We start from the raw sequence: 115,343 nt of genomic DNA on the forward strand, positions 1-115,343 counted from the left end.
TGGTCACTTCCTCATCTGTTAAGGCATCAAGGATATCCCTTGGTATTTCTTCTCCTTTTGCAAGATCAACTACTTGTACCTCTCCACCATCTATGCTGTAGCTAAACAAAAGAATCTCAAAATCATTAGACTCTGCATACTTATATACACCTGCTTTTTGCAAGTTCACACTGCTAAAGCTTTCAATATCGACACTGATATTTTTCATCTTAATTCACCTCCATTAAGAAATATGGGTGGTAGACGAATCCACCACCCTTTGTCTTACTTCTTTCACAGTTGCGTTTTAATCTCCATATATAGGCTCACTACCTTTTTAGCCACAAAATCAAATAGCAGTGTACCAATAAATATAAATAGAAATATATCAATTATATTCATTTTTTACCCTCCAGCTTTTTCTTTTTTCTATCATCTAACCAGCATTTAATCATGAATCCCCATGATCCTATAATTAGTCCAAGTGTTGCTCCAAAGCAAACCTCTAACATAAAATTTTGCATCTGTGTCATAACTTACCCCCTATGCCAAGAAATCATCATCTTCAAGACTTGTGAACTCATCTGCTGCATTTACTTTTCCGCCTAGTGGCTCACCATCACGAATCTTTTGGATATTCCCAAGTCCACACGCTATGCCCTTGTTGCCATTAGAATTAAAAGCATAAAAGTTAAGTGATACTCTCGCATAACAACCGGAATAGACTTCACTTCTATCTAAAATAGGTTTGACTGCCTTATCCACAATCTGTGGTGCTGAGGTACTATTGGCATTGATAAAGTAATGACCTTTATACGCCTCATCATCACGCTCAATATCGCCATCACGAAGAGGTAGTTTAATAGCTGCCTTGTTTGGTTTCTTTCCACCAAACTTGCCTACTCCTTCTTCTATCGCTGCATCAATTGCTTCTTCAATTGCCTTAATTGTCTTAACATCATCCTTTGGAATTAAAACTTATACGCTGTACTTCTCCGGTCCTCCGTTAATGGATTTAGGCTCCCAACCATTAAAATATGAAAGTCTTGTATCTTTACCTGTAATCACCTTAGTCTTGTTATTTGTCATCTTATTTTTCCTCCATAAATTCATCATTAATATTTGAAATATTCATTGCTTTACGCTTATCCGATTCTGGTACAAGCGTTGGTTTGCCAGATGGTTTTATAATGAGGTCACCTAGCACTTCCTCAAATTTTTCCTTGCCCATTAACTTTTGCATTTCCGTTAGAGTAATGAGACTAGACTTAAAAATATCGGTATAGCCATGTTCTTTTGCCTTTTGGATTACTGCGTTTTCATCTTTATACTTACGAACTGACCTGCCTTCGACTATCTTAAAGCCAGTCCACTTTTTACCATGATTTACTGCAGATTCCGTTGCATAGTTCATAATCTCATTTGCCCACTTGGTTAAGTCAGGAATAATCGATAAAATCTCTTCGATTTCCTCATCTGTGAGAAGTGGTGGAAGTTTAAATTCTTCCTTGGCAAGTTTTAGCTTATCTTCTGCTCTTGCCCTGCATCTAACAGATGCTCTACAGAACTTACACCACTCACCGGAGCAGTATTCTCCTTCGCCTTTAATGGCCATTTCTGCTTTTGGCTTTAAGACTTCTTCAGCCCATTTTTTCAGTTCACTCGTAGATATCGTATAATTCGATACATTCTCCCTACGAGGTTGAAAAATTGTCATGCTGATTTCTTTGATGTCATAGAGGCTTTCATATATTGCCAATGCTCCAAGGGCATAACACTTCATCTGTGGGTTTTCGTATGCATCAACTAAAACACCTAAACCGTATTTAAAATCAATGATATGAAGTGTTTCATCTGACACGATAAGACAATCTGCTGTTCCAAATCCATCTGGAACATACTCTGAAAAATCCACCTTCTGCTCGATAAGAATCATAGGATCCTTACACATTTGTTTTGCGATTTCTAATTGCTCCATCACATAGTCCACATAGGCATCCGTGCATTCTTGCATTTCATCAGAATCATAATCCGATACTGGCCTTTTACTTCTCATATGAAGTACCTTTTTTAACTTATGCTCACAAAATACATGGGCAGCTGTTCCTTCTTCTGCTGCCGATGAGCTGGTATTTTCAAACTCAAGTTCAAGCACTGCACTTGGTGTACAGTTTAGCCACCTATGAGAACTGGATGGAGATAAAACTGCGTGACCCAGCCCAGTCTCTCTTGCACCGGTGGTGCAATTCACCTTCTGTCTAGTCAATTTTTATTCCCTCCGCATCCTTTAATAAGTCTTTATACTTTCCTTCATCAACATCAGACAGCTTTGTTCCACCATATTTAATAATGAGTTCCTTAACCTCTGAGGTCTTGCCATGTTGACTAAGTTTTGCAAGCACTGCTCTTACATCTTCTAGTCCAATCTTTTTACTAGGCTCAGCCCTTAGCTTTTCTACTTTTTCATCTTCTTCATCTACCAATAGCTCTTTAAGATGAGATATCAGCATCTCTAAATCCTTAACTACCAGTTCTACAAATTCTTTTTTCATAGGGATTCTCCTTTCATAATTTCTTTGACATCGACTGATTCAACGGTTTTACCTGGCTCTAATAGATATACTTGTGTGTACTCGCCAAACAACCACTTAATTAGCCTTCTTGGCAGCCACATCTGTGCTCCACATAAAACTTTCGTCTTATCACCCTTGTCATTTGTTACATTGATAATCACTTTGTGTTTCATAGACTTGCTCCTTTCTGTAAGACTTTCTCCCTTACACATCACAGGCAAAGAAAAAGGACGAGTTTTTAACCCCGTCCAAATTTTTTAGAAATTATTTTTGATTATCTCTTTTGCTTTGTCTAAATGCTTCTTGACTGCAGCAGATGATATATTCATTAAATCTGCAATCTCTGACTGCTTATATCCCTCTACAAACATGAGATTAATCACTAATCTTTGCTTGTCAGTTAATAAGGAAAGCACTTCTTCCATATGCTCAGACCATCCAACTGATTCATCTAATGACTTATCTGCTATAGTTGCAATAAATCTTTTATCTGGGTCAATGTCTCCATCAGCGTCAAAATCTAGAGATAAGTTATAGTTTCTTGGAAAAGCATCTTTAACTGCATCTTCTATGATGTACTTGTTCGGTTCATATCCATGTCTTTCTTTGAAGTCGCCGACAAATTTTTGTTTCCACTTTTCTATCTCAGATTTTTCTTCCTTTGTTCTTTCTGGTCTGACATTCTTAAGGTTGTAATAAACCTCGCTATCATCCATCGAATGTAACATTTTAATATCCAGCTCCGTTACACCATTTTCTCCAGGTTTAATGACAATTATCTTCTCAACATATTCTCCTTTTCCTGTTCTTTGTGTTGTTGTGTACTTGTAGACCCCGCGGTCTTTTTGATTAGTTTTGTGAATTTTCATTTAAAATCCCTGCCTTTCTGCTGATAGCAGTCTGGGCAAGGGATACAAAAAGAGCTGATACTATATGAAGTACCGACTCTTAGTTCCAAATTTAGCCATAGGAAAATAGAGGTACTTCACATAGCACCTCACAGATAAATCTGTGAGTGCCTTATGATGTATCCCATTGCCCTATAGCTAATCAGGCTCTGAAATATTTTGTTTATGTAGGCCGATTATTCAAATCAGTCACTACGTTGTTATATAAGGTTATTTTTTATAGCTTACCTTCCACTCTTTTTAGTTTGCGCTAGTGCACTCCCAGCTACAGACTTTGATGTCTTGCTGTAACGACTATCACGAAGAACTTTGCTTGCTTTCGAAGCAACTGCCTTAGATGTTTGCTTTGAGTTCTTAGCCATTGCCAATCACCTCGCTTTCTATAAATATTTTATCCAATATTTCACCCCCTCAGTTCGACACTAGATGTCGATAAAATCACTAAAAATAGGCTTCTTAAGTATAAAAAAATAGAGCTATTAATAGCTCTGTTCAAATAGAACTTGCTACAAATAGCTCTTTATAACTATCGACAACTCCTGTCGATTTTAAAGTTGAGTTATTTTATTGTGTGTACAAAAGTCTCGTATTTCACTCAAATCCTTGGCATAAAGATGTTGCAGTATGAATTCATACCACTGATGATCAGTATCCGAGTTTTTCAAGTTAACACTCGAATCATTGATTATTTTCATACTAATTTTATATGGTAAATGTAATGCTAAGCAAATTAGTATTAAAGTATTAATAGAAACAGTTTTACCTGAAATACATCTACCCACAGTTTCATGGTTCAACATTGCTCTTTCGGCAATTTGCTTATTATTAAGGTTTCTCCATTTCATTACGATTTCTAAATTCTTACAATAATCCTGGGTTAAGGACAAATATACGTCATTTTCCTCTTTTAAAACTTCTGCTAATTTCGTCCTTTGTTTTTCTGGTGTTGAATTTTCAAATCCATCATGATAAATTATATCAAAATCAACAGTGGTATTTTTATCACGATTTAAATAGCACTCAGTACTATAGCGTTCCTCTTGGATATTTTTAATTTTGAGTTCAAATACCAAGCAGCATTCTTCCATATGTTTTCTAGCATAATGGGTTAATCTTTGTACTCCAAAAATATCCTTTTCAACATACAGCGGAAGATTCAATACAAAATGTGAATCGACAAAAATGTACTCGCCTTTTTCAATTTTTTCACGAAATGGCTGACTAGTATATTTAAGCAAAGCCGCATCATAAGCGGATATAGAAAAAGTTTCATTTTTCTTTAAATATTCTTTTTTATATGCTGTATGTGGCTCTACATAATGCCCATCTAAATAAATAAAAGCTCCAGCGGCTATATCATATCCTGCTTCAATCAATCTGATTTTAGCAGCAGTTCTCGAAACTCCATAAAAGTTGGATAATTCGTCAATCAAAGGCTGGATAATATCTAAAACATCAAATAAATCAGTTTTTCTGCGAATTTTAGAAATCAATTGCTCTGTCTTGATCTTAAATTGCTTCAAAGGCATTTGAATTTTTGGCGCAAGCGAATTTGCTTGCCACTCCATCCAATCAACAGAAGTTCTAGTTTGACCAAGTATCCCACCAATAACCTTACAACCTATATTTGATAGTGAATTGTCGTAAAGTCTAGCAAGAGCAAATGCTTTTTGATGAATACCCCAGTGAACACATTCATGAACTATAGTATTGTTCATAACTCCTAAATTTGACAAAAACGAAGCTTCTTTGTCGACTAGAATTGTTCCTCGCTTGAAACTCTGTTTGATATACTCGCCTTTTGAAGTATCATAAACTTCTGCTTCAGAGGTCTCAAAAAAGCATCTCCCAAAAACTGTTTTATCAGCAGTTATTCGTGTGAATTCTAGCTTTGCGCCCATAGTTTCGGTTAGTTTTAAAGGATCTAAATATGTAGGCTCTTTTAAAGCATCAGGATAATATTTATTTAAAAAATCTTCTGACACTCTTTCCAAATCATTAGTTGAAATAACGGCAACTAGAGAATCGTCTAGAGGTGATTGAACTTTATTTTTACCGTTATAAAGTCCATAGTTCAGAATATTAAAATCTTCTAATTGTTTATCTAAATCACCTGTACATTCTAATAACAGCCATACTGTTTTTTCTTCATAATCATCGTAGTGATAATCCCCCTCTTGGATATTGAAAACAACTGAGATGGCTACAGCAAACTGTATTTCAGTGTCAGGCTTATCTTCAACCCAGACGTGTTCAACTTTTACGTCTGATATCTCAATTTCGCCTACTCTATGAAGCTTGTAGGATAGTCCTTCTACGTAGTCCGCATTATCTCTAAGAAATTCTTCAGCAACCGACCAGAAATTATTGTCAAATCTTCTTTTAATGTAATCTGTAAATGAGCGGTTTACTGCCATGCGAATTCCTCCTTTTATTCAATAAACGTATGAATAACTTCACGTATATCGATATATTCTTCTGTAATTATCAAATCATTGCTTCCGCCATATATATCATCAAGCTGAAAATGAATCTTTGTGTCTCTATTTTCGGAAGGTAAAATTAATGCAGAATATGTATTTGCAAATTTTTGTCTTTTTGAAACAGGATCCTTTATTCCTCTCAACATAAACATATATGCAATTTGCTTATAATTCATCCCTCTAATATATGAATAATACTTTGCATCAAAAATTAATTGTATCTTAGAATCTTCGCAGTAGTGATCTGGTGAAATATACTGAGCAGGTTTCGCGCCATTTGTATGAAACGATTTCTTTTCAAAATGTAATCCACTTGGTGATATTTTATCAAAAACAATTGCATGTGAAGCATCAACACCCTTATAGAGTTTACATAAATAATCAGTTACCATGTCTTCCCAAATAGAAGAAAATGAATAGTGCTTTAAATAATATGCTCCACCAATGTTTACCTCTGAAAAATAAATAAGCAAATTATCTATTAACTGCTGCTCAGTATCTTTGAATGTTTGTTGTCGTAGTTGTGACAGAACATTTAAAACGTATTCTCTTTCTTCTAAAAAATTTAGCTCAGGGAAGTCTTGCCCCGTTGATGATGCATTGATAAAAACGCCAAATTTCTGAATAGTATAATCTATGGCAAAAATCATGCATTCTGTAATAAAGTTTGAAAAATGGTAATTTTTACGATAGTAAAGTGGAAACATAACCACATCACCTTTCACTATAAATTTTTCACTTTTACTAATGGTTTCTTTCCAACTTAATCGCCCGCCAGTATTGGGTTTTATAAAAGTTTTATCCTTAAAATATAGTCCATAATTTACGAAGTAATCATAAATTCCGAAGAAAGCAGCGAACGGATAATTTGAACTAAATGTTTTGCCCGCAGCCTCACCTATATACAATTCAGGCCTTTTTTGTGAATGCTTTGAAATGCAATCAAATATTGCCCTAGCATCATTTTCAACTTTAGATACTTTGTAATGTTTTGGAAATACAACCAATAAATCATCATTATCATTTGTAACAAAACCCACAAAATCTAAAATTGTTTCTGTATCTCCTGTTTTTTCTCCGGTGATTGAATCATATAAGTCAACTTCTTTTATATCGCGATTTTCATCAAGATTGAAACCATGCGAACTAAATAGAGAAGAATTATATTTTTCTCCGTCATGTGCACATGTTTTAATCATGCCTGCCTCCTTAATAAGGATATGTAGTAAGACCAGGTACTAAAAATCCATTAATAAACTCAACGCTAAAAACTTTATCCACACCAAAGTTTTTATATAGATCATCGTAGCTATTGATGCTCTTATCAAAAAGACTTATTCCAGTTTTCATCATTGAAACACCTTGTACATCTTGCCATAAATAGATTAGCAATTTGTTTTTAAGCATTTTATTAATCTTCTCGTTCGCTGATGTAGCTACTGTTCCAACAGCAGAATGCGAATCAGTTACCAACGTTGAATTAAAATCGATAAAAAACTGTCCCACTTGTTTATCTTCTTTCTTTCCTAAACCATGCTCCTTGTCTGTAATGAACTTATTTAAAGCCATATAAAATGACTGCCATGTTGTATCCAAATCATTTGTTCTTACATTATCGACTGCAATTTTTACTTTCGGATTATTCAAATGAGAATCTCTTGCTCCAGTGGTCTTATCAATAACAGGATCAGTAGAAATATATTCCCAATCAAATCTTCTTTTAAAGGCTGTATCCATTGGAAATACATTCTGGTCATTCATATTTACAGTACATATGATATTAAAGTTAGATGGGAGCTTAACTTCATCTGTAGTTAATGTAGGAATTTTATCTGCAATATTTTTATTTCTAATTGGATATCTGCTTTCGAAATGGCTGTCACGGTCAAGCAACTGAAATACATCTCCAAATATAGCAGCTACATTTCCTCTAGAAAGTTCTTCAAGTATTAAGAATACTTCCTTGCTACTATCTGCATACGCCTCCATCAAAGCACTTGTAAAAGGGCCTTCCTTAAAAGTAAATGGCGTAGGTGCCCCTGGAGTAGTATCTGGTAACAATTGTCCAACAAAATCTGTATATAAGAATTCCGGGTGGATTGTTACCCTAAACTTCTTATCATCTCCAAAAGCCGAAAGTCTATCTTTTATTTCATAACTTTTACCTGTTCCAGGTGCCCCAAATAAAATAAGTTGTTCGTGCATGTCTTTTTCTCCTTTAAATAAAATATTTTTTTACATAATTCAATAAGGTTTGGCACCTTGCAAATTTATCACTTGAAGCTGAAAAACGTCCAGTGTAAGTTGTGACAAAGTTTTCATACTCACTATAATCGATTAAGTACCCTTGTTTATATGCAAAAATGGCCATAGGCAATGTTTCAATCCAATAGAATTTTTCTGCACTTCCATTAAAATCAACTGTAGTGGCAGTTTTGGAAATAAGCTTTGCAACCATTGGGTTTGCCTTCCAAGTAAATTCCTTATTTTTAAATTCAATTTTATAATTATCATCCTCGTAAGTATCCGTAACAACATTATAATTTCCAGCATAATTTGGCGAATAAGTCTGCAAAAAAGATTTCAAATCTTTAGGTATCGCTGACGGCACAATTGATCTATTATTAAATATCTCTACATATTCCATACCAGCAGAACATAAGCTGGATAAATGGCGAAGTATCATTGTTGCAGTTATTGTCTTATTCAATATATTAATAAAGCAGAATTTATGATTCGCTATACTATAGCTTGGTGACAATAAATAATCATCAGCATACTCAAGTAAAGTTGGAAAAACAGTCTGTGATATAAAGGCCGTTCTTGTGTTTTCCACAGCTCCAGATACAAATAAATACATCATGATTCGTCTACAAATACATTTTGTACCTGATGAATATACATAGCACCCATTTTGCAAATAAGTGTTTCTGTTGGCTGGGTTAATCTCAAACTCTTCTACCAAGACCCCATTTGAATTTCCTTTTTTATAAAAAGGAAATTGAGTTTTTATATCGATATAGTCGATCCTATTAACTTTCAATTTTGGATTATAAGAATTTACTGCTGCTATCATTCTGTTTTCAACATAGCTAATTTTGGTAACACCAGCAGGTGGTGTTACATCTACAGAATTGAACCCAGCAGGGAATTGTTTATTGTTCAAAATAATTATTCGTTCCACTATTCTCACCTCTATTCAAAAATATCGTAGTTTGTTACCAAAACTTCTTCACGCGGATATTTAATCCCTGTTTTTCCAATATCTATCATGTTGTATCCATGCTCCTGTATCCAGTCTAACAAAACATGATGTTCTTTTCCGTTATGCTTAACGACATTAGACAACATAAATTTGTAGCCACTTCTATCTATCTCGCGTATAAACGCCAACAGTTCAACCTCATTCTTTGCATTCCAACCTTCAAGCCCTCTTTTTCCATCATTATATTCGGCGTTTGTAATGAAATATGGTGGATCAAAATAAAAAATCGTATCAGATGGAAACTGAGAATGATCAATTGATTTATATGGACCGCACAAAAGTTCATATTCAGGAGCCTTAACTCTAAAATTATTTATTCTTTCTTTTATGCTTTCGCAATATTCATTGTTTCCTATTGGCGTATTCATTTTCTGACTTCCATTAAATCTGATCATGTTTTGAAATGCATATATTTGTAAAACAAACAGATTCAAGGGCGACTTATCATTTTCGTTGTAATGATTTCTTAGTCTCAAATATGCTTCTTTATCTTTCTTAACCAAGCTATATTCATTTACAACATTTTCGACAGATTGAATAAGCTTTTGTGAGTCGCTATTGATTAGCATATCGATAATTTCGTATACATATCTGTTGTACTCTACATAGTAAGTTTTATTCAAAGCGACAACATTAGCTCCAACATTAAAAGCTCCGCCCATACAGTCAACAAAAGTTCCTACATGCTTTGGTAGCTGCCTGATTATCATAGGCATCAAAGGGTCTTTGCTTCCTGAATAATTAAGAGGAGATTTGTTAATGCTTCTATCCTTCTTGAAATAAATAATTGCTTCTTTTAGATCATCGCCATTTCCTTTATAACTAGAGTTATTAGTCGAATACTCACGATAATCATTTGTTTCAACAAACACTTCACCATTTTCTGCAAACAGTCTTGCCATTTTAACAAGTTCATCTAATGCAATAAGTGACTGATTGCTGTAGCTTATTAACACATGTTTGAAATCTATTTGTCTAAATAAATCTTCAAACTCCGATACAACCTTTTGCTTATTTGAGTATCCTGATAGTTCTCTATTGCATCTTCTACCAGTTTTTCCAAAAATTTCTGGAGAATCATATTTTGTTATCGTTTCTAGCAAATGATATGAATTTGTATACTGCGTTATTGTATAGGGTGGATCGATATAAGCGATATCTCCACTTATATGCCTAACCAGAGAATTAGTGTTTTCTTTATAAACACTGTTATTTCCATGAAGCGGTTTCTCACATAATTCAAGTGGTATCAATTCAAAAGTTTTTAGTGACCTTTGCTCCCAGAATTTAAAAAAAGCTTGATAAGTACCTGAAGTATTTGAAACTTTTAGTACCGATTCCAATAGTGATGCTATTAAAAACGAATATTCAGCATCATTTATTACCGCTTGCTTATAGAGTTCTTCAATGTCAATACGCATCCCGTCAATTTTAGTCGCATTCTCTTCTGTAAAATACATCCTATCTCCTACGGGAGTATAATTGTTATAAATGAAAAATTCAGAAGAAGGCTTATACTGTTGCTTATTCAGCCACGTAAAAGGATCTTCTCCATATTTTTTTACAAACAAAGTAAAATCAGGTATTGCAGCATTTAATAGTTTTGCTCTTGCTATTTCGCTTGCGAATGACATATAATCATTTGCAATAATTGAATACTTATCTTTGAAATAATCTCCAACAGAAGATGTACCAGAAAATAAATCTGCAAAAACATCTCCATCAATCTCATATTTTTCAATAACACTTTCTATAAAACTTAATAATTTTGTTTTGTTACCAAGATAGCGCATTATTTATCACCATTACTTTCTGTCGTTTTTTCGTCTAGGATCTTCTGGCTTTTGTGCATACATAGGAATTAGCCATGTGTTGCCTAGCAATACAGCCCCATCAATACGCCCCTCTTTACAAAGCGTCGCTATTCGACGTCTTGATATATTCCATTTCTCTGCCATTTGAGTTGTTGTCACGAGTTCCATGTAGTCCCTCCATACTAACCATAACTATAACTATTTAACTATATTATATTCCCTTTAGGGAACATTTTCAAGTGTAAATATATTCTGGTAAGCAAACCACTCTCAGTTTACCTACGGGCCATTTTACTCTACCTCTATTCAGTTGCTATCTCAAACTCTGTTCCATCATAAAACTTTATCTGCAGCCTACCATCTTCGAATACTGTAATGTGGTCCATAAACTCCATCATAAGTGCTCCATCAAATTCTTTTACTTCCCCGGCACCTGCATGCTGCATAAGCAATCTAGTTTTATACCTCAGAAGCACATCCTCGCTAGCAATATTCTATTGCCACTCTCTTTGTAGTCTTCCAGGTGCTCAGCTATCTCAGTCCAGCTCATTACGAACAGCTTCGTAAAACTTTCCTCAGTAACATATCGATTGCTGCAAACCTTATGGCCATTTGCCATATTGCAGGAACCACAGCTCCGCTTCACTATCTTGGTGCCTTTCTTAGTTGTATACTTAACTCTGGAGTAGGTGTGTCCGCAATTTCCGCAAATAATCTTAGCGTACAAAGGATTAACTTCACTTCTCTGAGCATAGGCATTTATAAAATGCTCTTTGCTGTAATTGCTGCGCCTTTCAATCTCCTGTTAAACTGCTTCCCAAGTATCAATGTCTATAATCGGCTCGTGATCTTCTTCAATATGGTACATCTGAATGCTTCCATCGTTCATCACCCTTTTCTTTGAAAGGAAATCTGCAGTATAACTTTTCTGCAAAATGGCATCACCCATGTACTTTTCATTTCGAAGCATAGAGTCCAGTGTACTTGCCTGCCAGTTGTATTTTCCATCCCAGCTTTTTAGCTTCTCTGCTTTGAATATCCTGGCGATATAATCAACCGTCTTTCCTGATAAATACTCCTTATAAAGCTTAACCACTATCTTGGCCTGCTGCCTGTTTACAATCAGATGCCCTTCCTCATCCGCATCATACCCTAAAAAGCGCTTTGTGCTCATTTTGTGTTAGCCCTGTTCAAATCTTCTACGGATTCCCCAGGTACAGTTCTCTGAAATACTGCGGCTCTCATCCTGGACCAAACTTGAAAGAATGGTGAGAAGCACCTCCCCCTTTGCATCTAAAGTATTTATATTTTCCTTTTCAAAAATGATGCCGATTCCTAAATCCTTCAGTTCTCTTACATAGTTCAGACAATCCAACGTGTTTCTGTCAAATCTGGAAATCGACTTTGTAATGATAAAGTCTATCTTTCCTGCTCTGCAGTCTGCAATCATTCTATTGAAGCTCTGGTCTGTTTTCATTTGTACCACTACAATGGCGTAACAGCAAAGGAGAATTAGGCATTAGTTCCATTCTTATCACATGAAGTTTTAAAGAATTCCCATCAGGATGTAAGAGACAGTTTTCGCAAATGCAATGACGGAATCGTCGAGGACAACTTCGAAACCTGGAACATCCGAGGCAGAAAGATTCTGGTAGGATTCACAGCTATCCCTAAGGATCAGGTCAAATCCTACATGGAAGGATTATGGAAAGAAAAGGATGACTATGTTGAATCCACTCGTAAAAAGAAATGCTTAGTTCTTAATTCCAAGGGTGCATACATCCGCAGCCATAAGAGCAATAAATGTGAAGGGTGCGAACGTCCAGAAAAGGACCAGTACCTCTCTCGCTATATTTCATTAGACAAGTTTATGGATGATAACAGCGACGACGATACTAATCACAGCGGCTGGGAACCAACAGATAACACTTCAACTAAAAACTCAGTTCTCAGTCTTATGATGATCGACGTTCTCATCAACGAGGTGTCCCTAAAGTACCCAGAAGCTAAAGCAATCTTCTCTCTTCTGATGAACGACCCACAAATCAGTAATGCTCTGAAACAGATCGATTTGAAAAAGGGAAAGAGCCAGGCATATGAATACGTAAAGAAAATGCAGTCATACGCCAAAGAACTCTACAACAAGAATTATCGTTAATTTACAAGCAGCGGCTGGACACCAATTTTGCGGTCGCTGTTTTTCTTATTTCTACTATCGTTGTAGGGTGAACCCCAGGGTGCATTTTTTCTTGTTATCCATTCCCTAGCGTCAACTCTCATCTATAGATATGTTCCCACTCAATCTTATTTTCTCTCAAATAATAAGGCTTACTCTAAGCTAACGATACTTTTTAACGATAGCCTATGAATAAGCCTTTATTTTCTATACTTTATTTACTTACTGGGTGCAACTTTTGACATCAATACAATACTCTCCACATGCACTGTTCTTGGGAATTGATTAAAGATTTTTAATGTTTTTAGTTCGTAGCCATTTTCGATTAGAACTTGTACGTCTCTTTTTTGGGTTTTTGGATTGCAAGAGATGTAGACCATTGTTTTTGCACCACAGGAAATTATTTTTTCCAATGCTTTTTGGTTTATTCCTTCTCTTGGTGGATCTACGATTATTACATCTACCATTTCTTTTCTGTTTTCAATTTCCTCTAAGACGTCTCCGGCAATGAAGGTACAATTTCTTAGTCCGTTTTCTTTTGCTGACTTGTTCGCACTTTCAACTGCTTCTTCTACGATTTCAATTCCATAAACAGCTTTTGCTTTTCTTGCTACAATTTGCCCTATTGTTCCAGTTCCTGAATATAAGTCAAAGACTACTTTGTTTTCTATATCTCCACAAAGTTCAATTGCTTTTGAATATAGATTTATTGCTCCAAATACATTTGGTTGGAAGAATGAAAATGGTGTTACTTTAAATTCCAAGTCAAATAGTTTTTCTGTTATGTATTCTTCTCCAAAAATTATATTTATCTTTTCAGGAACTACTGCATCTGCAAGTGAATCATTTTCTGTATGCACGATTGATTTTATTTTACCTTCAAGATTCAATCCTAGAAGCATATCTACAAAACTTTTTTTATCAAATTCAACCTGAGTAGTTGTTACGATATTTACCATTATTTCGCCAGTTGTTAGTGCATAACGAATGATTAAATGTCTTAAAAGTCCTTCATGATTTCTCTTTTTTACAAATGGAAGATTTTTTTGTCTTACAAAGTTGATAATTCCGTTTCTTATTATTTCAAAATCTCTATGTACTAGGTTACATTCCTTTGTATCTACAACTTCGTAAAATCTATTCTTCTTATGCATTCCAAGCATTACTGGGCTATCTTTATACATATCAGCAAATGTATATTCCATTTTATTTCTATATGCAGTTTTTAATGGACTTTCAAAAATTTCAGGTTCTTCTGAATATACATCTTCAAAAAGTTCTTTTATCTGTCTTTGTTTTAGTTTAAGCTCATAATCGTAAGAAACACTTTGATAGCTACAACCACCACATTCCAAATAGTTTGGGCAAGTTGGATTTGTTTCAAGTGGACTTTTTTCTAAAATTTCTAAAAGTTTTGCTTCCATATGTTTTTCTCTTTTTCTTCCGACAATTACAGAAACTTTTTGTCCTTCAATTCCACCTTTAAAATTTACTTTTCTATCTTCAAAAGTAAATTCAGACATATTTGGAAAATTAACTTTTTCAATTATTCCCTCTATATATTTTTTCTTTCTTCTTCCCATATATTACCTTTCTATTAGCAGAAAAGAGCAAAATAACTTCTCTCTTAATTCTACATACAATATTTTATCTATATAAAAATGTTTTATTCTTTAAGAAATTGATTTATATTTAATCCCTTAATACACTAAATATTATATCATATTTTCAAAATAATATCTAAATTTATGTATTAAATTACACATATAGTTTTTATATTTAATACAAAAAAAATTATTAATAAAAAAGAGCAAATATTTAATATTTGCTCTATCTTATCTATTTATTTTTTCCACAACATTTTTTATATTTTTTACCACTTCAGCAAGGACATGGATCATTTCTTCCAATTTCTTTTCCTTTAACATAAGTAGTTTGTTCATCTTGAACATTTGTAGAAACTTCTACTCCTGCTCTTTCTCTTTCGAAGCCATTTATTTAAAGGACTAATATGTCATGATTTGACTTCGCCTTAAAGGTTAATTGTAATAAAATATAAAACTTTTAATAAGCCATGGTATTGTAGACATTTTCGTAAAATTTAGATTTTAAACTTCACGGATTCAGGTCATATTTAACGATTAAATTTATTTTCCATAGAATTGGCAAACTTTACCAAAGATAACATAACAGGAACCTCAACTAGAACACCTACTACAGTTGTTAACGTAGCTCCTGATGATAGCCCAAATAGAGATATAGCAACTGCAACGGATAGTTCAAAAAAGTTAGACGCACCAATCATACCTCATGGAGCTGCAATTGAATATGGTAGCTTTGCTAATTGCGTGATAGCAGGGTTAGGGCTTCAACATGTTTCGAGTTGTCTTGATAGCTATCAAAACTGCGTTCTCAACCCCTATGGTTAAGGGGAACATATCCACACTCGTAGTTGGAAACATATCCAACATTGGCTCTCGTTTGTGGGAAGATATCAACGGTTTTGTCTGTTCGTGAGAACATATCAACTCAAATCATTTCATGGTTAATCCCTTATCAATGGCTTCCTGAATAATCTTATGACAACATACCCCCAAAGGATTGTTTTCCTTACAAAGCGAATTTTTCATTGCTCCAGTTATGGCATTTACTTCTTTAACGGTTTTCGCACCATGCTTTACAACTGCTTCAATTACCTGATCTTCTGTGACTTTGCTGCAATAACAAGCATACTTAGGATCTGCATCTTTCTTAAACCAGATAGGAACCCTAACTTGGTCTTTTAAGAATTTTATTTCTTTATCTAAGTTATAGTAAATAACGTCGCAGTCCTCATTCATGCATATCTTATATTTATCTCCATCGACGGCATTACGATAATCATCTGTCACCAAGTGTTCAACGGTTATCCTACTAACTGTTACTCCTTCATTATTACAGACAGGGCAACTCTCCTTTGTTCTATTTAAATTTTGTGTGATACATTCACAGCAACATTCATCAATAACTTTCAATTACATAACCTCCATGTCTTTAAAACCATTTAATTCAAGGTAAATCCCAACCAATTTTCATTTATAGTTTTTAAATTAAAAAATACACCTTGATTGTATCGTCAATTATCGGTATCATTCAAGGGGTGAATAGGAAAAATAGTTTATAGATTCTTTACATTCAAAGCTCTAAAAGCATTTAATACTGCGATGATAGTTACACCTACATCTGCAAATATAGCTGCCCACATAGTAGTTATTCCAAAAGCACTCAAAATAAGAACAATTATTTTTACTCCAATTGCAAATACTATGTTTTGATGTGCAATTTTTAGTGTCTTTTTAGAAATCTTCATTGTAGTAGCAATTTTCGATGGCTCATCAGTCATAATTACAACATCAGCAGCTTCAATGGCCGCATCAGAACCTAAACCACCCATTGCTATTCCAATGTCTGCACGAGCTAATACAGGTGCATCATTGATTCCGTCACCAACAAAGGCAAGTTTACCTTTTTTAGATTTTTGCGAAAATAATTCTTCTAGTTTTTCAACTTTGTCTGCTGGCAACAGTTCTGCATAAACCTTATCAAGACCAAGCTCTTTAGCAACTTTTGAACCAATACTTTTATTATCACCTGTCAACATAACTGTTTGTTTAATATTAGCTGCCTTAAGTTCCTTGATTGCTTGTGCTGAATCTTCCTTTACCTCATCGGCAATTACAATGTAACCTATATATTTGTTATTAACAGCAACATGTACAATAGTACCGATCAGCTCTCCCTTGAAATAAGGGATATCCATCATTTTCATAAGTTTGATATTTCCTGCCATAACCTTTTTGCCATCTACTGTTGCAATAACACCATGACCTGATATCTCTTCTACATCTGAAATACGTCCATTGTCTATTTCTTTGCTATATGCACGTTTCAGTGAAAGTGAAATCGGATGATTGGAATAGCTTTCCGCATGTGCAGTTAATTCTAGTAGCTCTTCTTTGGAAACTCCTTCTGGATGAATTTCCTGTACATTAAATACACCTTTTGTTAGTGTTCCAGTTTTATCAAAAACAACAATTTCAGTTTCTGCTAATGCCTCTAAATAATTACTACCCTTGACTAAAACACCTTTTTTTGAGGCTCCACCTATTCCACCGAAGAAACTCAAAGGAATTGAAATAACTAAAGCACACGGACAGGATACTACAAGGAATGCTAGTGCTCTATATATCCAATGACTAAAAGTCGCCCCGTCTATAACAAGAGGTGGTATAATAGCTAGAAAAACTGCAATTATAACCACAACTGGTGTATAATATCTCGCAAACTTCGTAATAAATTGTTCTGAATTGGATTTTTTACTACTTGCATTTTCAACTAAATCAAGAATTTTACTTACAGTAGATTCTCCAAATTCCTTGGTAACCTCTGCTATAATAACCCCATTAATGTTGATGCACCCACTTAGGATATCACTTCCAACTTTTACTTCACGAGGAACAGATTCGCCTGTTAGTGCCGATGTATCAATCATTGAACTTCCCTCAATTACCTTGCCATCAAGAGGAATTTTTTCTCCTGCTTTAATTACAATAATATCTCCAATTTGTACTTCATCTGGGTCAACTTTGACAAGTTCATCACCTTTTTTAACATTTGCATAATCTGGTCGAATATCCATAAGGCTTGCAATTGACTTTCTCGACTTGCCAACTGCATAGCTTTGAAACAGTTCTCCAACTTGATAAAACAGCATAACTGCAACACCTTCAGGATACTCACCAATAAAAAATGCACCAATTGTTGCAATACTCATTAAAAAACTTTCATCGAAAACTTGACCTTTAAAAAAATTTTTTACAGCTCTTTTTACAACATCTCCACCTACAATAATGTAACTTATTATAAAGAGAGCAATCTGTAACCATTCGTTATTTAAACTAAGCAATATTGCTGTAGCTAACACGGCTGCACCAATAATTATTCGCCATAGTCGTTTTGTCATACTAAATAGCCTCCTTTAAGCCTTTTTCATAGTTGTATCGGGTTCGATTTTTTTAACTATTTTTTCGGCCTCTGCTATTATTGTTGGCATTTTTTCATCCTCACCATCAATAACGAGTTTTGTGGTCATAAAGTTAACAGTAGCTTCTTTCACTCCATCAAGCTCATTAATAGCCTTTTCCATTTTTGCCGCGCAATTTGCACAATCTAAACCTTTAAGTATAAATTTCTTTTTCATTATTAAATCCTCCTAAATGTTATTTGTAATTTTATTTTGAATACTACAAGTCTTTTTCAAATTTTCTTGAAGCATTGCTCATTTGAAATGAAGACTTAAATATATGCCCAAATATCTTCAAAAAATATTCTATTCTACCGCATTACTACTTCTCGTTGATATGAAATAGACCTTGGTCAAATATTTCTCTTACATGATCATCAACTAATGAATAATATACTACTTTGCCTTCTTTTCTATTTTTCACTAAATTAGCTTGTTTTAAGACTCTCAGCTGATGGGAAATTGCTGATTGTGTCATGTTAAGTAATACAGCGATATCACAAACACACATTTCAGCTTCATGTAAAGCCCATAATATCCTGATTCGTGTTGAATCTCCAAATACTTTAAATAATTCTGCTAGATCATAAAGGCTTTCTTCTTGAGGCATTTTATCTCTAACTTGATTTACAATATCCTCATGAATTACATTGCAGTCACATCTTTCAATTGAATTAAATTTTTTAGTCATATTATCACCTCTTTCTAAATCATTTCATCTGATTACTTGGACAAGTATTCATACGTTGTATATTTATTATATTATTATTTTTCTCTTGTGTCAATAGTTATATGAGCATTTATTCAAGTTTTTTTTATATTATTTAAAATATCTCAAAAACATCTACTAAGACATTAGTACAGTCCTTTCTCGGTATCCTGTTCCATACATATCCTTTAAACAATTCCTTAAAAATAAAGACTTCTCCTTCGTACAAGTTTTCGGTTTCTTTAATAGCTTCATCTAACAGCTTATTACATCACTCATGTGGTCAACTCCTTATCAATAACCTTATAAACAACATTTTTGATAATATCACATGTATAAATCATGTAAAAGTCAATGCAAAAACCGCCAATCAAGAGAACCTAACTCTTAATTGACGGTTTATATTAGTATTAAATCATACTTCCATTTCAATTCCAGATTTAAAATTTACCTTTCTATCTTCAAAAGTAAATTCAGACATATTTGGAAAATTAACTTTTTCAATTATTCCCTCTATATATTTTTTCTTTCTTCTTCCCATATATTACCTTTCTATTAGCAGAAAAGAGCAAAATAACTTCTCTCTTAATTCTACATACAATATTTTATCTATATAAAAATGTTTTATTCTTTAAGAAATTGATTTATATTTAATCCCTTAATACACTAAATATTATATCATATTTTCAAAATAATATCTAAATTTTTGTATTAAATTACACATATAGTTTTTATATTTAATACATAAAAAATTATTAATAAAAAAAGAGCAAATATTAAATATTTGCTCTATCTTATCTATTTATTTTTTCCACAACATTTTTTATATTTTTTACCACTTCCGCAAGGACATGGATCGTTTCTTCCAATTTCTTTTCCTTTAACATAAGTAGTTTGTTCATCTTGAACATTTGTAGAAACTTCTACTGCAGCTCTTTCTCTTTCAATTTCAGCTCCTGCAGGTTGAATGTTGAATAATCCTTTTAAAACATCTGCTCTGATTGACTCGTTCATTTCATTGAACATTTCAAATCCTTCTGCTCCGTATGCTCTAACTGGGTCTTGTTGTCCATAAGATCTAATACCGATACCTTGTCTTAATTGATCCATAGCATCTATATGATCCATCCATTTTCTATCAACAACCATTAACATGATTACTCTTTCGATTTCTCTCATTTGTTCTGAACCGATTTGTTCTTCTTTTTCAGCATAATATTTTTGAGAAACTTCTTTGATATAATCTTTTAATTGTTCTTTATTTAAACCTTTCATTTCATCAAAGTTCAATAAGCCATGTGGTAAATAAGCATTTTCAATCGCTAACTTCAAGTCACTTAATTCGATAGATTTTCCATTTGAGTATTGTTCAACTGTTACATCTACGAATTCTTTTAACATTTCTTGAATGTTATCTTTCATATCTTCTCCGTCAAGAACTGCACGTCTTTCTTTGTAAATTACATTTCTTTGTACATTCATAACGTCATCGTATTTTAATACGTTCTTTCTGATACCAAAGTTGTTAGCTTCAACTCTTTCTTGAGATCTTTCGATTCCTCTTGTAACTGCACTAAATTCTAGCACTTCATCTGGATCGTAATTTCTTCTCATGGCAAATCTTTGAATTGCTTCTCCACCGAATAAACGCATTAGGTTATCTGAAAGTGAAACGAAAAATCTTGATTCACCAGGATCTCCTTGACGTCCAGCACGTCCTCTTAACTGATTGTCGATACGTCTTGATTCATGTCTTTCAGTACCAACTATGAAAAGACCACCAGCTTCAATAACTTTTTTAGCATTTTCATCAGTTTGAACTTTATATTTATCATATAATTCTTTAAATACTTTTCTAGCAGCTAAAACTTCTTCATCATCTGTTTCCCAGAATGAATCTAAGTTGTCTAAGATATATTGAGGCGTACCATTTTTTTTCATTTCATGTTTAGCCATAAAGTCTGGGTTACCACCTAAAAGAATATCAGTACCACGGCCTGCCATGTTTGTTGCAATAGTAACTTTACCAAACACCCCTGCTTGAGCAACTATTTCAGCTTCTCTTGCATGGAATTTAGCATTCAACACGTCATGTTCTATTCTCATTTTCTTAAGAATAGCACTTAATAATTCTGAAATTTCAATTGAAATTGTACCAACAAGCACTGGTTGTCCTTTTGCATGTATTCTTTCAATTTCTTGAACAATACCTTTAAATTTAGCTTCTTCTGTTACATAAACTCTATCGTGATGATCTTTTCTGATAACAGGTTTATTTGTTGGAATTTCAATAACATCCATGTGATAGATTTCATTGAATTCGTCCTCTTCTGTCTTTGCAGTTCCTGTCATACCAGAAAGTTTTTCATACATTCTGAAGTAATTTTGGTAAGTAATTGTAGCAAGAGTTCTAGATTCAGACTTGATTTCAACACCTTCTTTAGCTTCTATCGCTTGGTGTAATCCTTCACTATATCTTCTACCTTCCATGATACGTCCAGTAAATTCATCAACGATTAAGATTTCTCCATCTTCACTTACAACGTAGTCAACATCTCTTTGCATTGTATTATTTGCTTTTAATGCTTGATTGATATGATGAGCTACTTCCATATTAACTGGATCTGAAAGGTTAACAAGACCAAAGAATTCTTCAGCTTTTTCAGTACCAATTTCAGTTAAGTTAGCAGTTTTATGTTTTTCATTAACTACAAAGTCAACAGTTTCTTCTCTAAGTTCTCTATTATAGAAATCTTCATTTTCTTCATTTGGATCTGCAATTCTTCCCTTTAAACTCTTTACGAATCTATCAGCAAGTGCATATAAATCAGTTGATTGATCTCCTTCACCTGAAATGATAAGTGGAGTTCTAGCTTCGTCAATTAAAATTGAGTCAACCTCATCAACTATTGCATAATTAAGTCCTCTTTGAACTAATTCTTCCTTGTAAACAACCATGTTATCTCTTAGATAGTCAAAACCAAATTCTGAGTTTGTTCCATAAGTGATATCACAACCATAGTTATAACGTCTTTCATCATTTGAAAGACCATGTAAAATACAACCTACTTTTAAGCCTAAGAATTCGTGAACTTTACCCATCCACTCCTTATCTCTCTTTGCAAGGTAATCATTTACTGTTACGATATGAACACCTTTACCAGTAAGCGCATTCAAATAAGAAGGTAATGTCGCTACTAAAGTTTTACCTTCACCTGTTTTCATTTCGGCAATTCTACCTTCATGTAGAACAACCCCACCAATTAACTGTACTCTATAATGTTTCATACCTAAAACTCTATAAGCAGCTTCTCTTACAGTTGCAAAAGCTTCAGGTAAAATATCGTCTAAAGTTTCACCATTTGCTAATCTTGTCTTAAATATTTCTGTATTATTTCTAAGTTCATCATCTGTTAATTTTGAATATTGTTCTTCGTATGACATAATTTTGTCTACGATTGGATTTATTTTTTTAAGTCTTTTTGCTGAAGAATTAAAAAGTTCACTAAAAAATCCCATAATTCACCTCTATTTAAAATATATATTTTCGCACATTTATTATTTTACCATAAATAGTCAAAATATACAAATTTTAATAAAAAATTTACGAAAAAAATTTATTATGTTTTAATACAAGATATTGACATTTTTCTAAAAATTTTATAAAATTATCTAGTATTCGTGTGATACCAATAGTAGCCTATTTTTTAGGCAGAGTAGGAAACTTGCATTAAGTGTTACAAGATGGGATGTTGCTTGTAAACGAAGAGACACACTCGTGGTTAGTTTTCGCATCCACTGTTGGCATTGATTTTGAAAGGAGAAAAATGAAGAAAAATAGGTTTACAACCACACAACTAGCTATCGCTGGACTTATGATAGCTTTAACAATTATTTTGTCTTATCAAAATATTTATTTATTCCCACCTAGAAGTGGAAGAATAACTCTAAGATTTATACCTATGATATTCTCAGGTATAATATTAGGACCTACACTTGGAACAATCATTGGAGGAGCATCTGACCCATTGATTTATTTCATGACATTAGGTTCACCTGGAATGTATTTCCCAGGATATATGTTAACAAATATGATAATGGGATTTTTTCCAGGACTTATACTTGGAAAAAATATTGAAAAAGAAAGTAAACTTTCAATCACTTTAAAAGTTGCTTTAATTTCAATTCTTTCCTTTGTAGTTACAATTTTATTAGACAGCTTCTGGCTTTCTTTAACAAGAGGCAAAGGATTCTGGTTCTATGTTGTTTCAAGAACAGTACCAAACTTAATTCAAATGGCAATTACATTTGTTGCAATTTTAGTTTTATCAACTAGAATCAAAAAAACTTACAGATAATTTAATTAAAGAAAAATCATAAACACGAATCTAAACTGACTACAAAAATAGTCAGTTTTTTTATTGATAAAAATATTGATGTATCTTCGATACATTTACTTTTGCTATAGCAAAAGTATGAGATCTCTCCGCTACATTCGTTTCACTCATTTCGGTCGAGATGACGTTTAAGGAAATAGCTTCGCTTTGTAGCTTAACGTTAAAGGTAAATAAGCTTCAAAATAGATTTATTAAATTAATAGAAAACAAAATATATTATAAGAAAATTTTTTTATTTATTTAAAAAAATAAAAAATAAAAAAAAATTCATTTTATTTATATATTTTATTAATTGAAAAGTTTCACGTCATAGCACTTTGCAAAGAGATACACCAAACACGTCATCTTGAGCGTAGTGCAACGAAGTCGAAAGATCTCAACTATTGCTTGTTTCCAAGCAATAGTAAGTCCTGTAAAGGACTTATATAAAAACAAAAAATCTATATATAATTACAACTAATTTATCTAAAATACTTTTTCTTATATATTATATGCATCTTCGATACATTTGCTTTGCTAATTATTTTGACGTGAGTTTTTTTGTTCTTTATGCTAAATAAAATGTAAAATCTAGGCTGAATTCAAGCTTAATTTAAAAATGTAATACTTTGTACTAAAATTATCAATATATCTAAAAATATGTATTGTCTTTACATATTTTATTTGATATAATATACATATTAAGATTAAGGAGGATTCTATGAAAATTAATGTAAATTCTGAAATAGGAAAATTAAAATCAGTTTTACTTCACAGACCTCATAAAGAACTTTTAAATTTAACACCTTATCTACTAGATGAGCTTCTTTTTGATGAAATTCCATTTTTGGATAATGCTCAAAAAGAACATGATATGTTTGCAAATATTTTTAGACAAAATGGATGCGAAGTATTCTATCTTGAAGATTTGTGTGCTGAAAGTCTTTATGATGATGGCTTAAGAACTGCTTTTATTGAAGAATTTTTAGATAATGCAGATGTGCATGTAGAAAATGAAAAAAGATTATTAAGAGAATATCTATTTTCTATAAAAGATAACAAAGAATTAGTTTTAAAAATGATGGAAGGTGTTAGAAAGAACGAAGTAGATTTAAAAGAACCTTCAACTTTGAGCGAAATTGTTTCAAAGCATGATTTCTTCATTTCAAAACCGCTTCCAAATTTATACTTCACTAGAGACCCATTTTCATTCATCAAAGATGGTGTAAGTTTAAATACAATGTGGTCTGTTACAAGAAGAAGAGAAACTCTTTTTGGAAAACAAATATTTGAACACCATAAAGAATTCAAAGGAATCAAAAAATGGTATGATAGAACTGATGTTCCATCAATCGAAGGTGGAGATATTTTAGTTTTATCTGAAGATGTTGTAGCTATAGGTATTTCACAACGTACAACTCCTCTTGCAATTGAAACAATTGCAAAAAGACTTCTTGAAGGAGAAAACGGAGTAAAAACTGTACTTGCAATGGTAATTCCAGATAATAGAGCTTTCATGCATCTTGATACTGTTTTAACTTCAGTTGATAGAGATTTATATACTCTTCACCCTGAAATTGAAAAGACATTAGAAATTTATTCTCTAAAATTAGTTGATGGAAAAGTAAAAGTTGAAACTGAATCAACTGATATTGAAGTTGCATTGAAAAAATATCTTCATGTAGATAAAATTGAATTTATCCGTATGGGAAAAGGCGGTCTTTTAGATACTCATAGAGAACAATGGTCAGACGGATACAATACTTTAGCTATTGCACCTAGAGAAGCTATTGTTTATGATAGAAACACTATTACAAATCAATTACTTGAAGAAAAAGGGGTAAAACTTCATAAGATTGATTCAGGTGAATTATCTAGAGGTCGTGGGGGCCCAAGATGTATGAGTATGCCTCTATTTAGAGAAAACTTATAATAGTCTAAATAAATTTAAAAAAATAAAAGCACAGATTAACTGTGCTTTTTTTGTACAACAAAAAATCAACGAATTTCTTCGTTGATTTTTAATATTTATTAAACTCTTTCTACAAATAATTTTCCTAATTCCCCATTGAAATCAACTTCTTCTGTATCCAATGAATCAACAAAAGTCAATTCAACACCTAAAGTTTCTTTCATAATAAATTCTTTGTAGTTTTCAACTGCTTTTTTCAATCTATCTGTACAAGTATATTTAATTTTAATTTCATCAAGCACATCAAAATCAGCTGATTTTCTCATTTGTTGTATCTTAGAAATTATTTCTCTTGCAAAACCTTCATCAAGCAATTCGTCAGTTAAAGTAGTATCTAAAATTACAAATAGATTATTTTCCATTGTAACGTCAAATCCTTCTTTAGCACTTACTTTTACATCAACATATTCTTTAAGAATTTCAGTTTCTTCCCCATTTAATTCAACAAGAACTGCCCCATTTTCAAGTTTTTCTAAGAATTCTTTAGGATTTGTTTCATTTAAGAAGTTTCCAAACGCTTTAATTTTAGCTCCTAAGATTTTTCCACAAACTTTGAAATCCGGTTTTAACATATAGTTCATAAAGCCTGACAAGTCTTTTTCGAATACAACTTTCTTAACATTAAGTTCTTCCATTATCAATTCTTCTAAATCGCCGATTTTTTCTTTTAATGCATAGTCAACAACTATTTCAGATAATGGTTGTCTAACCTTAATCTTAACTTTTTCACGACTTGCACGACCAATTGTTACAAGATTTCTTACAATTTCCATCTTTTCTTCTAATGCTTCGTCAATTAAACTAGCATCATATTCAGGAATGAAATCTAAATGAACACTCTTCTTGTCTGTTAAATTACGATACATTTCTTCAGCAACAAAAGGAGTAATTGGAGCTACAATCTTTGAAATTCCAAGTAATATTTCATAAGTTGTATTATAAACAGCCTTCTTATCATCGTCAACTTCTGTTTTCCAGAATCTTCTTCTATTTCTTCTGATATACCAGTTTGAAAGATCTTCAATTACAAAATCAGAAATTGCACGAACAACTTTTGTAACTTCAAATTTATCCATATTTTCAGTATACATCTTCAAAAGATTATTGAAACGTGATAATATCCATCTGTCTATTTCAGGTCTCTTATCATAATCAACAAAGAACTCTCTTGGATCTATATCGTCAGTTCCAGAATATAGTTGGAAGAAATTATAAGTGTTCTTGAAAGATCTAAAGAATTTACTTTCAATTTCTCTAAGTCCTTCAACATCAAATCTAGTAGGAACCCAAGGTGGAGAAACATAAAGGGCATATAGTCTTACAGCATCAGCACCATATTTATCAAATAATTCTATAGGATCAATCGTATTTCCACGAGATTTACTCATTTTCTTTCCGTCTTTATCTAAAATTAAGTCATTAACTAAAACATTTTTATATGGAGATTTCCCAGTTATTAATGTTGAAATTGCAAGTAATGAATAGAACCATCCACGAGTTTGGTCAATTCCTTCACAAATGAAATCTGCAGGGAATAATTCTCCAAAGTTTTCTTTGTTTTCAAAAGGATAATGATGTTGTGCAAATGGCATTGCCCCAGAGTCAAACCAAACGTCAATAACATCTTTTTCTCTAGTCATTGTGCCACCACATTTTTCACATTTTAAATGAACATTATCTACAAATGGTCTGTGTAATTCTATATTTTCATCAATATCTTCAATACTTCTTTCAACCAATTCTTTTCTTGAACCAACACTTGTACAATGTCCACAATCACATTTCCAAACATTGAAAGGAGTTCCCCAATATCTTGAACGGCTGATTGCCCAGTCATTTAAGTTTTCAAGCCAGTTTCCAAATCTCTTTTCTCCAACAAAATCAGGATAAAAATTTACAGCCTTTGCATTTTCAATTAACTTATCTTTATATTTAGTTACTTCAATGTACCAAGATGGTTTTGAATAGTAAATTAAAGGTGTATGACATCTCCAACAATGTGGATAGTTATGCTCAACCTTTTGTTTTTTTAATGCTTTATTATTTTCGAAAAGATATGTGATAATATCAGCATCACATTCCATAACAGGTCTGCCTTCATATCTTGTAGTACTGAATTTTCCTTCTTCATTAACAGGATTGATTAATGGAAGATTATATCTTCTTCCTGTTTGATAGTCATCTTCCCCAAATGCTGGAGCAGTATGAACTATACCAGTACCATCTTCAACAGTAACATAATCTGCAAGAGTTACAAAAAATGCTTTTTGTTTTACTTCAATTTCAGGAATAATTTGTTCATATTCCCAATATTCCATATCTTTTCCTAAATATTTTTCAACAACTTCATAATCTTCACCTAAAACTTTAGTCGCTAAGTTTTCAGCTAAATAATAAAATTCATCATTATATTTAACTTTAACATAAGTTACATTAGGGTTAACAGTCAAACCTACGTTTGAAGGAAGAGTCCAAGGAGTTGTTGTCCAAGCGATAAAGTAAGCATCTTCATCTTTCTTCTTGAATTTCGCATAAACTGTTGTAGTCTTAATCATTTCATAACCTTGAGCTACTTCGTGAGAAGCAAGACCAGTTCCACAACGTGGACAATATGGTAAAATCTTAGCTCCTTCATACATTAAACCTTTTTTGAAAATCTCATCTAAAAGATTCCAAACAGATTCAATATAATTGTTGTCTAAAGTTATATAAGGATTGTTCATATCTGCTAAGAAAGCCATTCTTTCAGACATTTCTCTCCATTTACTTTCATAAACGAAAACAGATTCTCTACATTCCTTACAGAATTTTTCTACTCCATAATCTTCAATATCTTTTTTACTTGTAAGTCCTAATTTCTTTTCAACTTCAATTTCAACAGGTAGTCCATGAGTATCCCAACCTGCTTTTCTCTTAACTTTAAAACCTTTCATAGTTTTATATCTACAAGTCATATCCTTTAAAGTACGACTTATAACATGGTGAATACCGGGTTTACCATTTGCTGTTGGAGGACCATCATAAAAAATATAATTATCATGTCCCTCTCTTGAATTTACAGATTCATGCAACAAATCTATCTCATTCCAATATTCAGATATTTTCATTTCTCTATCCTTAACGGACTCTTTTGAAAGTTCTCTAAACTTTGCCATATTTACCTCCATTTTTCTATAAAAAAATCCCTAAGATAAAATCTTAGGGACGAAATTTTTCCGTGTTACCACCCAAATTATTTAAGATTAAAAAAATCTTAAATCACTCAAAAATCTTTAACGGGATTAACCAAAAAACTCCAAGGTGATACGAGTTTGCTTCATAAAATAGTTTGCACCAGACACTACCTCTCTTAATTAATTCACAATCTCCGTCCTCTTCATCGTTTAATATAAAATACGTGCATTATTATACTATAAAAGCATAAGAATGTCAAATATTTAATTTACTCATTTTATGCATATAAATTCATTTAACAATTTATATTTTTATAGTACAATAATATTAATAAATTTAATATTATTTTTATAGCAAATAATAAAATACCTAAATTTAGGGAGTTAAATGTTTAAAAAAATTAAAATAAGGGTATATAAATAAAAATTTCTTATACCATATTTCGGAGGTAGTTATTTTTTTGGAGGTAGAAATGAATATTTATGATTTTACAGTAAATGACATTGACGGAAATAAAGTTTCCATGCAACAATTTAAAAATAAAGTATTACTAATAGTCAATACAGCAAGTAGTTGTGGATTTACTCCACAATTAGAAGGATTACAAAAACTATACGACGATTATAAAAATAAAGATTTTGTTGTTTTAGGATTTCCTTGTAATCAATTTAAAAATCAAGATCCGGGAACAAACGAAGAAATTAAAACATTTTGTAGTTTAAATTATGGAGTAACATTCCCAATGTTTGAAAAAATTGAAGTTAATGGAAAAGATACTCACCCACTTTATAAATTTTTAAAAGCAAAAAAATCGGGTCTTTTAGGAAATAAAATAAAGTGGAATTTTACAAAGTTTCTTGTAGACAAAAACGGAAATGTCGTTTCAAGATTCGCTCCAACTACATCTCCACAAGATATAGAAAAATATATAGTTGAACTTTTAAAATAAATGAAAGTAAAAATGCATTGTCTAATTGACAATGCATTTTTTATATCTTTACTTAAAATTCTTCAACTTTTCAAAAAGCTCTTCAGTTTCCTCATTAGTTCTCATATTAATATATATTGTCTTTTGATTTTTTCTACTTATCTTTATGACCTTATCTGTTTTGTTGAAAACATAAAGCCTAACATTTCCTTCTCCCTCTAAAGAGAAATTACCATAAGATTTTTCTTTAGTAGCTCCACCATTCATCCTAATAGCTCTTTTATTTGGAAATTTATCAAGCAATTCTATATTCTCAATATCACTTTGTTTTATATTATCTTTATAAAGCATCGTTGAAATTTTTACAGTATCTGAAACCTCAACTTTCCAGTCTTTTTCAAAAATTAGTGCTAGCCCGAATATTATTACAATTGCGAGAAGCATATTTGTAAATGCAAATAATATTTTCCCTTTTTTATTTCCACGATTAATAATTGTACTAGTACTATTCATCGGATCAGAAACTAAAATCCTTGGATCATTCGGATTTTTATATCCAAAAATATCATAGTATTCGTCTTGATCCTCAATGAATTTGTCATCTTCTATATTACTGCTTATTTCTTTATCAATTTTATTAACAGTATATATAAGATAAAAGATAAAAAATGTAATCAGTATTATACTTGCTCCAAGAGGAAGAAAAGAGTATTTATCCATTTTTTGTAAAAATACTAAAACTAAAAACAAAACAGAATATAGATTTACAAAAGTAAAAATTTTATTTTGAAGTTTTATAATTTTAATTTTATTTATATATAAATTCTTTTCTTTGTTATCGCATATAACTGATATTTTAGACCTTCTCCAAAAAAGTCCCATAAATATCATTGCTATTAAAGTTGTTGACAAGCAAATAAACAAAATAAACTCCATATCAGAAAAAGTTCCAAAAATAGAGAAACCAACAACAAAAACTATCAATGGAATTACCCAAAGGAAAATTGGAAGTTTTTGTTTATCTATTTCCTTTGCAACTGATAAATCCACATACTTTCTAGTAAAACTCGCAAAGTTCTTTTCCTTTTTTAGCTTTCTCATTTGTTTTATATATTTATTTGACAAAAATCCTAGAGAAATTAAATAAGCAAATAATATTCCAAGATGGAGTATAATTTCTATATCAGTATTACTAAATAATAGGGAAAATGAAAGTATAAAAAATACTAAATGGAGCAATTTAAAACTCTTTAAACCTTTTTTACTAATTTCTTGCACTTCCTTACTATCTACCTCATTTATAGGAATTGTAGTAAGTAAAATTTTTCCATTATTATAAGAAAAACCCTTCTTTTGTGAAAAATAACTTATCACAAAAATCATCCATAGACTTCCATTCAAAATAAAATCGTAAATCATACTAAAAACTCCTTTCTATAAACTCAAGTAAGAACTCTTTTCCAAGATTCCTTATTTTAACTTCATTAATTAAATTTTGTAAATTCTCTTTTATGTTTTCAATATTTTTATCCGTGCATCTAACATATACAATCGAACCTACACGCCTATCAATCTCTATTACATTTTCACTTTTTAAAATTCCATAAGCCTTATTCACAGTCATGGGATTTATTCCAAAATCTTTTGCGAGTTGCCTAACAGATGGCAATTCATCTCCATTTTTTAAATTTCCATCTGCAATTTCTTTAATAATTCCATTGCAAATCTGAGTGTAAATAGGAACTTCCGACAAAGTATCAATAAAAAACATTTCTCTCATCTCCTTGTATTATATATTATAATACAGGTAATACAAAAAGTCAATAAAAAAAGTTTAGCTTTTAAGAAATTTTTTAATCTCAATTGCTAAACTTTATTAATTGTTAATTTAAAACTTTTTCTTCTTTATTTTTCTTTGACTTCCAAATATACAATGCCACACAACAAATCGTCATTAAAGCACAAGATAAAATAGTTCCTTCAAGTCCAAATGTTGGATTATAAGCGAAACTTCCTTTTACTGAATCCCCTATTTTGAAAATAGAATATGGAACATTTATTCCACTATTTGGTAATCCGAACAATATACTTTGAGTAAAATTCCACATTGCATGTAATCCCATTACCATCCACAAACTGTCGAAATAATATACAATCATTGATGTTAAAACACCAAAAATAAAAATACAATAAAATGGCAAAATCGACATTCCATTATTGAACAAATGTAACGCCGCAAAGAATAGTGAATTAAATATAATTGCAAAAGTTGGACTATTAGTAGATTTTAATAAACGATGATACATAAATCCTCTACATAATAACTCTTCTGCAGAAGATTGAACAAAAACAGCAAATAGCAATCCAATTGCAGGAAATATTTCAAATTGACTAAATCGTAAAGTAAAATCTCCATTTATCATAGCAATTAAAGCGCAAAATCCATTTAACACCAATCCTATCAATAATCCTAAAAATAAGTATGCTATGTTATTTCCCTTAGACTTAGTTGTTATTTTATCAATTATATAATGATTATTTTTAAAAATGAATATTACAAAAAACACTACAATCCATATATAAATAAATAAAATATACATAAGAAATGTATAAGTATATTCATTAGCTTTCAACAATCCAGATGTAAATAAAAATCTTACTAATTTAGGTGTAATCCATCCTCCTACATTTTGAGTTATGTATATAATTGCATAACTTATTATACAAATCCACAAGACATTATCATACCATTTTTTATCCTGTATATTTTCCATAATTAAATCCCCTTTTTCAAACTTTATATTTATACTATATATATATATATTACAATTAAAGTAAAAAGTCAACAGTTGAAATATTAATAATTTTGACTATAAAAATCTATTTCACTTCGTCCTAAATGACTTGCTGCGATATTTACTTCGCAAAATATTATGACTTAAATTATGTTAATTTTAAATAAAAAAGTTTAGTAATTAAGCCAAATAAACTTAATCACTAAACTAAATTTTAATTACTCTTATACACTATAACTGGAGTATTTATTTCAACATTATCATAAATTTGTTTTACTTTTTCAAGTGGAGTATTTATACATCCGTAACTTCCTGATGTTTTATATATACTTCCACCAAATTTTCCATTTCTCCAATTTGCATCATGAATTCCTACACCCTTCCAGTTTATCGGCATCCAATAATCAACATGTGCAACATAGTCATATCCTAACGGAGATAATCCTTTTAGATTTCTGTCTTTTTCTCTACTCCAAACTTTCATAACCCCTACTGGAGTTTCAACTTTTTTACTAACATCACCAGTAACAATATCAGTATCTAAAAGAAGCTTTCCTTCTTTATAGAACCACATATGTTGTCTAGTTAAGTCAATTTCTATATAAGTTTTTCCAATATCATCTTCCTTATCATAATACAGTCCCTTATGAATAAAAACAGGTTCAATAGAATCAGATTGGAAAGTTAAAAGTTTTTCAACTAAAAGATCTTTTGTTTTATTAACATCAATTTGCCATCCATATATTCCGTCTTTACCAGGAACAACAATTTCTCCTTTTCCAGTTGTTTGAAATTTTCTATCCATTCCAAAAGTATCATATTTAATGGCAAGTCTTCTTATATAATCTCTAGCTTTTTGTTCATCTGGCTTTAATTCTCCATCAACAAATGTAAATATATTTGCTAGAATTTCGCCATCAAGAACTTCTTTATTTGAACCAATATTAATCTCATATTTTAATTGAGAAATTTTTTCGTATTTTGAAAGAGCATCTTGTAAAGATTTATCATCTTTTTTCAATTTCGGTTGTTCTGAAATTGTACTCATATCAATACTTTCTTTTCTTTCAGACAATGCAATTAAAATTGCTTCTTTCAACTTTTCTTTTGTTGTGTAAGTTCCTAAAATTTCGCTTTGAATTTCATACTTTCCATCTTTAAATATAATCTTCGCATCCTCTGGATGTTTTAAACCTTTAAGAATTAAAGTGTTCTTTAAAAATTCTTCAAATTTTGCATCATCATAACTTATATTAACTTCCAATTTAAAATCACGACTTGTAAAAAATGCTAAAGGCCAAGTAAATTGATTTTGTAGAATTTTTTTGTCTGCAACATATTCTTCCTTATAATTTATTTTTTCAGGTTTAAAGAAATCACTTTTTCCGTCAACACGGTTTAACTTAATTGAAACATCTGTCCAATCTTTATTAAAAACATCATCTATCATTACATAACTAACATCATTACCATTTATCTTCGTATTAGGCAATGCGATGAAAGAAAATATAATAACCCCTAATAAATAAATTGATATGAATAGTGCACCCAAAAATATACTTATTTTTTTATATATTTTTTTTCTTGAATTATTTTTTTTGCTAACTTTTATCAAAAAATACACCTCCATCCTTGTGAAAATATATAATTATTACTTTATTATATACCATAAATTCAAGTATTATAATCATTTTATTTAATTATACTGCCACATCAACTGAATAATCTATTGATATTATCTTCTAATTTTATCATATTTATTTTTAAAAGTAAAATAATTAAAAAACTTGTATTTCCTATTATAAAAGTTTATAATATATTTAGTAAGGAGGAAGATAAATGCTTAACATTTTTTTAATTTCTGACTCTACTGGAGAAACAGCGGAACAACTTGCACGTGCCGCATTAGCTCAGTTTAATAACATTGAGTATACTTTCGAAAGATTTTCTCATATAAGAGAATTTTCTGATCTTTCAGAGATACTAAACAAATGTAAAGATACTGAGAATTCAATTTTATTTTATTCCTTAGTTGACGCTCCACTATTGGACTATGTTAAAAAGTTTTCAGAACTTCACAGCATGAACAATGTTGATTTGCTTTCTGCATCTATTTTAGCAATTCAAAGAGTGAGCAATATAGTTCCAGGAAACACACCAGGAGCTTTAAGAAAATTAAACGAAGAATATTTTAAAAGAATTGACTCTATCGAATTTGCAGTTCGTTACGATGATGGAAAAGATCCAAGAGGAGTTTTAATTGCAGATCTTGTAATAATTGGAATTTCTCGTACATCTAAAACACCGCTATCTATGTATCTAGCAAATAAAAATATTAGAGTTGCGAATATTCCTCTAGTACCGGAAACACCGGTTCCAGATGAACTATTCCAAGTTTCGCCTAAAAAAATAATAGGCTTAACAAATACTCCAGAAAAATTAGAAAGCATAAGAAAGGAAAGACTAAAATCTTTAGGTCTTCCTGATAATAGTATTTATTCAAATTCAAATAGAATACTTGAAGAACTTGAATATTCTAGCCGAATAATGAAAAAAATCGGCTGTCCTATAATAGATGTATCAGCAAAAGCTATTGAAGAAACAGCTGATATAATTCTAAAACATCTATTAAAAATTAATAAGTAATTGGAGGAAAAAAATGAGCAAATTTGTTTACAATTTTGATGAAGGCAATAAAGACATGCGATCTTTATTGGGAGGTAAAGGTGCCAATCTTGCTGAAATGACTAATATTGGACTAAATGTTCCTTTTGGTTTTACTATTACTACAGAAGCTTGTAATAATTTTTACACAAATGGCGAAAAAATTTCTGAAAGTCTAATTGAGGAAATTAAAACTCACATTATAGACTGTGAAAACAAGCTAAATAAAAGTTTTTCAAGTACAGAAAATCCTCTATTATTTTCTGTAAGAAGTGGTGCTGTCGTATCAATGCCTGGTATGATGGATACTATTCTTAACTTAGGTCTTAACGATAAATCAGTAATTGGTCTTGCAAACTCAACAAATAACGAAAGATTTGCATTTGACAGTTACAGAAGATTTATCCAAATGTTCAGTGACGTTGCTATGGAAATTCCAAAAGTTTATTTTGAAAATGAACTTGACAGAATAAAAGAAGAAAAAAATCTAAAATTAGATACTGAACTAACAGCTGAAGATTTAAAAACTTTAGTTGAAAAATTCAAACAAATTTTTAAAGAAGAAACTGGAAAAGAATTCCCACAAGACCCAATTGAACAATTAATCATAGCTATAAAAGCAGTTTTTAAATCTTGGATGAACCCAAGAGCTATCGTTTATAGAAAATTAAATGGTATTGATGATTCACTAGGAACTGCTGTAAACGTTCAAGCAATGGTATTTGGTAATATGGGTAATACAAGTGGTACTGGTGTAGCTTTCTCTCGTAATCCAAGTACAGGAGAAAATAAATTATTCGGAGAATTTTTAATGAATGCACAAGGTGAAGACGTTGTTGCAGGTATTAGAACTCCAGAATCAATTGAAAAACTAAGAGAAATTATGCCAGAAGTTTATGATGAATTTTTAAGAATCGCAAAAGTTTTAGAAAATCATTATAAAGATATGCAAGACCTTGAATTTACTATTGAAAAAGGTAAATTATTCTTATTACAAACAAGAAATGGAAAAAGAACTACAGATGCTGCAATCAATGTAGCAGTAGATTTAGTTAATGAAGGATTAATTTCAAAAGAAGAAGCTATTTTAAGAGTTGAACCAAAGAGTTTAGATCAACTTCTTCACCCTATCTTCAACGCTGAAATGATGAAAAAGACTCCTATCCTTTCAAGAGGATTAGCTGCTTCTCCAGGTGCTGCAAGTGGTAAAGTTTATTTCCACTCAAAAGACATCGTTGATGCAGTAAAAGCAGGAGAAAAAGTAATCTTAGTTCGTCAAGAAACTTCTCCAGAAGACATCGAAGGAATGATTGAAGCTGAAGGTATTTTAACAGCTAGAGGCGGTATGACTTCTCACGCAGCCGTAGTTGCAAGAGGTATGGGTAAATGTTGTATTGCAGGAGCTAGTGAAATAAAAGTTGACGAAGCTGAAAAAGTTATAAAAACTCAAAACGAAGTAATAAAGGAAGGTGAAATAATTTCACTTGACGGAACAACTGGAATTATCTATAAAGGCGAAATTGAAAAATTAAATCCACAATTAACTGGAAACTTTAAAATATTCATGGATTGGGTAAATGAAATTAAAGATTTAGGAGTTAGAGCAAATGCTGATAACCCTAGAGATGCAAAACAAGCTGTAGAATTCGGAGCTGAAGGAATTGGACTTTGTAGAACTGAACATATGTTCTTTGATAAAGACAGAATCCCTGTTGTAAGACAAATGATTCTTTCAGAAAATATTGATCAAAGAGTTGAAGCTTTAGAAAAAATCAGACCAATGCAAGAAAAAGATTTCTATGATATCTACTGTGTATTAAAAGAAAAATCAGTAACAATTAGATTACTTGATCCACCTCTACATGAATTCTTACCATATGAAGACGAAGATATTAAAAACTTGGCAAAAGAAATGAATATCGAAGAAAGTCATCTAAGAGATGTAATCACAGATTTGGAAGAAGTAAACCCAATGCTTGGACATAGAGGTTGTAGACTTGCAGTTACTTATCCTGAAATATACAGAATGCAAGCAAAAGCTATAATAAATGCTGCAATAAAAGCACAAAAAGATTTGAATATCTCAATTACTCCTGAAATAATGATTCCATTAGTTGGAGAAATTGAAGAATTAAAATATGTAAAAAGAGAAATTGTCGAAGAAATCGAAATGACTTTAAAAGAATTGAACGAAAACATTAAGTACAAAATTGGAACAATGATTGAAATTCCGAGAGCTGCCTTACTTGCTGATGAAATCGCAACAGAAGCTGAATTCTTTAGTTATGGAACAAATGACTTAACACAAATGACATTCGGTTTTTCAAGAGATGATGCTGGAAAATTCTTAAACGAATATGAAAATAAAAAAATATTCGACTTTAATCCATTTGCAAAATTGGATCAAAAAGGTGTTGGTAAATTAATTAAAATGTCTTTCAAACTTGGAAGAGAAACTAATCCTCATCTTCATGTAGGAATTTGTGGTGAACACGGTGGCGATCCTGATACAATTGAATTCCTAAATTCTGTAGGAATCGACTATGTATCATGTTCTCCTTTCAGAGTGCCAATCGCAAGACTTGCAGCAGCACAAGCAAAAATAAAACAAAGTAAATAAAATTTAACTAGAAGAAATTTAAAACAAAATGGATAGCGAAATGCTATCTATTCAGACTGATGACAAAAGTGTCGATGAGCAATCATCGGCACTTTTTTAGTGGAGAAAAAAGGGAAAAGTAGTATAATAATTTGACTATAGAAAAACAAAAATATAAAAAAAGCAAAGACAAAAATTATACTTTGTCTTTGCTCTGAATGTATTGTAAATACATCATTTTATTATTTATTTCTTTCAGAAATACTATTGCTTACCAGCAATAGTTGAGATTTCCAGAGCTATTGTATATAAATATACAATTGACTGAGGAGATCTCATACTTTTGCTTTAGCAAAAGTAAATGTATCGTAGATACATACAGAAATTATATTATTTATTTTTTCTTCTTAACTTTGGGGAAAGGTAATTCATCATACATTGTATCAAATAAGCCTTTTAGGTACATTTTATCTTCCACATCATCAACTAATAGCATTTCTTTTGCTCCTTCGTATGGCAATTGAAATTGTACGTCAGAAACATAGTCAATAGCTTTGTTTGTAGCTTTTACTAAAAATCTATCATCATATATTCCACCTATAACTTTTTCTTTATAATAGATAATATATTCTCCCATCATCGCCCTATATTTTATATCTTCAAGTTCAGATAACTGTTCTAAAATATATTCTAAATATTCTTTACTTGATGCCATAATAACCTCCTAAAAAATTACTTATTTTCTACTTAAATACTATCATTATCCATAAAAAAATGCAAATATTTTAATGTATTTAATTATAAAAAAAGTCGAGTTTCCCCGACTTTTATGCTAATTTTGAATATTCTATTGCTATTTTACTAGCAAGTTTTGCGTTATTGAATACTAATCTGATGTTAGCTTCTAAGCTCTTTCCTTGTGTAAGTTTTTGAACTTTGTCAAGTAAGAATGGTGTTGTATCTTTTCCTTTTATTCCATTTTCATCTGCTTCTTTTAAAGCATCTAAAATTGTCTTATCAATTAAATTTCTATCCATTGAATATTCTTCTGGAATAGGATTTGCAATTACAACTCCACCATTAAGTTCTAAATCCCATTTAGCTTTTAAAACTCTTGCAATTTCTTCTTCTGAATTTATTTTACTAACTTTAAAATCACTTTCTCTTGTGTAGAATGCTGGTAATATATTTGTTTGGTATCCATAAACAGGAACTCCCTTTGTTTCTAAATATTCTAAAGTAAGTCCCATATCTAAAATTGATTTACAACCTGAACAAATAACAGCTACATTTGTATTTCCTAATTCTTCAAGGTCAGCTGAAATATCCATAGTAGTTTCTGCTCCTCTGTGAACTCCACCGATTCCACCTGTTGCGAAAACTTTAATTCCTGCCATTTCTGCACAAATCATTGTTGCGGCAACAGTTGTTGCTCCATTTAATTTATTTGCAACAACATAAGCTAAATCTCTTCTTGAAGTTTTTGTTACACTAAGTCCGGCTTTCCCGATTACTTCAATTTCTTCTTTTGTAAGCCCAACTTTAATTTCTCCATTTATAATAGCTATTGTAGCAGGAATTGCTCCATTTTCTCTAACAACTTTTTCAACTTCTAGAGCTGTTTCAACGTTTTTAGGATAAGGCATTCCATGTGAGATTATTGTTGATTCCAAAGCTACAACTGGTTTATTTTCTTTAATTGCATTTTTTACTTCTTCACTAACTGTTAAATATTTTTCTAATTTCATAACTTCCTCCAAAATTTAATAGATTTTTTTCACTTATATCTTTACTAACTGTATCCATAGATTGTGCAGTTATACGACCTGCAATATTCCCAAATTTTGCACATTCTAAAATTTCATAACCATTAACTTCGCCGTAGATTATTCCACTCATAGCTGCATCTCCACAACCTGAAGTATTTTCTATTTTTAGTTCTTCTTCTATTTTTACTATGCCATTTTCATTTTTATCGGCATATACAATACCTTCATTGCCCATTGAAATAAAAACTTTTTTAACTCCCTTATTCAAAAATACTTTAATTATTTTTTCTAAATCTTCTTCATTATTATAAGGTACTTCTGTTAATTCTTCAGCTTCGTAGATATTTGGTTTGATAAGATAAATGTATCTTAGTAGTTTCTTAATTTTTAAAGCTTTTTTTCTTGAAACACAATCTACAATTATCTTTGAATTTGGACAATTCTTACAAATATATTCAAGAACGTCCTCTCTTAAATTTGTATCCATTACAATATATTTATAACTTTTAATCAAGTCAATAATTTTTGAAATAAAATCAATATCTATTTCTTCTAAAACTTCCATTGAAGAAATAGCTGTAAATAAATCATTATTTTCATCTAATATAGAAATATAGTTTGACATTCCTTTATTAGTTAAAAATTTACTATTTGAAAAATCTACACCAATTTTCTTTAAATAATCTTTAACTTCTTTTGAGTAAATGTCATCTCCAAAAACAGAAATAAATTTATTATCCATTCCCATTCTAACTAAATTTTCAGCAATATTTTTCGCAACACCGCCAAAAGAGTACTCTAATGTTCCAGGATTAGAGTCTTTCATATTTAATTTATCGAAACTTTTTGCAATAAAATCAATATTACAGCCACCTATGATGCAAACATCTTTTGATAAGTTTGAATTTATCACATATGCTCTACCTACTAAATATCCCTTTTTAATCAAATTTGATATATGAACTGCGACTGATGATCTCTTAATATTAAGCAAATCAGCAAGTTCATTTTGAGATATATATGGATTTTCTTTTATTATATCTAAAAGTTCTTGTTCTCTTTTCGTCATAATACCTCCTTAAACAACAGTTTATATAATTATATCAAATGTTTATATAAAAATCAATATGTTTTTAATAAAAAATTTTTTATATGTATCTTCGATACATTTACTTTTGCTAAAGCAAAAGTATGAGATCTCTCGACTTCGCTCGAGATGACGTGTTGGGAGATTCTCTTCGCAAAGTATTATGACGTGAGTGTTCTTAATTTATATAAAGTTTAAAAAACATAAAAAAAGTCCTTAAAATAAAGGACTTTAGTTTAATTCAAAAAATTAAATTTTAAACAGCTTAGAATTTTTTCTTTTTTCTTCTTGCTGCCTCTGATTTTTTCTTTCTCTTTACACTTGGCTTTTCGTAATGTTCTCTTTTTCTATATTCTGAAAGCACTCCAGCACGTGCACATTGTCTTTTAAATCTTTTCAACGCATTATCCAAAGATTCGTTTTCGCCAACTCTGATCTCTGCCATGATATCCCCCCTCTCTTATATAGACATACTGTCTTGAGAAATAATCATTCATATTATACAACAAAATCAATATAAATTCAAGTAAATTCACAATATTTTTTTGTATAATTAATAATTTTTAAAATTTTTTTAAAATATTTTAAATTTTAGCCTGGTGGCCAATTTAAACTACGTCCTGCAAGAACGTGAAAATGTAAATGTTTAACAGTTTGTCCACCGTGATCATTACAATTATTTATAATTCTGTAACCTGATTCGTCAAATCCCATTTCTTTTGCAAGTTCAGCAATCTTTACAAAAATCTTTGCAACAACTTCTGAATTTTCTCTATCTAAAAAATTACAAGATTCAATATGTTTTTTAGGAATTACTAAAAAATGAATCGGAGCTTGAGGGTATAAATCGTTAAATGCAATTATATCTTCATCTTCATAAATTTTATTTGATGGAATTTCTCCATTAACAATTTTGCAAAATATACAATCCATTATCTCACCTCCATACAGTAAATATCACAATTAAAATAATTTTTAATCTATTTTAATTCTCGATTATTATACCATATTTTAGGCATATTTACAATAAAAAAACACGACTACAACTTGTAATCGTGTATCCTTATTTTTTTATAAAATCTCAATTTGACACATTTTCATTGTTTCTAATGCTGTATTATGACTTTGTGGAGTGACTCCCGCACAACATTTACTATCAACGATTAGTTCAACTTCAGGTAAAAATCCTTTAATCATTAATGCATTAACAACTACACAAATATCAGTACAAATTCCAACAAATTCAATACTTTCTATTTGCTCTTTTTCGTTTAGATTTTTTAAATATTCAACTAAGTTGCTAGATCCAAATCCTGCTTTTTCAAAAATTTTACAATTTTCTTTATAAATACCTTCTCGGATTTCCCAACCATTACTACCCTTGATACAATGCTTTACAGGAAGTTTTCTTCCCTCTTGAGTATTTAGGTAGTTATCATCATGAGTATCCATTGTATAAATAATTTCTCCATCAAAGTTTTTAATTTTTTCCTTTAAACTCGGAATCATATCAATAGCTTCTTTAGTTCCCAATCTACCGTCAACAAAATCATTTTGCACATCAATAACAACTAATATTTTCATAACCAGCCTCCAAAAGTTTTTGATAAAAAAATCTAAATATTTTATCCAAATAAATTATATACAATAATTACTCTTTTGTCAAATTATAAAATTCATCATTTATAATATATCTATAATATTTCAAAAATATTACACTCAAGATAAATTCATTTACAAATTGTGCAAATGCAACTCCAAATAGAGATAAATCAAAAACTTGTGTTAAAATCAACATTAAAATAAGACTTAAGATATTTACCCCTGCTGTTGTTTTTAATAAAAACATATTTTTATTCAAACCTTGTAAAGCACATTTATATATGTATGAATACGAACTACAAATATTTGCTATTAAGAAAAATATCAAAAATTTTGTAGCAAAATTTTGTACCAAAATATCATCTGTAATAAGTTTAGGTAAATATTCTCTAAAAATAAAGAATAATGCACTTCCAAAGATAAATAATACGGTTGTAATCTTAACAGAAATTTTAGGATAATCTATCAAATTTCTAATGTTTTTCTCTCCAGAACTTATGCTTATTAAACTCAGAGTCGCAGAACCATAGATATGTTTAAAAGTAAATAAAAACATAATTAAATTTGTAATTATTGAATATCCAGCAAATTCGTTATTCCCTATTCTAATAACAATCATATTGAAAATAATGACAAAAATAGTTCCGTCAAAAATTTCCTGTATCATAATAGGAAAAGCTAATTTAAAATGATTAAATCCATTTATAAAATAGCTTTTTAATAATTCAAATTTTAACTTTAATTTATTTTTCAATACAAAAATATAAATAAGAAGATTTACAAACATTGAAAAAACAGTACTAAATCCTACCATAGTAATTCCAAGTTTTGGAAAACCGAACTTTCCAAGAACAAATAAATAATCTAAACCCAAATTTAAAACTGAAGAAACAGTAGATCCTATTAAAATCCACTTTGTCATATTTGAAATTCTAAAATATGCCCCAAATGTAAATAAACATAGTTGTAACAAGACACAAAAACTCATAGGATATGAGAACAAAATCCCCTGTTCCAAAGTTTCCCCAGATAAATTATAGAATATTTTTAAAAAATATGTCTTTCCGAGCAACATCAATAATAAGAATAAAATTCCCATAAAAATATTGATAGCAAGAGATGAAAAGAATTCATAATTTAGACCTTTTTCATCTCCCTGTCCCAGTTTTTCTCCAAGTTTTGTGTTTATAATTATTGCAGTTGCTCCCAAAACTCCACTTACAGTATATAATGTTGAAGAAATCAAATTTACCGCATTAAATGCAGGTGTTGAAACTCTTGCAACAATAGCAATATCAGATAACTCCAAAATATAACTTAGGATAAAATTCACCATAAGTGGAAAAGCGAATTTGTTAAGTTCTAATCTTTTATTTTTCATTTTTCTTTTTCTTTAAATCAATTTCAAAATCACAATTTTCATCGGAACATTTTAGTGCGTGTTTAAATCTGTTTTTAACTTCAACTAAGAATTTTCCACATTTTTCACATTTTTTATCAGCTATCGGTTTGTCCCAAATTGCATAGTCACATTCAGGATAATTTTCACATCCGTAAAAAACTTTTCTCTTTTTTGAAATTTTTTCAATTATTCTTCCACCACATTTAGGGCATTTTACACCAGTATCTTTAACTTCCTTTTTTATATAATTACAATCAGGAAATCCGCTACAACCGATAAATTTACCAAATTTGGTCTTTTTAATGACTAAATTTTTACCACATTGTGGACACTTTTCGTCAAGAACTTCATCTTTTATTTTATAATCTTCTGAATCTCCATCAGACTTTTTCAAAAAAGTTTCAAAAACAGCATAGAAATCTGAAATGACTTTTTTCCAATCCTTTTTATTTTCAGCTATTTCATCAAGTTTTTCTTCCATTTCCATTGTGAATTTTTCATTTATAATTGTTTCAAAGTTGGAAACTAAAAACTTATTTACATTTTTTCCAAGTTCTGTTGGAATAATTTTTTTATTCTCAATTAAAATATAAAATCTGCTTGTCAAACTGTTTATAATACTTGCATAGGTACTAGGTCTTCCTATTCCGTTTTCTTCTAGTTTTTTAACTAAACTCGCCTCAGTGAAATTAGCAACTGGTTTTGTAAAATGTTGACTTTTTTCTATTTTTTCAGCATTAATTACATCTTTAACTTCAAGTTTAGGAAGTGGCTCATCCTTAATATCACTTGAAGTATATATTTTTGAAAATCCGTCAAATAAAGTAAATCTTCCATTTAATTTATAGATACAATTATTTGAATTTAAAACTATTTGTGTGCTTTCATAACTTTCTGCTTTCATTTGTGAAGCTACAGTTCTTTCCCAAATCAATTTATATAGTTTATATTGATTTGCAGTTAAATAGCTCTTTATTTTTTCAGGACTTCTAAAAATACTACTTGGTCTAACACCTTCATGAGCATCTTGAGAATTCTTCTTTTTTAAATTGTATTCATTACCTCTTGTAGCATAATTTTTTCCATAATTTTCTGTAATATATTCTATTGCTTCAGCAACTATTTCAGATGAAATTCTAGTTGAATCTGTTCTCATATATGAAATCAATCCGACAGATCCTTCTTTACCAACATTTATTCCTTCATAAAGTTGTTGAGCAATACTCATAGTCATTGAACTTGAAAAACCTAATTTTCTTCCCGCTTCTTGTTGCAATGTACTTGTAGTAAAAGGCGGTTGTGGTTTTCTCTCTTTTTTTACCTTTTTTACATCTTCAACGATAAAATTGCCTTTATCCGTTTTTTCTACAACCTCTAAAGCTTCTTTTTCCGTTTTTATATCTCTTTTTACTATTTTTTTATTTTCATATTCTCCATAATAAAGTGATTTAAACTCTATATTTTGAACATTATGTATCCCCTCAATCTTCCAAAATTCTTCTGGAACAAAATTATCTATTTCTTCTTGACGTTCACAAATAATCTTTAAAGTTGCAGACTGAACACGACCTGCAGAAAGACCGCTCTTTATTTTTTTCCATAGAATAGGAGAAAGTTTATAACCTACAAGTCTATCTAAAACTCTTCTAGCTTGTTGAGAATTTACTAAATTCATATCAATTTTTCTTGAATTTTTTATAGATTCTTTGATACTCTTTTTAGTAATTTCATGAAATTCTATTCTATTTTTTTCATTAATATCAAGTCCTAAAAGATATGCGATATGCCAAGAAATAGCCTCTCCCTCTCTATCAGGGTCGGTTGCAAGATATACATTTTCTGAATTTTTGTAAAGCTCTTTTAACTCTTTAATCTTTGATGCTTTACCTCTAACATTAATATATTCAGGCTCAAAATTATTGTCTATATCTATTCCCAATTTACTTTTTGGTAAATCTCTTATATGACCAATACTAGCTACAACCTTATAATCGCTTCCAAGCATTTTACTAACTGTTTTAGCTTTTGTTGGAGACTCTACTATAACTAAATTTTTATACAAAACAAACTCCTTATATAATCTTACTCATTGATATATGTTCTATTCCAACCTCAACAAAAATATCATCATTATCCTTAGAATATCCTAACATTTCATAAAAAGTCATTGCATGATATTGTGCTGAAAATCTTATCATCTTTTTTTCATTTTCTTTTTTATATTTTTTTACTGTTTCTTCCATATTTATGAATAGAAATTTGCCTACACCCTTACCTCTGCACGATTTTTTAACACATGCTCTACCAAAATAGACAATATCTTTATGTATATTCATAATTCTTGCAGTTGCAAGAAGTTCATCTCCCTCAAAAACTCCAACATGAATTGTATCATCTAAACTATCTCTATCATCAATTTCATATTCAAGTGGAACTTTTTGCTCATCTACAAAAACTTCTTGTCGCAAAGCAAATGCCATTTTCATGTCATCGCTTTTCAAAACTCTATATTCCATACAAACAACTCCATATATTATTTAAACTCTCTATATGTTATATAATTTAATTAATTTTGTCAATATTTTTTAAATTATATAATTAAAAAAGTGTCAATTTTATAAAACTGACACAAAATTAAATTCTATTCTATTATATATGCACTTACAATTTCTCCATAATAAGCTGTATGATAATCCATGTTTGCACCATAAAACTCTCCTGAAACATTTTCAGGATAATTTTTTTTCTTTATATCATTTGGAATCGAATTTTCATCCTGTTTTTGCTTGTAAATAACTTTACATTCTAAAGTTAAAGGCAATTCCTTAATTGCAGGAACATCTACAATTTCAGAGTCAACTAAAGTTAAATTCAAGTCCTTTATTTTATCAGTATTCCTTCCTGACTTTGTTCCACAAAGTCCAATTACTTTTTTATCAAAATCATTTAAAAAAATATTTACAGTAAATTCACCGTTTTCGTCAAGAAGTTCCTTCGTAAAACGTCTTTCTCTAACAAATGCTGTAAAAATTGGTCTATTCCATTCAATTCCCAAGGTTCCCCAAGAAATAGACATTGTATTTACTTTTTCTTTTGACTTTGTTGTAAGTAAAACACCTTTTTCAACTGCTAACATTATTTCCTTAGCATAATCAAAAACATTAATTTTTCTTTTCATAATTTTCTCCTAAATTGCAATCGGAATATCTTTTATTTGTTCTCCACATTTATAGTCCTCTATTATAACATCATCTGATGTAAAATCATAAAAGTTTTTAACATCAGGATTTAAAGTAACCTTTGGAGCAGGGAATTTCTCTCTCTTAATAAGTTCCTCTATTATAGGAATATGTCTATCGTAAATATGAGCATCAGCTATAACATGAACTAACTCTCCAACTTCTAAATCACATTCTCTAGCAAGCATATGAACTAAAATTGCATATTGGCAAACATTCCAATTATTTGCAGCTAAAATATCTTGACTTCTTTGATTTAAGATAGCATTCAATTTTTTACCTGTAACATTGAAAGTAACACTATATGCACAAGGATATAAATTCATTTCAGATAAATCTTCATGAACGTAGATATTTGTAATTATCCTTCTACTATATGGATTGTTTTTTAAATCATAAATAACTCTGTCAACTTGATCAAACATTCCTTCCTTATACTTATGTTTAACACCAAGTTGATAACCATAAGCCTTTCCAATACTTCCATTTTCATCAGCCCACTCATCCCAAACATGACTCTTTAAATCTTTAATGTTATTAGATTTTTTTTGCCATATCCAAAGCATTTCGTCAGTACATAATTTAATAGCTGTTTTTCTAAGTGTAAGCGCAGGAAATTCTTCAGCTAAATTATATCTATTTACAACTCCGAATTTTTTTATTGTATATGCCTTTGTTCCATCTTCCCAAACAGGACGAACTTTTTCTCCCTTTGTATCTACACCATTTTCAAGTATATCTTTACACATTGAAATAAATATATCATCTGCTCTACTCATAATTTTCTCCTAAACTTTAATTGTGAAATAACAAATTTTCCGTGCACTACCAGATGCGAAACATCGTGGGAGGGTCGGTTTTTTTTCTCATAATAAGAATAACATTTTTATATAAAAAAGGCAAATTAAATTTGAATTTACTTAATCTAAAATTTAAAATATCTATTGAAACTGTAACATTTTTCAAAATATTTTTCAATTTATTCACTAAAAATACTTGATTTAAGTTTTATGATATGATATAATACCTAAAGTGATTAATTTACAATATTTAAGTGAGGTGAAAACAATGAAAAAGGGAATACATCCAGAATACAATAAAGTAGTTTTTATGGATACAACAAGTGGATATAAATTCATCTGTGGTTCAACAAAAACTTCAAATGAAACAATAGAAATGGAAGATGGTAACACTTATCCATTAATTAAAATCGAAATCAGTTCTGACTCTCACCCATTCTATACAGGTCGTCAAAGATTTGTTGAAAAAGGTGGTAGAATTGAAAAATTCAAAAAAAGATACAATATGGACTAGTAAAAAGCAGAGCAATCTGCTTTTTTTATTGCAAAAAACATGGGTTTTTCTTTGATAAGTATCATAGCATTAAAGATATATTAAAAAATTCGCAAGCTAATTTACTGTTAACGATAATCTATTAAATAAAAGTATCTCATTATACGTCATCTCGACCGAAGTTGAGCAAAGCGAAACGGAGTGGAGAGATCTCATAAAGCTCCATTATATAGAATTAAATTTTTGAAGTTGATTATTCCAAAAATAAATATTTGAAAAAATTTTTTACTAATTTTTGCTAATAATAAGGAATAGTCTTTCTGAAAGAGACTATAAAATAATTTTTGTATGTATCTTCGATACATTTACTTTTGCTAAAGCAAAAGTAAATATAAATCTGCTTCAAAATATCTGAATAATTTCCCCAACAAAAAAGAGCTGTTCTCACAGCTCTTTTATTAACAACCACCTTTAAGTTTTGTACTTCTTATATAAATTTTTGGGAATTTTTCATGTTGATTAAAATAACCCATAAGTTCAAAAAATTGAAAAGCTCTTTTTTGTTGTTGGACAGTCATTCCCAACTTTTCCCTAATATGTTTTTTTGCCATATTGGAATAAACAAAATACCCTTCACTATTTATATCTTTAATAACAATATCATATAAGTCATAATACTCTTGTTTCATTATTTGTCCCCTTTTGCAGATTGTATTTCGTACCAAGTTTTATATTTTCCATTAAGAGCGATAAGCTCATCATGTGTACCTGTTTCTAAAACTTTTCCATTTTCTATCATAACTATTGTATCACAATTTTTAACAGTGGACAATCTATGTGCAATAATAATTGTGCTTCTACCCTGTTTTAAAACATCAATTCCATAATTGATAATTTTTTCCGTTTCAGTATCAATATTTGCAGTTGCTTCATCCAAAATTAAAACTTTTGGATTTCTAACTATTGCTCTAGCAAAACAGATGATTTGTTTTTCTCCAAGTGATAAATCCGAACCACTTATTGCAAGCTCAAAATCTAAATTATTATCTCTTCTTTGTAAAAGATTTTCCCCTCCAACTTTTACAATAGCATCTAGCACTTCTTTTTCAGTTATATTTTCATCTTTAAGAGTAATATTATCTTTTATACTTCCTGTAAAAATATAAGGATCTTGAAGCACTACTGCCATTTGTTTTCTGTATGATGCTTTACTTAAAGTTTTTATATTTTGTCCATCAAGTAAAATTTCTCCTTTTTGATTTTCATAAAAACCTAAAATTAAATTCATTATTGTTGACTTTCCACTTCCAGTTGCACCAACAAAAGCAATTGATTTTCCCTTTTCAAGTTTGAAGTTGACATCTTTTAAAACTGGAACATTTTCTTTATATTCAAAACCAACATTTTTAAATTCAATATTTCCTTCAAGTTCAATTTCCCTATCCGTTGTTTTTTCTTCTTCAATTTCGAAAATTTTGATGATTCTATCACAAGAAACAAGCGCAGTCTTATATCTATTTATTTCAGATAAGAAATTCATAAATAGCCTTAAAATTCTTTTATTGTACTCAATCAGAATATATAATATACCAACACTTAACCCTAGTCCGTTTAGTTTTAAAATAGTAAATACTAAAATTATTATAGCATTAGTAACAATCATTACAAAGTCCATCAAATTCCAAGAAAATAAAGCATTGATTAAAGTTCTTCTTATATAGTTTTTCTCAACTTCTTTATTTTCTTTTTCAAAAGACTTAATCATCAAATCTTCATTTCCATAAACTTGAATTACAGGTAAAGACTTAATAGTTTCATTATAGATTGAACTTGTAATTCCCTCATGTTTTCTTATTGTTTTAGTAACTTCTGTAAGTTTTTGACCATAATATTTTGTAATTACATACATTAATGGCAAATAAACCAACACTATTAATAATAAATATGGACTAATGAAAAACATAACAGTTAACATCATTCCTAGATTTAAAACAAAAGCTAGTAAGTCATTTAAAAGAGTTTGATATAACTCTTTAATTGTATTTGTATCAGTAGTAAATCTAGAAACCAAATCTCCTGCATAAGAACTATCAAAATATTGCATCTTAAAACTTTGCATACGTCTAATTAGACTAAATTGAATCTTGTATGCGATATTACAAGAAATTTTATTAAAAGTAATTCTTACTACAAAAGTAAATCCTACAACGGCTAAGTTTAATGCTAAATAGAATAACACTTTATTTAAGATAAAGGAATAAAAATTATCCATATTAACCAAATCTGCATCAATAATTGATGAAATAACTGTTGGTATATACACATCAAGAAAAACTCTAAAAATAGTACAAATTGAGCCTGTAAAAAGTAAAAACTTTTCTTCTAAAAGGTAGGAAGTTAAAAACTTTAATTTCTTATTCTTCATCTTCTTCCTCCTTGTCTAGACTTTGATACTCAAATTGTTCTTTATACCAAGAATCTTTGGAAATAAGTTCTTCATGAGTTCCTCTATCTACTATTTCTCCATTATCCATAACCAAAATTAAATCAGCATGTTCAACTGCAGAAATTCTATGAGAAATAATTATATTAGTTCTATTTTTTCTATTTTCTTTAAGCGAATTAATAATCTTACTTTCAGTATTTGCATCAATCGCAGAAAAAGAATCATCTAAAACCAGAATTTCAGGATCACGATATAGCGCTCTTGCTAGAGAAATTCTTTGTTTTTGTCCGCCAGAAAGTCCGAGACCACGTTCTCCAACAACTGTATCAAGTCCTTTTTCTAAATTTTGTATATCCTTATAAAAATCTGCTTTTTTAATAACATTAATAATTCTTTCATCATCTTCTGAAACACTACCAAATAAAATATTTTCTCTTACGGTTTTTGAAAGCAAAATATTCTCTTGACTTACATATCCAAATTTACTTCTTACTGATGTAATATCATATTCCTCATAAGGTATATTATTAATAAAAACCTTGTTTTTATCAAAATTATAAAATCTTAAAATTTGTTTTACTAATGTACTCTTTCCACTTCCACTTTTACCAACAATCCCTAAAGTTTCTCCCTTATTTAGTTTAAAACTTATATCTTTAAGTGAAGCCTCTTTTTCTTCAGGATAATAAAAAGAAAAGTTTTTAAACTCCATAGTAGAAAAATCTTCTAAAATTTTATCACCATCTTCAATTTCTGTCTTATCATCAAGTAAAAGATTTATTCTATTTATTGAAACTAATGCTCTTTTATAGGTATTTATACAGTCGCCAAGTCCCCAAAAAGACCATGCTAAAGTCTCTCCAAGTCCAAAAAATGTTACAAGTTTTCCGATTGAAATACTTCCATTTCTAACTAAAAAAGCACCATAAAATAGTCCTATTACCATTGATACCACTCTTATAAATGAGTTTGAAAGAAAAGACATCATCCAAAGATTTGATTCTAAATATGCTAAATCAAAATAATATTTAATTATTTTAGAAATATTTTTTTGCCTTACCTCTTCATTAACATAACTTTTTATTAATTTTATTCCTTCAATTATTTCTAAAATTTCCTGACTTGACTTTCCAAAAGTCAAATTCATTTCTTCACTCACTTTTCCAACTTTTTTACTTATTAAATTTGTGATAATTGCTGTGAAAACAAAAGGTAACATAACTGCAATAGTTAGTTCCCAAGAAAGAAAGAACACAAGATAAATTGCACAAATTAATGGCATAAAAATAGAATCACATGCTAATAAAATTCCAAAGCTAAAATATTCATATATGTATTTAGTTTCATTATCTGCTAAGCCAATAACATCTCCTGCAGTATTTTTTTGAAAAAAATCAGGAGATTTCTTTAATATTTTTCTAAAAATTAAATCCTTATAGTACATCTTTAACTTAGCACCTGAGCCAAAAGATAAATAAGCAAAAGTCATAAAACTTAAAAAGTTAACTAAGCCTAAAAATATCATCAAAGCTACATAACTATAAACTTTTGATGCCTCAAAAGTTGGACTTTTAAATAAATCTACAATCTTTCCAGATAAAATAACTAAATAAATTAAAATTAAACTGCTAATTATATCAAAGGCGCATCCCAGTATAAATTTTGTTTTTGTCTTTTTAAAGCCATCTCTAACAGCTAAATAAATCCCCATTTAATCACCTTCTCCCAATTCAAAAAAAGCTCTTCAAAAAGAAGAGCAATTTTTTAATTATTTATTTTTTTTCTTAAAAGTAGCAACAGATCCTCTTTCAACAATTCTTGAAGGTAAGATTGTAACATCCTTTAATTTTTCTTCGTTTCTAAGTTCCTTAATCAACTTTCTCATAGATATTGCACCCATATCATAATATGGTTCTTCTATTGTTGTAAGTGCAGGTCTGTAAATAGATGCGATTATATCATCTCCGAAGCCTGCAACTGAAATATCTTGAGGAACTTTAAGTCCGTTATCATAACAATAACTTATAAAACCAATTGCTAAAGAATCTTCACTTGCAAAAACAACTGTTGATTTATTATCTTTGATAAGCTTGAAAATTTCTTCTCCCATATCATATCCAGCTTGAACTGTTATATCCTTTGCATTTATAAGAGCTGATTTTACTTTTCTTTCAGCAACAGCTTCATTAAATCCAGCAAGTTTTTCTCTACCAATTCTACTTGTAATATCCTCACTTATAAAAACAATACTTTCATGTCCTTCATCAACAAGATAGTTAGTCATTTTATTACAAGTTGATTTGTAATCAATACTTACTGTATGTTCATCAGTATATTCATAAAATTTATCAAGTCTTACAAATGGAATATTTTTACTTTTCAACTTAAACAAAATTTCCGGATTAATCTTTTCACTTATCATAATAATTCCTTCAACTTGTTTAGTGCACATAAATTCGATAATCTTATGCTCTACTTCAATATCTCCGTATGTACTAGAAAGTAAAATATCATAATTGTACATTCTTCCAATTTCTTCAATTCCTCTAATAATTTGAGCCATATAGGAAATTCCTATATCTTTTACAATAACACCTATCATATTTGATTTTCTCATTACAAGACTTCTTGCCAATTCATTAGGCTTAAAATCTAATTTCTTTATAGCATCTAAAACCTTTCTTCTTGATTCTGGGCTTACAGGTTTTGACTCATTCATAACTCTTGAAACAGTTGAAATAGAAACCCCAGCTAATTTAGCTACATCTTTTATAGTAGGTACTGACATGTTATCACTCCTTTGAATTAAAATTAAATATAAAAATCGTTTACAAACATCAATATAATTATAACATAATTTAATTTAAAATAAAACACTTTATGAAAATTATTTTCACTAATTTTCCCGCTTGAAAATTCATAATTATTTAGTAAAAATATATTACTAAAAATGTTTTACATATAAAAAACTGTAAAATATTTATAATATATTTTACAGTAAAATTTTTATTTTTTAACTTTTATATATAAGCTGAATAAAACAGTAGAAATAATCAATGCAACAAAACATATCCCAATTTCTATTCCTACATAATTAACCAAAGCCTTATTAACAGGTAAAAATCCTCCTGTCAAATCAGAAAACACAGGATAATTAAAAGTATTTTTCCACTTCCAAAGATAAGAAAAAACTAAACTAAAAACAAACTGGCTTATTATCAATATAATATTAATAATAAAAGAAATAATAGCCTTTCCAATTATAAAACTCGTCTTTTTCATTGGAAGTGTAAATAAAAATCCCTTATGATAATAAAAATCTAAATAAGTTGTTATAAAGAAATAAGATAGTGTCATCAAAAAAATTCCAGCTAAAATATATTTTATATTATTATATTCAAGCAAAACTCCATCCAACGGAGCTTCTTCATATTGAAAAGTTCCATTTGCTTTTATTATTTCTGATAACCTTTCTTTTTCATGTTGGGCATAACTTTTTGACGTAGAAAAATTTATTTCGTTTTCTTTGATTTCAATGATTTTTTCATACATCAAAATTGCACTTTCCATATAGCCTCTATCATCTCCGCTGTGCTTTAGTTTTAAAGTCTTTTCTGATATTTCAAGAGATTTTTTTAACAAATCCATTTTTTCTTTATCACCAGAATATATACAAGGCGACTTTCCGCCAGCGGGATATAAAATGTCCTCTATTCCTTTTTTTATCAAAAGTAATTCATGTTTTTTATCAGCGTCAATTTGTTGATAATTTAAATAATTTTTATAAAATAGAGAAGCTAATAAAACTAACATAACTCCTAAAATCACTACAAAAATTCTACTTCTTATAAATTTTTTAAATTCTAATATCAAAGTATTCATAACATTCACCTACTCAGCAAACAGTCTTTGATACATCTGTTCAGAAGCATTTATATGCTCTCTTATTTTAATTAATTTTATTCCTTTATCCTGTATTGCCTTAATTGCATCGTCAAAAGAATTCTTTTTAAATTGACAAATAATCATATCTTTTTCAATTTCAGCACTTACTACAAATGGAGATAAAATTTCTAAAGCTTGATCATTTGAAGTAGTATCAATAGCATAGATTAAAAATTCATCTTCTACAATTTTTTTGACAATTTTTTTATCCTTTAAGAATAGAAGATTATCAGTTAATTGGCTAATTTCTCCTAAAAAATGTGTAGATAAAATTACCAGAGTTCCCCTTTCTGATATTTCCTTTAACATAACTCTAAGCTCTATTTGACTGCTAGGATCAAGTCCGTTAAAAGGCTCATCAAGCAATAAAACTTCAGGACTATTAATAAGTGCAATAGCTAAAAGTAATCTCTGTTTCATTCCCAAAGAATATGTCTTTACAGGTCTTTTATAAAATTTTTCAATCTTTGTTAAACTTACAATTTCTTTTATTCTTGTCTTTGGCAATTTTTGTATATTAGAAACAAATTTCAAATGATCAAGTCCAGTTAAATTCGGAAATAAAATACTTGCATCCTGTAAATATGACAATTTTTTAAAAATGGAATTATCCCTATTATCTATACCATTTACAGTAATCTGTCCGGATTGATAGCTATTCAAATTTGTAATACAATCTAAAAGGGTAGTTTTTCCCGTTCCATTAGGTGCAACCAAAGCCCAAACCTCTGCATTTTCAAGCTCTAAAGATAAATCATTTAAAACTACATTCTCTCCATATCTTTTAGTAAGATTTTTTATACACAAACTAGGCATATCCATTCCTCCTTCTATCTTGAATAAAAGCTATACAAATCAATAAAATTGTTAAAATACAAATTCCAATTGCTAAAATTTTACAAGATTTGTTAAAACTATAAGTAATAGTTTTAGATAAAATATTTATACTTCCGTCAGCAATCTTTCCAACTCTCCAATATGAAAACGGATTATACCATTTATTAAACATCTGTAAAGTCGCTATCAGTCCAAAGGATAAAATAACGGATTTTACACTTGATTTTACAAAAGTTGAAATTGTACTTGTAAATAAGAAAATAAATGTTCCGTAAAGCAAGAACAAAATTAAACTTTTTGTTAAAACATCAGATATTGGAACAATCTTATATCCAAAACTCATAAGTGAATAATAATCATTTTTTACAATATAAGTTGTAATCGGATATTTAAAAGATGACGAACCATTTATTAAAAATTCTATCCCAAAAAATATTGCAGGTATTAATAGTCCAAGTATAATAGTTAAAATTCCACCTGTAAAAAGCCCCGAGAATACAATCCTAAATTTACTTGCCCCCGATGTCCTTAAAAATCTAATTGTTTTATTTTGGCTCTCCTCCAGTTTTGAAAATAAAATACCAAAAGTTACTACAATTATAAAAGTATAGATTAATACTAAATTATTTGTAAAAAAGTCCCATAATCTATGTGAAGTTCCGATTAATGTTTTTTTGCTATTTTCATCAAGATATTTACTTTCCTCTGAAGTTCTAGGCTGGTCAAATTCCGTTCTCTGCAAACTTAGGGGATATGCAGAAGAAATATTACTATCTTTTAAATATTTTAAAGTTTCGTAAGAAATTTCTACAGTCAATTCATTTATAAACATGTTATTTACAGCATATATAGTAAACTGTCCATCTGAATCTTTAAGATTACTCATTTCATATTCATACATACTTTTCCAATTATTGTTTTTTACATTTTTAATAAGCATTTCATAAGTTTCTATTACTTTTAAAAAATGTTTTTTTGAATTGTTTAAATCATTTATATCTTCATCTGAATTTCCAACATTTTTTAATTCTTCATCTATCTGTTCAATATCTTGCTTATTTACATCTATAACTTGTTCATAATGAGAAATTTCTTTTTTTGTACTATTTTTATTTTCAAATTGTGAATTCAACGAAATTGTAACTCCAAATAATGTAATAAATATAAAAAACAAAAAAAATATCTTCTGTTTTATAAAATATTTAAAAAACAAATTACACATAATTACCTCCAAAGCAAAGCAAAAAAATATTTCATATATAATACATTTTAAAAAATCAATTTATCTATTTACTTTATATTCTAGGTAAATCGTTATCACGAGGATATCACATTTTTTATTTTTTGTCAAATATAAAAACTGGTATTTTTAATCATATATTGACATAAAATAAAATTATATCATATAGATTGTATAAAAAAACTCACCTAAGCATGTTAGACGAGTTTTTGTTTAACTATTTTTAAAAATTTTACAAACACATTCTATAAATATTTTCTATATCTTTAGGTGTTAATTCTTTAAATCCTTTTATACTTTCTTTTCCCTTGCAAGCCTTCTTAGCCATAATAGCAAAATTTTCATCATTAATATTTACATCTGTTAATGTACTTTGTAATTTTAAGTCGTTAAATAAAAATTCAGAAAGTTTTTCAATGGCTTTTTCTGCAATTTCTCTATCAGACAGATTTTTATCTATGCCAAAAACATTAACTCCGAATTGAACATATTTATAAATATTTTCATCATTTAAACAATATTGCATCCAACGAGGAGTTAATATTGCAAGTCCATGTCCATGAGTTATATCATAAAATGCTGAAAGTTCATGTTCCATTGGGTGACAACTCCATGCAGTTGATTTACTTCCATTTATAAAACCGTTTATTGCCCATGAAGATGCCCACATTAAATTAGCACGAGCTTCATAGTTTGTAGGGTCTTTCATTGCTATCGGAGCATATTTTATAACTGTTTTCATAAGACCTTCCATAACACAATCAAGCATAAATAAATCATTTTCTGTTGTAAAATAAACTTCTAGGATATGACTTAAAATATCTGCTGAACCACAAGCAGTTTGATACTCACTTACACTGTATGTATTTTTAGGGTCAAGAAAAGATACCTTTGGTAACATAGCCATTGAACCATTACTTAATTTTTCATTTGTTTTAAGGTTTGAAATAACTCCACCATTATCCATTTCAGAACCAGTTGCTGAAAGTGTTAATATAGTTAAAAGAGGCAATGCATCTTCTATTTTTGCTCTTTTTTCTAAATCAAGAAAATCCCAAGGGTCAAAATCAACTTTTGCTCCAGCACAAATAAATTTTGAGGCGTCAATCGTTGATCCTCCACCAACAGCAAGAACTACATCAATATTTTCTTCCTTACATATTCTAGCACCCTCTCTAACAGATTCTATTCTAGGATTAGGTTCTATCCCTGAAAGTTCAAAAACTTCAAGTCCTGCACTTTTTATTTCTTTGATAACCTCATCATAAAGTCCTATCTTTTTAATGGAACCTCCTCCATAAGTTAATAAAACTTTTTTTCCATATTTTGACAATTCTCTTCCAAGATTGGAAAGTTGTCCTTCTCCAAAATATACCTTCACAGGAATATTATAAATAAATGGTTTCATAAAAAACCTCCTTTAAATTTTTTAATACTTCTTAATTGATTTTACATTTTCTCTGTATCTAATTAAAGAATACCCCCATTTTATAATAAGAAAACAAAAAGAGAGAATTATTTAAAACAATTCTCTCCTAACCTATATATCGTATAAAATCGTTTTTTAATAATGATCAAAATATTATTTTTTCTTTTTACCGCTACTATGAGCATAGCATAATTATTTTTCGTTGTCAAATAATAAATCTTTATCTAATCTAAGATAAGTATTTTTTTAATTGTCATTAAAAAAACTAAAATTAATATTATATATTGATTGACTATTGATAAAATAATATGGTATACTCTAATCAATAAAAAATACATTTATCAGTTTTATTTTTAATAGTATAATTATTTATTATAGGATGGTCTTATGAAAACATTTGTTAATTATAAAAAAATATCATTAAATTGTTCGAGGTATACGAATGGAGACTGTTTAATTTGTTTTAAAATAACAAAAATCTAAAAATATTATAAAAACATACTGGAGGATAAATTTAATGAAAAAATTATTAAAATTTTTTTTCTTATTTTCTGTTTTAGCTTTATGTTCTTGTAATTCTAATAAAAATAAAGAATTTTATACTACCAGTAAAAGCGAAAATGGATTTTATTTGATTAGCAGTCCAGTTTCAAAAAAAGTTGTTGACTATGCAAAAGAGATTTTTGTAAAAGAAAAACTAACTGGTACAGCAATTAAAGACGTTAACAATTTGGAATTATCTGAACCATATTCGATAAAGGAAAATATATTTTCATTTTTTATTTTGCAAAATGGTAAAAGCGTTGGAACATTAAAAATTACTGAAAATAATGGAAAATTAAAATATCAAATTTCTCAAGGATATCTGGAAGAAGAATTGAATAATATAATCTCAAAAGATGGAATTTATGAATTGAGTTTTGAAGAAAAAGAAAATGGTGGTCGTCCAACACCTATATTTAAAAAACGTGATGATGTTCCTAAGGATAAAGTTATATATAATATCAAAAATTCCATAAAGAAAATACAAAATTAAATTTCAAAACAAAAAATGATGCTCATTTGAACATCATTTTTTTTCTATAATTTTATTAAATATTTGCTTTGTCGCATAATGTGAAAGTAATAATATGATTAAAGAAAAATCAAACGGTATTTGTACCACAACTTTTATTAAAAAGCATAGAACAAAAGCAACAAAATCTAAAATCATAAATTGTTTTTCACTTGTATATTTTTTAATTATAACATATTTTAGTTTTAAATTTCTAACTAAGATTACAAAAGCAACTACTCCAACTAATGAATCTACACTGAAATTAACTAAAAATTTACTGTTTATAACAGCCCATAAAAAATATATAAACAAAGTTCCCATCATGATTATAGTTAATCCTGTAAGGGAAACTTTAGCCTTATCTTCAGCCATTTCTTTTGGCGTAATTCTTCTTGCCATTATTCAAAAATCACTCCGTCAGCACAATCAATTTTAATATTTGTTGAGAAGAATTCTTTTAATGCAGTAACCATATATCCTGTATCTTTAATTCCACAAGTTTCATAGCTTGAGTGCATTCCAAGTTGTGCAACTCCTATATCAAGAGCATGTAAACTAACTTGAATATTTGATAAGTTTCCAAGAGTTGAACCACCAACTTTATCAGATCTATTTGCAAAGTATTGTGTAGGAACATCTACTTTTTTACAAATTTCTAAAAATACTGCTCTGCTGAAAGCATCAGTTGTATATTTTTGATTTGCTGCTTCTTTAATTACAATACCTTTGTTCATAAATGTTCTATTTGTTGGATCATAAAGTTCAGGATGATTTGGATGAACAGCATGAGCATTATCACAACTTACTAAGAAAGATTTTGCTACTGCTTGATGATATTCATCAGTTCCAAAACCAAGTGAAGCATTAATTCTCTTTAAAGCATCTTTCATAAATGTTGACATTGCACCTTGTTTTGTGTTTGAGCCAACTTCTTCGTTATCAAAAACAGCACAAACATTTATTGCCTTTGGGTTTTTAGAATCTAAAAATGCTTTCATTGATGTAAATGCACATTGTAAATCATCAAGTTTTGGTGTTGAAACGAATTCATCTTTATATCCCCAAATACATTGTCTTTGACGATTTACTAAGAATAAATCTTTTGCAACTATATCTTCAACTTTAACTCCTAATTCTTCAGCAATCATTTTATCGAAATCGCCTTTCTTTAATTCTCCTGCTGAGAATAAAGGTAATAAGTCAACTTGTTTATTATAAGCATATCCATTGTTTACTTCTCTGTTTAAGTGAATTGCAACATTTGGTATCATTAAAATATCTTTATCAATATTGAATAATTTATTTACAATATTTCCATTTTCTCTAACTAAAACTCTACCTGCAAGACTTAAAGGTTTATCAAACCAAGTTGAGTCAATCATTCCACCATAACCTTCAACATTTAATTTCAAATGTTCTCCTGGCGCTTCCATTTCTGGAACTGCTTTAACCTTGTATGTTGGAGAGTCGCTGTGTGCAGCTGTGATTTGGAAATGATAATCGCTAAGTTCTTCTCCTACTTGGAAAGCTAATATACTTGAATTATTTCTTGTAGTGTAGTAATTTCCACCTTTTTTTATTTCCCATTTTGCATTTTCTGGTAAAAATGTATAACCAGCTTTATCAAAATATTTTTTCATTGTATCAACTGTATGAAACATACTTTTACTTGAATCAATAAAAGTTAATAACTCTTTTGAAATTTCAATATTATTCATATCAATACCTCCTATCATTTTAAATTTACCCTAATTGATTAAATTAAAATCATTATTTATATCTTAAAGAAAATAAAGGAACCAAAGTTCCTTTATTTCTTTATAAATTACATTTTTTTGTTGTCTTCTGCTTTTCTAAGAATTGGTAAGATTAAACCTAAAGCAACTAAAACTAGCGGAGTAATAATCTTTAAGAACATTTCGAATTGGTCTTTTGAGTACATTCCTAGTAAACAACAAGCTAATGTTACTATGAAACACCAAGCACCAAAGAATAGTCCAACACCTCTGCTTTTAACAAATCTATAATGTCTGTCAAGTTCTTCTCTACCATATCTAAGAGCAAAGTAAGCAACGAATACCCACATATATCTCATTGGCATTACTACACCGTTAAGACGAGTAAGTTGTCTTAGAACTGTAGTAGCTCCTGGTACAAATGATTGAGCTAATATGATTGCTCCACCAAGTACTGCAACTAATACGATACCATTTACATAAGCACCTTTTTCGTTCTTCTTTAACAATTTTGTTGGGATATATTGACTTGCATTAGGGTCTTCTAATAACATTCTTAAAGGAGCATCAATACTAATTAATAATGTTGCAAATTGTCCAACAGTATTAGCTGCTGAATAGATGATTAATAGTAAATCACCAACACCATAGTATTGTCCTAATTTTTGGAATGCCCAGTAAGCACCATTTGCTGCATAAGAGTCAAATGCTTCTTTACTTGCGTTGATTTCGTTGATATCGAACATAAGTCCCATAGCAACTGTACCAAATATAGCACTGATAACAACCATTAGAGTAGCGAACATCATAGCTTTAGGGAATTCTTTTGCAGAATCTCCTTCAACTTTATTTACATAAGGTGAAATTTTTTCAATACCACCAACTGCAAATACTAAGATTGATAAACTACTTAAATAGTTCAAATCAACTTTAGGTAATAAATTACTCATTGATAAGTTTAATTTTAAATATCCCCCATTTGGATTAATAACTGGTGCAGCATACATCATAAGAATAAATAAAATACCTAAAATAAACATACTTGAACCAGCAATAGTAGATAATCTCTTAATAGGACTTAAACCTCTTGTTGCTAAATAACAGAATAACAATAATACACCAAAAGTAGCTAATTGAACATAGATTGTAGGAATACTATCATAAGCTTTGGCATCTCTAAAAATCATAAAGCTTAAAGCTTTAAGACCACCTGAACCTTTACCAGCAATATAAGTAATGTGTACTGCCCAATAAGTCCATCCTGCATAATAAGCTAATTTAGAGTTAGTTGTTTCTTGAATCCAAGAAGTAACTCCACCACCTAAATCTTTAAATGTAGAACCAAGTTCACCAACCATAAGTGCATACGGAATAAAATACAATGCGAACATTAGTATCCAAGAAAATATTACTTGTGTACCATGAAAGTAAATATAACCGTTTAAAACATTTCCGAATCCCCAAAGTGTTGAGAAACACATAAATACAAGGGACTGCCAACTAATTTTCTTTTCGGAACCTTCCATTTCATCCTCCTAAAATATAATTTTTAAAGCTATTTTTTTAGCTATACAAAGTATATCAAATTTAGCTATAGTTGTCAAAGGCATAAACGATAAGATAACGTTTTATTTTTATTTAAAAAATATTATCACTTCACTTAATCGTTCCTGTAAATTATAATTTTGTAAAAGAGAAGACACCTTTCGGCGTCTTCTTATTTATACTATTATTTTGCTTTCATTTCTGTCCAAGCATCTTGTAATTTTTCGTTTGATTCTCCTAAATCTTTTAATATGAATCCCTTTTCAAAAACTTCTTTTGAAGGGAATACAATATCACTATTTTTTAAGCTATCATCCATTAATTCTCTAGCTCCTTCTATTGGAGAACCGTATTTTACAACATTACAGTTTCTAGCAGAAATTTCTGGTCTAGACATAAAATCTATAAATTTAGCAGCTAATTCTTTATTTTCTGAAACTTTTGGAATTACCCAGTTATCAAAGATAAAGATTGCTCCCTCTTTTGGAAATACAAATTCTACATTTTTATTTTCATCTTTTGCAAGTAGAGCTTCTCCACCCCAGATACAAGTTAACTTTGAATCACCACTTATCAAATTATCTTTTGCTTGGTCATCCCCAACATAATTTTTTACTATTTTCTTTTGAGCAATTAAAGAATTTTTAGCTTTTTCAATATCTTCAACCTTTGTTGAGTTTGGATCTATTCCTTCTTTTATCATTGCTATTGCCATTGTAAATCTACTTCCATCAAGCATTACAACTTCACCTTTATTTTTTTCACTCCAAAGATCAGCCCAGCTATCAACTTTTTCTTGTTTTGACTTGTCATAAGCAATTCCGATATTTCCAATTGTATAAGGAACTGAATATTCAAAAGTAGGATCAAATACTAAATTTCTATATTCTTTTTTTACTTTTTCCATATTAGGAATTTTACTTTTATCAAGTTTTTCTAACATATTTTCTTTAATCATAGTATCAACCATATAATCACTTGCTACTATTACATCATATTTTTCAGCACCACTTTTTAATTTTGTATAATATTCTTCATTTTCTTCAAAGAATGTGTAATTTACTTTACAATTGAATTCTTTTTCAAATTCTTTTATTGTTTCAGGATCAATAAAAAGATCAGTATTTGTAACATTTAAAACTTTCTTTTCTGTATTTTGTTCTGTCTTTTCTTCTTTCTTTTCTTCTTTTTTCTCTGTTTTTGCACATGCTGTAAAAGAAACAGTTGCAACTAGAAAAAGTAATAATACTAATAAATTTTTAATTTTTTTCATTTTTTTCTCCCTTGTTTTTAAATAAATAAGTTATTGTCGAAATCAATATTATTATTGCAAATAATAGTGTTGATAGTGCATTTATCTTAGGGCTTATCCCTCTTTTTGTCATTGAATAAATTTTAACTGAAAGTGTAGCAACACCATTACCCGAAGTAAAATAACTTACTGTAAAATCATCCAAAGACAATGTTATACAAACTAATGACGCTATTATTATATTAGGAATTAACTGAGGCAATACAATTCTTCTAAATACTTGAAACTGCCTTGCACCTAAATCTGTTCCAGCATCAAATAGGCTTTTATCAAAGGTTAATAATTTCGGTAAGATTGCAAAAACTACAAATGGAACATTAAAAATTATATGTGATAAAATCACAGTGAAATATCCAAAATTAATTTTAAAAAATACATATAAAATTATCATTCCAATAGCTATTACAATATCAGGAAGTATAAGTGGTATATAGGAGACATTTGTAAAATAAGTTTTGAGTTTTGGACTAAAAGCTTTGTAAATCGACCATGCACCCAAAGTTCCAATTATTAATGCAAATACCGTAGCAATTGCAGTTATTATAATTGTCTGACCAAAAACTTTCATAACAGACTCATCTTTAAATAGTTCTATATACCATTTTAAACTAAAACCTGTAAAAGCATTGCTATATCTTGATTCATTAAAAGAAAAAACTACCATAAATATTATTGGCATATATAAAAATATATATAATAAAAATAAATAGATTTTTCCAGTATGTTTTTTTACCATATTTTAAATCCTTCTGCGAATTCATTTTCTGATTTGTTTAGAAATAATTTAAAAATAATAAGGCATACAAAAATAATAGAAATCATAATTAAGGATATACTAGAACCAGTTTCCCAATTTCTAGCTTGTAAAAACTCCCTTTGAATTAAATTCCCAACTAGCATATTTTGACTTCCACCAAGTAAATCAGAAATTATAAAAGTAGTTACAGAAGGCATAAATACCATAATACATCCTGATACTACCCCTTTAAAACTTAATGGAAAAATAATTCGTAAAAACAAATCTTTACCTTTTGCCCCCAAGTCTTTAGCACACTCTATATATTCTCTATCTATATTTATAAGTGCTGTATAAATTGGAAGTACCATGAAAGGTAAAAAGTTATAAATCATTCCTATAATTATTGCAAAATTATTATTTAAAAATTTTATTGGACTATCTATAAATCCAAAATTCATTAACATTTGATTTATTATTCCCTGTTCTCTAAAAATACTCATCCAAGAATATGTTCTAAGTAAAAAATTAGTCCATAATGGCATAATGAATAATAATACAAAGATATTTCTTCTTTTTTCATCTTTAATCCTACTTAGAAAAAAACCAGCAGGAAAGCCTAAAATAAGACATAATAGAGTTGAAATCAATGATAATTTTAAAGATACAAAAATAATTTTTACATAAGTAGGAGTAAAAAATTTTTTGTAATTATCAAAGGTAAAAACAAAACTCTCATCTTTAACTTTAAAAGAATAGTAAATTATAAAAATCAAAGGTATTATTGTAAATAGAGTAGTCCATAAAAAATATGGCATAGCTCTTATTCTATATAAATGTTTTCGTAACATAAATCCTCCAAAATAAATTACTTAACTATTATTTTAACATCAAAAGAGTTATTAGACAAGTTTTTCTTGTAATGTTTCAAAATTTATACTATAATTAAGGTAATAAAAATTAAAGGAGTTTTTGAAAATGAAATTAGTTTTAATTAGACATGGAGAAAGCGAATGGAATAAATTAAATTTATTTACAGGTTGGACAGATGTAGGACTTTCTGACAAAGGAGTTATAGAAGCAAATGAAGCTGGTTTCTCCTTAAAAGAAAATGAATTTGATTTTGATGTATGCTACTGTTCTTATCTAAAAAGAGCAATAAACACTCTAAATATAGTTTTAGAAAGAATGGATAGACAATGGCTTCCTGTTATAAAGACATGGAAACTAAATGAAAGACATTATGGAGCATTACAAGGCTTAAATAAAGCTGAAACTGCTGAAAAATATGGAGAAGATCAAGTGAAATTATGGAGAAGATCATTTGATGTACCACCTCCTGCACTTGATAAGGAAGATGAAAGATGTCCACATAATCAAGCGCCATACAGAAATGTTTGTAAAAGTGAATTACCCTACCATGAAAGTTTAAAAGACACAATTGAAAGAGTTATTCCTTACTACGAAGAAGTTATTAAAAAAGATATGATTGACGGAAAAAGAGTATTAATTGCTGCTCATGGAAATTCACTTAGAGCATTAGTTAAGTATTTAGACAATTTAACTGATGAAGAAATAATTTCTGTTAATATTCCAACTGGTATTCCTTTAGTTTATGAATTTGATGATAATTTCAAAGTTATAAACAAATACTACTTAGGAAATCAAGATTTAATTAATGCAAAGATTAATTCCGTTGCAAATCAAACTAAAAAGAAATAGACTAAAAAGGTGATTATCACCTTTTTTTATGCACAAAAAAAGCAACAATGTAAATTGTTGCTCAGACTAATAACAAAGGTGTCGATGAGCAATCATTGGCACTTTTTTAGTGGAGAAAAAGAGAGTAAGTAGTATAATATTTAACTATAGGCAAATAATTTAAAAAGAACCCCACCCTTGACGTGAATTATTTTGTTTTATATATTTTTTATCTCTTTTTTTAAATTATTTTCGAAGTTTATTTGCTTTTAACGTCTAGCTCTTAAACAAAGGTACTTCCTTTATACGTCATCTCGACCAACGCGGAGAGATCTCATACTTTTGCTTTAGCAAAAGTAAATGTATCGCAGATACATACAGAAATTTTATTTTTTATTTCTTTCAGAAATATTATTGTTTGTAAACAAACAATAATTGAGATTTCCAGAGTAATTGTATCTAAAGATACAATTACCTCGTCAGACCTACTTTTGTTTACAAGTAAACAAAGTTAGGGCTAGATTAACTACGGTCGAGATGACGTGTTTGGGGTTCTTCTTTTTTAATTGCTATGACGTGAACTATTTTGTTTTATAGCCTATATTTTTAAATAAGTTTATATGATTTTTTACTATATTTTTTCTACTACATTTAAAAAGATATTTTGAAGTTTGTTTACTCTTAACGTCTAGCTATCAAACAACGATTATTCCCTTATACGTCATCTTGAGCGAAACGTAGCATAGCGAAGTGTAGTCGAAAGATCTCATACTTTTGCTTTAGCAAAAGTAAATGTATCGTAGATACATTGGGTACCCGGAAACTTTTTTGTTTCACAATAAAAACAAAAATAAAAAAAAGCAAAGACAAAAATTATACTTTGTCTTTGCTCTAAGCAACAATGTAAATTGTTGCTTTTAATTTATTCATTATCTTTAATTTCATCATATAGATTCTTAATTGCTTTTCTTATAACCTCAGATTTTGGCTCGTCAATTTTTTCTGATATATAGTAAAGCATTCCAACATCTTCATCATGTAGAGTGATTCTTGTATTTAATACCTTTGGCACATCAATATGATCTCCAGTATTCTTTTCAAAAAATGCTATGATTATAAATACAACCATAGATGGAATTAGATACCCAAAACTCAAAGAACTAAGTGGTAATAATTTTATAAATTCAAAAATTCCAAAAGAATCATTTAACACTGTCATTAAACCAATAACAAGTGATAAAATTGCAGCATATTTTATGGCCTTTTCACAAGTAAATCTCTTTCTAAAAACACTTGTTAAAATTAATATGATTATTGGTGGATATAAAGTAAATAAAAGTGGAACTGCCAATTGTATTATCGCATCTATTCCTAAACATGAGAAAACAAAACTTGCAAAACAAACAATCATAACCCATATCTTATAAGATATCTTTGGAACTAATTCTGATAGATATTCAGCAACCCCTCCTGTAAGTGCAACAGAAGTTGTAAGACAAGCTAAAATTACAATAACTGATAGCATTAAAATTCCAGAACGTCCAAATAATAAATTAGTAAAATGAAGTAAAATTACTGTTCCGTTTTTTGCGCCCTCAACATTTAGTCTTGAACTTGCCCCCAAAAAGCAAAGACCACCATAAACAATACTTAAACAAATAAAAGCTATAATGGAAGAAGATAATATTACCTTTTTTTCTCTTTCTTTTTTAATTTTGTAGAAAATTAAAGCATTTATTATTACCGCATTAAATAGTCCTGCTCCAAGTCCATCAAGAGTTTGGAAGCCATTTATAAATGACTCATACATTACTTTTTGTAAATCTTCACCAGGTTGAATTTGCCCAACTGGAGAAATTATTCCAGTTATAATCATAATAATTAAAAATACTAGAAGTGTTGGAGTTAAATATCTTCCTATAAAATCTACAATTTTTTCAGATTTAATACAGATTAAATATGTTATAATAAAAAAGATTGCAGTTGTTATAATAAGATTATGAAATCCAAAGTTTTTAACTCCCAAATCATATGTTATAGCACCTGTTCTAGGAATAGCAACTAAAGGTCCTATGCATAATGAAATACAAACTAAAATAATTGTTCCCAAATATTTTCCTAAAGGTTTAACAAACTCAGTAATTCCCCCAGAACAAAATACAGTATATAGTGATACCATTGCTAAAAGTCCATCAGCAGCCATATACAAAAGAAATGCAATTGGCCAATATGAACCAGAATTATATCCAAGAAATGTTGGAAATATCAAGTTTCCAGCACCAAAGAACATTGCAAATAAGCTAAAGCCAATTACAAATATTATTCTTATTTCTTTTTTCATATTTCCTCCTAAAATAAAAAAACGATTTCTGATGTAATAATACCATAAAAACCAAAAACACGCAAGGTATGGTAATTAAAAAATTTATCTTTATATTTTCTAATTTATTTTATAATTTGAAGTATATAAAACTAAAAATGAATAAAGTTTATTGTATTAAATATTTTATATAAGTATAAGGTTTACATTAAATTTTACAATTACTCAAATTATTTCACAATAAAAAAGGGAACTTTACAGTTCCCTTTTAAAATCATAATTATAATTATGCTAAAATCTTAGTTACAACGCCTGAACCTACAGTTCTTCCGCCTTCTCTGATGGCAAATCTTAAACCTTCATCAATAGCGATTGGAGTGATTAATTCGATTATGAATTTAGCGTTATCTCCTGGCATAACCATTTCTACGCCATCTTCTAATTGGATGTTACCAGTTACGTCAGTTGTTCTGAAGTAGAATTGTGGTCTATATCCTGAGAAGAATGGAGTATGTCTTCCACCTTCTTCTTTAGTTAATACGTAAACTTCTGATTCGAATTTAGTATGTGGATTGATTGTTCCTGGTTTAGAAAGAACTTGTCCTCTTTGGATTTCATTTCTTTGAACACCTCTTAATAATAAACCAACGTTATCTCCAGCAGCTGCTTCGTCTAACATCTTCTTGAACATTTCAACACCAGTTACTACAACTGTTCTTCTTTCAGTAGTTAAACCTACTAATTCAACGTTATCTTGAACTTTTACTTTACCTTTTTCTACTCTACCTGTAGCAACAGTTCCTCTACCTGTGATTGAGAATACGTCTTCTACTGGCATTAAGAATGGGTTATCAATATCTCTAACTGGTTCTGGGATGTATGCGTCAACTTCTTCCATTAATTTAACGATTTTATCTCCCCATGGTCCATCTGGATCTTCAAGAGCTTTTAAAGCTGAACCAACTACGATTGGAGTGTTATCTCCATCATAATCATATTCACTTAATAATTCTCTAACTTCCATTTCTACAAGTTCGATTAATTCTGGATCATCAACTTGGTCTTCTTTATTTAAGAAAACAACGATTTTTGGAACGCCTACTTGTCTTGCAAGTAAGATATGTTCTCTTGTTTGAGGCATTGGACCATCAGCAGCACTTACTACTAAGATAGCTCCGTCCATTTGAGCAGCACCAGTGATCATGTTCTTTACATAGTCAGCGTGTCCTGGGCAGTCAACGTGTGCATAGTGTCTGTTTGCTGTTTCGTATTCAACGTGAGAAGTTGAAATAGTGATTCCTCTTTCTCTTTCTTCTGGAGCTTTGTCGATGTTTGCATAATCAACGAATTCACCAGTACCAAATCTTCTATTTAATACTAAAGTGATAGCTGCAGTTAAAGTAGTTTTACCATGGTCAACGTGACCGATAGTTCCGATATTAACGTGTGGTTTAGTTCTTTCAAATTTTTGCTTAGCCATTTTACTAAAATCCTCCTAATCTATTTTTTTGCTCTCTCTCCAATTACTTTATCAGCAATTGCTTGAGGCACTTTTTCATAATGATCGAATTGCATTGAATATGTTGCACGACCTTGAGTATTACTTCTTAAGTCAGTTGCATATCCAAACATTTCTGCTAAAGGTATAAATGCATCAAGTACATGAACACCATTCTTTGGATTCATACCTTGGATTCTACCTCTTCTTGATGAAACGTCTCCCATTACATCTCCTAAATATTCATCTGGAGTTGTAATTTCAACTTTCATCATTGGTTCTAATAGAACCGGAGCAGCTTTTGATACTGCTTGTCTAAATGCCATTGAACCAGCAATTTTGAATGCCATTTCAGATGAGTCAACTTCGTGGTATGAACCATCATATAAAGTAACTTTAACATCTAAAACTGGATATCCAGCTAGTACCCCAGCTTGAGTCGCTTCTTCAATACCTTTTTGAACAGGTCCGATATATTCTTTTGGAATAGCTCCCCCTACGATATTATTTACAAACTCAAAGCCTTTACCAGCTTCTTGAGGTTCAATTTTAATTTTACAGTGTCCGTATTGTCCACTACCACCAGATTGTCTGATGTATTTTCCTTCAGCTTCTGCACCTTGAGAAATTGATTCTCTGTAAGAAACTTGTGGATTACCTATATTAGCTTCTACTTTGAATTCTCTTAAAAGTCTATCTACGATGATTTCTAAGTGTAATTCACCCATACCTGAAATAATTGTTTGACCAGTTTCTTCATCAGTATAAGTTCTGAAAGTAGGATCTTCTTCAGCTAATTTGTGTAAAGCTATACTCATTTTTTCTTGAGATGCTTTTGTTTTTGGTTCTATTGCAACAGAAATAACTGGTTCTGGGAATTCCATTTTTTCAAGAATTACATGGCTATTCATATCACAAAGAGTATCTCCAGTTGTAGTATCTTTAAGACCTACCGCTGCAGCGATGTCTCCAGCTGAAACGCTATCAACTTCTTCTCTCTTGTTAGCATGCATCATAAGAATTCTACCAATTCTTTCTTTTTTGCCTTTTGTTGAGTTATATACATAAGAACCTGATTCTAAAGTTCCTGAGTATACTCTGAAATATGCAAGCTTTCCAACAAATGGGTCAGCAACAATTTTAAATGCTAATGCTGAGAAAGGTTCATCATCTGATGCATGTCTTTCTACTGCTTGTTCATTATCATCAACACCTTCAATTGCAGGAATGTCTAATGGTGATGGCATGTAATCTACGATAGCATTTAATAAAGGTTGAACCCCTTTGTTCTTATAAGCTGATCCACAAAGTACTGGGTTTATTGATAGATTAATAGTAGCTCTTCTAATAGCTCCTCTTAATTCAGTTGGAGAAATTGCATCTCCTTCTAAATATTTTTCCATAATAAACTCATCTGTTTCAGCTAATGCTTCCAATAAGTTTTGACGATATTCTTCTGCTTTATCTTTGTAAGCATCTGGAATATCAGTTTCTTCTATGTCTGTACCTAAGTCATTTTTATAAATAATAGCGTGCATTGAAACTAAGTCAATTACTCCTACAAATTCTGATTCAGCTCCAATAGGAATTTGAATAGGTACTGGATTAGCTTTTAACTTATCCTTAATAGTTTCGATAGAGTCATAATAGTTAGCTCCAGTAGCATCCATTTTATTTATAAAGCAAATACGTGGTACGCCATATTTGTCTGCTTGTCTCCAAACAGTTTCTGATTGTGGTTCTACACCGCTCTTTGCATCAAAAAGTGCAACTGAGCCGTCAAGAACTCTTAAAGATCTTTCAACTTCTACAGTAAAGTCAACGTGTCCTGGAGTGTCAATGATGTTAATTCTTGTATCATTCCATATACATGTAGTAGCAGCTGAACTAATAGTGATACCTCTTTCTTTTTCTTGCTCCATCCAGTCCATTTGTGCAGCACCTTCATGAGTATCACCTATTTTGTGGATCTTTCCTGTATAATAAAGCATTCTTTCAGTTACTGTTGTTTTACCAGCATCGATATGCGCCATTATACCAATATTTCTTGTGTTTTCAAGTGAATATTGTCTTACCACAATAGCATTTCCCCTTTCCTTTTAAATAAAAATCCTATATTAGAATCCGTAATGTGCAAAAGCCTTGTTAGCTTCAGCCATCTTATGAGTGTCTTCTCTCTTCTTAACACTTGATCCAGTGTTATTAACAGCATCAAGAATTTCTTTAGCAAGTCTTTCTTTCATAGTTTTTTCTCCTCTATTTCTAGAGTAAGTTACTAACCATCTTAAACCTAAAGTTTGTCTTCTTTCAGGTCTAACTTGAATAGGCACTTGGTATGTTGCCCCACCTATACGTCTTGCTTTAATTTCTAAAACAGGCATGATATTTTCTAAAGCTTTTCTGAAAACTTCAGTTGGTTCTTCGCCAGTTTTTTCTTTTACGATTTCAAATGCACCGTAAACTATTGCTTGAGCAGTTCCTTTTTTCCCGTCAAGCATGATGTTGTTTATAAGTTTAGTAACAACCACATCTCCGTAAATTGGATCTGGCATTACCTCTCTCTTTGGAACATGTCCTTTTCTTGGCACCTTTCTTCCCTCCTTACTATATTAGTAGTATCACTGGTACTCAGCGATTTTTCTTTGCTGATAAGCACACAAATGTATGTATTATAAAGTTAAACTCTTATTAATAAAACATTTCTGCCACATCAGTTTAATTATTTAGGTCTTTTAGCTCCGTATTTAGATCTTCCTTGCTTTCTGTTAGCTACCCCAGCAGTATCTAATGTACCTCTGATAATGTGGTATCTAACCCCTGGAAGGTCCTTTACTCTTCCCCCTCTAATAAGCACAACGCTGTGTTCTTGAAGGTTATGACCTATACCTGGAATATAAGCTGCAACTTCCATTCCGTTTGTTAATCTAACCCTTGCAACCTTACGTAACGCTGAGTTAGGTTTCTTAGGAGTTACAGTTCTTACAGCTGTACATACACCTCTTTTTTGTGGTGATTCACTAGCAGTACTTCTCTTTTTAAGTGTATTAAAATTGAAACTTAATGCTGGTGCTTTTGATTTAGTTACAGCTTTTTGTCTTCCTTGTTTAATTAACTGGTTAATAGTTGGCATTTCTTCACCTCCTTAATTATTTTCTAAAAATGCACATAACTATACATTATTAAATGTACCTACATATTTTATCATTTATATATACAAAAGTCAACATTTTTATGGCTATTTTTTAGAAAATTCAAAAAAAGAAAAAGAGATTTTTTTCAAAAAAATCTCCTTAAATAATTATTTTCTATTCTAATTTTATTATTCCAATTTTCCTTTTATTAAAATTGAACTAATATCTGTTAATATAGGTTTAAACAAAGTCATTATTTCTGAAAAACTCAGTTCGTTCTCATGTTTTGTATATTCCTTTGTAAGATTTGTAAATCTTTTTAAAAATCCTTTTGGCGTAGTAGGAATATCTTCTCCAAACACTTCACTTCCACTTTCCATCATAAATAGCGACATTCTATAATACATAAATTTGCTATCTTCAATTTCCATATTTGTATTATAATATTCAAATAGTTTCTCGAAGTTTTTCATAATATCACTTTGTTCAGTAACTTCATTTAAAATTAATATTCCATTTTCGTTTTTAAACATTGAATAAGGAGAATGAAAACCTCCAAATCTATGTTTAAGTTTAGATTGTCTGTCATCATCATTTCCAATATTAGTTGTAGATTTAATAAATATTTTATTTGCTATAGAGAATAAAAGAATATTTACATAGTCATATTCGTTACAAATATTAAAGATTTTATGCCTGTTATTTTCTATTTCTTTATTGTATTTTTTTAAAAATATACTATTAAAGCCCTGACCATCAAAAGAATATACTCTTTCAAGTTTTGACATATTTCCTCTTAAAACACCTATATATTGAGATTTATTTCCGCCTTTAGAATGTCCAGAAACATATATTTTTTTAACATCTTTAAACTTTTCAACCATTTCGTCAAAATATCTTAAAGCTATCCTTTGTTGTTTTGTATCAGAAATATTATAAGTACCTTCTACATTATCTTTCCACTCAAAATCTCCTGCAGTACCTTTATAAACAATAATCAGATTATCTTCATATAAAAATGTTACATTTACTACTCTATCGCTTCCCGAGATGTTTCCATATACAGAATTATCTACATCTACTATTTTAATCTTTTCATATAATTCTCTATTATTTTTAATTGTATTTACAATATTAGAAAACTCCTCTTCGTTTATTTCCGCCGGAAAAATTCCTAAAGAATTTTTCTTACATTCCAACAAATCCGAAATTTCAAACAGACTTTTGCCAACAATATTTTCATCAACATCATCTTTTTCAAAACTACTAACATATATTATACAATTTAATATTAAAAATACATCAATCCCAAACATAATTTTCTCCTAATATTCAAAACAATAATGTTCTTTACCAACACCTAATTCAAAATGGCATTTAACTATTCCCAAATCTACTTTTGTGTAAAAACCAATTTTTGAATTTATCTCAACTTTATTATTCTTTAAACTAATTATATATCTCTGCTGATTCAATGCTGTTGGAGCAAGTAAGGCAAATTTAACACCTCTTAAAAACCAATTTGGCATTTCTACATCACTTATAGCAACAGAAGAAACACTTTTAAGCTTTCTAACCTTACCATTTGTTTCTCCATATCCTATGGCAATAACACATACAAGTTTTTCATCTTTTTCTATTTTGTATCTACTATTCTTTTTGCTGTAAGTTCCACCAACCCAACAGGTATTAAGTCCTAGACTTTGTGCTTTTAAAACTAGCTTTTCTCCAAAATATCCGATTTTTTCATCAAGATTATCACATTTTTTCCCAATCAAAGCGATATAATTTTTAACATTTTTAAATCTACCAAAATCTGCTAAAATACTTTTTCCAAAAGCATCGGGCTCGTTTGTTATAAATTGAATATTCAAATTAGCTAAACTATTATATCGTTCTATATCTAAATTTATTTCATCAATCAAATTTTGTTCTATATCTTTTGGTGTATATGCTCTTACAGAATGTCTTTGTTCAATATATCTTTCAAAATCCATAATACCTCTCATAAAATAAAAGGGCATAACGCCCCTAAAATACTACTTCTTTTTGGCGAATCCTCAAACTCTTAATTATCATTTCAATTTTAGATAAATCTTTAATTTTATATAAATTTTTATATAAATTTCTTTCTAAATTCAAAGCAATTTTCCCTGGCAAAGAACTACATGGAGTAAATTTTTTACCTAAATGATATACTAATTTCCCGCAAATTATTGCAAATGTATCTTTCAAGATGCCCCCCATTGAAACCAATTATCCTTATTTCTTATGGTAGCACACAGCGTAGTAAAAGTCAACAAAAATGATTTTTTTCAAATAAAAAAAGAAGTCTTAAGACTTCTATTTTATATTTTCTACTTCTTCAGTTTTCTTTTTAAATAAGAAAGATAATTTTGTTTCTGAAATTATTATGGCAATAAAAATCAAAACAAAACCGATAACTGATTTAACAGTTAAGCTTTCAATTCCAAGAGCAACCGGTAATGCAACACCAAAGATTGACTCACAACCTAAAATGATTGCTGCACTACTTGGATCTGTATATTTTTGTCCTAAATTTTGTAATAATAACGCAACAGCTGTACACATTACAGAAAGATATAATACTTCAAGCATTGGTCTTAAAGTAATTTGCATTCCAGCATTGTTTTCAAAAGCAAATGTAGTTATCCAAGATAAAACACCAGCTACTAAAAATTGCATTATTGTTAAAACAAATGGATCTTTTCCAACTCCTAATTTTGTAACCATAACGATATGAGATGCAAATAAAAGCCCACTTAAAAGCGCAAGTGCATCTCCATAAATTGCAGTTATACTTGAATTAAAAATTGAACCACTCTCTCCTGCCATGGCAATAAAAAAGATTCCTATAATACAGAATACCGCTGCAGATACATTAAATTTATCAGGTCTAACTTTGTTTGTAATCCAATATAAAAATGGTACGATTACACAATATGATGCTGATAAAAATCCACTACGTCCTGGAGTTGTAAAAGTAACTCCAAGAGTTTGGCTTGAATATGCAACAAATAAAAACACCCCAATTATAGCTCCAGCTACTAACTCTTTTTTATCTGCCTTAAATAATTTTTTATGAAAAATTACCGCAAGGATAATTCCTGCAATTGTAAATCTAATACCTAATAGAAAATTAGGTTTAAATACATCTGCTGCACTCTTAACTACTGTAAGGGATGTTCCCCATAAAATAGCTACAATAAAAAGAGCGATTTTAGCTAAAAAACTAGTTCTATGTGATATATTGTTCAAATCGTCCTCCTACTTAACTATCTTAGTTCCTGTAAGACCTTTTACAGCATCTGATGCTTTTTCTAGTAAAGTAATGATAGCACATCTATCATCTCCACCTTTTACGAAATCCAAACAAGCTTCAACTTTAGGAAGCATACTTCCTTTAGCAAATTGACCTTCTGCAATATATTTATTAGCTTCTTCAACAGTGATTTCGTCTAATTCTTTTTGGTCTGGCTTATTAAAGTTAATACAAACTTTATCAACTGCAGTTAAAATTAAAAGGAAATCAGCATTTAATTCTGATGCAAGTTCAGCACTTGATTTATCTTTATCAATTACTGCATCAACACCAACTAATCTACCATTTTTATTAACAACAGGTATTCCACCACCACCAACAGTGATAACTGTAAGTCCTGCTTCAACCATTTTACTAATAGCATCAATTTCAATAATGTGTAATGGTTTTGGTGAAGGAACAACTTTTCTATATCCTCTTCCTGAATCCTCAACGAAAGTAAATCCATTTTCTCTTTCTAATTCTTCAGCTTTTTCTTTTGTGTAGAACATTCCAACTGGCTTAGTTGGATTTTCAAATGCTTTGTCATCTTCAGCAACTTCAACTTGAGTTATAACTGATACAGCAGTTTTATTAATTCCTTTTTCTTTGAATGCTTGACCTAAAGCTTGTTGTAAATGATAACCTATATATCCTTGGCTCATAGCTCCACATTCAACAAGTGGCATTAAAGGAGTTTTTTCCTTTCCATTTGCTGAATAATCCATAGCTAAATTAATCATTCCTACTTGAGGTCCATTTCCATGTCCGATAATAACATCATTTCCTTCTTTAACTAAATCAGAAATAATATCGGCAGCGATTTTAACTTTTTCTAATTGCTCAAAAGGGGTATTGCCTAAAGCATTACCCCCCAAAGCTACAACTATTCTTTTTCCCATTTGTACCTCTTACCATAAAGTAGCATACATAATAGCTTTTATTGTATGCATTCTATTTTCAGCTTCATCAAATACAACAGATTGAGGTCCTTCAATAACTTCATCAGTAACTTCCATTTCAGGAATTCCGAATTTTTCGAAAATTTCTCTACCGATAACAGTTTTTTGATCGTGGAATGAAGGTAAGCAGTGCATAAAGATAGCAGTTTCTTTAGCATTTGCCATAACTTCTTTGTTTACTTGGTATGGTTTTAATAATTTAATTCTTTCAGCCCAAACTTCGTCTGGTTCACCCATTGATACCCAAATATCTGTGTAAACTACATCAGCATTTGTAGTAGCTTTTTTAACATCTTCTTCAAAGCTTACTGTACAATGAGTTGCTTTAGCGATTTCTAGTGCTTTTTCTCTTAATTCTTCTTCTGGCCATAATTCTTTTGGAGCACAAGCAGTGAAGTTTACACCCATTTTAGCACAAGCTATCATTAGTGAGTTACCCATGTTGTTTCTTGCATCTCCCATATATACAAAGTTTAATCCTCTTAAATATCCGAATTTTTCTTCAATTGTTAAAAGGTCAGCTAACATTTGAGTTGGGTGGAATTTGTCTGTTAAACCATTCCATACAGGTACTCCTGCATATTCTCCTAATGTTTGAACTAATTCTTGGCTGAATCCTCTATATTCAATACCATCATACATTCTTCCTAATACTCTTGCAGTATCTTCAATAGATTCTTTTTTACCCATTTGAGATGAACCTGGATCTAAGTAAGTAACTCCCATACCTAGGTCCATACCTGCAACTTCGAAAGAACAACGAGTTCTAGTTGAAGTCTTTTCAAATAATAATACTATATTTTTTCCTTCTAAATAACGGTGAGGAGTTCCGCTTCTCTTTAAATCTTTGAAATTTCTAGAAAGATCTAAAAGGTAACGAATTTCATCACTTGTAAAGTCTAATAATGTTAGGAAATTTCTTCCTCTTAAGTTTTTGCTCATAACAATTCTCCTTTAAATTATATTTGGTACAATAAAAGTACCCATACACTCTTATTATACAATATTTACAAAAAAATTCAGGACATTTTATTTACCAAAATTTGTATTACTCTTTATTTATTTCTTTGACATTTGATTTGCGTTTTTTTACTTTACAAATTAATACTACGATTTTTATATATTAAATCTATAATTATCTAAAAAGATTTACTTTCCACTAAATTCCATAATTTTTTTAGTATGACTTTTAAATATTGCTTAAAATTTATTATTTTAGATATAAAATTAAACACTTTATACTTAAGTTGTTTTTATTATTTTTATACTTATTTTTACTCTTTTTATTATTTAATTTGTCCTTTGATTTATTATAATTGTTTAAAAATATTAATTTTAAAATTTATTTAATTTATATAATGATTTTTTTTTATAATTTTTATATAAAAAAGACACTTTCTTATAGATAATTTATCATATTAAGTGCAACAAAAAACTCATAGAGAATCTATGTTAAAATATAGGTGACTAAACTAACAATTAACAGTAGGATTACTCTATGGGTTACAAACATATTACCATATTTGAAAGAAGTTGTATATACCAATTTTTAAATTTAGGAATGAGTATAAGGTAAATAGCAAAAGCAATTAAGAGGTATCCTAGTACAATTTCAAGAGAAATTAATAGAAACAAAATTAAAACTAATAATAAAAATTCATCTTTTAAGAGGTATTTTCCAATAGTCGCTCAAAAGAAATATGAAAAAAGAAGAATAGAATATAAAAGAAATTCTAAATTTGATCACAATTCGATAAAATATATAGAAGCCAAAATATTATAACAATGGTCTCCAGAACAAATATATCAAGGGAGTAGTTTATAAAATGTTAAAACCACATCAACTTCCACTTTGAGCATGATTTTTCACATCTACAAAAGATTATGTCCTGGGACGAGTACTCCTTTACTAAGGGAAAGATGATCTTTATTGCTCAAGATTTTGAAAAGCTAAATATCATCACTGTTCTTGAGGGCAGAACACAAGCGTTATCCGAAATCACTTTATTAGATACGATAGAGCTATTCGCTGTCAGGTGAAAATTATTATTATGGATGGGTTTAGTCCTTGAAAATTTTAAAACTAGAATTCTCATTGCTTTGAATACCAAAAAGGAGAGAACCAATTTGGTCCTCTCCAGGTTGTAACTTTTTATCAACCCACTACAGTTGATAAAGAGTCTTTTTTTCTTATTTAATCTTGAAAAATTGAGCAATAGCCACAATACCTTGATAAATAAAGACAAAGGCAATGTTGTAACTAATGAATATACTAGTCATCAATGGGTGTCCCATCATGATTAAACCTACTACGATTCCTAAAATCCCCATCCAAACTAGAGGATTACCTACCGATTTATCAATCTTACGAACCTCGAAACCAACGATAGTTTTTGTAATACCATTTGTTAAGGCCCAGATAGAAATGATAAATGGTACAAAAAATACCATTTCAATAAAGCTACCTGAGAACAAAGTAAGAGCGAGGATAAGGGTAACAATTCCCCCAAATAAATTCCAGCCATGCTTTTCTTCTGATTTGAAGTATTGTACAATCTCAGAAATCCCTTGAACTACAAATACAAGCGCAAACAAGAAAGTCATGGAAGCCAAGCTAACAGCAGGATATGCAATCATATTAAAACCTGTCAAAACTGCAAAAATACCCGCGATTAATAACAACCATTTCCAATTTTTCGACATTATTTTTCTCCTTTCTTAGAGGACTCTTCCTCTAGTATTCCATAAATCATCATATCCAGTACTTGTGATAATTGACGTTCATATCCTGAAACCAAGTCAGGCAAACTGCTATCTGACGAAACAGTTAAATAATAGGAGCGAAACATATCCTGAATCAATCGCAGATAGGCCATAGCTCGCTTCTCATCAATATGCTCTTTCAGTTTGGATTCTGATATAAGTTTTTGACAAACTTGTTCATTCAAGTCCAAAAAGATAGCTTTCTGGGGTGCTATGTCTGCTTCCAATTCTTCTGGTGTCGCAATCATTGCCTCAAAGAAAATGTGGCTATGTTCTGGGTATTGCTGATAAAATTGGTGACGTCTTTCCATATAATCAGCTAAAGAGGACACTTGACCATCCACCCCTAGAAACACTGCCAAAGCTTTCTCAAAACTCTCTTGAATACAAGTTAGATAGAGGTCTGATTTCCCTGAAAAATTATGATACAAAACTCCTTTGGAAATACCATCCACTTTACAAAGTTCATTGATTACAAAACCTTGATAGCCTTTTGTAGCAAATTCAACCAAAGCAGCTGTAATGATTTTCTCTCTTCGTAGTCTTGTTTTTTCTTCTTTTTTCATGTGTTCACCTCTACAATTGTTAATTATATACCCTTTAGTCTAAAATATTAATCAACTTTCTCAAAAATTTATCAAAATGTAAGAAAACAACTTACGATGATAACGCTAGTGGTGGCTTTTCAATGGATAAACTTGTTGTTCTAGTGACACCGAAATAAACTTGAACTTCTTTTCCAAAAACGTTAAACTTCTGTTCTTCTATCTTTAAAGAATAGATTATGGGCATTGGGAAGGAGACACAGTAGAATCTGTAAGATTTGACCTCAAGAGAAAAAGTAAATATTGTTTTTTTACATTAGTAGAAAGAAAATCAAGATATTGTAAGGTCATTTTACTACCAGATAGAACAGAAAAGAATGTTACAAGAGCGGTTATAGATGCTTTAGGAGATTTACCAAAAGAAATGGTAAAAACAATAACCTTTGATAGAGGAAAAGAATTTTCAGGATACTTGAAAATAGAAGAAAAATTAGAATGTAAAACATATTTTTGTGATCCATATTGTGCTTGGCAAAAAGGAACAAATGAAAATACAAATGGACTTCTAAGAGAATATTATCCAAAGGGGATGGATTTATCTCAAGTGAATGAAGAAGAATTAGAGTTAGTACAATCAAGGCTTAATAATAGACCTAGAAAATGTATAAATTTTAAAACACCTAACAAAGAATTGTTTGGAAACTTATATTAAATGTTGCACTTGACTTAACAATTTACCAGTAGAAAAATCTTTACATATAAAAGATTATGATTTATACTTATAATATAGTCATTAATTTAGTAAACTTTTTAGGAGAAATTATGAATAAACAAATTGGAATAGAGATACAAAACAAAGCTAATTCGTATATAAACGAAGAGAGTATGTATAGTATTGATAGAGAAATTATTACATCCCCCACAAAAGGACTTTTTCATCAATCAGCAAGATTTTTACTTATAAAAAAAGGTTCTGCTAAGATTAGAATACAAAATAATATATATGAAATAAAAGATAGAACTCTAGTTTGTATTTTACCTTGGGAATATACAGAAGTTGTAGAAGTATCAAAAACTATGCAGTATTTTATTCTTAAATATAACTTCGATAGTGCTAATAAAATAATAAAGTCATTTTATAATGTCGATGCAGAAAATTTAAGTTTAATAAACTCATTTTATGATAATCCCGTTATTCACTGTAATTCTGAACAATTCAAATATTTTTCTAATGTTTTTGATATGTTAAGAGAAGAACTGGGAGAGGACTCATCATTATATAATAAAAATGAAAATCCTATATCTTCTGCTTATGTACTAAATAAAATAATCGACTTAATTATAACTTACAGAAGATTGCAAGACGAAGAGGATAATAACAAGAAGAGAAAAGTAGATGAAAGTTTTGATAAAATTAATATATTTAGATACATCCACGCTCATTTAAGTGAAAAATTAACAATTTCATCAATTTCCAAACTATTTTTCATGAGTGAGTCTACAATAAATAGATATGTAAAAGAAACAACAGGTCTTTCTTTTAATAATCTAATAAATGAGATGAGAATCGGAAAAACGATGGATATGCTACTATATACAGATTTAGATATTGAAGAAATCGCTGAAATAACAGGATTTTCCGACCGTTCTCACCTATCAAAAGTATTTACAGCAAGAACAGGACAAAATCCAAATAAATATAGACAGACTTTCAACAAAGTTTCTCAAATCTGTCAAATTGAAAATATAAGAAAATTTTACAGAATATTAAATTTTGTAGTCAAAAATTCTAGCGAAGACATTGAAATTGAAAGTATATGTAAGGACTTTTCAATATCAATTACAGAAGTTAATAGACTATTTATATATTATGTAGAAAAGAACTTTAAAAACTTTTTAAATTTTGTAAGAATAAACAAATCAACAAAATTATTATTAAAAACAGACATGCAAATAACTGATATTGCATTTGAAGTCGGATATAACACAGTTAAAACATTTAATAGAAATTTCCTAAAATATCAAAAGATGTTACCAACTGAATTTAGAAAAAACTTAAAATTACAAGATAAAGAAATATAATAAAAGCTGTTGAACAATTCAACAGCTTTTATTATTGTGAAACAACAAGGTTTCCGGGAACCCACCCGATGCGAAGCATCGTGGAAGGGTGGGGTTCTTACTTTTCAACAGAATAATAACATCTTTTTGGAGAAATAACTTTTTCTTCTGTCTTTAGTTTTTTTAAAACTTTATCTACTTCAGTCTTATCTACTCCTAATTTTTCGGAAATTTCTCCACTTTTAAGAGGCTCTGAAGATTTTAGTAAATCAATAATTTTTTCATTTAATTCCATTATTATCCCTCCTTTTACTTGATATTAATATTATACCAAAAATCCCCCACTTAAAAATAGACAAAAAAAATCCTGCACTCGCAGGAATAATAGCAATCCGTAACAGATTTCTCGAATTACAGATCTGGTGCCCAGAGGCGGAATCGAACCACCGACACGAGGATTTTCAGTCCTCTGACTCTTTCAGATGATAATTATTTATTAACTATTCAATTTTATTTACTTTTTAAGATTTTCATTATTTTATTTTTTCATAACTCATCTTTTCGTACTTTGTACTAGACTAAGATATTAACACAAAATATCTTCGACTTCTTCTCGATATTTTGGTTACTCTCTTATACCGACTTTTCGCTATCTGGGCCTAATATAATCTTCTAAAAATGAGTAAAAAAAATCCTGCACTCGCAGGAATAATAGCAATCCGTAACAGATTTCTCGAATTACAGATCTGGTGCCCAGAGGCGGAATCGAACCACCGACACGAGGATTTTCAGTCCTCTGCTCTACCGACTGAGCTATCTGGGCATATTATTTTTTTTACTTTGTAATACTATGTAAATGGCAGGGGTAGAAGGAATCGAACCCTCATCAGCGGTTTTGGAGACCGACATTCTACCGTTGAACTATACCCCTACAATATCAATCCTTTATTATAGCTCTATAAAATAAGAGATATTTCTAAAAAAGAAATATCTGCAGATAATTTGGTGGGCCTTCAGGGACTTGAACCCGGGACCTACCGGTTATGAGCCGGGCGCTCTAACCAACTGAGCTAAAGGCCCAAATTATTGGCGGAGAAAGAGGGATTTGAACCCTCGCATCCCGTAAAGGATCTACTCCCTTAGCAGGGGAGCCTCTTCAGCCACTTGAGTATTTCTCCATTGTGGCGGAGAGGGTGGGATTCGAACCCACGTGGGCGTGAACCCAAACGGTTTTCAAGACCGCCTCGTTATGACCACTTCGATACCTCTCCATGAATGGTGATCCATCGGGGATTCGAACCCCGGACACCCTGATTAAAAGTCAGGTGCTCTACCGGCTGAGCTAATGAATCATAAAATTGGCTGGGGTAGCAGGACTCGAACCTGCGGAATGCTAGAGTCAAAGTCTAGTGCCTTACCGACTTGGCTATACCCCAAAGGTTGGCGCACCTAAGAGGATTCGAACCTCTGGCACACGGATTAGAAGTCCGTTGCTCTATCCAGCTGAGCTATAGGTGCAAAATGGAGCGGGTGAAGGGAATCGAACCCTCGCAACCAGCTTGGAAGGCTGGGGCTCTACCACTGAGCTACACCCGCATATAATCTCAAACTTTATGGTCTTAACAAAAATTAAATTGGTGGAGGAGAGTGGATTCGAACCACTGAAAGCGCAGCTAACGGATTTACAGTCCGTCCCCTTTGGCCACTCGGGAACTCCTCCATATAACCTACATAAAGTAGATTGGAGCTGGTGGGAGGACTTGAACCCCTAACCTACTGATTACAAGTCAGTTGCTCTACCAATTGAGCTACACCAGCATATTAGTGGCGACCTGGATGGGACTCGAACCCACGACCTCTAGCGTGACAGGCTAGCATTCTAACCAACTGAACTACCAGGCCTTATTTGGTGGGCACAATAGGGCTCGAACCTATGACCCCCTGCTTGTAAGGCAGATGCTCTCCCAACTGAGCTATGCGCCCAAATATAACCACAAACCTACTAAATAAAAGTGGTGACCCCACCGGGATTCGAACCCGGGTTACCGCCGTGAAAGGGCGATGTCTTAACCGCTTGACCATGGGGCCTCATCAATCAATTTCTGTTTTAAAATTGACTGCCTAATAATTATATACCATAACTAACTATTTGTCAATACTTTTTTGATTTTTTTGAATTCAAACTCTTTTAAAAATGCATATCTTAAACAGTTACTCGAATATTATACACTTTATTTTTTTAGTTGTCAACACTTTTTTTAAAAAATTTTTTTTGAAATTTACAATTCTAAATTCGGTTCAACATTTAAAGTTAAATCACTTCTAACCCCTGAAATATACTCATAGTAGCCAGAAGATGCTATCATTGCAGCATTATCTGTGCAAAGTATTTTTGACGGAAAATACGATTTGAAATTATTCTTTTCACACATTTTTTCTATCTCTGTTCTTAATGTATTATTAGCTGAAACCCCACCTGAAACTACAAGTTTATCCAAGTTTTTCTCTTTCATAAGTCTTTCTGTTTTGTAGATTAGAACGTCGAAAACTGCTCTTTGGAAGCTAGCACAGACATCTTCTTTTGAAATTTCTTCATTTTTTTGTTTTTTACTATTTAAATAGTTAAGAACTGCTGTTTTTAATCCACTAAAACTAAAGTTATAACTATTTTTATCAAGCATTACCCTAGGAAAATCTATAGCTTCTTCATTTCCAAGTTTTGCTAGTTTTTCAACTTCTGGACCTCCTGGATAATTCATTCCAAGGCATCTTGCTACCTTATCATAAGCTTCTCCACAAGCATCATCAATTGTCTTTCCTATAACTTCCATATCATTATAACCTTTAACATGCACAAGATAAGTATGTCCTCCCGATACTAAAAGACATATAAATGGAGGTTCTAATTCTTTATGTGTTATTAAGGCAGCACAAATATGACCTTTCATATGGTTAACTCCTATTAAAGGTTTTTTACAAGCATATGATAAAGCCTTTGCTTCAGAAATTCCAACAAGTAAAGCTCCTACAAGTCCAGGACCTTTAGTTACAGCAATAGCATCTATTTCTTCTATAGTAATTTTAGCCTCATCTAAAGCTTCTCTCACTATATTATTAATAACTTCTAAATGCATTCTACTAGCCACTTCTGGAACAACTCCTCCGAATTTTTTATGCATATCTATTTGAGAAGAAATTACATTAGAAATAACTTCCCTACCATTTTTTACAACAGCAACACTTGTTTCATCACAACTGCTTTCTATTGCCATTATTTTAATATCTTTCATTAAATTACCTCTTTTAACATCATAATTCCATTTTCTTTTGGATTATTATAATAGTCAACAATTTTTCTAATTTCTACAAATCCACATTTTTTGTATAAATTTCTTGCAGGTATATTGTTTTCTCGTACTTCTAAAAATACTTTAGAAACATCTCTTAACTTTAATTCTTTTATTAAAAATTCAATGAGATTATAAGCTATTTGTTTGTTTCTAAAATCTTTTGAAACGACAATTTTATAGATTTCTGCTTCATCAAAAATTTGATTAAATAAAACATAACCTACAACATCTTTCTCTTTTGCTACTAATACTTTCTTATTTTCAATATATTCAATATAAAATTTTTCATCAAAATTATTAGAAAAATACTCTTTATCAAAATTCAAAATATCAAATACATCTTCACTTACTGCATATCTGTATGAAATCATCTACTTACCTTTATTCTCCAAATCTCTTTGTGCTTGTGAAAGCCTAACATACTCAGGACTCAAACTAAAACAGTCCGAAATATCTCCTCTTTCAAATTTTTGTTTCCCTATAACACATGCATTTTTTGAAATGCAACTATTTAAACAAGCAGGAGTGATTTCAAAATTTTTATTTTCTAAAATTCTATCCTTGTAATGATTAACACAATCACCAACAAATACAAATTCACCTTTATCTGAGAATTCGTCCAAAAGTTCATCAATAGTCAAAAGAGCAGGAGCAACTATATTTTCGTTGTTTATTCCCTCATAAACTCCATAATAGACTCTTTCACCTCTTGCATCTATCAAAGGAATTTTCTTTTTATCAGCAAACACTCCAAAAGAAAGAGCTTCCAATGTATTTACAGCAACTATCGGTTTATTTAAAGCCATAGCTAATGCCTTAACAACAGTAACCCCTATTCTTATTCCTGTAAAAGATCCCGGACCAGTTACAGCCACGAATAAATCAATATCTTCTATATCAATATTCAATTTTTTTAGCATTTCATCAACCATAACAAGTAAAATCTCATTATGACTCATACTTTGATTTATGCTAAAATCCCCAACAATATTATTATCATCCATAACCGCACATGAACTGTGAGTTGTTGACGTATCTATCGCTAAAATTTTCATTATAATCCCTCTATAATTTCCAATTCTCTTTTATTATTTCCCTTTATCACTATTTTTCTAGAGTTTTCAGAAACTTTTAAAATTTCAATTTCAATCAAATTTTTAGGAAGTAAATATCCTCCATTTTCTGCCCACTCAATCACAGTAACTCCGTCTGGATAAAAGTAATTTTCATAATCTATTTGGTAAAGTTCTTCTGGAGAATCAATTCTGTATAAATCCATATGATTAAACTCAAATTTTCCAGAATACAAATTAACTAAATTAAAAGTTGGTGAAGTAATATCTTCTTCAATACCTAAATTCTTACCTAAAAATTTAGTAAAAGTAGTTTTCCCAGCTCCAAGATCACCAATTAATGAAATTACATCTCCATTTCTTAATGTTTTTGAAAATCTTTTAGAAAAATTATCACATTCATCTAAAGAATTTAAAATAATCTCTAACAAATTTTCCCTCCTATTTTCTAAATATAAATTATATTTTATTTTATTATAATATATTTTTGATAATTAAATTAATGTTATTATATCACAAAAATTATTTTTATAACAGTAAAACAAAAAGGAGACTAGCAGTCTCCTTAATATTCTTTATTCTGAAATTTTTATATTTAAAACAATCTTTCCAGAAATTGATGGTGGTTGACTATAATCTCCATACCCTTCAACTTCATAGTTTTCAACATAAATATTATAAGCTTCGCGGAACTCATTTTTATCTTGAACTTTTATTTTTATTTTATCTGACTCAAAAGTTAGATTTGGATTCTTTCCTGATTCATCATCTGCGGCTTCAATAGACATATCATTCCAATCTTTTAACGGATTATCTATCTCTATAAAACCATCTTTTATATCATTTTTCTTAACTTTAACTGGAATTTCCAATTTTTCAAAATTGAACATTCTAATTCTATCTTCGTTTTCAGTTGCATCAACAGCACCTCTAGTTGAAAATGTCTTTAGCCAATCAAAATCTTCCTTTGTGATTTCGTCAACAAATAAAGTATTTATTCCATTAAGATTTTTAATATTCTTAATATAATTTTTAAGATTTTCATTTTTATCGATATATAGTCTATGCAATTTTGGTAACTTTTCTAAACTTGAAATATCTGATATCTTATTATTTCTAAGATGTAAAGCTTCAAGATTTTTTAGTTCTTCAAGATTAGAGATATCTGATAACTTATTATCTCTAAGATATAGAGTAATTAATCTTTGCAATTTTGATAAATTAGGTAAATTTACTATTTTATTATTATCTAAATCCAATCTTTCTAAAGTTTCCATATCTTTAATAGGAGTTATATCAGTAATCTCATTATCTTGCAAGCTTAATTGCTTTAATTTTAATTTTTCAAAAGCTTTAATACTACTTAAATTTGTTTGTGAAATAATAACTTTTTCTAAAGATTCATTTTTTGAAAAATCTATATTTTCTGGAAATATTTCTTTTTTTGCGTGTTTATAATCCTGATTTTGATAAATAAATTGTTTTAAATTTGGTGTTTTAGACAAAAAATCAAAATTATTTACATTTCTTGTTAAGTTTGATTTATTTAATTCTACCTTAAATTCTTCTAAATTCTTAGAATATTTTAAAGGTTCTATCATTTTGTCCGTAACATTCTTATCAACAACAACAAAAGTTTTTAACATTTCCATATCTTCTTTAGTAAAATTTTTATCTTTCATTGGCTTATTTTTTTCATTAAAAAGTTTATTTGCTTCATCTGTTAAATTTACATATTTCTTATGAAATTTACTATACTTGTTAAACAAATCAAAATAAAAATCTTTATACTCATCAGATACAATTACTTCATCAACACTAAATTTTAGTTTTACATTCTTTAATGTCCAAGTATATTCATCTAATGACATTTTTAAATTCAAATTCAATTCTTTTCCTTTGTTTTCTGCAATAACATCATCAGATATATTTAAAGTTATCGTATTTGAATCCAAATCATAACTTGCTTCTATTCCATCTTTTCCAGTTGAAATTTCACTAAATGGATTTAAAGCTTCTTCTGCTCCAAAAACTTCTCCTAAAGCAACTCCAAGTTCTTTAATTCCTTTAAATGGAGTTTCGAAAGATACTTCATTAGCATTTACTTCAACAGTTTTTCCTAAATCTACAGTTTGACCTGAAAATTGCATACTTCCAATACCCTCATTTAAAGCGTCTCCAAGTCTTTTTGCAAGATATTCTCCTAATCCTTCATAATTTTTAACTCTATTTCCCGAAATATCTAAATGTTCAATTTTATCAAATCCTTTGATTATTGAAACATCTTCTATTCTATTAGCTGATAAATCTAAAAAAGTTAAATTTTTTAAATTTTTCAAAGGAGTAATATCTGTGATTCCTTTAGATGGTATTTTATGAAGTTCATCTCCTTCAACTGTTACATTGTAATGCAAATCTAATCCTGTTAAATTTGTTAAATTTGCAAGAGGTGATATATCTTCAATTAAATTGTTGTACAATTTTAAAAATTTAAGATTTGTTAATTTTTCTAATGGTTTAATATCAACAATTCTATTTCTTTGAATTTCTAAGTATTCTAATTTAGTTAAATCTTTAAGTGGTGTAATATCTGAAATTTCATTTTCGTTTAATTTTAACTTTTTAAGATTTTTTGCATATTCCAAACCTTTGATACTTTTCATCCCTCTTGTAACAGCAAATTTAAAGTCTTTTGTTCCTGCTAAACTTGTTGGTACCCCAAGTATAGAGTATTTTGCATTTTCGCTAAAATCAGCACTTCCATTGTCTTTTAAAAAAATAGATAATTCAGTTAAGCTTTCCATTTCTTCAACAGTAACTTTTTGGTCATCAGGTCTATTTTTGTCTAAATTTTTATTTATTACTTTTAGTAATTTTCCATCTTCAATATCTACATATCTTTCTGCAGCTTTTGTTAATTTTACATTTGCAAATAATTCAGTCGGATTATTTACATAGTCCATTTCATTTTCAAATTCATATTTAACTTTTACTTCTAGACCATCTTCTGAGATATTATTGAAAGCATCATCACTTAAAGTTAATTTTAATTTACCATTTTCTAAAGCAACGCTAACACCTTCAGCTTCTGTACTAACAGCAGGATTTCCACCTTTAGCGATCTTATCAAGTCCAACATAAGGATTATCAACTTCTACAACCTTATCATTAGCTTCAACATTTTCAATATTTACATTTTGATTATGAATAACTTTTTCAAAAATAGTACTCTTATCATTTATTGGTGAAAAATCTTTAACTTTATTTCCATCAATTTTAACACTCGCAAGTTCATTTAAGTCTTTAAGAGCTGAAATATCAGAAATCTTATTATTTGATAGAACTACGTTTGAAAGCTTGCTTAATGATTTTAAAGCATCTATATTTTCTACATTATTCTTATCTAAATATAAATAAGTTAAGTCTTTTAAATTACTTATAGCTTCAATATTTTCAACATTATTTTTATTTAAGTTTAAGCTTGTTAATTTATTTACTTTTTCTAAGAATGAAACATCTGAAATCTTGTTATTTTGAAGATTTAAATCATCAAGCTTAGTAAGATGTGTTAAATTAAAGTTGTCTAGATTATTTCCCTTTAAGCTTAATTTAGTTAATTTTGTCAAACCATCAATAACGGAAATATCTTTAATTTTATTATTTCCTAAATCTAAATTTTCTAATAATTTTAAGTCTTTTAAAGCACTAATATCTTCAATATTATTATTATCAGCTCTTAAATATGTTAATTTATCAAGACTTTTTACATTACTAATATCTGATATTTTATTTGAATAAATATCTAATAAATTTAATTTTGTAAAGTTTTTAACGATGCTAATATCTGGAACTTTATTAACAGCAATATCAAAATCTTCTAAATTTGTAAGATCTTTCAACGAACTAACATCTGAAATGTTATTATGTGAAATAAATAAATGTTTTAATTGAGTTAAATCCTTTAAAGGAGTAACATCTGATATTTCATTATGAGAAAGTCTTAATAATTCAAGATTTTTAAGTCCAGCAAGTGGTGTTAAATCTTTAATTGCTCCTTCTGAATATCTTATTGCTTCATCGTCATCAGGAATTTCTCCAGATGAAATTGTAAGAGTTTTTAAGTTTTTGCAATATTCAAGACCCTTAATACTACTAACTTCTATAAGTTTATCTTCAGCAGCGTTCATTCCTCTAATTCCAATAGCTTCAATTTTTTCCAAATCACTCTTGTATATTTCATTTGAATTTTTATCTTTTCTATATGATTTATCATTAAGTTTAAAGTTATATTCATTCATTTCAACTTCAAAACTATCTTCACCTTCATAAGCATGTAATTTATCAAGAATGAATTGTTTTAAATTTTCATCTTCAAACTCAACAATTTTATCTTCTTCCTCATTATCAACAGGATTGTTTCCTCCCGGATTGTTTCCTCCTGGATTGTTTCCTCCCTGATTATTTTCTCCAGTAGAATCGGCATCATTCCACAACAACACTCCAGTGTATTCATAAGTATTTCCACTTACAACTATATTTCCACTTAAATCAGCAGAATTTTTGTATTCTGTATCTGCACTTGAACTAAATCCTAAAATTGAAGACATTAATATTCCAGTTCCTACAGCTACTGATAGTAATCTCTTAGCATTTCTTTTCTTTGATACTAATACACAAACTATCCCTACTATTCCCGCAACTGCTATTGTTACATTTACCTTGTAAACTCCACTAATTCCAGTCTTTGCAAGTTTTCCATTCTTTATACTATTTTCAATAGCTTGAACTATTTCAAATTGTAACTTTTCACTTTCTAATACTTTCTTTTCTCCAGCTTTTATATCGCCAAGATTTAATTCTTTTCCCTTAATTATTTTTAAGCCTTTGATATCATCTGATTTTACCTTTACTCCAATCATATCTTTTCCAGTATTATTTTCAACAGAAATTTTAAATACTCCATCTCCATCTGCAATTAAATTAACAGTTAGTCCATCTTTGTTATAAACTACCGTTTCATTAGCTGCATGGCACACTTGTGAAAAAGACAAACCGCATAGTAAAGCTAATCCTAATGCACTTTTCTTATTCATTTAATCCCTCCTAAAAAATAAATATACATCATAAAAATACATATACAATATTATTTTAACATACAATTGTAATTAAGTATAATAGAAAATATTTATGCAAGTAAGATTAACAATTAATTTTTTCTATACAAAAAAAGAACTATTAACTAGTTCTTTTGCTTTAAATTTACAAGAATTTAAACAATAATAACATCTTCAAAACCATTTTTAAGTGCAATTTGCTTTAATTCTTCCATCTCTTCATCAACTGGAGCTGAGAACATACTATATTCTTCTCTAACACCATATTTTCTATATTTTATTATTTTGTATCTAATTTTATGTCCCATTTTTATGTATTTGGAAAGCATCTTTGTAATCTTATCAACTGTTGTTCTATTGTCCATTCCAGCAATTGTTACTGTTCTTATCTCAAAAAGTTTATCTAAACTCGCAAGATAATCTGCATTTTCTAAAACGACATCAACCTTAGTTTTCGTTATAAAAAGATGTTCTTCATTGTCAAAAGCCTTTATATCAAGCATAAAAGCATCTGCAACTTCAACAAATTCAGGCAGTCTCTTAAAAGGTATTCCACCATTTGTATCAACAAAACAAGTAAGACCAAGTTTTTTAACCTCAGTAAAAAGTGGAGTTAAAAACTTATGTTGAAGTGTACATTCTCCACCACTAACAGTAATTCCTCTAATAAAAGGAATATTCTTTTTTATTCTCTCAACAGTTTCTTCAACAGTCCAATTATATATCTTTGGTGTTGCAAGATGTGGACAAACTCTAATACACTCATCACAATTGATACAAGTCTTATCATTCCAAACAATTTTCCCGTTAACATTTGTTAAACTCTTTGTTGAACAAGAAGGAATACATTCCATACAATTAATACAATGTTTTATAGTTTCAGGATTGTGGCAATAAAAACAATTAAAATTACAACCCTGAAGGAAAATAGACGTCCTGTTTCCAGGTCCGTCTACCACCGACATATCTATTATTTTATTTATAATTCCTTTATTTGACATCTCTAACCTTACGTTCTAATAAATGATATTTTTCAAAAGCATCTCTAGCATATTGAACAGTATCGTAGCTTACCCTTTCTCCATCAATGAATTTTTGCATATCTGATTTTTTAACCAAATAACCAGTTACACGAATCAAATCTCCATTTTCTCCATAGCATGAAATATATCTCATATTTAATCTAAATGCAGCTTTAAAGATATCTAAAACGGCAGATGGATTCTTTTCAGCAGTTTCGTCAAATGGGAAGTGATCACCAATTCCTGATGGGAAATATTTGTGGAATAATGCTGAATGTTTAATATGATCATACATTGGTATTTCTTTACCAATTCTAATTCTAACACCTGCACTATCTTCAATATCATCTTGTGCTCCTACTTGTGAGTGTAGCATAAATCTATGATTCCAGAAAGTTGAATATTTGCTTTCAAAAGAATTAACTCTCTTTTCAACAAAATTCATAACTTCAACTCCAAGTTCATTTGCATATTCATCTTTACCAAATTCTAAATCTTTGTTTTCAAATTCTAGAAGTTGTTGAACACATTCATGAAGTCCTACAACTCCAAAAAGTCCAACAAATCTATCTAATTCAACAAATCCTTCTTTAACTAAGAAATTTTCTTTAAAGAAAGGAGTTTCTTCAACTAAGAATTTAATCTTACCTTCCATGAAATTACACATTAAATCAATTGCTTCTGGTAAAACTCTTCCGTAGAAATCTTCTTTTGAACTTGCACTTCTTGCAAGAGAACCAAGTCTTAATCTACTTAGTGTAAAAGCTCCTCCTGAAATTGGAAGACCATTGTAACAACTTGCTATTGCATAATCTCCTTTAAAATCATTTCTATAGTATTTATCATTAGCAAATGCTGGATTTGCAGTTAAAAGAGATGCATAAACTGCCTTTTCTCCAAAATCATCTGGTGTAATATCTTCATCATAAAGAATTGTCATATTTGGAGTAACATTATTTAAAGTTGGAAGTAATTCCAAAATGATTTCTCCAGCAACAGTTTTTTCTGGACCAATATTTGCATGACAGAAACTGTCATTAATTGTTCTATCTAAAGAAACTAAGAACCATTTAATTAATTTTTTAGCTTCTTCTCTATCTGTAATAAACGGATCAAGAAGCTTATCAATCTTACCAATATATACTGGATATCTTGTTACAGAAGGAACATGATGATAAAAAATTAATAAATTATTAATTGCATCAAGTAAAGTTTCTGATTTTTCAAGACGTAAAAATTTACAACCCTCATCCAAAAGTTTTTGATAATTAGGGCAAATATATCTTGGTGCGTAAGGCGCATGACCCTCCCACAAATCGCAGAAACCTCCATTTTCAGAAATTTCAAAAATTCTATCATTTACTGAACTTTCAGGAAAATCATTCAAATTTTCTGCAAGTTTTGCAAGTTGAGAAGTCTTTTGTTCGAAAGTTAAATCCGTAGCCTTAATTATATTCATTGATAATTCTCTTGCTTCTTCTAGTGTTTTTATTTTAGAAATCATAAATACCTCCAATTTTATGTCAAAAAGTCATTTACTATTTACCCATATTATATATGAATAATCTCAAAAATGATACTGTAAATTGTCTTTTTTAAGTAAAAATTTTGAGAATTATTGAGTAAAAAAATTTTTACATCACAACATTTTACAAAGGAATTATAAAAAATAAGTATTGAAAATCAACTATAGAAATTTTATAAATTCATCTTTAATATAAAATTTCCATATATAATATATCTATGATATATTTACATTTGCTTGCAAACAAGCAAATGTATGAGATCTCTCCATTTCGCTACGCTACAGTCGAGATGACGTGTTGGGAGATTTTCTTTGTAAGGTTCTATGACGTAAATTGTTTTATTTTTTTTAGAAATATTTTTTTGATATTAAATAATACTGAATTATTGTAAAGACAATGACTTTATGAAATCTCCAGACAATTCTATCAGAAAATACAATTGTTCCCGTCAGACCTACTATTGCTTGTAAACGAGCAAAGTTAGTACTAAATTTACTTCACTCAGCTTCGCTTATCTTCGGTCGAGATTACATAGTAGGTAATTTTCTTTCCAAAGTAATTTAATGTAAACTATTTAATTTCTATATATTTTTGAAGTTTATCTACTGATAACGTCAAGCTATTAAACGAATTTTTCTACCTTTTACGTCATCTCGAGCGTAGTCAATCTAGCCCTAACTTTGTTTACTTGTAAACAAAAGTAGGTCTGACGGGGTCGTTGTATCTTTTGATACAATGACTCTGGAAATCTCATAAAATTATTATTTCCCACAAAAAAACGACCATACGGTCGTTTTTATCTATCTTAAAAATTTAAAATTTTATTCCAAAGTTAAAAGCAATGCCATTTTGAAATTCTTTTCAGCTTTTACATAATGTCTTCCAGCTTTTGCAAAATGGAAGCATTCTCCGGCTTTGATTACATGATCTGTTCCTTCATATCCGATTATTCCTTCACCATCTAATGCAAATACAATTGCTTCACCTGGTGCTGAATGTTCTGATAATCCTGTTCCTGCATCAAATGCCATTAATACAAATTTCATTTGATCATTATGAACAACGTCCATATTAACTATTTTACCTTCTTGGTATTCTAATAATTCTCCTAATTTAAAAACTTCTCCTGGTTTTACTGCTTTATTCATAAAATCCTCCTCTTTTATTGCTATTTCTGTAAATATTGCTCCCGATTTTGTTCTCATTCCAACAGGAATTTCTATCGGTGTAAAAATACTATCACCTTGTTTTAGTATTTTTGTTTTTTCTGAAAATCCATATACTTCAATTTCTCCTTCTGCTACAATCAATAGCTTATAGTAAGGAAATAATTCTGCACTTATATCAGTATCTTCTGCCATTGAAAAATATGCTATATAATTTTCTCCGCCATAAACTTCTTTAGATACAGTACATCCTTCTAGTGCTTTATTATCTTCGGCTATGGAATATACTTTCCCTACCTTTTCTTTCAAAATGCACCTCCTATTATTATTGAATATAATATGTATTCAGAATATATATACCCAAACAAATTTAAAAATAACAGTGTATATATATTATTTTTAATATTTTTACCTATTTTTTATTTGTATATTTTTTAACGTTTATAATAATAACATAAGTTTAATTAATATTTTTTGATATTATTCTTAATATGCTATATATAACTAAAAATAAAACATCTAATATTTATCACAAATATCAACATAAACAAATGTTGTATAAGTGTTTTTTTGGATTTTATGGAACTAAATTTTTTTGAAGTAAAAATATTAAAAAATTATAAATTAAAATTTTTTTAAAAAACTTGTCATTTCCTCTTTATTTTTTTTCTTTTTTATATTATAATAATGTAGTATTAGATTAATAAGGAGGGACATTATGGAAAGTAGATTAGTTACACTTTTAAGAAAAGTTTTAATTGAAAAAAACTTTGATTTAAAACTAGATAAAAGATTATATTCAGAATTCACAGTTCTTAAAGTTAAGAAGAAAACTGTTATAATCAAAGAAAATGATAAATTGGATTATTTATATTTATTAGTTAGAGGAAGTGCCAATGTTGTTCACTTCACTCCAGTTGGGGAACTAATAGTATTTAATCATATAACTAATACTTCTATTTTTGGATTGCTTGAGTTTATGGACAATAAACACGACTTCTATAAAAGTGTTGCATTCTTTAAAGATACAAGGCTTATTAGAATTCCAGTAGAAAGATTTGAAAAGGAAGCTGAAAGCATTGAACTGTTAAAAGTTTATAATCAATTTTTATTAGATTTCGCAAAACATTCAATAGCTACATTTGATTTAACTAAAAACTACGGAAGAAAGAAAAACTTAATTGAATTCTTCTTATCAAAATGTGTTGATGTAGAATTCCCTGTTAAGATTTCTCTAACAAAAAAAGTTATTTCAGACTATTTGAGAATTAACGAAAGAACAATGTATAGATATTTAAATGAATTGATAGATAGAAATTGCATTTCAAGAAAAACTGGTAAAATTATTATTTCAAAAGAAAATTACGATAATTTACTAGAATACTCAAAGGAAAAAGGCGTAGATAACGAATAATGATAGATATTAATAACCAATCTATAGAAAATTCAGAAGTTACAACAAAAAGATTTAATATAAAATCTTTTATAATTGTTTTAAATTATTTTTTAACTCCAATTTTGTTTTTTATAATAGTCGGTTTATTATTTAGATTTACTCTGATTGACGAAATTATATTCGATTTACAAATAGTAAAGAACTTTTTTGTAAATAATCCATCTCTTGTAGAAAATGATGAAGTATTTACCAAATTTGTATCTAGTATACTAGGTTCTATCGCTACTATTTTAACTTTTGTAATTGCACTGTTAATATACAAAGATCGAAAAGATAGTATTTCTATTAAAAAAACTGAGTTTTCCATTGCAAAACTAATTTTAATAGGTATTGGTCTTGGGATAATTATGATTTTATGGAATTTTGTAATTTCATATGTATATTCAATTATTGGATTGGATTTTAGAAGTGGAAATACTGAAAGCATAGCAGAATCATTAAAATATAACAAGTTATTGATTTTTAATCTACTGGTAGCCGCTCCAATCGGAGAAGAAATTGCTTTTAAATATGGTATATTTACATTTCTACATGAAATTTTTCAAAACAAAGGAAAGCTTTTAAAAATATTTTTACCAGCATTTGTGTCAGCCTTTGTATTTGGTATTATTCATGATGGATTATATCTAATACCATTGTATTTTGTTCCAAGTTTTATTGGATGTTTAATTTACGAAAAAACAAAATCTTTATTCCCATGTGTATTAGGACATTTTATCAATAATTTAATTGCATTCTTAGTAATGTTATACAATTAAAAAGCTATTGAAGTTTTACTTCAATAGCTTTTTTTATTGTGAAACAACAAGGTTCCCGGGTACCCACCCGATGTGAAGCATCGTGGAAGGGTGGGGTTCTTATTTATAATTGTTTTGATTTATATGACTTATTATTAAATTCACTAATTATAGTAAAACTACATATTAGATGTTTTTCTTTTTAAGGAAATATTAAATTATATTTTTTATTCTCTACTTAATTTTTAAAAAAAATATTTATAATTAGTTTTTTCTATTTTTATCAAATACCTTATCTAAACTTATAAAAAATAAAATAAAATCAAACAATATTCCTATCAAGGACTTAAAAACCATATCTCCATTCAATAGATTTTTCATATCTATCAAAAAGAAGCTAAATACTGACAATATAATCCCGCATAAATACAATGCTTTATGTTTTAAAATTTTTCTTACCATTATTTGACAACCTTTGAATTCACTTCTTCTAAAATCATTTCAAGGAATGCACCAGCTTTCATTGAGCCTTTATCTCCCTCTCCACGTTTTCTAACTGAAACTGTTCTTTCGTTTACTTCATTTTCACCAACGATTAAACTATATGGAATTTTAGCAAGTTGTGCTTCTCTGATTTTTAATCCAATTTTTTCTGCTCTATCATCAACTGCTACTCTTATGTCTTTTTTTGCAAATTCTTTTTGTAATTCATAAGCATAGTCATTGAATTTGTCAGAAATTGGTAAAATCTTAACTTGTTCTGGTGCTAACCAAGTTGGGAAAGCTCCTTTGTATTCTTCAATTAGGTAAGCTACGAATCTTTCCATTGTAGAAACAATACCTCTGTGAATTACAACTGGTCTATGAGTATTCTTTCCATCTTCTCCAACATAAGTTAAATCAAATCTTTGTGGTAATAAGAAGTCAAGTTGAATTGTAGAAAGAGTTTCCTCTAAACCAATCGCAGTCTTAACTTGAACATCAAGTTTTGGACCATAGAACGCAGCTTCTCCTTTTGCTTCAAAGTATTCATAACCTAAGTCATCCATTGCACTCTTAAGCATTGCTTCAGCATTATTCCACATTTCATCGTCATCAAAGTATTTTTCCTTATTTTCAGGATCTCTGTAACTTAATCTGAATCTAAAATTCTTGATGTCAAAATCTTCATAAACTGATTTCATTAAATTTACAACTCTTGTAAATTCATCTTTAATTTGATCAGGACGAACAAAGATATGAGCATCGTTTAAAGTCATTTCTCTAACTCTTTGCAAACCTGAAAGTGTACCACTCATTTCGTAACGGTGCATCATTCCAAGTTCAGCAATTCTAATAGGGAATTCTTTATAACTATGAACATCATTATTGTAAATTTCCATATGATGAGGACAGTTCATTGGTCTTAAAACTAATAATTCTCCATTACCTAAGTCCATTGGTGGGAACATACTATCTTGATAGTGATCCCAGTGACCTGAAGTTTTATAAAGGTCAACATTTGCTAAAATTGGAGTATAAACATGTTCATATCCACATTCAATTTCTTTATCAACTATATATCTTTCAATTACACGTCTAATTGTAGATCCTTTTGGTAACCAGAAAGGAAGACCAGCCCCTACATTTTGGCTAATCATAAATATTCCTAACTCTTTACCAATCTTTCTATGGTCTCTTTGTTTAGCATCTTCTAAGAATTCTAAATACTCATCTAAATCTTTTTTCTTTTCAAAAGTTATACCATAAATTCTTTGAAGCATTTTATTTTTTTCGCTACCTCTCCAATAAGCACCGGCTATGCTTAAAAGTTTAACAGCTTTTATTTTCTTAACATCAACAAGATGAGGTCCTCTACAAAGGTCTGTAAAATCTCCTAATTCATAGAAAGAAAGTTCAGCATCTTTATCAAAACCTTCGATTAGATCAATTTTATAATCTTGTCCTTTTTCAGCAAAATACTTTAAGGCAAAGTCTCTACTAACTTCTTTTCTATCAACAGAATAACCTTCCTTAAATATTTTCATCATTTCTTTTTCGATTTTTTCTAAATCTTCTGGTGTAAATTTATGTTCTGAATCTAAATCATAGTAAAATCCGTTATCTATTGCAGGTCCAATTCCAAATTTTGTATCTGGAAATAGTCTTTGAATAGCAAGAGCCATAACGTGACTTGACGTATGCCAGAAAATTTCTTTTCCTTCTTTATCTTCAAACTTTACGAATTTAATAGCACAATCTTCTTTTAATGTTTCACTTAAACCTTTTATAACATCATTAACAACAGCGCCGATAACATTTCTTGCAAAACCTTCAGAAATACTAATTGCAACATCTAAAATTTTTACACCTTTTTCAAATTCATGAACAGACCCATCTGGGAATGTAACTTTAATCATCTCCATAATTTCCTCCTTCTTAGACTACATAATTACTTCGTTCTTTTCATGTATCTTTTTTTAAAATAAAAAAAGAGTCTCATCCCTACAAAACTGTAGGGACGATGACTCGTGGTTCCACCCTAATTACTTCTTAATTAGATAAAAGACTCCGTAATAGTTTTCGGTAAATAGCATTCTTAAATGAAATTCCAGCCACGTTTCATTCTCTCTTAAAGCGCTTAAATCCTACTCGTTACTTCAACGTCTATATTAACTTCAATAATCCTTCAAAATCAACAGTCGTTTGTTCTCCTGTCTTTAAATCTTTGACAGTGTAAGTGTTATTTGCTTTTTCATCTTCTCCGACTATGATAATATAAGGGATATTTAATTTGTCAGCATAAGAGATTTTTTTCTTCATCTTAGCATCTTCAAAATATATTTGTATTATTTTACCACTATTTTCAAATTTATTCAATAGTTTAATTCCATAATCATAACAATTTTCCATTGGAATAATTAAAGCGTCAATACTATTAGTTTTTATTTCCTTAAATAAATTCTTATCAAGTAATTGATAGAATAATCTTGTAAGTCCAATAGAGATTCCAACACCTGGTAAAACTTGACTTGTATAATTACTTGCTAAATCATCATATCTTCCGCCAGAACAAACACTTCCAAGTTGTCTATAATTTTCTAAAAATGTTTCATAAACAGTTCCAGTATAATAATCTAAACCTCTTGTAATTGTAAGATTAATCTTTATATAATCTTCAGGAATTCCAAAAAGTTTCATACAAGAATAAACTTCTTTAAGTTCTTCAATACCTTTTTCAAAAAGTTCATTAGAAATACCTAGAACACTTAACTTTTCAATAATCTCTTCATTATTACCAGAAATTTTAATAAATTCTAAGATTTTTTCCAAACTCTTATCGTCAAGTCCAGTATTTTTTAATTCTTCAACAACTTTTTCAAAACCTATTTTTTCAATTTTATCAATTATTCTAAGCATATCAGATTTATTATCTATACCCAAACTTTCAAAAAGTCCATTAATAATTTTTAAATTACTAAAATTAATTGCAAATTTTTCGTTAATAATTTTTGAAAAAATTTCATAAATAATATAAGGAAGTTCTGCATCATTTTTTATATCAAGTTTTCCATTTCCTATTACGTCAATATCACATTGATAAAACTCCTTATATCTACCCTTTTGATTTCTTTCTCCACGGTAAACTTTACCTATATGATATCTTCTAAAAGGGAAATTCAAATCACTAAAATATTGAGCAACATATCTTGCCAAAGGCACTGTTAAATCAAATCTTAAAGAGATATCCTTACTTTCAGAGTCAATTTTAAAAATTTGTTTAGTAGTTTCTCCACCACCCTTAGCCAAAAGAATTTCATTCTTTTCAAATACAGGTGTATCTATAGGTAAAAATCCACGTTTTTTAAAAGTATCTTCTATTATATTCTTTACATTATCGAACAAAATTTGTTCACTTGGTAAAAGTTCCATTGTTCCTACAACATTACTCGGTTTAATAAATCCCATAATTACCTCCAAAGTGAAATAATTCCACCTAAATCGACAAAATCTTCGCCTTTAGGAAATAGAATCCTCACATTTTCATCATCAGCTACGCGTTTAATTATATCATAATCTTGATATTTTGTCACATCACCATAAAACAATAGAATATCGTCAGACACAAAACCACAAGTTCCTCCGATAAATCCATTTTTATATCCATTTAAAATTATTCCATCTGTTGTAACAAGTTCCACATTTATATTCTTAAATTTTAAAGACTTAAAAATTCCCTCATCACTTGTAATAATATGATTTTTAAAACAAATCATACTGCAATTTGAATAACCTTGATTTATCTTTATATATTCTCTTTTTAGCTTAAGACTTTCAAAAATTTCTTTTGTAGTAAATTTTTCATTATGAAAAAAATATTTATCATTTTTTGCAATATTTAAAACTATTTCTCCATTTTTGAAATCTGAAACATCTACTTTTATTAAATTATAATCTTTTAAAAAATCTTTATAATACTCAAATACTGAATTTTCAATATAAATATCATTATCTATCTTTAAAATACTCAAATCTACATGATCATTATAATTATTATTAAATTTTTCATTATTTAAACTTTTTATATAACAAATACTATTTTTGTCTAAAAGTTCAAAAAAATTCTCACTTGCGCAGTTACTAACTATAATTTTTTGCAATATTTTTATCTCCTTATGTTTAGTATTATAATTCTAGGGTACTATAAGTAAAGATAATTATAATACAACGATTTTGTTGATTATAATATATTTTATCACATTTTTATTATAGGAGGAAGTTTATGTTAAAAGAATTTAAAGAATTTGCCTTAAAAGGTAATGTAATGGACTTAGCTGTTGGGGTTATTATAGGTGGAGCATTTGGTAAAATCGTTTCTTCTTTAGTAAATGATATTTTAATGCCTTTAATCTCAATGTTAACAGGTGGAGTTAATTTCTCAGACCTAAAAATCGTATTAAAAGCAGGAGACGAATCAAAGAAAATAGCTGAAGTTGCTTTTAAATATGGTGCATTTATTCAAAACGTTCTTGATTTCTTAATTATTGCTTTCTGTATTTTCTTAATGGTTAAAGCTATGAATAAGTTAAACAGAAAGAAAGAAGAAGCAGTTGAAGAAGCACCAGCTGGTCCAACTCAAGAAGAAATCTTAACAGATATTAAGAATATCTTAAATGATATTAAAGAAAAATAAGAAATTTATATTCAAAAACCGAGTTAAATACAACTCGGTTTTTTTAATTACATTTGTTTTTCACATATTCCTTCCATTAAGAAAATTTTAAAATCAATCTCCTTACTTCTTCCATTCCATACAATCTCATAGTTTTTCGGAATAAATGATGCTCTTTTAAAATAATTTTCCATTTCTTCTCTTGAAAATCCGTCATGCCCGTCAAAGTTTGGAAAATCCTTATGAAAATCAGGAGAAACTGTATCCAAATCCATTATGATTATTTTTCCATTTTCTTTTAAATGCTCTTTTAACAATTTAAGCTCAGCATCAATATCAACAATATGATGAAAAGCTGTTAAACTGTAAATTATATCGTATTTTTCATTCGAATTTTCTAAGAAAATTTCATCATTTATACTGATGTTTTCTATTTTCATTTCATTTATTCTATTTATAGACTCTTCCCTCATCTTTAAAGATGTATCAATACAATCTATTCTTTTTAAATCCTTAGATAATAAAGTTGCAAGAAGTCCATCTCCAGAACCTATTTCAAGAGCTGTTTTATCTTTCAAATTTTCTCCTAAATATTTAAACATTTTTTCGTATATGGTAAAAGTTCTATTTTTCCTATCTTTCGTGTTCCAAACTTTAGCAACTTCATCAAAATAATTACTCATACTACCCCCTATTTATATAGTAAATTAATCAAGATTTTCTAGGAAACCATGGGATACATCTATTTGTTCTCTTACAATATTCAAGATATTCCACGCCAAAAATATTTTTAAGCCATATTTCCTCTGTGTTTTTTACTAAAATCGTTAAAATAATCCAGTAAATTGGAATTGTAATTAAAAAGTAAAGATTATTGAAAAGAAAGCAAATCCCCCAACAAAGAAACATAAAAGCTGAATAAATCGGATTTCTTACAATCGCAAAAACTCCTGTAGTTACCAACTTTAGTTCCTTTATGTTCTTAGAAATTCTTGAATTAACAACTGCAGAAATCCAAAGTCCAATACCTATAAATATACATAATATGCCTATAATCATAAAAGGAATTTTCAAAAAGAAAATCTCTCCATTTTTAAAATAACCATTATTTTGTAAAAATATTAATAAAATAGTTATAGAAATAATAATTCCTACATATAAAGGACCGATTCCAAAAACTGATAATTTTTCTTTTTTCATATTTTACTCCTTAATTAAAAACCAAAAACAATCAACTTAAATATATCACAATTGCAAAACAATATCAATATTAAATTAATAACTAAATGTATCGTAGATACATAAATAAATCAAACACCTTTTAATTTTGCATAAAAAAAGAATGTCCATATTTCTATAAACATTCTTGTTTTCAAATTTAAAAACTATTTAGCGTAATCAACAACTCTTGTTTCCCTAATTAAATTTACTTTAATTGTTCCAGGATACTCAAGTTCTTCTTGTATTTTCTTAATAATTTCTTTTGAAGTCAATAACATCTTATCTTCGTCAATAACTTCTGGTTTAACCATTACTCTTATTTCACGTCCTGCTTGAATTGCAAAAGATTTTTCAACACCGTCAAATGAATTTGCAATTTCTTCAAGATTTTCCAAACGCTTGATATAATTTTCAACAGACTCACGTCTTGCACCTGGTTTTGCAGCTGAAATAGCATCCGCAGCTTGTACCAAAAGTGCCTCAACAGTTTCTGGTTCAACATCATTATGATGTGCCTCAATACAATGTAGAACTTCACGTTTTTCTTTGTATTTCTTAGCCATTTGAACACCAAGTTCAACATGGTTTCCTTCCATTTCGTGATCTATAGCCTTACCTATATCGTGTAATAGACCACCTCTCTTAGCAATTTTAACATCAGCTCCAATATCTGCAGCTAACATTCCAGCTAAGTGTGCAACTTCTATAGAATGTTTTAAAACATTTTGTCCATAAGAAGTTCTGTACTTTAGTCTTCCTAAAAGTTTAATAAGTTCAGGATGAAGTCCATGAATATTAGTTTGATCACAAGCGTCTTCCCCTGCAATTCTAATACTATTTTCAACTTCCTGTCTTGATTTTTCAATCATTTCTTCGATTCTTGTAGGGTGGATTCTTCCGTCATTAATCAATTTTTCAAGAGCAAGTCTTGCAATTTCTCTTCTAACTGGGTCAAAAGAAGATAAAACAACTGCTTCTGGAGTATCGTCAATAATCAAATCAACTCCTGTTAAACTTTCAAATGTTCTAATATTTCTTCCTTCTCTACCAATAATTCTACCCTTCATTTCATCATTTGGTAAATTTACAACACTAACTGTAGATTCAGCAACATGATCTGCTGCATATCTTTGGATAGCTGTTCCAATAATATATCTAGCATTTTTTTCTGCATTATCTTTAGCATTTTGTTCAATTTCTCTAATGATATTTGCAGCATCTTTTATACTTTCTTGTCTAACTTCTTCAAGTATAATTTCTTTAGCTTCTTCAGATGATATATTGGCAACTCTTTCTAACTCTTCTTTTTGTTTTTCAACTAATTTTTCGATTTCAGATTCTCTAATTTCTAAATCTTTTAATTCTTTATTTAAACGCTCATTCTTCTTATCTAAATTTTCATTTTTCTTATCTAAATTTTCTTCTTTAGCAATTAAACGACGTTCCAATTTTTGAATTTCATTTCTTCTTTCTCTGTTTTCTTTATCGCTTTCTTGTTTAATTCTATGCGCTTCTTCCTTAGCTTCAACTAATTTTTCTTTTTTCTTTGTTTCAGCTTCTTTTATCGCATCTTCAACAATTTTTTTAGCATGATTTTCAGCACCATTAATAAGTTTTTCTGATGTAAATCTTCTAAAAACATATCCAATAATAGCACCTGCTATTAAAAAAACAGGAAGTAATATAAATTCTTTTGGCATTAGTCTTACACACCTCCTTGTATTAAATTTTCAAGTTACAATTATCAATTCATTATTCCTTAAATTCATATGTGATTTCTCACAACTACTATTTTACAACTTTTTTGAAATTTTGTCAATTTAAAAAATCGCATAAATATGTATAAATGTTAGATTATATATCAGATTACTTGACAAAAAATGACGGCATAAACCGTCATTAATCTTTTTTTATAGTCATTAATTTCTTTTTAAATTCTTCCAATTCCTTTATAGTATTTAAGTTTTCAAATATATTTTTCTTATCGAAATTTTTCCATTCTTCATATTTCAAAAACTTGAAATTGTTATCTTCAATAAATCTTACAAATTTTCGATTATCTTTAATCAATTCTTCTCTCAAACTTTCTTTTAAAGAATTTTTATAAATCCCATTCATAGGTAAAATTTTACCATTTTCTGAAAGACAAATTAATCCGTCAAAATTTTTTTCTAGTTTTGAAATCATAAATCTAATGAATTTCTCATCAATATTTGGCATATCACATGCAGTTAAAAACGAAAATTCACTTTCAGAATAACAAAGCCCGCTATGAAGTCCAGCCATTGGACCTTTTTTGTAAAAAATATCTCTAACAACTCTTACTTTTAAATCTTTGTAATGCTCTTTATCATTTGAAACAATAACTATATCATCAAAAATATTTTTCAAAACCTCAATTGAATTATGGACTAAATACTTTTCTTCAATCTCAATATATTCTTTTGGAAAAGTCATTCTTACGGAATTACCCCCAGCAAGTATAATACAATTTATCATTATTCTGCCACCAAATCAGCAAAATCAGCATCACAAAAATCTGCAAATTCAATAGGATTTACTATGATTGAATTTCTGACCTTTCCTGCACTTACAAGAAATTTTTCCATGTCTTTTGCTCTTATATCAAAAGTAGTTTTAAACTTTGTCTTCATTCCAACAGGACTACAACCGCCATGGACATATCCAGTTAAAGGTTCTAAATCCTTTTGCAAAATCATTTTGATACTTTTTAGTTGAAAATGCTTACTTGCTTTTTTCAAATCCAAATGTGCGTCAATAGGAATAACACAGACATAATGATTTTTATCACTACCCTCAAGAACAAGAGTCTTAAAGCATATATTTCTATCTATTCCAATTTCTTCAAATTCTTTGTCTTCTTCCCTAACTACAAATTGATATTGTATCTTTTGTCTATCTAATATTCTACATACATTAGTCTTGCTATTTTTTTTCATGTTTATCCAAAAAAGTCTTTAAGTGTTGAACCAACATCTTTATTGCAGGAGTATTTTCCCCACCACGAGGAATAATAATATCTGCATGTTTTTTGCTTGGCTCAATAAATTCCTCATGCATTGGTTTAACCGTATTTTGATATTGAGTTAAAATACTTTCAAGACTTCTGCCTCTCTCTTTAGTATCTCTTAAAATTCTTCTGATAAGTCTTTCATCTGCATCTGTATCTACATAAACTTTTAAATCCATAAGTTCTCTAAGTTTAGAATCTTCTAAAATTAAAATACCTTCAACTATTATTACAGGCTTTGGATAAACTCTCATAGTTTCCTTACTTCTAGTATGAATTGTAAAATCATAAATAGGTAAATCTACTTCTTTACCTGATTTTAAAATTTTTACATCTTCAATTAGTTTAGAAGTTTCAAAAGACTTCGGATGATCATAATTCAGTTTCGCTCTTTCCTCTAAAGTCTTATCGTCATTTGGCCAATAATAAAAATCATGACTTATCATTACAATTTCATCTTTAAATTGTTTCTTTAACTTTTCAATAATTGTAGTCTTTCCAGAAGCAGAACCACCAGCAATACCTACAACATAAATATCATTTTTTTCCATTGAAAACTCCTATAAAGCAATTACTCTGTGATAGATTTTTTTACCTTTTTTTATTACAATTTCTTCTAAATTAAGAGAAACTTTTAAATTTGTATCAGTGATTTTTTCTCCGTTTAAAGAAATACCACCTTGTTCAATAAGTCTTCTAGCTTCTCCATTAGACTTTGAAATTCCACAAGTTCTAATTAAATCTAGAATTCCTATCTCTTCATTTTCAAAATCTGCTTTATTGATTTCAGTTGAAGGCATATTTTCGTCTAAAAGCTCTCCACTAAATAAAGCCCTAGCAGTTTCTAATGCTTTTTTAGCCTTTTCTTCGCCATGAATAATCTTAGTTACTTCAAAAGCTAAAACTTCTTTTGCTTCATTAATTCTTTCGTCTTTATATTTACCTAATTCTCTACATTTTTCAGTTGGCAAGAAAGTAAGCATTAGTAAGAATTTTTCAACATCCCTATCATCAACATTTCTCATATATTGGAAAAGTTCGTATGGAGAAGTCTTTTCTTCATCTAACCATACTGCTCCTTTTTGAGATTTTCCCATTTTAACTCCATCAGCTGTTGTTAAAAGTTTAAAAGTCATAGCATAAACCTTATCTTGTTCAAGCTTTCTTACTAAATCATATCCACCAAGGATATTACTCCATTGATCAGAACCACCTAATTGTAATTTACAACCATGTTTTCTGTATAGGTATAAGAAGTCATAACTTTGCATTAACATATATGAAAATTCAAAGAATGTAAGACCTTTTTCCATTCTATTCTTATACGCATCACAAGTAAGCATTTTATTAACACTAAAATGCACTCCAACTTCTTTCATAAATCTTATAAAATTTAAGTCTAAAAGCCAGTCTTTGTTATTTTCAATAATTGCATTACCATCTGAAAAATCAATAAATCTAGAAAGTTGTTCAAAAAATCTTTGTGCATTATGATTGATTTGTTCTTCAGTCATTACCATTCTCATATCACTTCTACCAGAAGGATCTCCAATCATTGTAGTTCCCCCACCTAAAAGAGCGATTGGAATATGTCCATAATTTTGCATTCTCTTCATAACCATGATTTGAATAAAATGACCTATAGTTAAACTATCCGCTGTCGCATCAAAACCTACATAGAATTTTACTCTCTCTTTAGATAATAGCTCTTTTAATTCTTCTTCATAAGTAGCTTGTTCAAAGTAACCTCTATCAACAAGCTCTTCAAAAATATTTTTGTATTCCATAAAATCCTCCTATAAAAAAAGACCTAAAACAATGAAAGGACGACTTATCGTGGTACCACCTTTCTTCGCATAGGCCTCATAATGTTTAAGCACAATCACTTCTGAACTCCTGTGTTGTAAGCACAATCAACGCTCAATATTAAATATAGAAATAATTATATATAAAAAAGTTAAAAAAGTCAACTACATTTCAATCTTTCTAACTCTTTCATCATCAAAAATCAAATCTTCTAAATGTTCTCTTTCAAAGTCAGCAGGAACAAAAGTGTAAAATCTTACAATAACAGTTCTACTCTTCTTTATAATTTCAACATTTTGAATTTCAAGTTTAAATCTTTCCAAACAATTTCTTATCTCTCTAATAGTATTAAAACTATCTTCTAGACTGATTTCAAAAGTAATAGTCAAATGGTCTTTACTTAAAAAAGTATCCTTATGCATCAAAATTTGAATAATTACAATTAGAAGTGTTCCAAAAATAGCAACAGCATAAAGCCCTGCTCCCATTGCAAGTCCAATTCCAGCAGTAGCCCAAATACCAGCAGCAGTTGTAAGACCATTTACAGCATTATTCTTTATAAAAATAAGACCAGTACCTAAAAAACCAATCCCTGATACAACTTGTGCTGCAACACGTGCTGCATCATATTCAACTATATCAAAAAATCCATATTTAGATACTATCATCATAAGTGCAGATGCTAATGAAACGATTGCGTGAGTCCTAATACCTGCACCTTTGTTTCTGCTCTTTCTTTCAAAACCTATTATTACTCCCATTACAGTTGCAAGAACCATTTTTATTAAAAATTCAAAATTTTGATAAAACATAACCATATCTATTTTCATATAATGCTCCTAAATTTATCTCATAAAATATCAAAATTAAATCTAACTTATATTAATTATAAAATTAAATGCAAATCCAAATTTTTATTATACTAATATACTATAACTATATTATTATATCATATTTTTATAAAAATTATCAGTCTATTCTTTACTATTTTTTATGTTATAATTAATTTATAGTATGAAAGCGTCAAAAATAATGTTGGAGGTACTCAATAACATGAAAAAATTTTTTGAAAAATGTTTTATATTTACTTTAGTCACATTAATTTTTTGTTCTTGTTCAGCAAAAGGAGTAAAAATAGAACAGATAAGCGGTAAATATTTCGTAACAAAAGAAAAAGCTTTTATTATTGAAAAAACTAAGGATAATGAAAGTTCATCAGATTCAAAAAAATATTACTTAGCTTTGTATGAAAAATCAGACTCTGGAAATGTTTGTGGCCTATATGAGAATGTAAAAATATCTGTGAAAGATGGTAAAGAACTTATTACTGCGGATAGATTGGATATTGATTTGGAAATAATAAATGACAAAATAATAAAAGATACAAAAAATAATTTTGAGTATAAAGAATCTAAAATAAAAGATATATATTCAATTTTAAAATTAATTAAATAAAATAACAAAAATAAAGCTCATCTAATTAACTTAGATGAGCTTTTTGTTAACTTGATTTATATTTTTATTTTGCAATCATATCTTTTGATATATCTACACTTTTTATATTAGTTCTAGTAATAGTTCTAGTTGTGAAACCCCAAATATTACTGTACCAATTTTTCTTTTGTTTATCATATATAAAATGGAATCCAACTGTAGATTCTACAGGTGTTATTGATGATAGTTGTGGTGGTTTGTTGTTTTGTGGATATGTTGTTTCTTGAACTAACAAATGTCCACCAATATACATTTCGTAAGTATCACCATATTCTCTAATATCAAAAGAGTTAAGGTCAAACTCAACTGAAGGATAACCTCCAACATAATCTCTTCCATTGTTAATTAATGATTCAACTCTTTTAGTTTCTATTTCTAAAGATGGATTTATCATAACAGTTAATAAACTTGCATCTTTCTTTCCTCTGGATTGAACATCTTCTCTCAATAACTGAATTGTTCTATTAATCGCTACATTTAAAAGTCTTTTATCTGTAAGAGAAGTACTTACATTTATTTTATTTTCTCCTTGATAAGTAACTCCATCAGAAATTGTATATCCCCAAGGCATTTTAGTTACTACTTTTAAAATATCTCCAGATTTTATATTTGTTCCAGAAAGTTTATTAAACTCTTTTACAGTAAGTTCTGTATTTTTATCATTTACAAACAGAATACTGCTATCATCTCTAGTTATAATCTTAAAGGAACTTTCTTTTGCATTTGTATCTAGTTTTTCAACCTCATTAGCAAGTTGATAATCTGTTCCAGCTCCATAAGAAATAGTTGTTACATCAGAATTTTCACCATAAAAAAGAGAAACTTCTTCTTTTAATTTTACATTATTATCATAGTAAAAAACTGTATATTTTCCAGGGAATAACTCATATTCTTTATCTGAAATAGCTTCTTCTTTTCCGTCTAATAGAATTGTAGTTTCTACATCATCATTCTTTTCAACTTTCAATTTTAGAGGATCTAAATGAATTTTATAATCATCAAAAAGCCCTAAAACTTTTCCACTTTTTTGAAGTCTAATCGGTCTTGTACTCTTGTAATTACTATCTTTTTTCAAGTTTTCAGCATCTTCTTTAAGCCATTTTTCAACAGTTTTTAGTTTTGCTTCATCTCCCTCAAAAAGTGAAATAAGATATTCTGCTTGATTTTTATCTATAGTCTTATCTTTAAAAACTATATTTGAAGTATAAAATCCAATTTTTTTGGATTCAACTCCCGCAAGAATATTTGGAAGTTTTACTTCAAGAGAATGATAAGCTTTAAGTCCAAAGAAACCAACAACTGAAAGCATTAAAACAATAGTACAAGCAAAGATAAGCTTTAAACCTTTAGGAATTTTAGGCATTTCATACTTATTAGTATCTTTTTTATCCTTTTCTTCCTTAACTTTTTCAACCTCTTTTAGTTTTTCAACTTCTTTTGGCTTTACAGCTTCTTTAGGTTTAGCTTTTTCTTTTCCTTTTTTCTTTTCTTCAGTTTTTACTTTTTCTTTTTTCTCTATAGTTTCTACGGCAGTAGCAACTACAACTTCCTTTTTTGGAGTTTCTTTTTCATTAACATCTACACTTTCAACAACTTCAGGTTTTTTCTCTTTGTGTTTTTCCTTATTCTTATTTTTAGTAGCTTTGCTACCCCTACGACGTCTTTCGTGTAGGGGAACAACATTACCATAAATAAGTTGAAGTCTTTGTGTTTCTGTTAAAATTTCATCTTCTTCGTTATTTTCTTCTTTTTTCTCTTTTACTTCTTCAACTTTCTCTTTAGCCTTCTCACTTGATTTTGCCTTTTCTTCGTCAGTTGAAAAAGTATGGTCTTCCACTTCTGAATTGATAAGATGTGATTTAAAATCTAAGTCATCAACCTTTTCAATTTCTTTTTGGGATTCGAGAACAACTTCTTCAGAAATTTCTTTTTCGGAATAATCTTCTCGCCATTGAGAATAGTTGGATAAAATAGATTTATCAAATCCGCCTTCTGAAAAATTTGAAGAATTTTTTTCAATTTTATTCTTTTTCTTATTTTTCTTAGACACGAAAAAAACCCTCCTTAAAATCTTTCTACGCTTCTAATTCTTTTTCTAATTCGTCAACTAGACCTTTGAAAACATCTAGAGCTTTGTTAATAGAATTTTTATCTTCCATATCAATTCCAGCTGTTCTTAATTGTTCAATTGGTTGGTGTCTACATCCGTCTTTTAAGAAGTTTCTATAGCTCTTTAACGCTTCTTTATCTCCTGCAATTACTCTACTTGATAAGAAACTTGCAGCACAAAAACTTGTTGCATATTTATATACATAGAAATTGTTGTAGAAATGAGGTATTCTTGCCCATAAGTAACTAGCAATTTCACTCTTTTCAACATGTTCTCCATAATATTTATCATTTAATTCTTGCATTATTCTTGTGAAATCATCAGCAGTTAAAGCATTTCCTTCTTCAACTTCTAAATGAGTATTCTTTTCAAATTCAGCAAACATTGTTTGTCTAAATACTGTTCCAATAAACATATTGATATAATGATTTAATATATAAATCTTTTCATGTTTATCTTTAACATTCTTTAACATATAGTCTAATAGAGTTAATTCGTTAAAAGTTGATGCAACTTCTGCAACGAAAATCTTATATTGTGCATATAGATAATCATTGTCTGATTTTGAATAATAGCTATGCATTGAATGTCCAAATTCATGAGCTAATGTGAACATACTGTCTAAATCATCAGTATAGTTCATTAGGATATATGGATCTGTGTCAAAGCTTCCCCAAGAATATGCTCCACCAGCTTTTCCTTCTCTTGGATAAACGTCAACCCAACGATCTTCAAATCCTCTATTTAAAACTTCAATATAGTCTTCTCCTAATGGTTTAAGACCTTCAGTTATTAATTCTCTTGCTTTTTCATAAGAATATTTTTGGTCAAATTCTTTTTCTAAATTAAGATAAAGATCCCATAAATATTGTTTATCTTTCTTTAAAGCTTTCTTTCTCAATCCATAATATTTATGAAGTGATGGTAAATATTCTTCAATACTTTCGATTAATGAGTCATAAACTGTTTCAGGAACACAATCTTGGAATAATTCCATATATCTAGCTGAAGGATACTTTTTAACCTTAGCAAGAATAGTTAAATTCTTAATTGCACTGTATAAAGTAGTAGCATAAGTGTTTTTGAATTTTGAAACAGTTCCATACATCTTGTCAAACGCTTCTTTTCTTACTTCTTCATTTTCATCTAAAAGAAAACTATTGAAATTAGCAGCAGTTAATTTTTCTCCATTTTTACTTTCAATATTACCATAATCTAAGTCAGCATAGCTTAACATATAGAATGAGTTTTGACCAGTTCCAACCATTTCACTAGTATTTGCAAGAAGTTCTTCTTCTGATTCACTTAAAGTATGTGGTTTAAATCTTAAAATGTTTTCAAAATGAACTCTATACTTTTCATTATCTCCTTCTTTATAAAAGTTTTCTAATTCTTCATTAGATAATTCCATTAAGAATGGATCAAAAAATGCCATAGCTGAACTCAATCTTGTTCCTAATGAGTTTACTTCTAAAGCTAATTTTTGAAATTCAGAAATTCTACTATCTTCATCTCTTTTCATATATGCGTAAGTATATAATTTTTCTGCAAGTCTATTTGCTTTTTCAGATAATTCCATAATATTTCTTAAATTTTTAACTGATTTTTCTTCCTTTGTAAGTCTTTCAACATACTCATCACAAAGTTTAATTTCTGCTCTTGCTTCATCTACATTTTTGTAGATTTTTTCTAATGACCAATTATATTTTTCCATCATAACCTCCAAATAAAAATTAAATTTTCACACATTAATTCTACCATTTTTTAAACTTTTTATCAATATATTCATATAAAAAAAAGAATGTTTTCACATTCTTTTTTACATATCCTAGTCTATTGTATATTCTATCCAGCCTTCAGATTTTCTTTTAATTATTTCACCGATTCCCGCTGAAACAATTTGGATATTTTTTTGTTCATAATCAGGTTTTAAACCGTTTAAGGCATTTTTACAGAGTTTAACTTGCAAACTTTCGTCTTTGAAAAACTCATCTTCTTCCAAGAAATGTGTAACGACATTACCTGCGCAAACTATTTCTATTTCGCAAGTATCTCCCATTTCCTCGCAATATCTTCTGTAATTTACAATTTTTGCTTTTAGTTTATCTATAAGTTTAAGTCTTTCAATTCTAAATAGTACTTTATAATTCATATTATCTCCTAATATCCAAGTTCTATCGCCTTATTTACAAGTTTTTTTACAAGCGGAATCATTTCGGCAGCTATTTTATTTTCCTCTTCAAAAAATGCAGTACAAACAATTGTAGGATTATCTACAGGATAAAAAACAGTTACCCAAGAGTGAATCTTATCTTTTGTTTTTTCAGCAGTTCCTGTCTTACCTGCAACTTTCTTTCCTTTTATGAATCCAACAAAGTTTGTATCTCCAGAAGATTTTAAATAATCTTTCATTGTATCCATTATTTGCTTATCTGCAACTTTTGATAATATTTCTGGTGTTGTCTTTTCGATGATTTTTCCATTTGGATCTATGATTTCTCCTACTATATAAGGCCTCATCATATTTCCACCATTTGCAATTGCACTTGTATATAGAGCAACATGTAATGGAGTAACCAAGTCTTTTCCTTGTCCAAATGCTGCTGTTGCAAGTTCTAATGAAGTAGTTT

The 115,343-nt window shown here is 29.4% G+C and carries 104 protein-coding genes, 14 tRNA genes, 2 pseudogenes and 1 riboswitch (2 of these 121 cut by a window edge); of the genes and pseudogenes, 16 read left to right on the forward strand and 104 right to left on the reverse strand.

From position 1 onward, the window contains the following. From ACLGL0_RS04295 to ACLGL0_RS04365, 14 genes and pseudogenes are all read right to left on the reverse strand, one after another. Positions 1 to 208 carry the start of a DNA polymerase gene (locus tag ACLGL0_RS04295; protein ID WP_411013768.1) on the reverse strand. It extends 1,781 nt beyond the left edge of the window, so only the first 208 of its 1,989 coding nucleotides appear in the window; its start codon is at positions 206 to 208; its stop codon lies off the left edge, out of view. A gap of 169 nt (positions 209 to 377) precedes the next feature. Continuing rightward, positions 378 to 512 (reverse strand): hypothetical protein, encoded by a 135-nt coding sequence (locus tag ACLGL0_RS04300; RefSeq protein ID WP_411013769.1) that lies wholly within the window; start codon positions 510 to 512, stop codon positions 378 to 380. Between the two features lie 10 nt (positions 513 to 522). Continuing rightward, positions 523 to 1,095 (reverse strand): annotated as a pseudogene (locus ACLGL0_RS04305) (DUF2815 family protein). Continuing rightward, positions 1,070 to 2,245 (reverse strand): DUF2800 domain-containing protein, encoded by a 1,176-nt coding sequence (locus ACLGL0_RS04310; protein WP_411013770.1) that lies wholly within the window; start codon positions 2,243 to 2,245, stop codon positions 1,070 to 1,072. The pseudogene ACLGL0_RS04305 and the gene ACLGL0_RS04310 overlap by 26 nt, the downstream one beginning before the upstream one ends. Continuing rightward, a complete protein-coding gene (locus tag ACLGL0_RS04315) occupies positions 2,238 to 2,531 on the reverse strand; it encodes a hypothetical protein (protein ID WP_411013771.1) in 294 nt (97 codons plus the stop codon). The genes ACLGL0_RS04310 and ACLGL0_RS04315 overlap by 8 nt, the downstream gene beginning before the upstream one ends. A gap of 278 nt (positions 2,532 to 2,809) precedes the next feature. Then, positions 2,810 to 3,280, reverse strand: a complete 471-nt coding sequence (locus ACLGL0_RS04320; RefSeq protein ID WP_411013772.1) for an RNA polymerase sigma factor — start codon at positions 3,278 to 3,280, stop codon at positions 2,810 to 2,812. Between the two features lie 728 nt (positions 3,281 to 4,008). After that, positions 4,009 to 5,877 carry an ImmA/IrrE family metallo-endopeptidase gene (locus ACLGL0_RS04325; RefSeq protein WP_411013773.1) on the reverse strand — a complete coding sequence of 623 codons (1,869 nt, stop codon included), beginning with the start codon at positions 5,875 to 5,877 and terminating at the stop codon, positions 4,009 to 4,011. Positions 5,878 to 5,891: 14 nt separating this feature from the next. Beyond that, a complete protein-coding gene (locus ACLGL0_RS04330) occupies positions 5,892 to 7,142 on the reverse strand; it encodes an LlaJI family restriction endonuclease (RefSeq protein ID WP_411013774.1) in 1,251 nt (416 codons plus the stop codon). 10 nt (positions 7,143 to 7,152) lie between these two features. After that, the gene (locus ACLGL0_RS04335; RefSeq protein ID WP_411013775.1) at positions 7,153 to 8,148 is read right to left on the reverse strand and encodes an AAA family ATPase; all 996 of its coding nucleotides are present in this window, start codon (positions 8,146 to 8,148) and stop codon (positions 7,153 to 7,155) included. A gap of 13 nt (positions 8,149 to 8,161) precedes the next feature. After that, on the reverse strand, positions 8,162 to 9,127 hold the full coding sequence (locus ACLGL0_RS04340) for a hypothetical protein (RefSeq protein ID WP_411013776.1): 966 nt from the start codon (positions 9,125 to 9,127) through the stop codon (positions 8,162 to 8,164). 11 nt (positions 9,128 to 9,138) lie between these two features. Then, positions 9,139 to 11,001, reverse strand: coding sequence for a DNA adenine methylase (locus ACLGL0_RS04345; protein WP_411013777.1), 1,863 nt, complete (start codon positions 10,999 to 11,001; stop codon positions 9,139 to 9,141). Positions 11,002 to 11,324: 323 nt separating this feature from the next. Then, entirely contained in the window at positions 11,325 to 11,474 is a 150-nt protein-coding gene (locus ACLGL0_RS04350; protein ID WP_411013778.1) for a hypothetical protein, read from the reverse strand. 353 nt (positions 11,475 to 11,827) lie between these two features. Continuing rightward, positions 11,828 to 12,196, reverse strand: coding sequence for a recombinase family protein (locus ACLGL0_RS04360; protein WP_411013780.1), 369 nt, complete (start codon positions 12,194 to 12,196; stop codon positions 11,828 to 11,830). A 6-nt stretch (positions 12,197 to 12,202) separates the two neighbouring features. Continuing rightward, positions 12,203 to 12,499, reverse strand: a complete 297-nt coding sequence (locus ACLGL0_RS04365; protein WP_411013781.1) for a recombinase family protein — start codon at positions 12,497 to 12,499, stop codon at positions 12,203 to 12,205. Positions 12,500 to 12,715: 216 nt separating this feature from the next. Here ACLGL0_RS04365 and ACLGL0_RS04370 point away from each other — a divergent pair, with 216 nt between their 5' ends. Further along, positions 12,716 to 13,180, forward strand: a complete 465-nt coding sequence (locus ACLGL0_RS04370; RefSeq protein WP_411013782.1) for a hypothetical protein — start codon at positions 12,716 to 12,718, stop codon at positions 13,178 to 13,180. Between the two features lie 236 nt (positions 13,181 to 13,416). On the opposite strand, the gene rlmD is transcribed toward ACLGL0_RS04370, so the two are convergent. From rlmD to secA, 9 genes are all read right to left on the reverse strand, one after another. Beyond that, positions 13,417 to 14,781: a 23S rRNA (uracil(1939)-C(5))-methyltransferase RlmD gene (gene rlmD, locus ACLGL0_RS04375; RefSeq protein WP_411013783.1), complete on the reverse strand. Its 1,365-nt coding sequence runs from the start codon at positions 14,779 to 14,781 to the stop codon at positions 13,417 to 13,419. A gap of 551 nt (positions 14,782 to 15,332) precedes the next feature. Continuing rightward, positions 15,333 to 15,503, reverse strand: a complete 171-nt coding sequence (locus ACLGL0_RS04380; RefSeq protein WP_427189435.1) for a hypothetical protein — start codon at positions 15,501 to 15,503, stop codon at positions 15,333 to 15,335. Positions 15,504 to 15,732: 229 nt separating this feature from the next. Next, complete coding sequence (locus tag ACLGL0_RS04385; RefSeq protein ID WP_233056425.1) at positions 15,733 to 16,212, reverse strand: Csac_0668 family 2Fe-2S cluster-binding (seleno)protein; 480 nt, start codon at positions 16,210 to 16,212, stop codon at positions 15,733 to 15,735. Positions 16,213 to 16,355: 143 nt separating this feature from the next. Beyond that, positions 16,356 to 18,200, reverse strand: coding sequence for a heavy metal translocating P-type ATPase (locus ACLGL0_RS04390; protein ID WP_411013784.1), 1,845 nt, complete (start codon positions 18,198 to 18,200; stop codon positions 16,356 to 16,358). A gap of 15 nt (positions 18,201 to 18,215) precedes the next feature. Beyond that, positions 18,216 to 18,437 carry a cation transporter gene (locus tag ACLGL0_RS04395; protein WP_068912786.1) on the reverse strand — a complete coding sequence of 74 codons (222 nt, stop codon included), beginning with the start codon at positions 18,435 to 18,437 and terminating at the stop codon, positions 18,216 to 18,218. A 145-nt stretch (positions 18,438 to 18,582) separates the two neighbouring features. Then, positions 18,583 to 18,951: an ArsR/SmtB family transcription factor gene (locus ACLGL0_RS04400; protein WP_411013785.1), complete on the reverse strand. Its 369-nt coding sequence runs from the start codon at positions 18,949 to 18,951 to the stop codon at positions 18,583 to 18,585. 133 nt (positions 18,952 to 19,084) lie between these two features. After that, a complete protein-coding gene (locus ACLGL0_RS04405; RefSeq protein ID WP_082713872.1) occupies positions 19,085 to 19,231 on the reverse strand; it encodes a DUF1413 domain-containing protein in 147 nt (48 codons plus the stop codon). Positions 19,232 to 19,384: 153 nt separating this feature from the next. Beyond that, the gene (locus tag ACLGL0_RS04410; protein WP_411013786.1) at positions 19,385 to 19,510 is read right to left on the reverse strand and encodes a hypothetical protein; all 126 of its coding nucleotides are present in this window, start codon (positions 19,508 to 19,510) and stop codon (positions 19,385 to 19,387) included. 257 nt (positions 19,511 to 19,767) lie between these two features. Further along, positions 19,768 to 22,488 (reverse strand): preprotein translocase subunit SecA, encoded by a 2,721-nt coding sequence (gene secA, locus ACLGL0_RS04415; RefSeq protein ID WP_233056431.1) that lies wholly within the window; start codon positions 22,486 to 22,488, stop codon positions 19,768 to 19,770. A gap of 191 nt (positions 22,489 to 22,679) precedes the next feature. Continuing rightward, positions 22,680 to 22,772: riboswitch (THF riboswitch) on the forward strand. A 24-nt stretch (positions 22,773 to 22,796) separates the two neighbouring features. Here secA and ACLGL0_RS04420 point away from each other — a divergent pair. Further along, positions 22,797 to 23,327, forward strand: coding sequence for a folate family ECF transporter S component (locus tag ACLGL0_RS04420; RefSeq protein ID WP_313962110.1), 531 nt, complete (start codon positions 22,797 to 22,799; stop codon positions 23,325 to 23,327). Between the two features lie 739 nt (positions 23,328 to 24,066). Continuing rightward, entirely contained in the window at positions 24,067 to 25,278 is a 1,212-nt protein-coding gene (locus tag ACLGL0_RS04425; protein WP_411013787.1) for an arginine deiminase, read from the forward strand. A 98-nt stretch (positions 25,279 to 25,376) separates the two neighbouring features. Here the strand turns inward: ACLGL0_RS04425 and ileS are convergent, their stop codons facing one another. Then, positions 25,377 to 28,472 (reverse strand): isoleucine--tRNA ligase, encoded by a 3,096-nt coding sequence (ileS, locus tag ACLGL0_RS04430; protein WP_411013788.1) that lies wholly within the window; start codon positions 28,470 to 28,472, stop codon positions 25,377 to 25,379. Positions 28,473 to 28,963: 491 nt separating this feature from the next. Here ileS and ACLGL0_RS04435 point away from each other — a divergent pair, with 491 nt between their 5' ends. Continuing rightward, positions 28,964 to 29,440 carry a glutathione peroxidase gene (locus tag ACLGL0_RS04435; RefSeq protein ID WP_411013789.1) on the forward strand — a complete coding sequence of 159 codons (477 nt, stop codon included), beginning with the start codon at positions 28,964 to 28,966 and terminating at the stop codon, positions 29,438 to 29,440. A gap of 48 nt (positions 29,441 to 29,488) precedes the next feature. Here ACLGL0_RS04435 and ACLGL0_RS04440 read toward each other — a convergent pair whose 3' ends face one another. From ACLGL0_RS04440 to ACLGL0_RS04455, 4 genes are all read right to left on the reverse strand, one after another. Then, positions 29,489 to 30,838 (reverse strand): PH domain-containing protein, encoded by a 1,350-nt coding sequence (locus tag ACLGL0_RS04440; RefSeq protein ID WP_411013790.1) that lies wholly within the window; start codon positions 30,836 to 30,838, stop codon positions 29,489 to 29,491. A gap of 1 nt (position 30,839) precedes the next feature. Next, positions 30,840 to 31,190 carry a GntR family transcriptional regulator gene (locus ACLGL0_RS04445; RefSeq protein ID WP_411013791.1) on the reverse strand — a complete coding sequence of 117 codons (351 nt, stop codon included), beginning with the start codon at positions 31,188 to 31,190 and terminating at the stop codon, positions 30,840 to 30,842. 112 nt (positions 31,191 to 31,302) lie between these two features. After that, positions 31,303 to 32,193: a CPBP family intramembrane glutamic endopeptidase gene (locus ACLGL0_RS04450; protein WP_411013792.1), complete on the reverse strand. Its 891-nt coding sequence runs from the start codon at positions 32,191 to 32,193 to the stop codon at positions 31,303 to 31,305. A gap of 235 nt (positions 32,194 to 32,428) precedes the next feature. Then, positions 32,429 to 33,838: a L,D-transpeptidase family protein gene (locus tag ACLGL0_RS04455; RefSeq protein ID WP_411013793.1), complete on the reverse strand. Its 1,410-nt coding sequence runs from the start codon at positions 33,836 to 33,838 to the stop codon at positions 32,429 to 32,431. 215 nt (positions 33,839 to 34,053) lie between these two features. Here ACLGL0_RS04455 and ACLGL0_RS04460 point away from each other — a divergent pair, with 215 nt between their 5' ends. Both ACLGL0_RS04460 and ppdK read left to right on the forward strand, forming a co-directional pair. Then, complete coding sequence (locus ACLGL0_RS04460) at positions 34,054 to 34,860, forward strand: pyruvate, water dikinase regulatory protein (RefSeq protein WP_314557667.1); 807 nt, start codon at positions 34,054 to 34,056, stop codon at positions 34,858 to 34,860. A gap of 13 nt (positions 34,861 to 34,873) precedes the next feature. After that, entirely contained in the window at positions 34,874 to 37,498 is a 2,625-nt protein-coding gene (gene ppdK, locus ACLGL0_RS04465) for a pyruvate, phosphate dikinase (protein WP_411013794.1), read from the forward strand. Positions 37,499 to 37,871: 373 nt separating this feature from the next. On the opposite strand, the gene ACLGL0_RS04470 is transcribed toward ppdK, so the two are convergent. The 11 genes from ACLGL0_RS04470 to thyA form a co-directional block, all read right to left on the reverse strand. Then, positions 37,872 to 38,192 (reverse strand): TfoX/Sxy family protein, encoded by a 321-nt coding sequence (locus ACLGL0_RS04470; protein WP_411013795.1) that lies wholly within the window; start codon positions 38,190 to 38,192, stop codon positions 37,872 to 37,874. Positions 38,193 to 38,304: 112 nt separating this feature from the next. Beyond that, positions 38,305 to 39,225 (reverse strand): pseudouridine-5'-phosphate glycosidase, encoded by a 921-nt coding sequence (locus ACLGL0_RS04475; RefSeq protein ID WP_411013796.1) that lies wholly within the window; start codon positions 39,223 to 39,225, stop codon positions 38,305 to 38,307. After that, a complete protein-coding gene (locus ACLGL0_RS04480) occupies positions 39,197 to 40,315 on the reverse strand; it encodes a carbohydrate kinase (protein WP_314557673.1) in 1,119 nt (372 codons plus the stop codon). The genes ACLGL0_RS04475 and ACLGL0_RS04480 overlap by 29 nt, the downstream gene beginning before the upstream one ends. A gap of 283 nt (positions 40,316 to 40,598) precedes the next feature. Next, complete coding sequence (rpsU, locus tag ACLGL0_RS04485) at positions 40,599 to 40,778, reverse strand: 30S ribosomal protein S21 (RefSeq protein ID WP_004832359.1); 180 nt, start codon at positions 40,776 to 40,778, stop codon at positions 40,599 to 40,601. A gap of 146 nt (positions 40,779 to 40,924) precedes the next feature. Then, the gene (locus tag ACLGL0_RS04490; protein WP_411013797.1) at positions 40,925 to 41,266 is read right to left on the reverse strand and encodes a histidine triad nucleotide-binding protein; all 342 of its coding nucleotides are present in this window, start codon (positions 41,264 to 41,266) and stop codon (positions 40,925 to 40,927) included. A 138-nt stretch (positions 41,267 to 41,404) separates the two neighbouring features. Further along, positions 41,405 to 41,917 carry a cysteine hydrolase family protein gene (locus ACLGL0_RS04495; RefSeq protein ID WP_313961909.1) on the reverse strand — a complete coding sequence of 171 codons (513 nt, stop codon included), beginning with the start codon at positions 41,915 to 41,917 and terminating at the stop codon, positions 41,405 to 41,407. Between the two features lie 67 nt (positions 41,918 to 41,984). Beyond that, the gene (locus tag ACLGL0_RS04500) at positions 41,985 to 43,316 is read right to left on the reverse strand and encodes an MATE family efflux transporter (protein ID WP_411013798.1); all 1,332 of its coding nucleotides are present in this window, start codon (positions 43,314 to 43,316) and stop codon (positions 41,985 to 41,987) included. Further along, positions 43,306 to 45,399 (reverse strand): type I DNA topoisomerase, encoded by a 2,094-nt coding sequence (topA, locus tag ACLGL0_RS04505; RefSeq protein ID WP_411013799.1) that lies wholly within the window; start codon positions 45,397 to 45,399, stop codon positions 43,306 to 43,308. The genes ACLGL0_RS04500 and topA overlap by 11 nt, the downstream gene beginning before the upstream one ends. A 10-nt stretch (positions 45,400 to 45,409) precedes the next feature. After that, entirely contained in the window at positions 45,410 to 45,853 is a 444-nt protein-coding gene (locus ACLGL0_RS04510) for a GNAT family N-acetyltransferase (RefSeq protein WP_411013800.1), read from the reverse strand. 125 nt (positions 45,854 to 45,978) lie between these two features. After that, positions 45,979 to 46,515, reverse strand: a complete 537-nt coding sequence (locus ACLGL0_RS04515) for a flavin reductase family protein (RefSeq protein WP_411013801.1) — start codon at positions 46,513 to 46,515, stop codon at positions 45,979 to 45,981. Between the two features lie 9 nt (positions 46,516 to 46,524). Continuing rightward, positions 46,525 to 47,355: a thymidylate synthase gene (gene thyA, locus ACLGL0_RS04520; protein ID WP_411013802.1), complete on the reverse strand. Its 831-nt coding sequence runs from the start codon at positions 47,353 to 47,355 to the stop codon at positions 46,525 to 46,527. A gap of 289 nt (positions 47,356 to 47,644) precedes the next feature. Between thyA and ACLGL0_RS04525 the strand changes: the two genes are divergently transcribed. Further along, complete coding sequence (locus tag ACLGL0_RS04525) at positions 47,645 to 47,890, forward strand: type B 50S ribosomal protein L31 (RefSeq protein ID WP_004832367.1); 246 nt, start codon at positions 47,645 to 47,647, stop codon at positions 47,888 to 47,890. Between the two features lie 437 nt (positions 47,891 to 48,327). On the opposite strand, the gene ACLGL0_RS04530 is transcribed toward ACLGL0_RS04525, so the two are convergent. The 8 genes from ACLGL0_RS04530 to ACLGL0_RS04565 all read right to left on the reverse strand — a co-directional run bounded on the left by ACLGL0_RS04530 (position 48,328) and on the right by ACLGL0_RS04565 (position 57,745). Beyond that, the gene (locus ACLGL0_RS04530; RefSeq protein WP_314557694.1) at positions 48,328 to 48,558 is read right to left on the reverse strand and encodes a hypothetical protein; all 231 of its coding nucleotides are present in this window, start codon (positions 48,556 to 48,558) and stop codon (positions 48,328 to 48,330) included. Next, positions 48,558 to 50,294: an ABC transporter ATP-binding protein gene (locus tag ACLGL0_RS04535; RefSeq protein ID WP_411013803.1), complete on the reverse strand. Its 1,737-nt coding sequence runs from the start codon at positions 50,292 to 50,294 to the stop codon at positions 48,558 to 48,560. The genes ACLGL0_RS04530 and ACLGL0_RS04535 overlap by 1 nt, the downstream gene beginning before the upstream one ends. Then, entirely contained in the window at positions 50,284 to 52,026 is a 1,743-nt protein-coding gene (locus ACLGL0_RS04540) for an ABC transporter ATP-binding protein (protein ID WP_411013804.1), read from the reverse strand. Before ACLGL0_RS04540 ends, ACLGL0_RS04535 begins: the two co-directional genes overlap by 11 nt. A gap of 57 nt (positions 52,027 to 52,083) precedes the next feature. Further along, positions 52,084 to 53,103, reverse strand: a complete 1,020-nt coding sequence (locus ACLGL0_RS04545) for a LacI family DNA-binding transcriptional regulator (RefSeq protein ID WP_411013805.1) — start codon at positions 53,101 to 53,103, stop codon at positions 52,084 to 52,086. 218 nt (positions 53,104 to 53,321) lie between these two features. Continuing rightward, a complete protein-coding gene (locus ACLGL0_RS04550; RefSeq protein WP_411013806.1) occupies positions 53,322 to 54,197 on the reverse strand; it encodes a hypothetical protein in 876 nt (291 codons plus the stop codon). Between the two features lie 9 nt (positions 54,198 to 54,206). Further along, a complete protein-coding gene (locus ACLGL0_RS04555; protein ID WP_314557699.1) occupies positions 54,207 to 55,076 on the reverse strand; it encodes an ABC transporter ATP-binding protein in 870 nt (289 codons plus the stop codon). Then, positions 55,069 to 56,319, reverse strand: coding sequence for an ABC transporter permease (locus ACLGL0_RS04560; protein WP_411013807.1), 1,251 nt, complete (start codon positions 56,317 to 56,319; stop codon positions 55,069 to 55,071). The genes ACLGL0_RS04555 and ACLGL0_RS04560 overlap by 8 nt, the downstream gene beginning before the upstream one ends. A 250-nt stretch (positions 56,320 to 56,569) precedes the next feature. After that, a complete protein-coding gene (locus ACLGL0_RS04565; RefSeq protein WP_411013808.1) occupies positions 56,570 to 57,745 on the reverse strand; it encodes an iron-containing alcohol dehydrogenase in 1,176 nt (391 codons plus the stop codon). 538 nt (positions 57,746 to 58,283) lie between these two features. Here ACLGL0_RS04565 and ACLGL0_RS04570 point away from each other — a divergent pair. Next, positions 58,284 to 58,802: a hypothetical protein gene (locus ACLGL0_RS04570; RefSeq protein ID WP_411013809.1), complete on the forward strand. Its 519-nt coding sequence runs from the start codon at positions 58,284 to 58,286 to the stop codon at positions 58,800 to 58,802. A 33-nt stretch (positions 58,803 to 58,835) separates the two neighbouring features. Here the strand turns inward: ACLGL0_RS04570 and ACLGL0_RS04575 are convergent, their stop codons facing one another. The 6 genes from ACLGL0_RS04575 to ACLGL0_RS04600 form a co-directional block, all read right to left on the reverse strand. After that, positions 58,836 to 59,222: a hypothetical protein gene (locus ACLGL0_RS04575; protein ID WP_411013810.1), complete on the reverse strand. Its 387-nt coding sequence runs from the start codon at positions 59,220 to 59,222 to the stop codon at positions 58,836 to 58,838. Then, on the reverse strand, positions 59,222 to 60,541 hold the full coding sequence (locus ACLGL0_RS04580; RefSeq protein WP_411009904.1) for a M18 family aminopeptidase: 1,320 nt from the start codon (positions 60,539 to 60,541) through the stop codon (positions 59,222 to 59,224). Before ACLGL0_RS04580 ends, ACLGL0_RS04575 begins: the two co-directional genes overlap by 1 nt. Before the next feature lie 107 nt (positions 60,542 to 60,648). Next, complete coding sequence (locus tag ACLGL0_RS04585) at positions 60,649 to 62,085, reverse strand: APC family permease (protein ID WP_233056459.1); 1,437 nt, start codon at positions 62,083 to 62,085, stop codon at positions 60,649 to 60,651. Positions 62,086 to 62,288: 203 nt separating this feature from the next. Continuing rightward, the gene (locus tag ACLGL0_RS04590; protein WP_411013811.1) at positions 62,289 to 63,377 is read right to left on the reverse strand and encodes an ABC transporter substrate-binding protein; all 1,089 of its coding nucleotides are present in this window, start codon (positions 63,375 to 63,377) and stop codon (positions 62,289 to 62,291) included. Continuing rightward, positions 63,364 to 64,152: an ABC transporter permease gene (locus ACLGL0_RS04595; RefSeq protein ID WP_411013812.1), complete on the reverse strand. Its 789-nt coding sequence runs from the start codon at positions 64,150 to 64,152 to the stop codon at positions 63,364 to 63,366. The genes ACLGL0_RS04590 and ACLGL0_RS04595 overlap by 14 nt, the downstream gene beginning before the upstream one ends. Further along, complete coding sequence (locus ACLGL0_RS04600; protein ID WP_411013813.1) at positions 64,146 to 65,003, reverse strand: ABC transporter permease; 858 nt, start codon at positions 65,001 to 65,003, stop codon at positions 64,146 to 64,148. Before ACLGL0_RS04600 ends, ACLGL0_RS04595 begins: the two co-directional genes overlap by 7 nt. 127 nt (positions 65,004 to 65,130) lie before the next feature. Between ACLGL0_RS04600 and gpmA the strand changes: the two genes are divergently transcribed. Continuing rightward, a complete protein-coding gene (gene gpmA / locus ACLGL0_RS04605) occupies positions 65,131 to 65,874 on the forward strand; it encodes a 2,3-diphosphoglycerate-dependent phosphoglycerate mutase (protein WP_411013814.1) in 744 nt (247 codons plus the stop codon). A 901-nt stretch (positions 65,875 to 66,775) separates the two neighbouring features. Here gpmA and brnQ read toward each other — a convergent pair. The 11 genes from brnQ to argF form a co-directional block, all read right to left on the reverse strand. Next, complete coding sequence (gene brnQ / locus ACLGL0_RS04610; RefSeq protein WP_411013815.1) at positions 66,776 to 68,194, reverse strand: branched-chain amino acid transport system II carrier protein; 1,419 nt, start codon at positions 68,192 to 68,194, stop codon at positions 66,776 to 66,778. Between the two features lie 265 nt (positions 68,195 to 68,459). Beyond that, positions 68,460 to 69,653 carry an elongation factor Tu gene (tuf, locus tag ACLGL0_RS04615; RefSeq protein ID WP_411013816.1) on the reverse strand — a complete coding sequence of 398 codons (1,194 nt, stop codon included), beginning with the start codon at positions 69,651 to 69,653 and terminating at the stop codon, positions 68,460 to 68,462. Positions 69,654 to 69,673: 20 nt separating this feature from the next. Next, positions 69,674 to 71,749, reverse strand: coding sequence for an elongation factor G (fusA, locus tag ACLGL0_RS04620; RefSeq protein ID WP_411013817.1), 2,076 nt, complete (start codon positions 71,747 to 71,749; stop codon positions 69,674 to 69,676). A 39-nt stretch (positions 71,750 to 71,788) separates the two neighbouring features. Beyond that, positions 71,789 to 72,259 (reverse strand): 30S ribosomal protein S7, encoded by a 471-nt coding sequence (rpsG, locus tag ACLGL0_RS04625; protein ID WP_068474480.1) that lies wholly within the window; start codon positions 72,257 to 72,259, stop codon positions 71,789 to 71,791. A gap of 131 nt (positions 72,260 to 72,390) precedes the next feature. After that, positions 72,391 to 72,801 (reverse strand): 30S ribosomal protein S12, encoded by a 411-nt coding sequence (rpsL, locus tag ACLGL0_RS04630; protein WP_009355082.1) that lies wholly within the window; start codon positions 72,799 to 72,801, stop codon positions 72,391 to 72,393. Between the two features lie 189 nt (positions 72,802 to 72,990). Next, a complete protein-coding gene (locus ACLGL0_RS04635; RefSeq protein ID WP_411013818.1) occupies positions 72,991 to 74,118 on the reverse strand; it encodes an Mbeg1-like protein in 1,128 nt (375 codons plus the stop codon). Between the two features lie 9 nt (positions 74,119 to 74,127). After that, on the reverse strand, positions 74,128 to 74,799 hold the full coding sequence (locus ACLGL0_RS04640; protein ID WP_411013819.1) for a nitroreductase family protein: 672 nt from the start codon (positions 74,797 to 74,799) through the stop codon (positions 74,128 to 74,130). A gap of 34 nt (positions 74,800 to 74,833) precedes the next feature. Beyond that, positions 74,834 to 75,037, reverse strand: a complete 204-nt coding sequence (locus ACLGL0_RS04645) for a hypothetical protein (protein ID WP_411013820.1) — start codon at positions 75,035 to 75,037, stop codon at positions 74,834 to 74,836. Positions 75,038 to 75,145: 108 nt separating this feature from the next. Further along, positions 75,146 to 76,081, reverse strand: coding sequence for a DMT family transporter (locus tag ACLGL0_RS04650; RefSeq protein WP_411013821.1), 936 nt, complete (start codon positions 76,079 to 76,081; stop codon positions 75,146 to 75,148). 9 nt (positions 76,082 to 76,090) lie between these two features. Continuing rightward, positions 76,091 to 77,026, reverse strand: coding sequence for a carbamate kinase (arcC, locus tag ACLGL0_RS04655; protein WP_314557723.1), 936 nt, complete (start codon positions 77,024 to 77,026; stop codon positions 76,091 to 76,093). Positions 77,027 to 77,035: 9 nt separating this feature from the next. Beyond that, complete coding sequence (argF, locus tag ACLGL0_RS04660; RefSeq protein WP_314557725.1) at positions 77,036 to 78,028, reverse strand: ornithine carbamoyltransferase; 993 nt, start codon at positions 78,026 to 78,028, stop codon at positions 77,036 to 77,038. Positions 78,029 to 78,928: 900 nt separating this feature from the next. Here argF and ACLGL0_RS04665 point away from each other — a divergent pair. Then, positions 78,929 to 79,155 (forward strand): annotated as a pseudogene (locus ACLGL0_RS04665) (transposase); the annotation flags it as partial. A 121-nt stretch (positions 79,156 to 79,276) separates the two neighbouring features. On the opposite strand, the gene ACLGL0_RS04670 reads toward ACLGL0_RS04665, so the two are convergent. Beyond that, a complete protein-coding gene (locus ACLGL0_RS04670; protein WP_411013822.1) occupies positions 79,277 to 79,789 on the reverse strand; it encodes an HdeD family acid-resistance protein in 513 nt (170 codons plus the stop codon). After that, positions 79,789 to 80,415 (reverse strand): TetR/AcrR family transcriptional regulator, encoded by a 627-nt coding sequence (locus ACLGL0_RS04675; protein ID WP_411013823.1) that lies wholly within the window; start codon positions 80,413 to 80,415, stop codon positions 79,789 to 79,791. The genes ACLGL0_RS04670 and ACLGL0_RS04675 overlap by 1 nt, the downstream gene beginning before the upstream one ends. A 211-nt stretch (positions 80,416 to 80,626) precedes the next feature. Between ACLGL0_RS04675 and ACLGL0_RS04680 the strand changes: the two genes are divergently transcribed. After that, positions 80,627 to 81,106, forward strand: a complete 480-nt coding sequence (locus ACLGL0_RS04680) for an IS30 family transposase (protein ID WP_411013909.1) — start codon at positions 80,627 to 80,629, stop codon at positions 81,104 to 81,106. A gap of 110 nt (positions 81,107 to 81,216) precedes the next feature. After that, the gene (locus tag ACLGL0_RS04685; protein ID WP_411013824.1) at positions 81,217 to 82,476 is read left to right on the forward strand and encodes a helix-turn-helix domain-containing protein; all 1,260 of its coding nucleotides are present in this window, start codon (positions 81,217 to 81,219) and stop codon (positions 82,474 to 82,476) included. Positions 82,477 to 82,573: 97 nt separating this feature from the next. On the opposite strand, the gene ACLGL0_RS04690 is transcribed toward ACLGL0_RS04685, so the two are convergent. From ACLGL0_RS04690 to ACLGL0_RS04800, 23 genes are all read right to left on the reverse strand, one after another. Further along, complete coding sequence (locus ACLGL0_RS04690) at positions 82,574 to 82,750, reverse strand: HTH domain-containing protein (protein ID WP_411013825.1); 177 nt, start codon at positions 82,748 to 82,750, stop codon at positions 82,574 to 82,576. A gap of 452 nt (positions 82,751 to 83,202) precedes the next feature. Continuing rightward, positions 83,203 to 83,278, reverse strand: a tRNA-Phe gene (locus ACLGL0_RS04695). Between the two features lie 34 nt (positions 83,279 to 83,312). Beyond that, positions 83,313 to 83,386: transfer RNA gene (locus tag ACLGL0_RS04700), tRNA-Trp, on the reverse strand. Between the two features lie 72 nt (positions 83,387 to 83,458). Further along, a tRNA-Ile gene (locus ACLGL0_RS04705) sits at positions 83,459 to 83,535 on the reverse strand. A 7-nt stretch (positions 83,536 to 83,542) separates the two neighbouring features. Next, positions 83,543 to 83,633: transfer RNA gene (locus tag ACLGL0_RS04710), tRNA-Ser, on the reverse strand. Between the two features lie 4 nt (positions 83,634 to 83,637). Then, positions 83,638 to 83,726, reverse strand: a tRNA-Ser gene (locus ACLGL0_RS04715). 5 nt (positions 83,727 to 83,731) lie between these two features. Further along, a tRNA-Lys gene (locus ACLGL0_RS04720) sits at positions 83,732 to 83,807 on the reverse strand. Between the two features lie 7 nt (positions 83,808 to 83,814). After that, positions 83,815 to 83,891: transfer RNA gene (locus ACLGL0_RS04725), tRNA-Gln, on the reverse strand. A 5-nt stretch (positions 83,892 to 83,896) separates the two neighbouring features. Further along, positions 83,897 to 83,973 (reverse strand) — tRNA-Arg (locus ACLGL0_RS04730). Positions 83,974 to 83,977: 4 nt separating this feature from the next. Next, a tRNA-Gly gene (locus ACLGL0_RS04735) sits at positions 83,978 to 84,051 on the reverse strand. A gap of 39 nt (positions 84,052 to 84,090) precedes the next feature. After that, positions 84,091 to 84,175 (reverse strand) — tRNA-Tyr (locus ACLGL0_RS04740). 22 nt (positions 84,176 to 84,197) lie between these two features. Further along, positions 84,198 to 84,273, reverse strand: a tRNA-Thr gene (locus ACLGL0_RS04745). A 7-nt stretch (positions 84,274 to 84,280) separates the two neighbouring features. After that, positions 84,281 to 84,357: transfer RNA gene (locus tag ACLGL0_RS04750), tRNA-Asp, on the reverse strand. 5 nt (positions 84,358 to 84,362) lie between these two features. Further along, a tRNA-Val gene (locus tag ACLGL0_RS04755) sits at positions 84,363 to 84,438 on the reverse strand. 30 nt (positions 84,439 to 84,468) lie between these two features. Next, positions 84,469 to 84,543 (reverse strand) — tRNA-Glu (locus tag ACLGL0_RS04760). 191 nt (positions 84,544 to 84,734) lie between these two features. Next, complete coding sequence (gene tsaD / locus ACLGL0_RS04765; protein WP_411013826.1) at positions 84,735 to 85,745, reverse strand: tRNA (adenosine(37)-N6)-threonylcarbamoyltransferase complex transferase subunit TsaD; 1,011 nt, start codon at positions 85,743 to 85,745, stop codon at positions 84,735 to 84,737. Continuing rightward, positions 85,745 to 86,176, reverse strand: a complete 432-nt coding sequence (gene rimI, locus ACLGL0_RS04770) for a ribosomal protein S18-alanine N-acetyltransferase (protein ID WP_411013827.1) — start codon at positions 86,174 to 86,176, stop codon at positions 85,745 to 85,747. The genes tsaD and rimI overlap by 1 nt, the downstream gene beginning before the upstream one ends. Then, entirely contained in the window at positions 86,177 to 86,860 is a 684-nt protein-coding gene (gene tsaB, locus ACLGL0_RS04775) for a tRNA (adenosine(37)-N6)-threonylcarbamoyltransferase complex dimerization subunit type 1 TsaB (protein WP_411013828.1), read from the reverse strand. Beyond that, positions 86,860 to 87,309 (reverse strand): tRNA (adenosine(37)-N6)-threonylcarbamoyltransferase complex ATPase subunit type 1 TsaE, encoded by a 450-nt coding sequence (gene tsaE, locus ACLGL0_RS04780; RefSeq protein ID WP_314557734.1) that lies wholly within the window; start codon positions 87,307 to 87,309, stop codon positions 86,860 to 86,862. Before tsaE ends, tsaB begins: the two co-directional genes overlap by 1 nt. A 144-nt stretch (positions 87,310 to 87,453) precedes the next feature. Continuing rightward, on the reverse strand, positions 87,454 to 91,971 hold the full coding sequence (locus ACLGL0_RS04785) for a leucine-rich repeat domain-containing protein (RefSeq protein ID WP_411013829.1): 4,518 nt from the start codon (positions 91,969 to 91,971) through the stop codon (positions 87,454 to 87,456). Positions 91,972 to 92,147: 176 nt separating this feature from the next. Beyond that, positions 92,148 to 92,993 (reverse strand): YjjW family glycine radical enzyme activase, encoded by an 846-nt coding sequence (locus ACLGL0_RS04790; RefSeq protein ID WP_314557736.1) that lies wholly within the window; start codon positions 92,991 to 92,993, stop codon positions 92,148 to 92,150. Then, a complete protein-coding gene (locus tag ACLGL0_RS04795; RefSeq protein ID WP_411013830.1) occupies positions 92,983 to 94,518 on the reverse strand; it encodes a YjjI family glycine radical enzyme in 1,536 nt (511 codons plus the stop codon). Before ACLGL0_RS04795 ends, ACLGL0_RS04790 begins: the two co-directional genes overlap by 11 nt. A gap of 843 nt (positions 94,519 to 95,361) precedes the next feature. Then, on the reverse strand, positions 95,362 to 96,015 hold the full coding sequence (locus tag ACLGL0_RS04800) for a cupin domain-containing protein (RefSeq protein WP_411013831.1): 654 nt from the start codon (positions 96,013 to 96,015) through the stop codon (positions 95,362 to 95,364). A 409-nt stretch (positions 96,016 to 96,424) separates the two neighbouring features. Between ACLGL0_RS04800 and ACLGL0_RS04805 the strand changes: the two genes are divergently transcribed. Both ACLGL0_RS04805 and ACLGL0_RS04810 read left to right on the forward strand, forming a co-directional pair. Further along, a complete protein-coding gene (locus tag ACLGL0_RS04805) occupies positions 96,425 to 97,120 on the forward strand; it encodes a Crp/Fnr family transcriptional regulator (protein WP_411013832.1) in 696 nt (231 codons plus the stop codon). Continuing rightward, positions 97,120 to 97,920, forward strand: a complete 801-nt coding sequence (locus ACLGL0_RS04810) for a CPBP family intramembrane glutamic endopeptidase (protein ID WP_411013833.1) — start codon at positions 97,120 to 97,122, stop codon at positions 97,918 to 97,920. Before ACLGL0_RS04805 ends, ACLGL0_RS04810 begins: the two co-directional genes overlap by 1 nt. 440 nt (positions 97,921 to 98,360) lie before the next feature. On the opposite strand, the gene thrS is transcribed toward ACLGL0_RS04810, so the two are convergent. The 3 genes from thrS to ACLGL0_RS04825 all read right to left on the reverse strand — a co-directional run bounded on the left by thrS (position 98,361) and on the right by ACLGL0_RS04825 (position 102,539). Continuing rightward, positions 98,361 to 100,304, reverse strand: a complete 1,944-nt coding sequence (gene thrS / locus ACLGL0_RS04815) for a threonine--tRNA ligase (RefSeq protein ID WP_411013834.1) — start codon at positions 100,302 to 100,304, stop codon at positions 98,361 to 98,363. Positions 100,305 to 100,545: 241 nt separating this feature from the next. Continuing rightward, positions 100,546 to 101,847 carry a histidine--tRNA ligase gene (gene hisS, locus ACLGL0_RS04820; protein ID WP_411013835.1) on the reverse strand — a complete coding sequence of 434 codons (1,302 nt, stop codon included), beginning with the start codon at positions 101,845 to 101,847 and terminating at the stop codon, positions 100,546 to 100,548. Positions 101,848 to 101,849: 2 nt separating this feature from the next. Next, the gene (locus tag ACLGL0_RS04825; protein ID WP_411013836.1) at positions 101,850 to 102,539 is read right to left on the reverse strand and encodes a DUF6873 family GME fold protein; all 690 of its coding nucleotides are present in this window, start codon (positions 102,537 to 102,539) and stop codon (positions 101,850 to 101,852) included. Between the two features lie 122 nt (positions 102,540 to 102,661). Between ACLGL0_RS04825 and mscL the strand changes: the two genes are divergently transcribed. After that, entirely contained in the window at positions 102,662 to 103,072 is a 411-nt protein-coding gene (gene mscL, locus ACLGL0_RS04830) for a large-conductance mechanosensitive channel protein MscL (protein ID WP_411013837.1), read from the forward strand. Positions 103,073 to 103,119: 47 nt separating this feature from the next. On the opposite strand, the gene ACLGL0_RS04835 is transcribed toward mscL, so the two are convergent. The 8 genes from ACLGL0_RS04835 to ACLGL0_RS04870 all read right to left on the reverse strand — a co-directional run bounded on the left by ACLGL0_RS04835 (position 103,120) and on the right by ACLGL0_RS04870 (position 109,939). Then, positions 103,120 to 103,734, reverse strand: a complete 615-nt coding sequence (locus ACLGL0_RS04835; protein ID WP_411013838.1) for a class I SAM-dependent DNA methyltransferase — start codon at positions 103,732 to 103,734, stop codon at positions 103,120 to 103,122. Positions 103,735 to 103,762: 28 nt separating this feature from the next. Continuing rightward, the gene (locus tag ACLGL0_RS04840; RefSeq protein WP_411013839.1) at positions 103,763 to 104,251 is read right to left on the reverse strand and encodes a methyltransferase family protein; all 489 of its coding nucleotides are present in this window, start codon (positions 104,249 to 104,251) and stop codon (positions 103,763 to 103,765) included. Between the two features lie 185 nt (positions 104,252 to 104,436). Further along, positions 104,437 to 105,972, reverse strand: coding sequence for a ribonuclease Y (gene rny / locus ACLGL0_RS04845; protein ID WP_313962221.1), 1,536 nt, complete (start codon positions 105,970 to 105,972; stop codon positions 104,437 to 104,439). A gap of 199 nt (positions 105,973 to 106,171) precedes the next feature. Then, complete coding sequence (locus ACLGL0_RS04850) at positions 106,172 to 106,771, reverse strand: molybdenum cofactor guanylyltransferase (RefSeq protein WP_411013840.1); 600 nt, start codon at positions 106,769 to 106,771, stop codon at positions 106,172 to 106,174. After that, entirely contained in the window at positions 106,771 to 107,232 is a 462-nt protein-coding gene (locus tag ACLGL0_RS04855; protein WP_314557764.1) for an aminoacyl-tRNA deacylase, read from the reverse strand. The genes ACLGL0_RS04850 and ACLGL0_RS04855 overlap by 1 nt, the downstream gene beginning before the upstream one ends. Beyond that, entirely contained in the window at positions 107,219 to 107,854 is a 636-nt protein-coding gene (udk, locus tag ACLGL0_RS04860; RefSeq protein WP_233056498.1) for a uridine kinase, read from the reverse strand. Before udk ends, ACLGL0_RS04855 begins: the two co-directional genes overlap by 14 nt. Before the next feature lie 9 nt (positions 107,855 to 107,863). Continuing rightward, positions 107,864 to 109,090 (reverse strand): tyrosine--tRNA ligase, encoded by a 1,227-nt coding sequence (gene tyrS, locus ACLGL0_RS04865; protein WP_411013841.1) that lies wholly within the window; start codon positions 109,088 to 109,090, stop codon positions 107,864 to 107,866. A 183-nt stretch (positions 109,091 to 109,273) separates the two neighbouring features. Further along, positions 109,274 to 109,939, reverse strand: coding sequence for an MgtC/SapB family protein (locus ACLGL0_RS04870; RefSeq protein WP_313962218.1), 666 nt, complete (start codon positions 109,937 to 109,939; stop codon positions 109,274 to 109,276). A 223-nt stretch (positions 109,940 to 110,162) separates the two neighbouring features. Here ACLGL0_RS04870 and ACLGL0_RS04875 point away from each other — a divergent pair, with 223 nt between their 5' ends. Continuing rightward, positions 110,163 to 110,564 carry a hypothetical protein gene (locus ACLGL0_RS04875; RefSeq protein ID WP_411013842.1) on the forward strand — a complete coding sequence of 134 codons (402 nt, stop codon included), beginning with the start codon at positions 110,163 to 110,165 and terminating at the stop codon, positions 110,562 to 110,564. Positions 110,565 to 110,628: 64 nt separating this feature from the next. Here ACLGL0_RS04875 and ACLGL0_RS04880 read toward each other — a convergent pair whose 3' ends face one another. The 4 genes from ACLGL0_RS04880 to ACLGL0_RS04895 form a co-directional block, all read right to left on the reverse strand. Beyond that, a complete protein-coding gene (locus ACLGL0_RS04880) occupies positions 110,629 to 112,653 on the reverse strand; it encodes a zinc ribbon domain-containing protein (protein ID WP_411013843.1) in 2,025 nt (674 codons plus the stop codon). A 25-nt stretch (positions 112,654 to 112,678) separates the two neighbouring features. After that, complete coding sequence (pepF, locus tag ACLGL0_RS04885) at positions 112,679 to 114,427, reverse strand: oligoendopeptidase F (protein WP_411013844.1); 1,749 nt, start codon at positions 114,425 to 114,427, stop codon at positions 112,679 to 112,681. 114 nt (positions 114,428 to 114,541) lie between these two features. Continuing rightward, on the reverse strand, positions 114,542 to 114,865 hold the full coding sequence (locus tag ACLGL0_RS04890; RefSeq protein ID WP_411013845.1) for a DsrE family protein: 324 nt from the start codon (positions 114,863 to 114,865) through the stop codon (positions 114,542 to 114,544). Between the two features lie 8 nt (positions 114,866 to 114,873). Next, a protein-coding gene (locus tag ACLGL0_RS04895; RefSeq protein WP_411013846.1) for a peptidoglycan D,D-transpeptidase FtsI family protein crosses the window boundary here: on the reverse strand, positions 114,874 to 115,343 show its final stretch. Its footprint extends 931 nt past the window's final position; only the last 470 of its 1,401 coding nucleotides appear in the window; its start codon lies off the right edge, out of view; it ends in the stop codon at positions 114,874 to 114,876.

This window comes from Parvimonas pharyngis (genome assembly GCF_046569675.1).
Taxonomy (GTDB): domain Bacteria; phylum Bacillota; class Clostridia; order Tissierellales; family Peptoniphilaceae; genus Parvimonas.

Coding starts and splice junctions, on each gene's coding strand:
- ACLGL0_RS04300 (WP_411013769.1), bottom strand. CDS start 512: ATGACACAGATGCAAAATTTTATGTTAGAGGTTTGCTTTGGAGCAACA.
- ACLGL0_RS04315 (WP_411013771.1), bottom strand. CDS start 2,531: ATGAAAAAAGAATTTGTAGAACTGGTAGTTAAGGATTTAGAGATGCTG.
- ACLGL0_RS04320 (WP_411013772.1), bottom strand. CDS start 3,280: ATGTTACATTCGATGGATGATAGCGAGGTTTATTACAACCTTAAGAAT.
- ACLGL0_RS04325 (WP_411013773.1), bottom strand. CDS start 5,877: ATGGCAGTAAACCGCTCATTTACAGATTACATTAAAAGAAGATTTGAC.
- ACLGL0_RS04330 (WP_411013774.1), bottom strand. CDS start 7,142: ATGATTAAAACATGTGCACATGACGGAGAAAAATATAATTCTTCTCTA.
- ACLGL0_RS04335 (WP_411013775.1), bottom strand. CDS start 8,148: ATGCACGAACAACTTATTTTATTTGGGGCACCTGGAACAGGTAAAAGT.
- ACLGL0_RS04345 (WP_411013777.1), bottom strand. CDS start 11,001: ATGCGCTATCTTGGTAACAAAACAAAATTATTAAGTTTTATAGAAAGT.
- ACLGL0_RS04360 (WP_411013780.1), bottom strand. CDS start 12,196: ATGAGCACAAAGCGCTTTTTAGGGTATGATGCGGATGAGGAAGGGCAT.
- ACLGL0_RS04365 (WP_411013781.1), bottom strand. CDS start 12,499: ATGAAAACAGACCAGAGCTTCAATAGAATGATTGCAGACTGCAGAGCA.
- ACLGL0_RS04370 (WP_411013782.1), top strand. CDS start 12,716: ATGGAAGGATTATGGAAAGAAAAGGATGACTATGTTGAATCCACTCGT.
- rlmD (WP_411013783.1), bottom strand. CDS start 14,781: ATGGGAAGAAGAAAGAAAAAATATATAGAGGGAATAATTGAAAAAGTT.
- ACLGL0_RS04380 (WP_427189435.1), bottom strand. CDS start 15,503: ATGATTGGTGCGTCTAACTTTTTTGAACTATCCGTTGCAGTTGCTATA.
- ACLGL0_RS04390 (WP_411013784.1), bottom strand. CDS start 18,200: ATGACAAAACGACTATGGCGAATAATTATTGGTGCAGCCGTGTTAGCT.
- ACLGL0_RS04395 (WP_068912786.1), bottom strand. CDS start 18,437: ATGAAAAAGAAATTTATACTTAAAGGTTTAGATTGTGCAAATTGCGCG.
- ACLGL0_RS04400 (WP_411013785.1), bottom strand. CDS start 18,951: ATGACTAAAAAATTTAATTCAATTGAAAGATGTGACTGCAATGTAATT.
- ACLGL0_RS04410 (WP_411013786.1), bottom strand. CDS start 19,510: ATGGGAAGAAGAAAGAAAAAATATATAGAGGGAATAATTGAAAAAGTT.
- secA (WP_233056431.1), bottom strand. CDS start 22,488: ATGGGATTTTTTAGTGAACTTTTTAATTCTTCAGCAAAAAGACTTAAA.
- ACLGL0_RS04420 (WP_313962110.1), top strand. CDS start 22,797: ATGAAGAAAAATAGGTTTACAACCACACAACTAGCTATCGCTGGACTT.
- ACLGL0_RS04425 (WP_411013787.1), top strand. CDS start 24,067: ATGAAAATTAATGTAAATTCTGAAATAGGAAAATTAAAATCAGTTTTA.
- ileS (WP_411013788.1), bottom strand. CDS start 28,472: ATGGCAAAGTTTAGAGAACTTTCAAAAGAGTCCGTTAAGGATAGAGAA.
- ACLGL0_RS04435 (WP_411013789.1), top strand. CDS start 28,964: ATGAATATTTATGATTTTACAGTAAATGACATTGACGGAAATAAAGTT.
- ACLGL0_RS04440 (WP_411013790.1), bottom strand. CDS start 30,838: ATGATTTACGATTTTATTTTGAATGGAAGTCTATGGATGATTTTTGTG.
- ACLGL0_RS04445 (WP_411013791.1), bottom strand. CDS start 31,190: ATGTTTTTTATTGATACTTTGTCGGAAGTTCCTATTTACACTCAGATT.
- ACLGL0_RS04450 (WP_411013792.1), bottom strand. CDS start 32,193: ATGGAAAATATACAGGATAAAAAATGGTATGATAATGTCTTGTGGATT.
- ACLGL0_RS04460 (WP_314557667.1), top strand. CDS start 34,054: ATGCTTAACATTTTTTTAATTTCTGACTCTACTGGAGAAACAGCGGAA.
- ppdK (WP_411013794.1), top strand. CDS start 34,874: ATGAGCAAATTTGTTTACAATTTTGATGAAGGCAATAAAGACATGCGA.
- ACLGL0_RS04470 (WP_411013795.1), bottom strand. CDS start 38,192: ATGGCATCAAGTAAAGAATATTTAGAATATATTTTAGAACAGTTATCT.
- ACLGL0_RS04475 (WP_411013796.1), bottom strand. CDS start 39,225: ATGAAATTAGAAAAATATTTAACAGTTAGTGAAGAAGTAAAAAATGCA.
- ACLGL0_RS04480 (WP_314557673.1), bottom strand. CDS start 40,315: ATGACGAAAAGAGAACAAGAACTTTTAGATATAATAAAAGAAAATCCA.
- rpsU (WP_004832359.1), bottom strand. CDS start 40,778: ATGGCAGAGATCAGAGTTGGCGAAAACGAATCTTTGGATAATGCGTTG.
- ACLGL0_RS04490 (WP_411013797.1), bottom strand. CDS start 41,266: ATGGATTGTATATTTTGCAAAATTGTTAATGGAGAAATTCCATCAAAT.
- ACLGL0_RS04495 (WP_313961909.1), bottom strand. CDS start 41,917: ATGAAAATATTAGTTGTTATTGATGTGCAAAATGATTTTGTTGACGGT.
- ACLGL0_RS04500 (WP_411013798.1), bottom strand. CDS start 43,316: ATGAAAAATAAAAGATTAGAACTTAACAAATTCGCTTTTCCACTTATG.
- ACLGL0_RS04510 (WP_411013800.1), bottom strand. CDS start 45,853: ATGGAATATAGAGTTTTGAAAAGCGATGACATGAAAATGGCATTTGCT.
- ACLGL0_RS04515 (WP_411013801.1), bottom strand. CDS start 46,515: ATGAAAAGAAAAATTAATGTTTTTGATTATGCTAAGGAAATAATGTTA.
- thyA (WP_411013802.1), bottom strand. CDS start 47,355: ATGAGTAGAGCAGATGATATATTTATTTCAATGTGTAAAGATATACTT.
- ACLGL0_RS04525 (WP_004832367.1), top strand. CDS start 47,645: ATGAAAAAGGGAATACATCCAGAATACAATAAAGTAGTTTTTATGGAT.
- ACLGL0_RS04530 (WP_314557694.1), bottom strand. CDS start 48,558: ATGAAACAAGAGTATTATGACTTATATGATATTGTTATTAAAGATATA.
- ACLGL0_RS04535 (WP_411013803.1), bottom strand. CDS start 50,294: ATGAAGAATAAGAAATTAAAGTTTTTAACTTCCTACCTTTTAGAAGAA.
- ACLGL0_RS04540 (WP_411013804.1), bottom strand. CDS start 52,026: ATGGGGATTTATTTAGCTGTTAGAGATGGCTTTAAAAAGACAAAAACA.
- ACLGL0_RS04545 (WP_411013805.1), bottom strand. CDS start 53,103: ATGTCAGTACCTACTATAAAAGATGTAGCTAAATTAGCTGGGGTTTCT.
- ACLGL0_RS04550 (WP_411013806.1), bottom strand. CDS start 54,197: ATGAATACTTTGATATTAGAATTTAAAAAATTTATAAGAAGTAGAATT.
- ACLGL0_RS04555 (WP_314557699.1), bottom strand. CDS start 55,076: ATGCCTAGTTTGTGTATAAAAAATCTTACTAAAAGATATGGAGAGAAT.
- ACLGL0_RS04560 (WP_411013807.1), bottom strand. CDS start 56,319: ATGTGTAATTTGTTTTTTAAATATTTTATAAAACAGAAGATATTTTTT.
- ACLGL0_RS04565 (WP_411013808.1), bottom strand. CDS start 57,745: ATGAAACCATTTATTTATAATATTCCTGTGAAGGTATATTTTGGAGAA.
- ACLGL0_RS04570 (WP_411013809.1), top strand. CDS start 58,284: ATGAAAAAATTATTAAAATTTTTTTTCTTATTTTCTGTTTTAGCTTTA.
- ACLGL0_RS04575 (WP_411013810.1), bottom strand. CDS start 59,222: ATGGCAAGAAGAATTACGCCAAAAGAAATGGCTGAAGATAAGGCTAAA.
- ACLGL0_RS04580 (WP_411009904.1), bottom strand. CDS start 60,541: ATGAATAATATTGAAATTTCAAAAGAGTTATTAACTTTTATTGATTCA.
- ACLGL0_RS04585 (WP_233056459.1), bottom strand. CDS start 62,085: ATGGAAGGTTCCGAAAAGAAAATTAGTTGGCAGTCCCTTGTATTTATG.
- ACLGL0_RS04590 (WP_411013811.1), bottom strand. CDS start 63,377: ATGAAAAAAATTAAAAATTTATTAGTATTATTACTTTTTCTAGTTGCA.
- ACLGL0_RS04595 (WP_411013812.1), bottom strand. CDS start 64,152: ATGGTAAAAAAACATACTGGAAAAATCTATTTATTTTTATTATATATA.
- ACLGL0_RS04600 (WP_411013813.1), bottom strand. CDS start 65,003: ATGTTACGAAAACATTTATATAGAATAAGAGCTATGCCATATTTTTTA.
- gpmA (WP_411013814.1), top strand. CDS start 65,131: ATGAAATTAGTTTTAATTAGACATGGAGAAAGCGAATGGAATAAATTA.
- brnQ (WP_411013815.1), bottom strand. CDS start 68,194: ATGAAAAAAGAAATAAGAATAATATTTGTAATTGGCTTTAGCTTATTT.
- tuf (WP_411013816.1), bottom strand. CDS start 69,653: ATGGCTAAGCAAAAATTTGAAAGAACTAAACCACACGTTAATATCGGA.
- rpsL (WP_009355082.1), bottom strand. CDS start 72,801: ATGCCAACTATTAACCAGTTAATTAAACAAGGAAGACAAAAAGCTGTA.
- ACLGL0_RS04635 (WP_411013818.1), bottom strand. CDS start 74,118: ATGTTTGGGATTGATGTATTTTTAATATTAAATTGTATAATATATGTT.
- ACLGL0_RS04640 (WP_411013819.1), bottom strand. CDS start 74,799: ATGGATTTTGAAAGATATATTGAACAAAGACATTCTGTAAGAGCATAT.
- arcC (WP_314557723.1), bottom strand. CDS start 77,026: ATGGGAAAAAGAATAGTTGTAGCTTTGGGGGGTAATGCTTTAGGCAAT.
- argF (WP_314557725.1), bottom strand. CDS start 78,028: ATGAGCAAAAACTTAAGAGGAAGAAATTTCCTAACATTATTAGACTTT.
- ACLGL0_RS04670 (WP_411013822.1), bottom strand. CDS start 79,789: ATGTCGAAAAATTGGAAATGGTTGTTATTAATCGCGGGTATTTTTGCA.
- ACLGL0_RS04675 (WP_411013823.1), bottom strand. CDS start 80,415: ATGAAAAAAGAAGAAAAAACAAGACTACGAAGAGAGAAAATCATTACA.
- ACLGL0_RS04685 (WP_411013824.1), top strand. CDS start 81,217: ATGAATAAACAAATTGGAATAGAGATACAAAACAAAGCTAATTCGTAT.
- ACLGL0_RS04690 (WP_411013825.1), bottom strand. CDS start 82,750: ATGGAATTAAATGAAAAAATTATTGATTTACTAAAATCTTCAGAGCCT.
- tsaD (WP_411013826.1), bottom strand. CDS start 85,745: ATGAAAGATATTAAAATAATGGCAATAGAAAGCAGTTGTGATGAAACA.
- rimI (WP_411013827.1), bottom strand. CDS start 86,176: ATGATTTCATACAGATATGCAGTAAGTGAAGATGTATTTGATATTTTG.
- tsaB (WP_411013828.1), bottom strand. CDS start 86,860: ATGAAAATTTTAGCGATAGATACGTCAACAACTCACAGTTCATGTGCG.
- ACLGL0_RS04785 (WP_411013829.1), bottom strand. CDS start 91,971: ATGAATAAGAAAAGTGCATTAGGATTAGCTTTACTATGCGGTTTGTCT.
- ACLGL0_RS04790 (WP_314557736.1), bottom strand. CDS start 92,993: ATGTCAAATAAAGGAATTATAAATAAAATAATAGATATGTCGGTGGTA.
- ACLGL0_RS04795 (WP_411013830.1), bottom strand. CDS start 94,518: ATGATTTCTAAAATAAAAACACTAGAAGAAGCAAGAGAATTATCAATG.
- ACLGL0_RS04805 (WP_411013832.1), top strand. CDS start 96,425: ATGGAAAGTAGATTAGTTACACTTTTAAGAAAAGTTTTAATTGAAAAA.
- ACLGL0_RS04810 (WP_411013833.1), top strand. CDS start 97,120: ATGATAGATATTAATAACCAATCTATAGAAAATTCAGAAGTTACAACA.
- thrS (WP_411013834.1), bottom strand. CDS start 100,304: ATGGAGATGATTAAAGTTACATTCCCAGATGGGTCTGTTCATGAATTT.
- hisS (WP_411013835.1), bottom strand. CDS start 101,847: ATGGGATTTATTAAACCGAGTAATGTTGTAGGAACAATGGAACTTTTA.
- mscL (WP_411013837.1), top strand. CDS start 102,662: ATGTTAAAAGAATTTAAAGAATTTGCCTTAAAAGGTAATGTAATGGAC.
- ACLGL0_RS04835 (WP_411013838.1), bottom strand. CDS start 103,734: ATGAGTAATTATTTTGATGAAGTTGCTAAAGTTTGGAACACGAAAGAT.
- ACLGL0_RS04840 (WP_411013839.1), bottom strand. CDS start 104,251: ATGAAAAAAGAAAAATTATCAGTTTTTGGAATCGGTCCTTTATATGTA.
- rny (WP_313962221.1), bottom strand. CDS start 105,972: ATGCCAAAAGAATTTATATTACTTCCTGTTTTTTTAATAGCAGGTGCT.
- ACLGL0_RS04850 (WP_411013840.1), bottom strand. CDS start 106,771: ATGATAAATTGTATTATACTTGCTGGGGGTAATTCCGTAAGAATGACT.
- ACLGL0_RS04855 (WP_314557764.1), bottom strand. CDS start 107,232: ATGAAAAAAAATAGCAAGACTAATGTATGTAGAATATTAGATAGACAA.
- udk (WP_233056498.1), bottom strand. CDS start 107,854: ATGGAAAAAAATGATATTTATGTTGTAGGTATTGCTGGTGGTTCTGCT.
- tyrS (WP_411013841.1), bottom strand. CDS start 109,090: ATGGAATACAAAAATATTTTTGAAGAGCTTGTTGATAGAGGTTACTTT.
- ACLGL0_RS04870 (WP_313962218.1), bottom strand. CDS start 109,939: ATGAAAATAGATATGGTTATGTTTTATCAAAATTTTGAATTTTTAATA.
- ACLGL0_RS04875 (WP_411013842.1), top strand. CDS start 110,163: ATGAAAAAATTTTTTGAAAAATGTTTTATATTTACTTTAGTCACATTA.
- pepF (WP_411013844.1), bottom strand. CDS start 114,427: ATGGAAAAATATAATTGGTCATTAGAAAAAATCTACAAAAATGTAGAT.
- ACLGL0_RS04890 (WP_411013845.1), bottom strand. CDS start 114,865: ATGAATTATAAAGTACTATTTAGAATTGAAAGACTTAAACTTATAGAT.